Below are 93,362 nucleotides of genomic sequence, written 5' to 3'. Positions count from 1 at the left end.
GGCCAGAAGGGGATGGGCCATGGTGTCGCCAACTCCTTTACGATCCGGCCAGGGAAGCCCTGAGGGCCGCGATCTTGTATGCGTAGTAGGGATTCTCCGCTCCGCCCGGAAGATCGGCCAGGGCCTCGAAGGCGGCGAGCGCCTCGGCCTTGTTTCCGGCTGCTTCGGCGGCCACGGTCGTCTGCACGAGAATGATGTTCATGAAGGTCTGGGGCGCTTTGGTCCGCATGCCATTCAGCACGCGCAGGGCCTCGTCGGCCTTGCCGTCCTTGAGCAGGGCGGCCGCGCGGCCGAGCCCGGCTGTCAGAGCCAGGGCTTTTTCAGCCGAACTCTCGATGGTTGCATAGGCCGTCGCGGCCGTGGTGTAGTCACCTGACTCCATGGCCGCGTCGGCCAGGAGGAATTGTGCGTTCAGGCGCAGGTCCTTGGGCGCGCTGGCCGCAAAAGCCGTGAGCTCCTTGACCTGCGTAGCGCCGGAGTCCATGGCCATGATTTCGCCGAGTCTGTCGATGGCCGCGCGGGTGGTGCGTTCGTCGTACCAGCGGTAGCCCGCGATGAGCACGGCCACGAGCACCGCGCCGACGATGCCCGCGATGATTGTCTTCAGATTGGCCGTCAGCCACTGGGGCATTCCGGTGTCGGCCTGGATGGGCTCCAGCGGGCGCTGGGCATTGGACGTCGAACTTTGGTCAGCGGTCATGCAGGGGGGGCCTCCGTATGATTTTACGAAAATGAAGGTTGTCTGTACGCCTAAATGACAAAAAGATCAAAAAGATTCTTCCAGAGTTCTCGCTCCGCGCCGAGAGTTCGTGTCAAGCTACCGACGCGACATGAAAAAAGGGGACGCCGCCAGTCTGTTCGGCGGCGTCTCCTCGTCGAAAAGAGTTATGGCCCGAGGTTCCCTGTGGCGTCAAGACATGACAAATTTGATTGTCCGGAAACACATCTTGGCGGTGCCTTCTGCTTTTGCCAAGACAGGGGCGATCTGATAGCAAGCGAACGATGGACGGCTCGCCCCGGGCGGGCCGCCACAGGCCCACGTGGAGGACGGAGAAGATGATTCGGGAAGATTTGAGGGGCAGGATGCGTTCGCTCGCCAGGGCCGGACGTGAAGCCTCGCGGGCCATGGCCCGGGCGGGCGGAGCGCGCAAGGACGCGGTGCTGTTCGAGGCGGCCCGGCTGCTCGACGAGCGCCGCAAGAACATCATGGAGGCCAACGATCGCGATCTTTCGGCCGCGCGCGACGCTGGCATGGATTCGGCCAAGCTGGACCGCTTGGCGCTGACCCCGGCCGTGATCGACTCGATGATCGCGGCCTGCCGCGAGGTCGCGGGCCAGGACGATCCCGTGGGGGCCATCGAGTCCATGACCAAGCGGCCCAACGGGCTCATGGTCGGCCGTATGCGCGTACCGCTCGGCGTCGTCTGCATGATCTACGAGTCGCGGCCCAACGTGACCATCGACGCGGCCATCCTGTGCCTGAAGGCGGGCAATGCCGTGATCCTGCGCGGCGGTTCCGAGGCCTTTCATTCCAACCAGGCGCTCGGCAAGGTGCTGCGCGACGCCCTGGTTTCGCAGGGGCTTCCCGCCGACGTGGCCCAGGTGCTTAACACCACCGAGCGCGAGGCCGTCAGCCACCTCCTGAAGCTCGACGACTACATCGACGTGGTCATCCCGCGCGGCGGAGAAGGGTTGATCCGGGCCGTGGTGGAGCAGGCCACCATGCCCGTGCTCAAGCACTACAAGGGCGTGTGCCATCTCTACGTCGATGCCGGAGCCGACCTGGATCAGGCCTTGCACATCGCCATGAACGGCAAGTGCCAGCGGCCCGGCGTGTGCAACGCCCTGGAATGCCTGCTCGTGCACGAGTCTGTGGCCCGCTCCTTCCTGCCTCGCGTGGCCGAGGGCCTGGGCGCGGCGGGTGTGGAATTTCGGGCTTGCCCGGCCTCTCTGCCGCTGCTTGGTTCCGGGGCCAGGGAGGCCGCGCCCGAGGATTGGGGGCATGAATTCCACGCCCTTGTTCTGGCCGTGCGCGTGGTTTCCGACATGGACGCGGCCCTGGCCCACATCGCGGCCTACGGCTCGAATCACACAGAGGCCATTTGCACCCGCGACCACGCCCGGGCCATGCGCTTCCTGCGCGAGGCCGACGCCTCCATGATCGCGGTCAACGCCTCCACGCGCTTCAACGACGGCGGCCAACTCGGGCTTGGGGCCGAGATAGGCATCTCCACCTCCAAGCTGCACGCCTACGGCCCCATGGGCGCGCGCGAGCTGACCTCGACCAAGTTCGTGGTCCTGGGCGAGGGGCAGGTCAGGAACTGATGCGGCTCGGGATTTTCGGCGGCACCTTCAATCCCGTGCACTGCGCCCATCTGCGTATGGCCGTGGAGGCGCGCGAGGCGCTCGATCTCTCGCGCGTCGAGTTCGTGCCCGCCGCGCGGCCGCCGCACAAGTCCGGCGGCATCCTGGATTTCGAGGCGCGCTGCCGGTTGCTCGAAGCGGCCCTGGCGAGTTGCCCCGGCTTCGCGTTGAGCCGCGTGGAGGCCGGGCGGCCGGGGCCGTCCTATACGGTGGACACCCTGGCCGACTATGCCCGCCGTCACCCTGACGACGAACTGTTCTTCATCTGCGGAGCCACGGACCTGGTGAGCCTCGGGCTGTGGCATCGCGGCCGGGAACTGCCGCGCCACGCCGCGCTGGCCGTCTTGCCCCGGCCGGGCGCGACCCGGGCCGAGGCCGAGGCCTTCGTGCCCCGGTTCTGGCCCGGCGCGCGCGAGGAGAGGGCCGGCGTGTGGCGGCTGCCCGAGGGCGGCGCGGTGCATCTTCTGGACGCGCCGCTGCTCGATATCAGCGCTACGCTCGTCCGGGCGCGGCTGCTCGCGGGCCAGAGCCTCAAATGCCTAGTGCCGCCGGAGGTGGAGGAGGGGCTTTCAGCCCTTTCGCCCGAGGCCCTGGCCCCCTGGCGGGGCGAGGCCCGCGCCTGATCAGGGCAGTCTGTCAGGCGGGCAGGAGGCCGAAGACTTCGTCGGCCGTGATGGACGCCAGGCACTCGTGTCCGCGCGCGCAGGCCGCGCCGCCGTGCAGGTCGCAAGGGCGGCAGGGCAGGGGACGCTCGACCACTGCATCCCCAGGACCGGAGGGGTAGAAACCCCAGTGGCGCGTGGTGGGGCCGAAAAGCGCTGTCACGGGCGTGCCCACGGCCGTGGCCAGATGCATGGGGCCTGAGTCGCCCGTGACCAGGGCGCTCGCCTGGGCGAGCAGAGCGCAGGTGGCGCGAAGGCTCGTCGCGTTCGTCAGGTCGCGCTTTCCCGCGTGCCCGCGTAGGAAGGGGTCCTTGCTCATGCCCAGCACCAGATAGTCGCGTCCGGCACGCTCCAAAAGCTCGATCAGTTCCAGCCAACGCTCCTTGGGCCAAGCCTTGTTCACGTGCGTTGCGTAGGGGTGCAGGGCCACGAAGGGCGAGGCCATGTCCTCGGTGCGCAGGAACTCCAGGGCCTTTCGCGTCTCTTCCTCCGAGACGCGGATGACCGGGACGAGTTCCTCGGCCGGGGGCGGCTCCTTCTCCAGGGCCAGGGCGTAGCGCTGCGGCACGTTGCAGCGCAACAGCCGCGCGGCCGCGAACCCCGGCCTGAAGGCCCGGTACAGGCGGCGCATGAGCGAGAGCTTGGGATATTTGCGGTATCGTCCCTTCCACAGCGAGGCCAGGAGCAGGGTACGGCCGTTGGCGTGCAGGTCCACGAGCGGCAGCCCGCCACGGCTCTTGGCCAGCCGCGAGCAGATCGAGAACCACTCCGAGCGCACCTTGGCCTCGTCAAGGGCCACCACCTCGGCCACGGCCGGGTGGCCCTCGAAGACCGGCGCGAAGCGGGCGCGGGTCACGACGCAAAAGCGCATGTCCCGGGTGCGGCCCCAGTAGTCCAGAACGCCCGTGGTCAGCACCACGTCGCCGAGCGCGCCGAGGCGAACGGCCACGGCGTCCACGGACCGGTTCGGTTTTTCGCTCACCGGGCGTCCTCCCGGCCCTGCTCCACGAGATCGCGCACCACGGCGAAGGCCTCCTCGGGCGTGACATCGGTCATGCAGCGGTGGTGCCCTTCGGGGCACGTCTTGTGGCCGTGCAGGCCGCAGGGGCGGCAGGGCAGGGGCGTTTCCAGCACGCGGCTCCGGCCGCGCGGGAAGAACCCCAGCGAGCGCACCGTGGGGCCGAAGAAGGCGGCCACGGGCGTCTTTTGCGCCCAGGCCAGGTGCATGGGGCCGGAGTCGTTGGTGGCGTAGGCGTCGAGCCTGCCGAGCACGGCAGCGAGCACGGGCAGGGAGAGCCTGCCGGAGAAGTCCGTCAACCCGGCGCTGTCTTTGCCGCGCATGGCCGCGCGCACGGCGCGCGCCGTGTCCTCCTCGCCCGGGCCGGCGAAGAGCAGGACCGTGAACCCGGCCGTGAGGCAAAGATCGGCCAGCCGCGCGAAATGCGGTGCGGGCCAGCGTTTGGTGGGCCAGACCGAGCCTGGGTGCAGGCCGATCAGCGGCCCGCTCAGGCCGTGAAGGAGCGCCTCGGCCTCGCGAAGCGCCGCGTCCGGCAGGACGAGGCCGGGCCAGGCGGCGTGATCGTGAAGCCCCAGCGCCTCGGCCAGGCCGAGCAGCCGTTCGATCTCGTCCAATTCCTCGAAACGGCGCGGCACAGCGCGGGTGTAGGCCAGGCGGTTGAAGAGCGGCGCGTCGTAACCCACGCGCGTGGCGATGCCCGAGGACAGGGCCACCAGGGCGCTGCGAAGGCTCGTGTGGGCCGAGACCATGAGGTCGAATCCCTGGCCGCGCAGCATGCGTCCCAGGCGGATGGCCCCGGCAATCCCCTTGTCCGCGCCGCGTTTGTCGATCTCCACGACGCGCGAGAACTCGGGCTGAGCGGAAAAGAGGCCGCCAAGGCCCTTGCGCACGAAAAAAGTCATCTCGGCACTGGGCCAAGCGCGCTTGAGCGTCGCGGCTAGGGGCAGCGTGAGCACTGCGTCGCCCAGAAAGGCGGTCTGCCACAGGGCGATGCGGGAAAAGGGGCCGGTGGGCGGAGTTTTTCGCGAGTCCATGGGTGGGGCAGGTATGCGCCATTTGGCCCCGCGCGGTCAAGGCGCGGGTGCTTGCGGGAAGCCCGTCCGTCTGCTAGTGGCTTCGGTTCGAGCCGCAGCAAGGATTTCCCGTGTGCGGTCCGGATCGAACATGCTGGTACTTATCCTCGCCGTGGGGCTCGCCACGCTCATCTCCTTCTTTTGCTCGCTGAGCGAAGCCGCGCTGTATTCCATATCCTGGGCCAAGATCGAGGGGCTGCGCCGCGAAAAGCGTCGCTCGGGAGACGTCCTTTACGAGTTGCGCCAGGACATCGAGAAGCCCATTTCCGCCATCCTGACTCTGAACACCGTGGCCAACACGGCCGGAGCCTCCGTGGCCGGGGCGGCTGCGGCGGGCGTCTTCGGGACGCAGAACCTGCTGTTCTTCGCCATCGTCTTTACGGTCATCATCCTGATCTTCGGCGAAATCATTCCCAAAACCATCGGCGTGCTTTACTGCCGCCAAGTGGCTCCGGTGCTGGCCTGGCCCATCAGATGGATGGTGCGCGTTTTCTCGCCCGTCACCTGGCTGCTGGGCTTCGTGGTGGGTTTTCTCAAGGACAAGAGCGGCGGCCCGCAGACCACGGAAGAGGACATCAAGGCCATCGTCAGCCTGACGCGCAAGGCCGGGCTTCTCAAACCCTACGAGGAACTGTCCATCCGCAACATCCTGACCCTGGATAAAAAGCGCGTTGAAGACGTCATGACCCCGCGCACGGTGGTCTTTTCCCGGCCCGCGAATCTCAGCGTGTCCGAGGCCATGCGCGAGGACGGCATGTGGCCGCACAGCCGCGTGCCCGTCTGGGAGGACGACTCCGAAGACATCGTCGGGCTGGTCTACCGCCGCGAGGTGCTCGAAGCCTTGGCCAAGGACCGCCACGGCGCGACCCTGGCCCAACTCATGAAACCGGTGGAATTTATCCTGGAATCCTTGACCCTGGACCGTGCGCTTATTAAGTTCCTCGAATCCCGCACGCACCTGTTCGTCGTGCTCGACGAGTACGGAGGTTTTTCTGGCGTTATTACGTTGGAAGACGTGCTGGAGGAAATATTGGGCAAGGAAATCGTCGACGAGACCGACCAGGTGGCCGACATGCGCGAACTGGCCCGCCGACGGCGCAAGACCCTGACCCAGTCCAGATCGTGATATCCTTCGGAGGACATACATGGCCAAGCGTTCAAGCAAGTCCATCTATCTCGTCGCCGCCGCCCTGTTCCTGACGGGGTTCGGCTGGCTGTTGTTCTCCGGGCTGACCGGCGACAGCGTCTATTTCGTCAACGTCTCCGAGGCGCTGGCCGTTGAGGCCAAGGGCGAGTTGAAGCAGGCCCGGCTGTTCGGCCAAGTGCTGCCCGACGACCTTTCGCGCAAGGAAGGCGGGCTCGGGGCAGTATTCACCCTGGCCGACAAGGACGACCCCGCAAAGACCATGCGCGTGGATTACACCGGCGTGGTTCCCGACACATTCACTCCCGGCGTCGAAGTCATCGTGGAGGGCCGTATGGGTCCTGAAGCCTTCATGGCCACCACGCTGATGACCAAGTGTCCGAGCAAGTACGAGAAGATCCGCGAGGAAGAGAAGGCCTCTCTCAAGGGCTAGCCGTCTTCTCTCCTTCGAAACGGCCTGCCGGGCCAAAACCTCCCGCGACAAAGGACGCCGCATGCACGCTATCGCCTATTGGGCTCTTCTTCTGGCTCTCTTCGTTTACCTTTTCTCCGGCGGAGCCGCCGCGTTCCAGGCCCTGCGCGGCGAGAGGGGTTTCGGCCCCTGGATCGAGCGGGGCAACTTCCTGGCCGTGGCCTCGGTCACGCTGTCCTCGCTGCTGCTCCTGCTGGCCTTCGTGCGCCAGGACTATTCCCTCAAGTACGTGCACGACTACTCCGATTCGACCCTGCCGCTGTTCTACGCGGTCACGGCCTTTTGGGCCGGGCAGGCCGGATCGCTGCTCTTCTGGGCCTGGCTCGTGGCGCTCATGGGCCTCGTGTTTCAGGTCACGCCGAGCTACCGCGCCATGCCGACCGCCACGAAGAACACCTACTGGCTGCTCTTCCTGGCCGTACAGGCGTTCTTCCTGCTGCTCCTGAGCGCCTGGAGCAACCCCTTCATCGAGTTCGCCGTGCCTCCGGCCGACGGCCGGGGCCTGAACCCGCTTCTGCGCAACCCCGGCATGATCTTCCACCCGCCGCTGCTCTTCCTGGGCTACGCGGGCTTCACCGTGCCCGCCTGTCTGGCCCTGGCCAGCCGCCTGTCCGGTGAGAACCATGACTGGCTGCCCGTGGGCCGCGTCTGGAACCTCTTCTCCTGGATATTCCTGACCGCGGGCATCGTGCTCGGCGGCTGGTGGGCCTACATGGAGCTCGGCTGGGGCGGTTACTGGGCCTGGGATCCGGTCGAGAACGCCTCGCTCCTGCCCTGGTTCGCCTCCTCGGCCCTGATCCACACCCTGATCGTCCAGGAACGGCGGGGCAGCCTGCACAACACCAACATCTTCCTGATGATGCTCTCGCTTCTGACCTGCATCTTCGCCACCTACCTTGTGCGTAGCGGCGTGGTTGATTCGCTGCACGCCTTCGGCGGCACCGGCGTGGCCGTACCGCTGATCGTTTCCATGCTTTTCGGCTTGGCCCTGACCCTGATCGCCCTGGTCGTCACGCCCGGTCCGCAGGGCCGCGACATGCCCGGCCTGCTCACCCGGCCCGGCTTTCTGCTACTCACGGCCTGGCTCTTCCTGGGCCTTGGCCTCGTGGTCGGACTCGGCACCATGTGGCCAGTCATAAGCTCCCTGTGGAGCGAGAACACCGTGGGACTGGACGCGAACTTCTACAATCGCGTCTGCCTGCCGCTCTTCGCGGTCATCGCGCTTTTGCTCGTGCCGTGTCCCTGGCTGAACTGGAAGGACGGGCAGGGGTTGAAGGCCGGAGCCAAGATCGCCCTGGCCGCGCTGCTTCCGGCGGCGGGCGTCATGGCCCTGTTCGGCTACACCATGCCCGTGGCCCTGCTCGCCGGCGCTGCCGGAGGAGCCGCCCTCGTGGGGCTGGCCGTGCTGCTCGCCACCGACGCCTCGGTCAGGAAGCGCATGCGCGGCGTGGGCTTCGTCGGCGTGCACATGGGGCTTGCGCTGGTCGTGATCGGCGTGGCCGTGTCCGGGCCGTATTCCGAGGCCGTGGAGGCGGTGCTCGATCCGGGCGAGTCCGTGACCATCGACGGCTACGTCTTCACCTACCACGACATGCGCGAGTTCGAGCGCGTCGGCATGTCCGGCATCCAGGCCCGCGTCCAGGCGACCAAGGACGGCCGCGAGGTCGGCGTGCTGCGCCCCGAGCGCCGCATCTACCGCAATTTCGACCAGCCGTTCGCCGAGGTCGAGGTCATTCCCTCCTTGGGCAAGGAGTTGTACGCCGTGCTCCTGGCCGTGGACCGGCAGCATCGCGCCTCCTTCAAACTCTCGGTCAACCCCCTGGTCAACTGGGTCTGGATCGGTTCGACCCTGATGTGTCTGGCGGGATTCTTGTGCATGCGCGGCGTGCACAGGCGCGAAGGGACGGCGAATGGGCGAGGCTAGGGGCGCCGCCCCGCTCGTTTCCTGCTCGGGCGTGGCCAAGTTCTACGGCCACAAGCTCGTCTTCAAAGGCGTGAGCCTGAGCGTCCTGCCCGGCGAGATCTGGCTCCTGGCCGGAGAGAACGGCGCGGGCAAGTCCACGCTTTTGCGCCTTCTGGCCGGTCTGGCCCGGCCCGACGCAGGCGCGGTCGAACGCGGCGCGCGAGCGGGCGGCGTCGGCCTGCTCGGTCACGAGACCTTCATCTATCCGCACCTGAGCGCCCTGGACAACCTGCGGTTCTGGGCCGGACTGCACGGTTGCGCCGCCGATCACGAGACGCTGCTCGCGATCCTCTCGCGCGTGAACCTCGCGGCCGTGGCCGAGGAAAAGGCGGGCCGCTTCTCGCGTGGCATGGCGCAGCGTCTCGCCCTGGCGCGCGTGCTGCTGCTCTCGCCCGAACTCTTGCTGCTCGACGAGCCCGGCACAGGCTTGGACGTCCGCTCGCGGACCATGCTCGACCGCGAGATAACGGTCGCGCGCGACCGCGGCGCGGGGCTCGTGTGGGTCAGCCACCACGTGGCGCACGATCTGGCCATGGCGGACAAGGTCTTGCACCTGAAGGGAGGCCGCGCGGCCTTCTGCGGTCCGGCCGCGGAGTTCAGGCCCGAGGCGGAGGGGCTGTGCTGAGACCCGCCCTGGCCATAGCCTCCAAGGACTTGCGCATGGTCTTCGCGGCCGGGCAGGGACTTGCCCAGGCATTGCTGCTGGGCCTTCTTCTGGTCTTTCTTTTCAGCCTTTCGCGCGCACCGGGCGAGGCCACGCCAGCCCTTGCGGCCGCAGTCATCTTCTGGCTTTCCACGGCCTTCGCCCTGATCCTGTTCTGCAACACGCTCTACGGCTTCGAGGACGAAGCCGGAGCGCGCCAGGGGCTTTTGCTCTCGCCCGCGCCGCCGCAGGCCGTGTGGCTGGGCAAGGCTCTTGCCTGCATGGCGCTCCTGCTGTTGGTACAGGCCGTGTTCGCCCCGGCCGTGATCGTCTTTCTCGGCCAGGGACTCGGCGAGGGATTCGCCATGGGACTCTTTGGCATCCTTGTGGTCGATTGGGGACTTTGCTGCCTGGGCGCGCTCTTGGGCGCGCTGGCGCACGGGCAGTCGGCCAAGGAGTCGTTGCTCTCCATCATCCTGTTCCCGCTCCTGGTCCCGGCCCTTCTGGCCGGAGTCAAGACGCTCGCCTTCGCCCTGGGTGCCGAGGACATCGAGGGACCGATGCAGTGGCTCGCCCTGGGAGCGGCCTTCGATGCCCTGTTCACGGCCGGGGCCTTGGTGCTATACCCCTTCGTGTTCTGTGGAGACGAATGAAATGCGCATCCTGCTTGTCCTCGCCGCCCTGACCTTGTGTCTGGCCCAGTACATGATCTGGGTCTACGCGCCCATCGAGGCCACCATGGGGCTCGTGCAGAAGATATTCTACCTCCACCTGCCCATGTCCTGGTGGGCGCTCATTTCCTTTTTCCTGGTCTTCGTCGCCAGCATTCTCTATCTGGTGCGCGGCGAGGCCCGCTACGACCGCTTTGCGGGCGCTGCGGCCGAACTGGGCGTGCTCTTCACGAGTCTTGCGCTGCTCACGGGCATGTTCTGGGGCCGGGCGGCGTGGAACGTTTGGTGGACCTGGGATCCGCGGCTGACCACGACCCTGGTGATGTGGTTCGTCTACGCGGCCTACTTGGCGCTTCGCGGCGCGCCCATGCACGAAGGCAGGCGCGCCAAGGCCTGTGCCGTGCTTGGTATCGTGGCCTTCGTGGACGTGCCGCTGGTCTTTTATTCGGCCAGGATGTGGCGCTCCATCCACCCCGCGGTCATCGGGACCAAGGGAGGGGGCATGGAGCCCGAGATGTGGCACGCCATGGGCGCGAGCCTCGTCGCCTTCGGCCTTTTGTTCATTGCGCTGCTCGTGCTCAGGCTCCGCGTCCTCGCGGCCCAGGACGAGATTTCGGCGCGCACGGCCGTCCTGGCCGATGAAAACGTGTGAGGGAATGATGACCACGACCTATCTCATCGCCGCCAACGTGGCCGTCTGGCTCGGCCTGTGCGGTTACGTGGCCTTTTTGGCGGTCCGCCTGGCGGGCCTTGAGCGAAGCTTGAAACGTTTCGCCGCCTTGCGCGGGAACGAGGAGGTCCGGTCATGACGCGTGCCGCCAAATCCTCGGGAACGAACGGCGCGACCCCCGGCGCGATAGGCCCGGTCGGCGGGAAGGTGCTCGTGCTTCTGGTCGCGGCCTCGCTCGTGGTCATGTTCCTGTCCTCGTTGTTCTACCGCATGGAGAACCCCTCGCGCATCGTGGCTCCGCGCGAGCAGCCCCGCCAAGCCATGGGGGGCGGCGGCCCGGCAGCCATGTCAGAGGCCGACATGGAGGCCGTGCGCGGCCTGATGCAGCGGCTGGCCGAGAACCCGGACGACCCCGAAGCGCAGCTCGAACTGGCTCGTCGCTTCCTGGCCATGAACGCCTGGGACAGGGCCGCATCTTTCGCCCAGAGTGCGGTGAACCTCATGCCGACCAATCCCGAGGCGCTGAACCTTTACGGCGTGGCCCTGTTCCGCATGGAGCGCTACGCCGAGTCCGCGGCCATTCTGGAGCAACTCGTGGCGGTTGCGCCCGGAAACGTCATGGCCCTCTTCAATCTCGGCGTGATCTACAAGCATTACCTCGACAACCCGCTCGAAGGGGAGGAGCGCCTGCGCCGGGCCCTCGCGATCGAGCCAAAGGACGAGCGTGTGCGGGCCATGATCGAGGCCGAACTCGCCAGGGCTCCGGAACATTTGCAATAGGATTCGAACCGAACAATATTCGGCGAATCTGGCGTGTTGCGGGTGTTTGACAAAATTTGCCACTTCGTGGCAGAGATTCTTGCTTCCGTCAGGTGACGGGACATAGGCCAAGACGGCCGAAGCCGATTGTCGGCCCGGCCGCCCGCAAGGGGATACATCGTCGTGCATCTGCTTCAACCAGCATGGAGGAAGAGCATGTCCAAGAGACTGTTCAGTGTCCTGGTCGCGGCCCTGGCCGTGGCGCTTTTCGCCGCCCCGTCCTTCGCGGCCTCGGTCAAGATCGCCGTGGCCGCCCCCTTCACCGGCGCTGCCGCCCCTTATGGCGACAACGTCAAGGCCGGCGTCCAGATCAAGGTTGACGAGATCAACGCCGCCGGAGGCATCAACGGGAACAAGCTCGAAGTCGTCTGGATGGACGAGCAGTGCGATCCCAAGGAAGCCGCCACCGTCGCTCCCAAGATCGCCCAGGACAAGAGCATCCTGGCCGTCGTCGGCCACGTCTGCTCCTCCGCCCACTTGGCCGCGCTGCCCAACTACGTGCGCGCGGGCGTGGCCGCCATCTCCCCGACCGCGACCAACGTCGCCATCTCCGAGAAGAACCAGGACCGCGCGGGCAAGGTCTGGTCGTTCCGCAACGTGTACCGCGACGATTTCCAGGGCGTGTTCATGGCCCGCTACGCCAAGAACATGCTGGGCCTGAATTCCGTGGCCGTGTTCTATGAGAACAACGACTACGGCATCGGCCTGAAGGACGCCTTCTCCGCCGAAGCCAAGAAGATCGGCCTGAACGTCGTTGGCGAGGAAGCCTACGTCAAGGGCGCCCAGGACTTCGCGCCGCAGCTGACCAAGTTCCGCGCCGCCAACCCCGAGGGCATCTTCATCTCCGGCTACTACGGCGAGGGCGCGCTCATCGCCTCCCAGGCCAAGCAACTGGGCATGGACGTCGTCAAGCTCGGCGGCGAGGGCCTGGACAACGTTGACTACATCAAGCTCGCGCGCGATGCCGCCGAGAAGACCTACGTGGCCGTTCCCTTCATCGAGGACGTCGCCTCTCCCGAGGCCAAGCAGTTCATCGAGAAGTTCAAGGCCACCTACAAGCGCGACGCCGACTACATGAGCGTCAACGCCTACGACGCCACCGGCATCGTTGCCGAAGCCATCGCCAAGGGCGGCGCGGACCGCGAGAAGGTGCGCGAGGCCATGGCCGGCTTCAACGCCTCCAACCCCTACATGGGCATCGGCGGCAAGACCGTGTTCGACGAGAAGGGCGACTGCGAGAAGCCTGCGTTCGTGAAGATGGTCATTGACGGCAAGTTCGCCGCTGCGCCTAAACAGATGAACTAGCGGGCGGACCGGATCTGAAAGGGAAACAGGCTGGAAAACACATCCAGCCTGTTTCTTTTTCAAGGCGGCCCCCTTGGAGCGATCACCGTGCTCGAACAGCAACTTATCAACGGACTCACCCTGGGCGTGATCTATGCGCTCATCGCCGTGGGATACAGCATGGTCTACGGCGTCATCGAGCTGATCAACTTCGCCCATGGCGAAATCTACATGTTCGGCGCCTTTTTCTGCGCCACCTTCATCACCGTGCTCGGAGTGCCGTTCTTTCCGGCCATCGCCATGGCCATGCTCTGTTGCGGGTGTCTCGGCGTGCTGCTCGACATCATCGCCTACAGGCCGTTGCGCAAGGCTCCGCGACTCGCCGCGCTGATCACCGCCATCGGCATGTCCATTTTCTTGCAGAACCTGGCGATGATCATCTGGGGCAGCCGCCCCCGCCCCTTCCCCCAGGAGGCCCTTCCCACCTTCTTCCGCGAGACCGCGTTCTCCTTCTCCGGGGTGCACCTCAGCTGGCTGCAGGTCTTCATTTTCGCGCTGACAATCGTTCTCATGATCAGTCTGAACCTTGTCATCACCAAAACCAAGACCGGCACCGCCATGCGTGCTCTCGCCCAGAACCAGAAGGCCGCGGCGCTCATGGGCATCAACGTCAATCGAGTCATTTCCTTCACGTTTCTGATCGGTTCCTCCCTTGGCGCGGTGGCCGGCATTCTCGTTAGCGTTTTCTACAATACCATGTACCCGACCATGGGTTACAACGCCGGCGTGAAGGCCTTCTCGGCCGCTGTTTTGGGCGGGATCGGCTCGGTGCCAGGAGCCATGATCGGCGGCATCGTGCTCGGCGTGGCCGAAGCGCTCGGCGCGGGGTACATATCATCCCTGTACCGCGACGGCATCGCCTACGCGGTGCTTATCGCAGTCATCCTCTTCAAGCCCACGGGTTTCCTTGGAAAGTCCGTGCGCCAGAAGGCGTAAGACCATGACCATCTCCAAAACCATCAAGCGGGCCCTGTTCCTGGCGGTGCTGACGATTCCGTTTCTGCCGTTCGCCAGCGACTACGTGCTCCACGTGCTGACTCTCATCATGGTGTACATGGTCCTGGCCATGGGCCTGAACATCGTCACGGGCTTCATCGGCATGCTGGACCTCGGTTTCGTCGGTTTCTACGGCATCGGCGCCTACACCTGCGGGCTGCTGACCATGACCTACGGCTTGTCGCTGTGGATGCTGCTGCCGCTGGCGGCGCTCAACGGCATGGTCTGGGGCGTGTTGCGCGCCGCGCCGACGCTCAGGCTGTCGGGCGACTATTTCGCCATCGTGACCTTCGGCTTCTCCCAACTCGTGGTCCTGTTCCTGACGAACGAGATATGGCTCACGCGCGGCCCGCTCGGCCTGCCCGGCATCGAACCGGCGATCCTCGACCTGTCCTGGCTCTCGAAGATGCTGAATCCCGAATGGGACTGGTATTGGGAGTTCATCGGCGAGACGCCTTACTTCTACATGGGCCTGGCCATGGTCGTGGGCATCTTCCTGATGATCCGGCGCATCGAGGACTCCCGTGTCGGCCGCGCATGGTTCGCGATTCGCGAGGACCCCCTGGCCGCCGCCTCCGCCGGAATCGACGTGCAGATCTACAAGGTCATCGCCTTTGGCGTCTCCGCTTCCATCGGAGCCCTCGCAGGCAGTTTCCTGGCGCGCTGGACCATGTTCCTCTCGCCCGACATGTTCCAGTTCTGGGAGTCCTTCCTCGTGCTGTGCATGGTCGTGCTGGGCGGATTGGGCAACATGACCGGGTCGCTGATCGGCTCGGCCGTGCTCATCGCGCTGGGCGAGATCCTGCGCGAGGTGCTCCCTCGCCTGGGCATGCCGGCCGAGACCCGCTTCATCGTTTACGGTATGATCATGGTGCTCATCATGCGCTTCAAGCCTTCCGGTTTCATGCCAAGAATCGCCGATGCCGCGCTGCAAAATCCGATCATCATCGAACTGCGCCGCACGCTCAAGGCCAAGGGGATCGTCTGATATGGCCGCCCAGACCAAAACGCCGCTACTCCAGGTCGATTCCATCAGCAAACAGTTCGGGGGGCTCATGGCGCTCTCCGACGTCTCCTTCGACGTCATGCCCGGTCGGATCATGGGACTCATTGGCCCCAACGGAGCGGGGAAGACGACGCTCTTCAACTGTATCGCCGGGGTCTACACTCCCACCAAGGGGCGACTCCTGTTCGACGCTCCCGACGGGCAGAGGCTGACCAACGGCTTCAAGCCCGAAAAGATGACGGCGCTGGGCATCGCCCGCACGTTCCAGAACATCCGGCTCTTTTCCGAGCTGACCGTGTTGGACAACGTGCGCATCGGACGGCACTGCCGCACGTCCGCCGGAGTCATCGGGGCCATATTCCGGAACAAGAGCCAGCGTGAGGAAGAGCAGCGTATCGTGGACGACGCCATGCGCTGGCTTTCCTTCGTCGGGCTGGAAAGCAAGGCCTTCTACCAGTCCTCGGCACTGTCGTACGGCGATCAGCGCCGCCTGGAGATCGCCCGCGCCCTGGCCACGGGGCCGCGGCTGATCCTCCTGGACGAGCCCGCCGCCGGAATGAACCCCCAGGAAACAGCCTCGCTCGTGAAGCTTATCCATGCGATAATGGGTCAAGGGATCACAGTCGTGCTCATCGAGCACGACATGAAGTTGGTCATGGGCATTTGCGAGCACCTCGTGGTCCTGGACCACGGCATGAAGATCGCCGAGGGCGGGCCGCGCGAGATACGTGAGAACCCCCAGGTCATCGAAGCCTATCTGGGCAGGGGGGCGGCCCATGCTTAAAGTCGACGGCATTCGCACCTTCTATGGCAACATCGAGGCGCTCAAGGGTGTCTCCATCGAGGTCGAGCGCGGCGAGATAGTGACTCTCATCGGCGCGAACGGCGCGGGCAAGTCCACCACGCTGATGAGCATTTGCGGCGTCACGCCGCCGCGCACCGGCTCGGTCGTCTTCGAAGGCACGGACGTCACCCGCATGCCCACGGACAGGATCGTGGCCCTGGGAATCACGCAGGTGCCGGAGGGACGACTCATCTTTCCCGGATTGACCGTGCGCGAGAACCTGCTCATGGGTGCCTACCTTCGCAAGGACAAGGCCGGGATAGCCCAGGATCTCGACCACGTGGACAGCCTCTTCCCGATCCTCAAGGAGCGCCGCACGCAGCACGGGGGCACGCTTTCCGGGGGCGAGCAGCAGATGCTCGCAATCGGCCGTGCCTTGATGGCCAGGCCCAAGCTCCTTCTGCTTGACGAACCTTCCCTTGGGCTGGCACCCATCGTGGTGGAGAACATCTTCGAGGTCATCAAGAAGATCAACGCCGAGGGCGTGACCGTGATGCTCGTGGAGCAGAACGCGCAGATGGCTCTTTCCATCGCCCATCGCGCCTATGTCCTTGAAACGGGCAAGGTCACGCTTTCAGGCGACGCAAAACAACTGATGAATGATCCCAAGGTGAAGTCCGCCTATCTCGGACTGGACTAGGGAAAGGGGAGAGCCCACGGCATGGAGAAAATTCTCTACGAAGGCCTGACCTTCGACGACGTCCTTTTGTTACCGGCGTATTCCGAAGTCACGCCGGACCTGGTGGACGTCGCCACGGATCTGACCCCGGAGATCAGGTTGAACATTCCGCTCCTGTCCGCGGCCATGGATACCGTGACCGAATCGGACATGGCCATCGCCATCGCGCGCGCTGGCGGCGTGGGCGTGATCCATAAGAACATGCCCATCGAATACCAGTGCTACGAGGTCGAGAAGGTCAAGAAGTCAGAGTCCGGAATGATCCACGATCCCGTGACCATCGGCCCCGACATGCGCGTGGGCGAGGCCTTGCAACTCATGTCCGAATACAGGATTTCAGGGCTTCCGGTTGTCAAGGGCGAGGAACTGGTGGGCATTCTCACCAACCGCGACGTGCGCTTCGTCACGGACATGAACACCCCGGTGTCACAGCTTATGACCTCCGAAAGGCTGATCACCGTGCCTGAAGGCACGAGCCTTGAAGAGGCCAAATACCACCTGCACGCGAATCGCATCGAAAAGGTTCTGGTGGTAGACGCGGACAATCGCCTCAAGGGGCTGATCACCATCAAGGATATCGAGAAGCGCGACAAGTATCCCAACTCCTGCAAGGATTCCAAGGGCCGTCTGCGCGTGGGCGCGGCCATCGGCGTGGGCGCGGACCGCGACCGCCGGGCCGAGGCGCTTCTGGCCGAAGGCGTCGATTTCCTGGTCCTGGACTCGGCCCACGGCCACAGCCGCAACATCATCGAGTCGGTGCGCACCATCAAAACCGCGTTCCCCGCCTGTCAGCTCGTTGCGGGCAACGTGGCCACCTACGAAGGCGCCAAGGCCCTCTTCGAGGCAGGCGCGGACACCGTGAAGGTCGGCATCGGCCCCGGCTCCATCTGCACCACGCGCGTGGTGGCAGGCTGCGGCGTGCCCCAGATCTCGGCCATCACCGAGGCCGTGCGCGCCGCGCGCGAATGCGGCGGCCGGATCATCGCCGATGGCGGCGTCAAGTTCTCCGGCGACATCGTGAAGGCCCTTGCCGCTGGCGCGGATACGGTCATGATGGGTTCCATGCTCGCGGGAACCGAGGAAAGCCCGGGCGAGACGATCCTCTACCAGGGGCGCACCTACAAGACCTATCGCGGCATGGGCTCCATCGACGCCATGCGCCAGGGCAGCGGCGACCGCTACTTCCAGGACAAGACCAAGAAGCTCGTGCCCGAGGGCGTCGTGGGCCGCGTTCCCTACAAGGGACCGGTGACCGAGACCCTGTTTCAACTCGTGGGCGGGTTGAAATCCGGCATGGGCTACACTGGCTGCGCCACGGTGGCAGACCTGCAGCAAAAAGCCCGTTTCGTTCGTATTTCCTCGGCCGGGCTGCGCGAGAGCCACGTGCACGACGTGGCCATCGTCAAGGAATCGCCCAACTACCGCGTCGAAAGCTGACGGCACGTTCGCGCCGTCCTCTTGCCCGTGGATCCGGCCCCTTTACCGGGGCCGGGTTTGGGGGTACAAGGCCCCAACACCGTTTCCCAGGAATCATACGCATGGAACAGTTCGATCGCGTCGTCATTCTCGATTTCGGTTCGCAATACACCCAACTTATCGCGCGCCGGGTGCGCGAGGCCGGGGTCTTTTCGGAGATTTATCCCTGCACCATCGCTCCGGAAGAATTGAAGGCTCTCGACCCCAAGGCCGTCATCCTCTCTGGAGGTCCGGCCAGCGTCCTCGACGCCGATTCGCCCGGACTTGAGCGTAGCCTGCTCGACCTGGGCGTGCCCGTGCTCGGCATCTGCTACGGCATGCAACTCCTCTCCCACTCGCTCGGGGGCAAGGTCACGCGGGCCAAGGACCGCGAGTATGGCCGCGCCGATCTGGAACTGATCGCGCCAAGCGTGCTTCTGGATGGGTTGCGTTCTTCGCACAGCCACAAAGTCTGGATGTCGCACGGCGATCACGTCGAGACCGCGCCCGAGGGTTTCACGGTCATCGCCCGCACGCCGTCCGTGCCCATCGCGGCCATGGCCTGCGACGAGAAGCGCATCTACGCCCTGCAGTTCCATCCCGAGGTCGCGCATACGGACGACGGCGAGATCATCCTGCACAATTTCCTCTTCAAGATCGCGAACGTGAAGCCGGGCTGGACCATGGCCTCGTTCGTGGAATCCACCGTGGCCGACCTGCGCGAGAAGATCGGCGACGCGCGCGTGATCTGCGGCCTTTCGGGCGGCATAGATTCCACCGTCGTCGCGCTGTTGCTGCACAAGGCCATCGGCAAGCAGTTGACCTGCATCTTTGTGGACAACGGTCTTTTGCGCATGAACGAGCGTGAGGAGGTCATCGGCTATCTCGAACGCCATTTCGACCTCAACCTCGTGACCGTGGACGCGGCCGAGCGCTTCCTGTCGCTTTTGGCCGGAGTCGAGGATCCGGAAAAGAAGCGCAAGACCATCGGTTACACCTTCATCGAGGTCTTCGACGAGGAAGCGGCCAAGATCACGGACGTGAAGTACTTGGCCCAGGGCACCCTGTATCCGGACGTCATCGAATCCGTGTCTTTCAAAGGCGGGCCCTCGGCGGTCATCAAGAGCCACCACAACGTGGGCGGCTTGCCCGAGAAGATGAATCTTTCCCTGGTGGAGCCGTTGCGCGAGTTGTTCAAGGACGAGGTGCGCAAGGTCGCCATGGAGTTGGGGCTGCCCGACTACATCATCTGGCGTCATCCCTTCCCCGGCCCCGGCCTGGCCATTCGCGTCATCGGTGAGATCACGACCGAACGCCTGGAGATCCTGCGTCAGGCCGACCGCATCGTGCAGCAGGAACTTTTGGCCACGGACTGGTACCGTAAGGTCTGGCAGGGTTTCGCCGTGTTGTTGCCGCTGAAGACCGTAGGCGTCATGGGCGACGACCGCACCTATGAGCACGTCATCGCGCTTCGCATCGTGGACAGCATCGACGCCATGACCGCGGACTGGACGCGCCTGCCCACGGAGATCCTGGCCCGCATCTCGAACCGGATCATCAACGAGGTCAAGGGCGTCAACCGCGTCGTCCTCGACATCTCGTCTAAACCGCCTAGCACCATCGAGTGGGAGTAGGGCGGAAACTTCCCGGGAGTTCCCATGTTCGGCATCGGCCAGTTTGAACTGCTGATCATCATCGTCGTCGCGCTCATCGTCATCGGTCCCGGTAAACTGCCGGACATGATGCGCACCATCGGCAAGGGCTTCGCCGAGTTCAAGCGCGTTTCGAGCGACGTCAAGCAGACCTTCGACTTGGAGGTGCGCAAGGCGGAGGTCGAAGCGCGAGACAAGGAAGAAGCCGTCAAAAAGAAAGCCGCCGCCCGCAAGGAGCCTCCGGCTGCGGAGCCGAAGACGGAGGTCGAAAGCGCTCCTACCGAGGTCGCGTCGGCCGACGAGCCGAAGGCTGAGGCCAAGACATCCGCCACGCCCGGAGACAAGGCATGAGCAAGCCCTCGGGCAACGACCAGGAACCGCGTGAGGGTGCCCCCGAATCCTCTTTGGAATCCACCGCGGAGGAGGCGTCTTCGGAGCTTGCCACAGACTCTACGAGCGAGGGTGCCGCGACAGACGGCCCTGCCGGAGAGGGGGACGAGTCCGGGGGGGGGGGCGCGTCCGGCAAGCCGTCTTCGGAGCAGGGCGGCGATGGGGCGGACGCGCCTGCCGAGCGTCCGGACGGCGAGCCCGCCAAGACCGGCGAAGAGAGTGAATCCGACGAGGGCGAAGAGGCCGAACCGGCCCGCATGTCGCTCCTCGAACATCTTGGTGAACTGCGCACCCGGCTTGTGCGCTGCGTCATCGCCGCGTTTGTGGGCCTTATCGCCTGCTGGGGCTTCAAGGAGCGCATCCTCGACGTGCTCATGGAGCCCATGCTCAAGGTGCTTGAAGCCAGCGGCCAGACCCACTTCATCTATCTTCAGCCCGCCGAGGCTTTCTTCACCTACGTCAAGGCCAGCTTTCTCGGCGGCCTAATTCTGACAAGCCCGTATCTTTTCTACCAGTTGTGGTCGTTCATCGCTCCAGGGCTGTACCCTCACGAGCGCAAGTGGCTGATTCCCATAGCTCTTTTCTCTGCCCTGCTGTTCGTTTCAGGGGCTTGTTTCGGATATTTCGTGGTCTTCCCCGTGGGTTTCGACTATTTTGCCAGTTTCATCAGCCCGCAGCTTCAATTCCTGCCCGCGCTGGCCACCTATTTCGGCTTTGCCGTGAAGATGCTGCTAGCTTTCGGCTTGATCTTCGAAATGCCGCTCTTCATCCTTTTCCTGGCCAGGCTCGGCATGGTCACGGCGGCGGGCATGCGGCGCATGCGGCGCTACAATATCCTTATCATCTTCATCGTGGCGGCCATCCTGACGCCGCCAGACCCCTTCTCGCAGACGCTCATGGCCCTGCCGCTGCTCGTACTTTACGAGATCAGCATCTATGTGGCTTCCATCTTCGGTCGCAAGGCTCCGGAAAAGGAAGAAAAAGAGGACGAAGAGGCCAAGGAGGAGCGGGCTGGCGAGGAGGCGTGAGCGCGCGGCCTTGTCTTGGCCGTGGATTCCTGTCATTTTTTGCGATACCAGGGAAGAACGATGCACGAACGTTTTGCCGCAATCGACCGCCAGACCAGGGAAACGTCCATCCAGTTGAAACTCGCCATCGACGGCGCGGGAACCACGGACATTTCCACAGGATTCGGCTTTGCCGACCACATGTTGACCTTGTTCGCCTTCTGGGGGGGGCTCGACCTGCACGTCGTCTGCACCGGCGATATGGAGATCGACGCCCACCACAGTCTGGAGGACGTGGGGCTGACCCTTGGACAGGCCTTTGCCCAGGCCTTGGGCGGCAAGGAAGGCATCGAGCGCGTGGGATTCGCCAAGGTGCCCATGGACGAGGCCTTGTCCGAGGTCTGCATTGACATCTCGGGCCGCCCCTATTTCGTTTATCTGGGCGACGATCTCCTGCCACCGGTCATTGCCGGGCAGGAGAAGGATCTCTGGCGCGAATTCTTCAAATCCTTCGCCTACAAGGCGAACCTCAATCTGCACATCCGCTTTGAATATGGGACCAACGGGCACCACCTGCTCGAATCCGCCTTCAAAGGATTGGGCTTGGCCGTTCGCGCGGCCGTGGCCCGTTCCCGCCGGGGCGTCACCAGCACCAAAGGGAGTCTCGACTGATGCCACGTCTCACCCTCTGCGGCCTTCTCATGGCGCTTCTCCTCGCTGGGTCTATGGCCGGATGCGCCAAGGAACCGCCCCCGCCCCGCGACGTCACCGTGAACAAGACGCTGGCCGTGGCCGGATTTTCCAACCCGCGCCATGAATGGGAGTTGCTCGCCGGGTGCGATCCCTCCATGTGCAACATCGTGGACCCCGAAATACTGATGCGGCTCAACCTCGTCATGGAAGAGGAATTGAGGAACCAGGGTCGCACGTTCGTCGAGCGTCAGATTGTCAGGCGTTGCCAGGAGACGGTGGAGTTCGTGGAGACGGGCGGATCGAATCAGGCTCAGGCCTTGAATTATTGGATCCGCGTGGGTGAATGCGTGGGCACGGACTATCTGCTTTTGCCCCAGCTCATGTATTTCCGCGACCGTGAGGGCGGCGAATGGGGTGTGAACAAACCTTCGAGCGTCATTATGTACGTCTATCTGCTCGACGTCGGCAACAAGGGCGTGGCGCGACGGTTTGTCTTCGACGAGACGCAGGAGGCGCTGTCCGCGAACCTTCTGGAGGCGGGCAAGTTCTTCGAACGCGGCGGCAAATGGATATCGGCCGACGAGATGGCCACTGAGGCCATCAAAGCCGCGATCAGGAGGCTTGGCTTGGCCGATCCAGCCAGGACGACCTCTTCGGGGAGGCAGGCGCAGTGATCCTTTTCCCCGCGGTTGACATCCAGGACGGCCGCTGTGTCCGCCTGCGTCAGGGCAGAAAGGACGACGTCACGGTATTTGGCGACGATCCCGTGGCCCAGGCCCGGCATTGGGTCGATCTAGGCGCGCGTTTTCTGCACATCGTGGACTTGGACGGCGCGTTCGACGGCCATCCCGTGAATTTCGACCTGGTGCGCCGCATGTGCCAGGAGTTCTCCGTGCCCGTGCAACTCGGCGGAGGCATCCGCGATCTGGCCACGGCCAAGGCCTATGTCGAGGCCGGCGTCACGCGCCTGATCATCGGCACCCTGGCCCTGGAAGACCCTGAAGCGTTCGAAACCATGTGCCGGGTTTTGCCGGGCAGAATCGGCGTTTCGCTCGACGCCGTGGATGGCCGCCTCAAAACCAAGGGGTGGGTGGCGGACGCCGGACTGACCGTGGACGACGTTTTGCCCCGTCTCGCCGAACAGGGCGCGGCCTTCGTGGTCTACACCGACATCAGCCGCGACGGCATGCACGCCGGGGTCAATGTGGAGGCCATGGAGCGGCTGTGCACATCCACCTCCCTGCCTGTGGTGGCGGCCGGAGGCGTGACCAATCTCGACGACCTCAAGGCTCTGTGGCCGCTTCGCGGCAAAGGCTTGGAAGGCGTCATCACCGGCCGGGCCATCTACGAGGGCACGCTCGATTTCGCGGCCGCCATGGCCTGGATCGAGTCACAACATTAGACGCGGCGATCTGCAAGGAGACGTTTCATGGCCAAGCGCACCATCACCGTGAAAGGCATGAGCTGCGGCCATTGCGTGGCCGCCGTCAGCGAGGCCCTGTCCAAGATCCCCGGCGTCTCCGACGTCACGGTCGATCTGACCTTCGGGACGGCCACGTTCAGCGAGGCCGCGCCCGTCGATGCGAAAGTCCTGAAGGACGCCATCGAGAAGATCGGCTTCGAGTTCGTGGGCTGACGCACTAGAGATTTATTCTTCATGAGAAAGGCCCCGTCTTTTGAACGAAGACGGGGCCTTTCTGCGTGCGTTATCGAAAACCTGCGCTACTCGTCGTCGCGGTCGGGCAGGATCAGGTTCAGGGTCACGCCCAGGATGGCCGCGAGGCCGATGCCGCCCAGGCGGAACTCGGGGCCGAAGGGCAGGCTCATGCCGCCCATGCCCATGATGATCACCACGGCCACGATGGTCAGGTTGCGCGGCCTGAGCAGGTCCATGCGCGAGCGCACCAGCGAGTTCATGCCAACTACGGTGATGGCGCCGAAGAGCAGCACCATGATGCCACCCATGACCGGCACCGGGATGGTCGAAAGCACCGCGCCAAGCTTGCCCACGAAGGCCAGCGCGATGGCGCAGATGGCGGCCCAGGTCATGATCGCTGGGTTGAAGACCTTGGTCAGGGCCACCGCGCCGGTGACTTCGGAGTAGGTGGTGTTGGGCGGGCCGCCGAGCATGGAGGCCATGGAGGTGGCAAGACCGTCGCCGAGCATGGTGCGATGGATGCCAGGCTTTTCCACGTAGTTTTTGCCCGTCACCTGGCCCACGGCCAGGACGTCGCCGAAGTGCTCGATGGCCGGGGCGATGGCCACCGGCACGATGAACAGGATGGCCTCCCAGTTCCATTGCGGGGCCACGAAGTTGGGCAGGGCGATCCAGGGCGCGGCGGCCACGGGATCGAAGGAGACGAGGCCGAAGACCAGAGAGAGCGCGTAGCCCACGACGATGCCCGACAGGATGGGCACGAGGCGGAACATGCCCTTGCCGTAGAGGGAGACGAACACGGTTGTGGCCAGGGACGCGATGGAGATGAACAGGGCCGTGCCCTCGGGCACGAGTTGCAGCGAGCCGTCACCGGTCTTGCCCATGGCCATGTTCACGGCCACCGGCGCGAGGATGAGTCCGATGGTCATAATCACCGGGCCGATGACGATGGGCGGCAGCAGGCGCTCCAGCACGCGCGTGCCGAACTTGTGGATGAGCGCGGCGAAGACCACGTAGAGCAGACCTGCGGCGGCAAGACCGCACATGGTCTGGGGAATGCCCCATGTCTGCACGCCGTAGATGATCGGGGCGATGAAGGCGAAGGACGAGGCCAGGAACACTGGCACGCGGCCGCCGGTGATGACCTGGAACAACAGCGTTCCCGCGCCAGCCGTGAACAGGGCCACGTTGGGGTCGAGTCCGGTGAGGAGCGGCACCAGAACCAGGGCGCCGAAGGCCACGAAGAGCATCTGCGCGCCGAGCAGGCTGTCGCGAAGGCGGAAGGCGTAGTCGCTGGACGAGTTCATGTCGAAGGCCTCCGGGAAGTTGAGGTTTCCGCTACTTGGTGCCGAAGATTCTGTCGCCTGCGTCGCCCAGGCCGGGAATGATGTAGCCATTCTCGTTCAGCCGCTCGTCGATGGCGGCCACATAGACCTCCACATCGGGATGCTTGGCTTCGAGTCGCTTGATGCCTTCGGGCGCGGCCACTAGGAAGAGGCCCTTGATGGAGGTGCAGCCCGCTTCCTTGAGGATGTCTATGGTGGCGATGAGGGTGCCGCCCGTGGCCAGCATGGGATCGAGGATGATGGCTGTGCGCTTTTCGATCTGACTGGCCAGCTTCACGTAGTAGCGCACGGGCTCCAGCGTGTCCTCGTTGCGGTACAGGCCGACCACGCTGACCTTGGCGCTGGGCATCATGTCCATGACGCCGTCGAGCATGCCCAGGCCCGCGCGCAGGATGGGCACGATAGTCACCTTCTTGCCCTTGATGTGCTCCACCTCGACCGGTCCGGCCCAACCTTGGACCACGGCCTTTCGCGTTTCGAAATCCTTGGTGGCCTCGTAGGTCAGGAGGCGGGCGACCTCGCTGGCCAGGGCTCGAAAATGTTTGGTGCTGATGCCTTCCTCGCGCATGATGCCGAGTTTGTGCCTGACCAGCGGATGGTCCACAACGATGACGGGCACGCACGCCTCCTTCGGTTACTGTTCGAAATAAACGAGTGAATCCAATAAGATGGGAGCGCAGGTGAGCCCTTGCGGTCACGTCCCGCCCGGTTGTACTGGCATGGGGGAAGCATGGTCAAGTCCTCAAATGGGGGGCATGGAGGCTGATGACGAAAAACGCGCGGCATGGCATGGTGCCCGCATGACACGACATCATCTTTCAGGACCCGCCACGCTTGGCTGTGAAGCGGAGAGTAAGGTTGCATCGGAGTCCCCGACCGTGCTGCTTTACACGGGCGAGGCTCCTGTCACCGCCACGGGTGCGCGGCTCGACGCCGTGCTTGCCGAGGCTTTGGCCAAAACCGGCGTCTCGCGCTCCAGGGTGCAGGAATACATCCGCCAGGGCCTGGCCCTGATTGACGGCGCGACAATGAAAAAGCCCAACGCCAAGGTCTACGGCGGCGAACGGCTCGAACTTCACGGCCGACCGACCGTCTCACGCCTTGCCCCGGCTAGGCGCGGGGTTCGGGTGCTTTACAGCGACCACGCCCTGGCTGTGGTGGACAAGCCCGCCGGGCTGACCACCCATCCCGCGCCGGGCATCAGCGAAGAGACGCTCGTGCACCGGCTGTTGCACGACTTTCCCGAGCTTTCCGCCCAGGAAGGCGAGAGGCCGGGCATCGTGCACCGCCTGGACAAGGACACTTCCGGGCTGATCCTGACGGCGCTCTCGGACCGCGCGCGCCTCTCCCTGGCCGAGGCCTTCGCTCGGCGCGAGACGTGCAAGGTCTACCTGGCCCTGGCCCACGGCGTTCCGAAACCGCCGAAAGGGTTCGTCGAGGCCCCGGTCGGCCGCGATCCGGGCAGCCGCACGCGCATGGCCGTGGTGGAGAAGGGCGGCCGCGAAGCCCGCTCGGACTACGAAACGGTGTGGACAAGCCCGGACAGGGTCGTTTCGCTCGTGGCCATCCGCATCCACACCGGCCGCACGCACCAGATCCGAGTGCACATGGCCCATCTGGGCCATCCCTTGTGGGGCGACGCGGTTTATGGCTCGCGCCAATGGGCCGAGGTACGCCGCGCGAATCCCCTCCTTGGCAAGCTGGCCAACCGCCAGATGCTGCACGCCTTCTCCCTGGCCTTTCCCCATCCGGATGACGGACGCAGGCTGTGTTTTCGTTCGCCGCCGCCGGTGGATTTCCGCCGCCTGCCGCTCTACCTGATGCGCAAGGTGCAGCGCGTGGCCGTGGTCGGCCTGCCCGGCGCGGGCAAGTCCGCCCTGTGCCGCCTTTTGGCCGGGATGGGGCTACCCGTGTTCAGCGCGGACGAGGCCGTTGCGCAGGAATACCAGCCCGGCGCAGACGGCTGGCATCTTTTGCGCGGCCGCTTCGGGGAGCGCTTCGTACCCGACGAGGAGGCACCCGTGGACCGCCGCGCCTTGTTCGCGGCCATGCGCGAGGACGAAAGGGTGCGGCGCGAGGTGGAGGAAGTCGTCCATCCCCTGGTCCGCCACCGGATGCGGACCTTTTTTGCCGGACATGTCTCGCGCGGCGCCGCCGTGGCTGAGGTGCCGCTGTTTTTGGAGAAGGGCTGGAAGGACGAGGCCGACGTCGTGCTCTGCGTGAGCGCTGCGGATGACGTGCGGGCCGCGCGGCTGGCCGTGCGCGGTGTGGACCCCGAGACCGCGGCCTGGCTCGCGGCCTGGCAGTGGCCCGCCGCGCGCAAGGAAAGCGCCGCCGACATCGTGGTGCGAAACGACGGCGGCCTGGACGAGTTGGCCGAAGAAGCTGCGCGCGCCGTCAGCGAGCTTCGCGCCATGCGGGTTGCGGTCATGCGCGGGCTTTGGGAGCGCCTGGCCCGGTTTTGGCGAGGGGAGGGCGTTCCCTTCTGCGCCGAGGGCGACGCGGACGACGCGACATGATCCCGCTCAGGGACAGCATCCCCAACGTGCACCGGCCCGTGGCCGTGTGGCTTCTGCTTGCCCTGAACGCGGCGGCCTTTCTCTTTACGTTGCATCTCACTCCGCAGGGCATGAATCAGCTCGCCCATCTTTTCGGGGTCATCCCGGCGCGCTACACGCATCTTCCGCTGGGTTCGGTCACGGGCAGCGTGCTGTGGGACGTTGCGCCGCTTCTGACCTACATGTTCCTGCACGCCGGCTTTATGCACTTCCTGATCAACATGTGGTCGCTATGGATCTTTGCGGACAACGTGGAGGACGTCATGGGGCCGGGGCGGTTCCTGCTCTTCTACGTGCTGTGCGGACTGGCCGCCCTGGCCACGCACATAGTCTTTCATCCGTCCTCCACCGTCCCGGTTGTCGGCGCTTCGGGAGCGGTGGCCGGAGTCATGGGGGCCTATTTCGTGCTCTATCCCCACGGGCGGGTGCTGACCCTGATCCCGATTTTCATCTTTCCCTGGATCGTGGAGATCCCGGCCATCCTGTTCCTTGGGCTGTGGTTCGTGCTCCAGTTTGTATCCGGCCTGATGGACGCGACCACGCCCGGCGACGGTTCCGGCATCGCCTTTTGGGCCCATGCGGGCGGTTTCGCCGCAGGCATGCTGCTTATCCCCGTCTTCAGGATAAGGAGACGCTGCTATTACTGCTTCAACCGCGTTTCCCGCCGGTACGAGCGCGAACGCTAGTCAGCCGTTTGTTGTTTTTGTTAAATATGGCGTATGGGCCTGTCAGGGGTTGCCCAGGGGGCCGCGACAGGGTATCGCCTCAAAACTTTCCGCGTCTTGCGCACAAGTGAGGACCGTATGCTGCACATCGAAAATCTGCACGTGAAGATCGAGGAGCGCGAAGTGCTCCGGGGCATCGATCTGCACATCAATCCCGGCGAAACGTTCATTCTTTTCGGCCCCAACGGCTCGGGCAAGACGAGCCTCCTGATGACCCTCATGGGATTCGGCAACTATACCGTCACCAAGGGACGCATCATCTTCAGGGGGCAGGACATCACCCACGCCCCCACCTATGAGCGCGCCCGCCTGGGCCTTGGCATGTCTTTTCAGCGGCCGCCGACCATCCACGGCCTGCCCATACGCCATCTGGTGAACATGTGCGCGCGCGGCCGCGAGATCGACGCCGACTCCCTGGCTCGCAAGGTCAATTTCGACCAGTTCCTGGAGCGCGACGTGAACGCGGGCTTCTCCGGCGGCGAGATCAAGCGCAGCGAACTGCTGCAACTCATGGCCCAGCAGCCGTCGCTGGTGCTTTTCGACGAGCCCGAGTCCGGCGTGGACCTGGAGAACATGGCCCTGATCGGCCGCGTTGTGCGCGAACTTTTGCAGGGCGAGGACAAGCCACGGCCCGACAAGAGCCTTGAGGAACTCAAGCGCACTCGCGAGACCTCGGGGCTCATCATCACCCACACCGGCTACATCCTCGACTATGTCAACGCCGACCGTGGCCAAGTGCTCTACGACGGCCATCTGTGCTGCGAAGCCAGGCCCCGCGACATCCTCGAACACATCCGCAAGTTCGGCTACCAGGAGTGCGTGCGCTGCCTGGACAAGGCCCTGGTCTAAAGGAGCGGCGTCATGAAGCCCATCAATCTCGAAACATTCGAATTCACCGGCCACGAGGCCCAAAAGCTCGGCGACCTGCGCGTTCTGGACGACCACGACAAGGAGCAGTTGCTCATGTCCGGCGTGGACGTGGAGGAGACCGGCCGCAGCGGCAGCTTCCTGCACATGGACCATTCCGGCGCGTACTGTAAAACCTCGCACCCGGGCCTTGAGGTGCTGGACATCAAGGACGCCCTGGCCAAGTACGACGGCCTGACCGACTACTTCTGGAAGCTCGTCGATCCGAACAAGGACGAGGCCACCCGCAAGGCCAACGAGGTGCTGCACGGCGGCTACTTCATCCGGGCCGAAAAGGGCGCGAAGATCGAGGAGCCGGTGCAGTCGTGCCTGTTTATCAAGGCCAACAAGGCCGGGCAGTCCGTGCACAACATCGTCATCGTCGAAGAGGGCGCGGAACTGCACATCATCACCGGCTGCGCCGTCTCGCGCCACACCCAGGAGAGCGCGCACGTCGGCATCTCCGAGTTCTTCGTCAAGAAGGGTGGCAAGCTGACCTTCACCATGATCCACAACTGGGGCGAGAACGTCTCCGTGGTGCCGCGCTCGGCCGGATACGTGGAGGAAGGGGGGCAGTTCCTGAACAACTACGTGCTGCTCAAGCCCGTGAAGTACCTCCAGATGTATCCGACCATCACCCTGGCCGGCAGGGGGGCGCTGGCGCGCTTTAATTCCGTGGTCGTCGCGCCCAAGGGCTCGTACCTGGACATGGGCAACCGCGTGATCATGAACGCGCCCGAGACGCGCTGCGAGATCATCGCCCGGACCATCGCCAGCGGCGGAACCATCGTCAACCGCGGCCACATCCAGGGCAACACCGTGCCCGCCAAGGGGCATCTGGAGTGCAAGGGACTCATCCTCGGCGGAGGCGTGATCCACGCCATTCCTGAACTTGAAGGCACGGTGGAGGGCGTGGAGCTCTCGCACGAGGCGGCCGTGGGCAAGATCGCCCAGGAAGAGATCGAATACCTGACCGCGCGCGGCCTGGACGAGGACGAGGCCACCTCGACCATCGTGCGGGGCTTTTTGAACGTGGACATCATGGGTCTGCCGGACAAGCTGCGCAAGGTGCTGGACAAGACTATCGCGGAATCCGAAAAGGACATGTTCTAACAGACCGCCCTAAAAGCACCATCTGCTGCGTTGCCGCGAAAAGTTCAAATCCTCGCGTATTTGTAATACGCGTCGGCCTTGAACTTTTCTTGCGCCTTGCATCTGGCGCTTTTTGAACGGTCTGCCCAAAAGGAATTCGGCAATAGCCTGCATGAAAAAAATCCGGGCCTGGGCGCATGATGGCGTGTCCAGGCCCGGATTTTTTTTGCACCCGCGCGCGCGAGGCTTTGAGCAAAGTCGGAAAGCGCTCTTCAGAGCGCCGCACTCCTTGACCTCGCATTTTTCATCGCCTATCGTCGAATGGCGATGGATGCCGAAACGAATTCCCTCTCCCTGTCCGACGACGAATTCGCCGCGATGGCCAAGGCTCTGGGGCATCCGGCGCGGGTGGCCATAGTGCGCCATCTGGCAGCCGAGGGGCGTTGCGTCTGCGGCCGTATCGTGGAGATCATGCCGCTCGCCCAGTCCACGGTCAGCCAGCACCTGAAGGTGCTCAAGGAGGCCGGGCTGCTGCTCGGCGAGGTGGAGGGGCCGCGCATCTGCTACTGTCTCGACAGGGAGCGTCTGGCCCGCTTCGCCGCCTGTGCGGCCGGGCTTGACGCCACGGAGAAGCCATGAAACCACTCGATCCCTTTGCCGCGCAACCCGGCCCGGAATCAGCAGGGGCCTGCGGTCCCGGACGATTCACCTGAACTCCACCTCCTCCGCCGGGCGCGGAGACGACTAGCGGCGCATGCGGATGCTCGCCGGATGCGCCGGGCGACCGCACGCTGGTTTCCCCGGCCGCTTTAACTGCCAAGGACTTTGCTGCCTTTACGACCAATATTTCATGCGGAACGAACGGGTCGCCGTGCGGGGCAGGGGATGTGATCGCGCAGGGTGCGCCTGCCGACGACGCGCCGTGCTGAGGCCCCAGGAACGAACTGCCGCCGGAGGCGGCAGGAGAGCGGCCGGGGCTCAGGTCCTGGGATTTCGTGAGTGGCTGGCTGCAAACGCCCGCCGGGCTCGTGCCGAGGGTGCGGTTTGACTGGGCCGCGTCGGACCGCCTGGGCGCGCTGGCCGTGCGCATGGGCATCGGCCGCGACAGCTACCGCATCGCGCCGGGGCTCTACGCCCTGGGTGAGCCGGACGCACAAAGCCCGGTCATCGTGACCTGCAACTACAAGCTGACCTTCGATATCCTTCGCCGTGACCTGGCCGGGCACAGTTGCTGGCTTCTGGTCATCGAGACCTACGGGATCAACGTCTGGTGCGCGGCGGGCAAGCGCAGCTTCTCCACCGCAGAGGTGGCCGCGCGGGTCCGCGCCACGGGGCTCGAACGGATCGTGGAGCACCGCAGGCTCGTCTTGCCCCAGCTTGCCGCGCCCGGCGTGGCCGCCCGCAAACTGCGTGGGCTGTGCGGTTTCGGCGCCGTGTTCGGCCCGGTGCGCTCGCGCGATCTGCCTGCCTTTCTGGGGGCCGGGTTCACGGCCGAGCCGTCTATGCGGCGGGCCGAGTTTCCGCTCGGCGAGAGGCTGACCGTGGCCCTGGTGGAGATGCACGCCGCGCGCAAGTTCATGGCCTGGACCCTGGCGCTCTGCCTTGTGCTGGCCGCGCTCGGGCCGGCCTGGAAGGGCGGTTTTTCGGTCATGGGCCTGCTTGCGGTGGGCCTTGGGGCCTTCGCCATGACCCTGGCGGGGTTCGTCGGGGGCACGTTCGTCACGCCCGCGCTCTTGCGTCTGTTGCCCGGCCGCGCCTTTGCGGCCAAGGGGCTGCTCGCGGGCGCGGCCGTTGGGCTGCCGCTGGCCGTGCTTCTGGCGCGCTCCGTACCCGAGGGGCTGGCCGCGCTGTCGATCTGCGCCGCGTTCTCTTCCTGGTTCGCCATGCACTACACCGGCTCCACGCCGTTCACCTCGCTCTCCGGCGTGGATCGCGAGATGCGGCGCTACATGCCCGCGCAGGGGCTGCTGGCGTTTCTGGCCGTCATGTTGTGGCTGGGCTGGTCCTGGTTCGGCGGCCCGGCTGCTGGAGGTTCGTGATGAGGGATTTCAGGCACCTGGAGAACATCGTCACCCTGGACTACGACCGGGAGAAGTGCATCGGCTGCGGCGCGTGCCCCACGGTCTGCCCGCACGAGGTCTTCGCGCTGCGTGGAGACAAGGCCGAGCTCGTGGACCACGGCGGCTGCATGGAGTGCGGGGCCTGCGCCTTGAACTGTCCGTCCGGGGCCATCACGGTCCGGCCGGGCGTGGGCTGCGCCCAGGCCATCCTCTACGGCTGGCTCTCGCGCGTGCCGCTTCTGCGCCGGGTCGTGGCCCCGGACGCCTGCTGTTCCTGATTACCGCTTGGCAGGTTGGTTGGGGGAAAGGCGCAGACCTGTATCTGAACAGACGTCTTTCGCCATTTCTAATTCCGGAAGATGAAGTAGACCGCCCCGCACAGGCAAAGGCCCGCCCAGACGAAGTCGAGCTTGAAGGGCTGGCCCATGTACCAGATGGAGAAGGGCGCGAAGACCGCCAGGGTGATGACCTCCTGCATGATCTTCAGTTGCGGCAGGCTGAGTTGGGTGTAGCCGATGCGGTTGGCGGGCACCTGGAGCAGGTACTCGAACAGGGCGATGCCCCACGAGACGAGGGCCGCAACGTACCACGGCTTGGCCGCCAGGTTCTTCAGGTGCGCGTACCAGGCGAAGGTCATGAAGACGTTGGACAGCGTGAGCAGGATGACGGTCTTGAGAAGCACGGGCACGGCCGGACTCCGATGGAAAGACGAATCCCCGCCGGAAAGCGGGGTGTGGCCTCATTAGGGCCGACCGCTCGGAGTGTCAATCACCCCGCGAAACAGCGCCCGGCGTGCCTTCCGGGGCGGGTTGGTGCGGGATCGGGAGCGCGCCCCCGCCTTGCTTCTCGGCGGGCTTTGCGCTAGTCTCCCCATGCCTCGCGGGGGGCTGCAAAAAGCCTTGCGGTGTAAGGCTCTATGGCATACACCGCTTCCAGCACATTTCCGGCCCAAGCGCCTCAAACCTCAACTCCTGCCAAACATGCCCAAACGCACCGACATCAAGAAAATCATGCTCATCGGCTCCGGCCCCATCGTCATCGGTCAGGCCTGCGAGTTCGACTACTCCGGCACCCAGGCGATCAAGGCCCTCAAGGAAGAGGGCTACGAGGTCGTGCTCGTCAACTCCAACCCGGCCACGATCATGACCGACCCGGAGTTGGCGGACAAGACCTACATCGAGCCCATCACGCCCGAGGCAGTGATCAAGATCCTGGAGAAGGAGCGGCCCGACGCGCTTTTGCCCACCCTGGGCGGGCAGACCGGCCTGAACACGGCCCTGGCCGTGGCCGAATCCGGGGCGCTTGAGCGGCTCGGCGTGGAACTCATCGGCGCCTCGCAGGTTGCCATCCGCAAGGCCGAATCGCGCGAGGAGTTTCGCGAGGCCATGCAGAAGATCGGCCTGGCCGTGCCGCAATCGGGCATCGCCAGGAACATGGAGGATGTGCGCCGTCTGGGCCAGGAGATCGACTTCCCGATCATCATCCGCCCCGCCTACACTCTGGGCGGCACGGGAGGCGGCGTGGCCTACAACATGGAGGATCTCGAAGAGATCGCCGGGCGCGGCCTGGACGCCTCCATGAAGCGCGAGGTCATGCTCGAACGCTCCGTGCTCGGTTGGAAGGAATTTGAGCTTGAGGTCATGCGCGACTGCGCGGGCAACTGCGTGATCATCTGCTCCATCGAGAACATCGACCCCATGGGCGTGCACACGGGCGACTCCGTGACCGTGGCCCCGGCCCAGACCCTGACCGACGTCGAGTACCAGAAGATGCGCGACGCGGCCATCGCCATCATGAACGAGATCGGCGTGGACACGGGCGGCTCGAACGTGCAGTTCGCGGTCAATCCCGAGAACGGCGAGATGGTGGTCATCGAGATGAACCCCCGCGTCTCGCGTTCCTCGGCCCTGGCCTCCAAGGCCACGGGATTCCCCATCGCCAAGATCGCGGCCAAGCTCGCCGTGGGCTATACCCTGGACGAGATCCCCAACGACATCACGCGCGAGACCATGGCCTCCTTCGAGCCGACCATCGACTACTGCGTGATCAAAATTCCGCGCTTCACCTTCGAGAAGTTCCCCGGTTCCAAGGACTCCCTGACCACGGCCATGAAGAGCGTGGGCGAGACCATGGCCATCGGCCGGACCTTCAAGGAGGCGCTGCAAAAGGGCCTGCGCGGCCTGGAGATCGGCGTGCCGGGCCTGGGCAAGGATTTCGGCGAGCCCGATTGCGACCGCGAGGCCATTTTGACCTCGCTGCGCACGCCCAACTCGCGGCGGCTCTTCGCCGTGCGCCAAGCCATGCGTTGCGGCATGAGCAACGAGGATATTTTCGCGGCCACGGCCATCGATCCCTGGTTCCTGCGCCAGATCCGCGAGATCGTGGAAATGGAGGACGCGCTGCGCGCCTTCGGCCTGACCGAATCCATCTCCCCGGACAACCCCAAGCTCGCGCCCATGCTGCGCGCGGCCAAGGAGATGGGTTTCTCCGACCGTCAGCTGGCCACGATCTGGAAATGGTCCATGCATGACCTCAGGCGGCTGCGCAAGGGCCTGGGCGTCGAGCCGACCTACTACCTGGTGGACACCTGCGCCGCGGAGTTCGAGGCCTACACCCCCTACTACTATTCCACCTACGAGCCCGGCCGCGAGACCTCGCCCGGCGAGGGCCGCAAGGTCGTCATCCTGGGCGGCGGGCCCAACCGCATCGGCCAGGGCATCGAGTTCGACTACTGCTGCTGCCACTCCTCCTTCGCCCTGCGCGAATTGGGCTTTAGGTCCATCATGGTCAACTCCAACCCCGAGACCGTCTCCACGGACTACGACACCTCGGACCGCCTCTACTTCGAGCCGCTGACCTTCGAGGACGTGCTGAACATCATCGAGTTCGAGAAGCCCGAGGGAGTGATCGTCCAGTTCGGCGGCCAGACGCCGTTGAATCTCGCCGTGCCCCTGATGCGCGCGGGCGTGCCCATCCTAGGCACTTCGCCCGACGCCATCGATCGCGCCGAGGACCGCGAGCGCTTCAAGGCCCTGCTCGAAAAACTCGGACTCAGGCAACCCGCCAACGGCTTGGCCAAGTCCTTCGAGGAAGCCAAGCTCATCGCCGGGAACATCGGCTATCCCGTGGTCGTCCGTCCCTCTTACGTGCTGGGCGGCCGGGCCATGGAGATCGTCTACGACGACGCCGAGCTCGAAAACTACTTCCGCGAGGCCGTGGTCGCCTCGCCCGAGCACCCCATCCTGGTGGACAAGTTTCTGCAGAACGCCATCGAGGTGGACGTGGACGCCCTTTCGGACGGCGAGACGACATACGTCGCGGGCATCATGGAGCACATCGAGGAGGCGGGCATCCACTCCGGCGATTCGGCCTGCGTCATCCCGCCGCACACCATCTCCGCCGAAATCCAGGCCGAGATCGACCGCCAGACCGTGGCCTTGGCCTCGGAACTCGGCGTCGTGGGCCTGATGAACATCCAGTTCGCCATCAAGGACGGCGACGTCTACATCCTCGAAGTCAACCCCCGCGCCTCGCGCACATCGCCCTTCGTTTCCAAGGCCACTGGCGTGCCGCTGGCCAAGCTGGCCACGCGGGTCATGATGGGCGAAAAGCTGGCCGACATCGACCCCTGGTCCATGCGCAAGGGCAGCCATATCGCGGTCAAGGAATCGGTCTTCCCCTTCAACCGTTTCCCCGGCGTGGACGTGCTGCTCGGACCCGAGATGCGCTCCACCGGCGAGGTCATGGGCATCGACACGAACTTCGGGCTGGCCTTCATGAAGTCGCAGTACGCAGCGGGGCAGAAGCTGCCCACCGAAGGCACGGTCTTCGTCTCGGTCAACGACCGTGACAAGCCCATGATGCTTAAGACCGTGCAGCTTTTCCGGCAGATGGGCTTCAACGTGGTCGCCACCAGCGGCACCGCGGCCTTTTTGGCCGAGCACGGCATCGAGAGCGAAACCGTGCTCAAGGTCTACGAGGGACGGCCCAACATTTGCGACATGATCAAGAACCGGCGCATCGATTTGGTCATCAACACCGCCAGCGGCAAGAAGACCATCCACGATTCGCGCGATCTGCGGCAGACCACTTTGTTGTACGGCGTGCCCTACACCACGACCATCTCGGGCGCCTGGGCCATGGCCTTGGCCATCCAGGCGTTGCGCGAGTCGGGCATGGCGGTCAAGAGCCTGCAGGAATACTACGGAGCCTAAGGCCCCGGTCCCGGAGGACGGCCATGAGCAAGAAGGAGTATTGCGGGCTCTTCGCCATCTACAATCACGAAGAGGCCGCCCGCATGGCCTATTTCGGCCTGTACGCCCAGCAGCATCGCGGGCAGGAGTCGGCGGGCATCGTCACCTGGGACGGCGAGAAGATTCGCGAGCACAAGGGCATGGGCCTCGTGCCCGACGTCTTCACCGAGCGCCATCTCGGCAAAGAACTCAAGGGCCGCATCGCCGTGGGCCACGTGCGCTATTCCACCACGGGCGCGTCGCTGATCCGCAACGCCCAGCCGTTCCTGGTGCGCTTCGGCAACATCCAGATGGCCATCGCGCACAACGGCAATCTGGTGAACACCCTGGAACTGCGGCGCGAGCTCGAATCCACGGGCTCCATCTTCCAGACCACCATGGATTCCGAGATATTCGTGCACCTCATCGCCCGCCACCTGCACAACGGCGGCGTGGAGCAGGCCATCGCCAAGGCTTGTGAGCGGGTGCGCGGGGCCTATTCTTTGCTTATTCTGGTGAACAACAAGCTGATCGCCGTGCGCGATCCCAACGGCTTTCGGCCGTTGGCGCTCGGCCGCGTGCAGGACGCCCACGTCCTGGCCTCCGAGACCTGCGCCTTCGACCTCCTCGAAGCCGAATACATCCGCCCCCTCGAACCCGGCGAGATGCTGGTCATCGAGAACAAGTGCGTGCGCTCTGTCACCCTGGGCGACCCCGCGCCCACGCGACAGTGCATTTTCGAGCACATCTACTTCGCGCGTCCCGACTCCACGGTTTTCGGCGAAGTCGTCTATGAAAACAGGAAGCGCATGGGGCAGATATTGGCGCGCGAGGCTCCGGTGGACGCCGATTTCGTCATGCCCTTCCCGGATTCGGGCATCTACGCGGCCGTGGGCTTCGGCCAGGAGTCCGGCCTGCCGCTCGAAATGTGCATGATCCGCAACCACTACGTGGGTCGGACCTTCATCCAGCCCTCGCAGACCATGCGCGACTTCTCCACGCGCATCAAGATCAACCCGGTGCGCAACATGATCAAAGGCAAGCGCATCTGCATCGTGGATGACTCCATCGTGCGCGGCACGACCATCCGCAGCCGCGTCAAGAAGCTGCGCGAACTGGGCGCGCGCGAGGTGCACATGCGCGTGTGCTGCCCGCCCATCCGCTTTCCCTGCTTCTACGGCATCGATTTCTCCTCCAAGGGCGAACTCATCGCGGCCAACAACACCGTGGACGAGATCGCCCGCTTCATCGGCCTGGAGTCGCTGCATTACATCTCCGTCGAGGGGCTCTTGAGCTCGGTCCAGGCCAAGGACGCCTGGTGTCTGGCCTGTTTCAACGGCGAGTATCCGGTGGCCGTGCCGCCCGAGAGCGGCAAGGCTTGCCTGGAGAACGAGATCGCCCTGTCCTGGTAACTGGACGAGGGAGGGACATGGACGGCTCGCGCGATTGGGCGGCCCTGGGCCGCGAGGTCATCGCCATCGAGGTCGAGGGGCTTTTGGGCGTGGCCGGGAGGCTCGACGGCGCGTTCTCCCAGGCTGTGGAGCTGCTGGCCGCTTGTCGGGGCAGGGTGGTCGTCACGGGGCTTGGCAAGTCCGGCCTCGTGGGACGCAAAATCGCGGCCACCTTCTCCAGTACCGGCACCCCCGCCTATTTCCTGCACCCTGTGGAAGGCGCGCACGGCGACCTGGGCCTGATCCGGCCCGAGGACGTGGCTTTGGCCATCTCCAATTCCGGCGAGACCGACGAGCTCAACGCCATCATTCCGCCGCTCAAGACTCTTGGCGTGTGCGTGGTGGCCATGACCGGCAGGGCCGATTCGAGCCTCGCCCAAATGGCCGACGTGGTGCTTGACGCCCGCGTGCCGCGCGAGGCCTGTCCGCACAACCTCGCGCCCACGGCCTCGACCACGGCCCAGCTTGCCCTTGGCGACGCGCTGGCCGTGTGTCTCATCGAGCTCAAGCAGTTCCGCCAGGAGGATTTCCAGCGCTGCCATCCCGGCGGAGCCCTGGGCCGCCGCTTGGCTCAGCCGGTGACGGCCGTGATGCACGACCAGAAGCTGCCCATCGCCACACCGAGAGCCGCGCTTTCGCAGGCCCTGGCCGTGATGAACGAGGGCCGCCTGGGCTTTCTTGCCGTGTGCGACGAAGGCCGCCTGCTCGGCGTGCTCACGGACGGCGACGTGCGGCGTATGGCCGCTGCCGGACGGCTCGATCTTTCCGCGCCCGTGGGCGACGTCATGACGCGCGGCGGGCTCAGGCTTTCGTCCAGGCAGACCGCGGCCGAGGCCATGGACCTCATGGAAGCGCGCCAGGTCACGGTGTTGCCTGTGGTGGACGGGCAGGGCAGGCTCGCGGGCATGGTCCATCTGCACGACCTGCTCGGCAAAGGCCGCTTCAAGTTCGCGCCCTAGATTCTTGCGAGGTCTCCCATGAACGACGTGGCTACCCGCGCCTTGTCCCATTGGAATGCCAAATGGCTGTGCGCCGAGAGCGTGAGCCGCGCCCTGGCCGAAGACCTGGGGCTCGACGCTGGCTGCCTGCCGCGCGCCGCGACCGCGTTTTGCTCCGGCCTGTCCCGCAGCGGCGGCATGTGCGGCGCGCTCGCCGGGGCCGTGCTGGCCATCGGGCTGGCCACGGGCCGCGATTCGCCCGAGGATTCCCTGGAGATCCCCTACGCCCTGACCCAGGAATTGCTCGCCTCCTTCCGCGAGAGCTTCGGCAGCGACAATTGCGTCGAACTGCTGGGTTGTCATCTGGGCACGCCCGAGGGGCAGAAGATTTTCGCCGAGCGCGGGCTGCGAGATTCGCACTGCGCTCGCTACATCGCCTTCGCGGCCGAGAAGGGGCGGGAGCTCATCCGGGACGCGGTTTCGTGACGATCCGGCCCCTGTCGGCCCTTGCCTCGGCGAGGGTTCGGGCGTAAACGCCGTTCATCATGTTCGCCACCTACGTCAAACTCGTCCTGTCCATGCTCATCTGGGGCGGAACATGGGTCGCCGGCCGCATCGTGGCGGCGGAGATGGAGCCCTTTTCCGCCGCGTTCCTGCGCTTTCTCTTCGCCGGGGTGTTTCTTCTGGCCGTGACTTTCCGCGTGGAGCGCCGCTTTCCCCTGCCCGAGCGCGGGCAACTCGTGCCCCTGGCGCTTTTGGGCCTGACCGGCATCTTCGGCTACAACGCCTTTTTCTTCAGTGCCCTGCAGACCGTGGAGGCGGGGCGGGCCTCGCTGATCATCGCCTCCATACCCGCCTGCATGGCGCTTTTGGCTTGTCTGTTCATGGGCGAACGCCTCTCGCCGAGCCGTCTGGCAGGCATTCCCTTGTCGCTTTTTGGCGTGGCCGTCATCCTGTCCGATTTTCATCCCGAGCGGCTGTTCACCGGCGGCGTGGGCCGGGGAGAGCTCTTTCTTTTCGGCTGCGTGGCCTCCTGGACAGCCTATTCGCTCCTGGGCAAGCGCTTCATGACCACCATGTCCCCGCTGTTCGCCGTGACTTGGTCGTGCCTGATGGGCTGCGCGCTGCTCTTTCCCTTCGCCCTGGGCGAAGGGCTCGCCGCCCGCGTCGCGACCGTGAGCCCCGCGGTCTGGGGCAACTTGGTCTTTTTGGGCGTCATGGCCACAGGGCTGGCCTTTTGTTGGTATTACGCGGCCATCAAGGCCATCGGCGCAAGCCGGGCCGGGGTTTTTATCAACCTCGTGCCCGTGGCCGCCATCGGTCTTGGTGTGCTCATTCTCGGCGAGAAGGTCACGCTCTCCCTGGCCTTCGGCGGGGCTATGGTCATGACCGGCGTGTTCATGACCAACCGCCCGCAACGCAACCGGAGCCATTGATGTCGCCGGGTTGGACTTCGCGTCCGGCCTCGGCTACAACCCCTCGGGTCATGAAGCAGCAGCCAATCTCTCAGGGCGACGTCATCCGCTACGATCTTGTCGCCCTTGCAATCATTGTCGTCAGCATCGCCGTGCGCCTCGTCGTCGTGGCCACCGGCCAGATCGGTCTGGTGCAGGACGAGGCCCAGTACTGGGACTGGACCCGCACGCCGCAATGGTCCTACTACTCCAAAGGGCCGCTCATCGCCTGGATCATCACAGCCTTCACGTCCATTTTCGGCGATACGGAGCTTGGCGTGCGCGCGGGCGCGCTCTTCGGTTCAGGGGTTTTGCAGAGCGTCATCTACATCTGGCTCTCTCGGCTGTGGAAGCGGCCAGGGCTCGCCCTGGCGACGCTCTTCGTGGCCAACACCGCGCCCATGTTCCTGGCTTCGGGCGTGCTCATGACCACGGACAACCCGCTCCTGATCTGCTGGACCGCCTCCATGTTCTGCCTTGACGCGGCCACGCGCGCGGAGGTCTCGCCTGGCCGCCGCAAGCTGGCCTTGGCCGCACTCGTGCCTCTCGTGGCGGTGGGGGTGCTGGCCAAGTACATGATGCTCGTCTTCCCGGTTCTCGCCGTTGTCTATGTTCTGTGGCTGCGTAGGGCAGAGGACGCGCCCCAGGGCGTTTTGCCGCACTTGGTCGCGGCCGTGGCCGCTGGAGCGGCGCTTGGCTTCCTGCCCATCCTGATCTGGAACATGCAGAACGATTTCGTGGGCTTCAAGCATGTGGGAGTGCTTGCGGGCGTGGCCGGAAAAACCGCCGAGAGCCTGATCCGCTTCGACCGCTTCCCCGACTATTTCGGCAGCCAGGTGGGGCTCATGACCCCGTGGTGGTTCGTGTTCATGCTTCTGGGCGGTCTGGCCGCCACGCGCCAGATGTTTCGCGGCGACCAGGGGGCGCTCGGCCTTTCGCGGCGCCAGTCGGGCCTTCTGGCGCTGTTCTTTTGGCCGGTCTGGGGCTTCTTCATCCTGTGGAGCTTTCACACCAAGATCCAGCCCAACTGGTCGGCGGTCAGCTACCCGGCGGGTTTCCTTCTGGCCGCGATCGCCTTTGTCCGCTACTGGCAGGCCGATGGACGGCTGCGCAAAGTCTGGGCCGGGCTTGCGGTCCTGGTCTTCATGCTGGTTGCGTCCGCGCCTGTGCTGCCCATCCCGGACCACCTGAATCCCACGCATCGCCTCAAGGGCTGGGACGATCTGGGCGAGCGCGTCGAGTCGTTGCGCCTTTCCGCCTTCGACGATCCCGGTCGGGTCTTCATCTTCAGCGAGCACTACGACATGACGGCCGCCCTGGCTTTCTACGTTCCGGGCCAGCCGCGTACCTACAACGTCTGGATTTCGCGGCGTATGAACCAGTACGACCTGTGGCCCGGCCCCGAGAACAAGGTGGGCTGGGACGCCATTTATGTGCGCAAGGAGTTCAAGGACGGCCCGCAGGCCGAGGTGCAGCGGATGTTTCGCGAGATCAGCCCGCCCATCCACTACCAGACGACGTTCAGGGGAGTTCCCGCGCGCCGGTTCACAATCTTCCTGTGCCGGGGATACAACGGCGAGTGGCCGAGGCAGTATGGGCAATATTAGCAGACTGTCCCCAAAGCAGCATCTGCTGTGTTGCCGCGAAGAGCCCCTTGCAGCACGGGGATGACGGAGGGGGAGATGATTGACGAGAAGCGTCAGGACGAGCGTATTCCGCTTGAAGTCGATTTTCGCATCAAGACTCGCGGCAAGGAGCTTTTTCCCGGCATCCTGCGTAACATAAGCCTTTTAGGCATGAAGCTCGAACTGGCCGACGAGCGGCGTCCCGCGTCGCTCGTGGTGGGTGAGACCGTGACCCTGGAAGGGTTTCCCGACCCCATCCGGGAGCATGTGCGCGGCAAGCAAGCCGAGGTCGTCTGGCTGAGCGGCGCACTCGTCGGAGTACGTTTTTTCGAGCCATTGGACATCCCTCCCGACGCCATCCTGGAGTTTCAGCACCAAGTGCACGTGCAACCGTTCCTGCCCGAGGACGCGCGCGGCGAGGCCACCGAGGGCGCAAGGGACGAGCCAAGGGGCATGGCCTGAAAGACTGTCTGGAAAAGTCCTTGCGCCACGGCCGCATGCGGTGGCTGGACATCGCGCCTGTGAAGATTTACCTTCCTCCCGCCTTGGCGAGTCAAACGTATCCATGGAGGCGGCCGTCCGCACCGCTATGAGCACTGTTTCCCGCAGCCCCGGAGTCTGCGCGCGTTGCGCCGTCCTGTCGGGTTCCTGCTGCACCCTGGTCCCGGGCCAGGAAGACCTGTGCTTCCCCCTTTCCGACGTGGAGATGGACCGGATCCGGGATATCGCCGGGGCACGGGGGTGGTTCGTTCAGGAGCCCAATTCCGCCTCGTTCGTGCATCATCTCGATCGCCTCTTTCCGGGCGAGGAAGAGCAGATACGCATTCTGTTTCCCCTTCGTCGTCATCATTTCCGTCTGGCTACGGGTCCTGACGGTCGTTGCGCGCTTCTGGGCGAGAATGGCTGTACTCTGCCCGTGGAGGCCAGGCCCTATTACTGCCGCCTGTTTCCCGTTTGGCTGAGCGGCGAGAAATTATTCGTCCTGGCCGGGCAGTGCTTGGCCGTGAAGGAAGCCACGGGCACGGCCCGGCTGCTTGACAGCGTCAACCTTTCGCGCCCGGCCGCGCGCGATATGCACGCCCGGTTGCGTCTGGCTTGGGGGTTGCCTCCCCGGCCGGAAATGCCGAATGTAACTCTGCGTTTGCAACGGAATCCGCAATGAAGAAAGCGTTCATCGCCTTGGCGATCGTCTCGTCGCTCCTGATCCTTTGCGTCATCGGAGGAGGGATCGGCTTGTATTTTTGGGCTTCGCGGGATCTGCCCAACTACCAGAAGCTCAGCGACTACCGGCCGCCGCTGGTGACCACCGTTTATGCCCGCTCCGGGCAGGTCATGGGGTATTTCTACCGCGAGAAGCGGTTCCTGGCCACGCTGCCCGAGATGTCGCCCTGGGTTCCCCGCGCCTTTCTGGCGGCCGAGGATGCCGGTTTCTATCAACACGACGGCGTGGATCCCATGGCCATCGTTCGCGCCTTCATCCGCAATCTCTCGGCGGGCGAGATCAAGCAGGGCGGCAGCACCATCACGCAGCAAGTCATCAAACGGCTGCTCCTGTCTTCGGAGAAGAGCTACCAGCGCAAGATCAAGGAGGCCATCCTTGCCTACCGTCTGGAACGCTATCTGACCAAGGACGAGATCCTGACCATCTATCTGAATCAGATATATCTCGGCGCGGGCGCTTACGGCGTTGAGGCCGCGGCCCGTACCTTTTTCGGCAAGCATGTGGACGCCCTCACGCTTGCCGAGGCCGCCATGATCGCCGGGCTGCCTCAGGCTCCCACGCGCTACAATCCCTACACCAACTGGGAGGCGGCCAAGGGGCGGCAGCGCTATGTGCTTGACCAGATGATGCAGCGTGGCTGGATCACTCAGGCGCAGTACGATGAGGCCCTGGCCGAGGAACTGGTTCTATCGAGCATGGACGACTTTTCCTGGAAGAAGGGGGCGTGGTATCTGGAGGAGGTCCGGCGTTGGCTCGTGGATCGCTATGGCGAGGCGGCTGTCTACGAGGGGGGGCTGCACGTCTGGTCGGCCTGCGACATGGAACACCAACTCGAAGCCGAGGACGCGCTGCGCGACGGCCTGGTGGCCTCCACGCGGCGTCGCGGCTGGGCTGGACCCGCCGAGCACCTGAACCCCGGCGAATACGAGACCTTCCTGCACAGCAGAGGCAACGTGGCCGAGACAGCCGAAGTCGGCGACTGGATCCAAGTCCTCGTGACCAAGGTGCAGCCCCAGGGCGCGGAGGTGCGCTTCGGCGCGGCCTCGGCCAGGATTGACGTGGCTACCATGCACTGGGCGCGTGTTCAGGATCTGCGCCGCGCCACCGAGGAAGTGGCTGCCGTGCGTGACGCCACCCTCGTGGTCAAGCCCGGCGACGTCGTCTGGGTGGAGGTCGTCGAACGGCCGGGCGAAGACGGCGTGGGAACTTGGAAGCTGGCCTTGCAGCAGCAGCCTGACATCGAGGGGGCCCTCGCCTCCGTGCTCCCTGAGACGGGAGAAGTCGTGGCCCTGGTGGGCGGGTTCTCCTTCAACCGTTCGCACTTCAACCGGGCCACCCAGGCCAGACGCCAGCCTGGCTCGGCCTTCAAGCCCATCGTCTATTCCGCGGCCTTGGACAAGGGCTTCACCCTGGCCTCCGTGGTCATGGACGCGCCCATCGTCTTCACGGATCACACCACGCAGCAGACCTGGAAGCCCGAGAACTACGAGGCCAACTTCCAGGGCCCCACGCTCCTAGTCACGGCCTTGGCCAAGTCACGCAACCTTGTGACCATCCGCGTCGCGCAGCGCATCGGCATGGCCTCGGTGGCTGAGCGTGCCCGCGAGCTTGGGCTTCAGGCCAACTTCCAAGGCAACCTCTCCGAATCTCTCGGCGTGGCCGAAGTCACGCCGCTCAACCTCGCTCAGGCCTACACCGTTTTCGCGCGCGGCGGCACGGGCATAGTGCCGCGTCTGGTGCTGCGCGTGGCCGACGCCTGGGGACAGGACATTTACGAGAATCCGCCGGAACCGTACGAGGCCGTGAGTCCGCAAAACGCCTACCTTGTCTCCTCCATGATGAAGGAAGTCGTGCGTAGCGGCACGGGCGCGCGCGCCAGGGTACTGAATCGTCCCGTGGCCGGCAAGACCGGCACCACCAACGAGGAACGCGACGCCTGGTTCGTGGGCTTCACGCCGCATCTGGTGTCCGTGGTTTACGTGGGCTTCGACGACAATCGTCCCATGGGCAAATTCGAGACCGGCTCGCGTGCCGCGCTCTCCATCTGGGTGGACTACAGGCAGCGCGTGGAGAGCCAATTCCCGCCGGACGACTTCCCGCAGCCGCCGGGAGTGGGCATGGTGCGCGTGGACGCCAAGAACGGTCTTCTGGCCGGCCCCGCCTCGGACGAGAGCTTCTTCCTGCCGTTCATGGCGGGCACGGAGCCTACGCAGGTCTCCTCGGGCGTCTCGTCTCTTGAGGGCGAGCAGAGCCAGGGCGAGGACCTGTTCCGTCAGGTGTTTTGATGTTTACGGGCGCCTGCCCGAAGCGATACGTTACGTCCGACAACAACTGTCAAGGAGGCGTGCATGCCCTGCATCAAGATCGAGACCAACGTTTCCCTGGACCCTGCCAAGGCCAAGGCCCTTGCGCTGAAGTTGGCCCAGGATCTGGCCGCACCCATCGGCAAGCCCGTTGACCGTATCCTGGCGGTCATCGAGCCGGGGATGGCGCTTTCCTATCGCGGCACCAGCGACCCGGCGGCCTTCGTGGAGTTGAAGAGCATCGGCCTGACCGCCGACGACTGCCCGGCCCTGGCCGTGTTCATCGGCGAGTTCCTGGAGCGTGAACTGGGCGTGCCCGCGAGCATGGGGCTGATCGAGTTCAAACCCCTCGATCCCGGCTTCACGGGCGTGAACAAGGGGACCGTGGCCAAGCCCGCGAACTGAACCGGCTCCCCTTGGCGCGAGAAGCGTCGAAGGGGGCGGCTTTGAAAAAGCAGAAGGCCCGGCGCGTTCGTGATGCGTGCCGGGCCTTTTCTCATTGCGCTTTCCGCGCGGGCGTCGCGATTGGTCCGGCCTCAGGCCAGGGCGTTCTCCTCTTCCGACGGAACACGTTCGCCCCAGGCAGCATGGTCGGGCCAGTGCTTCTTCGCCTCGCTGTAGCCGAGTTGAAAGGCTTTCATGTTCAGGTCGAGTATTTTGGGAGGCAGGTTTTCGCGCAGGGCCTGCTTCATGACCCGCTGTTCCGCGAAGGGCAGAAGCCGCGTGAGCGCGCCCAGCACCACCACGTTCATGGCCTGTGGGGTCTTGATCTTCTTGGTCGTCATGTCCGTGAAGGGCAGGCCCAGGAAGAGATTGGAGGGCGTCTGGCGCACGAGCGAGGTGTCCACCACCAGCACTCCGCCGGGCTTGATGTAGCGGTAGTAGGCGTAGCAGGCCTCTTGCGAGAGGGCCACGAGCATGTCCACGTTCTCGGTCTTGGGGTAGCTGATGGGTTGCGAACTGACGACAAGGTCCGAGCGGCTGGCGCCGCCGCGCGCCTCGGGGCCGTAGCTCTGGGTTTGGGTCACGTAGTAGCCGTGGCCCAAGGCAAGCCCATGTCCGAGAATGCGACCCAGGGTGATGATGCCTTGGCCGCCAGTGCCCGAAAGCCGGATTTCGAAACGATGCAGATCCTGGGGCGTCTTCATTTCCCACTCCCTTCGACGGCCTCGGTCGGCTGCGGGCAAAGGCTTGTTCGCAGGTCGGCGTAAAGCTCTTCAAGCCCCTTGGTGTCGTGCTCGGCAAAGGTGCCGATGGGCAGCTTGTCCTTGCGGTCCTCGGGCTTCATGGCTTCGTATTTCTCGCGTTTCACGCAGGTGTGCTTGAGCCAGGAATACATGTCCACGGCGGTCTTGTACTTATTCTTGCGGCCGTACTGGGTGTGACAGGGCGAGATGATCTCCACGAGGTTGAAGCCGGGCCGCTCGATGGCCGTGGAGACCAGACGGTCGAGCATGTTCACGTGGAACACGCTGCCTCGGTACACGCCGTTGGCCCCGGCCGCGCGAGTCAGGTCCACCAGGTCGAAGGATTTCTCCATCTGTCCGAAGGGTGTTGTCTGCGTGTTCGCGCCCTGCGGCGTGGTGGCCGAGCATTGCCCGCCGGTCATGCCGTAGATGTAGTTGTTGAGCACCAGGGCCGTGACGCCGATGTTGCGGCGCGCGGCATGGATGAGGTGGTTGCCGCCGATGGAGAAGGCGTCGCCGTCGCCCATGATGGCGATGACTTTGAGCTTGGGGTTGGCCATCTTGATTCCGGTGGCGAAGGTCAGGGCACGGCCGTGAGTGGTGTGGACGGTGTTGAAGTCCACGTAGGCCGCAATGCGGCCCGAGCAGCCGATGCCCGCCACGATGCACACGTCGTCCTTTTCGAGGCCGAGGCCGTGAATGGACCGGATGAGCGAGCCGAGCACGATGCCGTGGCCGCAGCCCGCGCAGAAGACGTGGGGGAATTTTTTGTTGTGCCGCAGGTAGTGATGGATGAGTTCGGTGACGTCGGACATACAGCTACCCCTGGCTTATGGACTTGTAGATTTGCGACGGGGTGATGATCTGGCCGTCGATGCGGTTGATGGTCCGCACCGAGGTTGTCTTGGAGGCTACGCGCTTCACCTCCCGCGACATCTGGCCCATGTTCATCTCGGGCACGATGATCCGCGAACAGCGGTGCGCCAACTTGTCCACGTAAGTCTTCGGGAAGGGGAAGAGGGTCTTCAGCTTGAGCAACCCAGCCTTGTAGCCCTGCTCGCGGGCCATGTCGATGGCCAGATGCGCCGAGCGAGCGACGGAGCCGTAGGCGATCACGCCGATCTCGGCATCCTCGGTGCGGTACTCCTCCACGAGCATTATGTCCGGGAAGAATTGGTCGATTTTGCGGAACAACCGCTCCATGAGCGATTTGATCTCCTCGGGCTGCTGCGTGGGGAACCCCATCACGTCGTGGGTCAACCCCGTGACGTGGTGGCGGTAGCCCGAGCCGATGGGGGGCATGGGCGAGACGCCGCGCATGGTGTCCTCGTAGGGTTTGTACCATTCGGGCGGCACGCTCGGATAGGAACGGTTGAATATCTCGAATGCCTCGGGGCCGGGAACGTCGATACGTTCGCGGGTGTGGGCGGTGATCTCGTCGATGAGCAGGATGACCGGCGTGCGGTACTTCTCGGCGAAGTTGAAGGCCTGAATGGTCATCTCCATGCATTCTTTCACGTCCGAGGCGGAGAGCACGATGATCGGATGGTCGCCGTGCGTGCCCCACCGTGCCTGCTGTACGTCGCCCTGGGCCGGAGAGGTGGGCAGTCCGGTGGAAGGCCCGCCGCGCATGACGTTGACGATGACCAGCGGCACCTCGGTCATGCACGCGAAACCCAGATTCTCCTGCATGAGCGAGAAGCCGGGGCCCGAAGTGGCGGTCATGGCCTTTCTTCCGGCCAGTGACGCGCCGATGACAGCGCCCAGACTCGCGATCTCGTCTTCCATCTGGATGAACGCCCCGTCGGGAATCCGGGGCAGGCGCGCGGCCATGACCTCCATGATCTCGGACGATGGGGTAATGGGATATCCCGCGTAGAAGGTGCACCCGGCGATGAGCGCGCCTTCGACGACCGCCTCGTTGCCCAGTGCGAAGAGAGCCTTGGCGTTTTTCTTTTTGTGGTTCGGCATCGGGCTCCCTCTACTCCTTGCCGGCTTCTGTTTCCAGACCGTTCTCGAAACATTCCGGAGACTTCCTGCGGCGTCCTTTGCCCCGGACGACAATTGCAAAGTCGGGGCAGTGACGTTCGCAGAATCCGCAGTTGATGCACTCGCCGGGTCTGGCCGCCCTGGCCTTGCCGTCCTTGGTCAGGACCAGTACCTTGGCGGGGCAGAAGGCCACGCAGATGCCGCAGCCCTTGCACCAGTCGGGATAGATGGTGATTTCCGTCTGGCCTTTTGTTTTTTTCGACATTTTCCGCCTTCCGGCGCTGAATTGTTGGCGAACGGGCCTGTGGCCCGCACGGTGTTCGCCCTGAAAATATGATCGCGCGTCCATGCGCCTTACCTCAACCCAGGGAAAATGGCAATTGTGCGGCGGCCGACGCCGCCATGACGCGAGCTTGACAATTCCGGCACAAAAGATACAACCGTTCGGCTCATTTCGGAAACGGCGGGGGGCTTGCCGTTGTCGTACTCCGGGCCCTTTCACGGGCTTGGACAATTCTCCGCGTAAAGGAGCGCCATGGCACTCATCGAAATACGATCGCTGAACAAGTGGTTCGGTGAATTTCAAGTTCTGAAGAACATCACCGAATCCGTGGAAAAGGGAGAGGTGCTTGTCGTCTGCGGTCCTTCCGGCTCCGGAAAGTCCACCCTGATCCGTTGCATCAACAGGCTGGAGGACTACCAGCAGGGCGAGATAGTCATCGAAGGTGTGAACATCAAGGACAAGAGTGTAAATCTGAACACTCTCCGCAGCGAAATCGGCATTGTCTTCCAGCAGTTCAATCTGTACCCGCATCTGACGGTTCTGAAAAATATCACGCTCGCTCCCACCAAGGTCAAGGACGTCGCCCGCAAGGACGCCGAACGCACGGCCCTCGAACTGCTCGAACGGGTGGGCATCCACGACCAGGCGCTCAAGTATCCGGCCGAGCTTTCCGGCGGGCAGCAGCAGCGCGTAGCCATCGCCCGCGCCCTGGCCATGCGGCCCAAGATCATGCTTTTCGACGAGCCCACATCGGCGCTCGATCCCGAGATGATCAACGAAGTCCTGAACGTCATGAAGGACTTGGCGCGCGACGGCATGACCATGGTCTGCGTGACGCACGAGATGGGCTTCGCGCGCGAGGTGGCCGACCGCGTCGTCTTCATGGACGGCGGCGAGGTCATCGAACAGGCTCCGCCCGACGAATTCTTCCGAAATCCCCGGCACGAGCGCACGCGCGCGTTCCTCAAGGAGATCCTGTAGCCGACATCCGTCGGCCGCATCACAATCAACCCGCAGGAGGTCGGTTCAATGCGCAGAATCACCCTTACCCTGGCCGTGGCCCTGTGCTGCGTCCTGGCCCTTGGCTCCACGGCCATGGCCAACAAGCTGGAGCAGATCAAGCAGAAAGGCGTGCTTGTTTGCGGCGTCAAGGATTCCCAGGTCCCCTTCGGGTTCGTTGACGAAACGACCAAGCAGTTGGCCGGTTTCGAAATCGACATCTGCTCCTACATCGCGGACAAGATGGGCGTGAAGTCCGAAGTCAAGCCGGTCACCTCGGCCACCCGCATTCCCATGCTCACCCAGGGCTCCGTTGATCTGGTCATCGCCACCATGACCCACAAGTTCGAGCGCGACGACGTCATCGACTTTTCCATCACCTACTTCATGGACGGCCAGAAGCTGCTCGTGAAGAAGGGTGAGGGCATCAACTCCGTGGCCGACCTCGCGGGCAAGAAAGTGGGCACCGCCAAGGGCTCCACCTCCGAGAAGAACATCAAGGAAGCCCAGCCCCAGGCCCAGGTGCTGTCCTTCGAGAACTACCCGCAGGCCTTCCTGGCCCTGAAACAGGGCAAGGTTTCCGCCGTGACCACCGACTCCACCATCCTGCTTGGCATCAAGAACAGCGACGAGAACCCCGACCAGTGGGCCATCGTGGGCGAGGCGTTCTCCTCCGAGCCCTACGGCATCGGCATGGTGGAAAACGAGTCCAAGCTGCGCGACTTCGTGAACCGCTCCCTGGCCGAGATGTGGGTGTCCGGCGACTACAAGGCCAACTACGACAAGTGGTTCGGCCCCGACACCAAGTACTACCTGCCTCTTGAGTGGGAAATGGAAGTCTGGCCGTTCTAAGGCCCCAAGCTTCGGCGGGGCGCGTCTGACGCGCCCCGCTTCGTTTGAACCTACCGACACAACGGATTCGACGTGGCCTACAATTTCGACTGGAGCATCGCCCTGACCGGCGAGTACGGCGGCTGGATCGTGGACGGCGTGATCATGACGCTGCACATCTCCGCCGTATCCATCGTGTTTTCGATGCTTTTGGGTACCCTGATCGCGGTCATGCGCCTCACGGGGCTCAAACCCCTCGAATGGTTCGCGCTCGCCTACACGGAGTTTTTCCGCAACACGCCGCTGCTGGTGCAGATATTCTTCTGGTATTTCGGATCCTACGCCATTTTGCCAAATGCTGTGAACCAGTGGCTGTACCAGCGCGATTTCGAGTTCGCGGCCGGTGTCATCGCCCTCACCGTCTATACCTCGGCCTTCATCGCCGAGGAAATCCGCTCGGGCATCTTCTCCATTCCCAAGACACAGCTTGAGGCCTCGCGGGCCTGCGGCCTGTCCTTCATCCAGGCCATGCGCTACGTCATTTTGCCCCAGGCCTTCAGAATCATCATCCCGCCGCTCATCTCGCAGTTCCTGAACCTCATCAAGAACTCCTCCCTGTGCATGACCATCGGCGTCATGGAGTTGACCTACATGGCGCGCCAGATCGAATCATACAGCTTCAAGGGCTTCGAAGCATTCACGGTGGCCACGCTGATCTACCTGACGATCTCGCTCATCGTGTCCTTCGTCATCACCCAGTACAACCGCCTTTTCCTCAGGCAGATAAGGTACTAGGGGGCTGAGCGTGAACTTCGACGTCGTCATCGCCAACTTCCCGTACCTGCTCTGGGGCGCCTATCCCGACGGTCCCCTTGGCGGTCTGGCCCTGTCCATCGTGCTCGCCGCGGGCGGCATCTTCGGGGCCTTCTGGATCGGCTTGGTCATGGGCCTTGGCCGTCTCTCCACGCGCTGGTGGGTGCGCCTGCCCTCCATCGTCTACATCGAAATCATCCGCGGCGTTCCCCTGCTGCTCTTGATTTTCTGGTTCTACTTCCTGGGCCCGGTTGCCTTTGGCCACGTTCTGCCCGAGACGACGAGCGCGCTCATTGCCTTCATCGTTTTTACCGGGGCGTATGTGGCCGAGATCGTGCGAGCGGGCGTGCTCGCCCTGCCCAGAGGGCAGATGGAGGCGGCGCGCTCGTCGGGTTTGTCGCACGTGCAGGCCATGCGCTACGTGATTTTGCCCCAGGCCCTCCGCAACATGATCCCTTCCTTCGTCAACCAGTTCGTCTCCCTGACCAAGGACACGTCCCTGGCTTCGATCATCGGTGTGCTCGAACTGACGCGCGCGGCGGATCAGATCAGCAACCGCGTGCTGACCGCGCCTACGGAGATCTATTTCACCATCCTCGTGCTCTATTTCATCATCTGCTATGTGCTCACGGCTACGTCGCGCCGTCTGGAGAAGCACATGTCGCGCTATCAGGCGCGTGACAGGTAGCAGACCGTTTGCAAAAAGCGAGGCCGGACGCGATGTTTCGCGCCCGGCCTTTTCTTTTGCTTCCTTCCGGCAATGCGGCAGGCAGGGTCTTTTCGACAGCTAGCCCCTGATCCATATCAGGCTGGCCTGGCGGCCCGTCTTTTCCCGGCGGCGGTAGGAGAAGAACGTATCGGCCAGGGAGTTGGTGCACAAGTCGATCTGGAAGATGTTGCCGGGTTTGAGTCCCGCCTCGCGCAACTGATGGCGTGTGAGCAACCACAGGTTCACGGTTTTCGTGGCCGGGTCATAGTGGTCTTTGAAGTCGGGGCCGAATTCCCGCTCGAAGTCGCTGAATTCGCTGGCCGACGGCCCGAGCGAGGGGCCTCGCACGGCCAGGACGTCGGCCGGGTCCAGGGAATAACGTTCGCAAAAGGCCTTTGTGCCGAGCAAGGGGAAGCCTTGCACGTTGCCCCGCCAGCCCACGTGCAGCGCGGCCACGTATTTGCCCGAGCGGTGGGCGAGCAAGATGGGTTGGCAGTCGGCCGACTTGATGACCAGCGCCTGTCCGGGCATGGCGGAGGCTAGGCCATCGCCCTCGATGATGGGGCCTTTCGCGATGTCGCCGGGCTCGGGGTCGAAGACCATGCCTACGCCGTGCACCTGCCTGAGCTCCTGCCAGTGGGCGAAGCCCAGCTCGCGTTGCATGGCTTGGCGGTTGGCCACGACCTTGGCCGGGTCATCACCGACTTCCATGGAAATGTTCGCCAGGTCGAAGGGACTGGACGAATAGCCGCCGAAACGGGTGCCGAAGGCGCAGCGTACGTTTTCGATGCCGGGGAAGGCGAAGGGGATGGCGAAGGGAGTGGGGATGTTCTTCATGAGGCTACCTCTATTGTTTCCGATTCAGTGACGATGAAATGCATGCGCCTGTCCCAGGTGTCGCTCGGCACCTCGTCGAGAAGCTGAAATCCGAACGCCGGAGCTATTGCCGCTGTCTCGGGCATCCGGGCCAAAAGCCGGTCGTAGAATCCGCCGCCCATGCCAAGCCGCGCGCCTGTGCGGTCAAAGGCCACCCCGGGCACGATGGCGACATCTGGCTGGGCTGCCTCGATCAGTTCGCACACTGCCGGGTCCGGCTCCGGGATGCCGTATTTCCCCGACCCGAGCTCGCCTACGCAGGTTACGCGGTGCAGGTCCAGGCAGCCTGCCTCGTGTGGGCGACAACGGGGCAGGAGTACTCGCACCCCACGTTTCCACAGCGCGTCGCGGAGCATGTCCGTGTCCACCTCGCCGCGCACCGGGGCGTAAAGAAGCACCTCACGCGCCTGCGCGACGGAGGGCAGGGCCAGGATTCGCTTCTGGATGCGCCGGGAAAGCGCCATTCGCTCTGCATCCGGTTGCGACGAGCGTCTGGCGAGCATGGCGGCCCGTACGGCCTGCTTATGGTCCATGGCGAAGGTTTTCATGGCAACCGGTATACGTTATCAGGGTCCGAAGGGAAAACCAAGGGCCTGCCGTGTGAACGAGGGCCTTTGCGCATGGAGAGGACGATGGACGAGCAGATATACGTTGGATTCGGCGACGTGCACGGTCGTCTGGAGAACATGGCCCGCATCCCCGAGATACGGACGGCCGCGGGCGTCATCATTTCCGGCGATCTTTCCAACCACGGCGGCAAGGCCGAGGCCGAGGCGATCATTGGTGCGGCGCGCGCCTTGAATGACCGCGTCTACGCCCAGATCGGCAACATGGATAAAAAGGCCGCCGAAGCGTGGCTTGACGAGGTCGGTGCAAACATCCACCGGAAGGCCGTGGAACTGCCTGGCGGCGTGTGGATGATGGGCGTCGGCTGGTCCTCACCCACGCCTTTTGGCACGCCCTCGGAGATGCCGGACGAGGTGCTCGGCGAGTGGCTTGAGGAGACGTGGGTCAAGGTGGGCGATCCCTCACGGCTGATCGTGGTCTGCCACACGCCGCCTCACGGCACCAAGGCCGATGTGATCGGCAAAGGGACGCACGTGGGCAGCGTGGCGGTGCGCGGGTTTCTGCTCAGGCGGCGGCCGCCGGTCTGCCTGACTGGCCATATCCACGAATCGGCCTGCGAGGATACGCTCGGCGACACCCGGATCGTCAATCCGGGCATGCTCGGCCAGGGCGGCTACGCGCTGATAACAGTCCGAAATGATAAGATAGCAATAAAATTACGCCATGTGTAGTCGATGTATACCGTGAAAGGAGGGCGTATGGCATTCCCAGGTGTTCAAGACATAACATTGCCGCTTCTTCGGTACCTTGGTGATGGAGAAATTCGTTCCAACGCTGAGATATATGCTGAGATGGCCAAACACTTTTCTCTTTCCGAGGATGATCTCCGAGTGTTGCTTCCAAGTGGAAGGCAACCTATCTTCAAGAATCGTGTTGCGTGGGCAAAAGCATTTCTCAAGCAAGCGAGGATATTGGAGTCTCCTGCGCGGGGAAACTATGTAATCACGAAGCGGGGAAAAGAAGTTCTGGCAGAGAATGTACAAAGATTGACGAACAAATATCTTTGTAGATTTGATGAATTTGTTGAGTTCAAAAGGGTGGGAAGAATGGAGATATGCAATCTTCGTGTGAGGGGCAAAGCGAGAAGACCCCCCTTGAACTCATTGAGGAAGGATTTCTGAGTATACGGAATGAGCTTGTCGCGAGTATCATTGATACGATAAAGAAATGCTCGCCAATGTTTTTTGAAAAACTTGTCGTCGATCTATTGATTGCGATGGGATATGGTGGATCAAAGAAGGAAGCTGGACTCGTCACGTCATATGCAAATGACGAAGGAGTTGATGGCATAATCAAGGAAGATAGACTTGGTCTTGATGTTGTTTATGTGCAGGCGAAGAAATGGGAATCTTCTGTTTCTCGGCCTGAGATTCAAAAATTTGCAGGTGCTCTTTTGGGCAAAAAAGCTAAGAAAGGTGTTTTTATAACAACATCTTCTTTTACAAAAGAAGCAGTATCTTTTGCAAACTCGGTAGAAGCGAAAATAGTTTTGATTGATGGGCAAAAGCTTGCAGAATACATGATTGAGTATGGCGTCGGTGTTGCTGTCGAAGATTCATATGTGATCAAGAGAATCGACCTCGGTTATTTCATTGAAGATAATATCTAGCCACGGGATTGTGCCTGATGATTCTCTATTCCTGGAACGTGAACGGCTTTCGGGCCGTGGTGCAGAAAGGTTTTTGGGACTGGTTTCGCGAGCGTGGAGCGGATGTCGTTTGTTTGCAAGAGACCAAGGCGTCGCCGGAGCAGCTTTCCCCCTCGGACATCAATCCCGACGGGTACATGGGCATCTGGAGCGCCTCCACGGTGAAGAAGGGCTACTCTGGAACCGCATGCTTCTGTCGTCAAGCACCCCTTGACCATCGTCTCGAATTGCCGGACTCGGCTTGGCAGGGGGAGGGCAGGCTCGTGCACGTGGAGTTCGAGAAATTCCACCTGCTGAACTGCTATTTCCCCAATTCCGGCCAGGGGCCCGCGCGATTGGCCTACAAACTCGGTTATTACCAGGCGTTTCTCGACTACTGCCAGGAACTGCGCCGCGACAAGCCCGTGGTCTTTTGCGGCGACGTGAACACTGCGCACCGCGAGATCGATTTGCACGATCCCGTGGGCAACGCCAAGTCTTCCGGATTTCTGCCCGAGGAGCGGGCCTGGGTGGATCGGTTCGTGGACGCCGGATACGTGGACAGCTTCCGGCTCTTCGAACAGAGCGGCGGGCATTATACGTGGTGGGACTATCGCACGCGGGCCAGACCCAGGAACCTGGGCTGGCGCATCGACTATTTCTTCGTCTGCGAGGAATTGAAGGACGCCGTGAAGCGGGCCTGGATCGAGCCCGATGTCAACGGCTCCGACCACTGCCCCGTGGGCCTGGAGCTTTCGCTTTAGCCTTACCGCCCGGTTCGCGCTTGGCCGGGGCCTTGGACGTTCCTTTCATGGCTCCCGGCCGCGCGGGACGGTCCTGCCCTTTTGCGCCATGGGCCGTTGCTTCGTCGCGCGGCTGCCGCTCTTCGCGCGGCTTTTTCTCGCCCGGGGCCTTGCCAAAAGTCGTGCGGTTCGCCCCGGCGTCCTTCGTGTGCCGTGCCTGCGGACCGCGATGCGGCTTGCCGTCCGGGCCGGGCATGGGCACGCGAAGCGCCCCGGAGACCTTGTCCACCACGTCCGCTTCCGGCCACACCGGCCTCACCAGTTCACCGGACTGGCGCATCCAGCCCATGAGCAGGGTCAGTCCCCGCACGGAACAGGCGTACTGTCCGCGCTCGCCGCCGGGCAGGGGGAAGGCCTCGGAGACCACGCGAGCCTGCGTTTCGTCGGGCCGGGGCAGCGTACGCCCGGCCAGGACGAACGAGACATGCAGCCGCGACTTGGGAAGCCGCGCGGCTTCGCTCAGGTGCGTGAGCCAGGCGGGCGCGCCCTGGCTGTCGAAGCCGAAGTGGCACCACGCCTTCCGGCCCGTGCCCGGCATGGGGCATTGCGTCTGGTGCGGGCAGGGCGAGGCCATGACGAAGCCCTCGTCCTCGATCAGGGTTTCGCGCAGTTCGATCAACCGGCGCGCGGCCAGCCGGGTTCCCGGCTCCACGAGCAGAAGCGAGCCGTCGGCCGCGAGATGCGAGGCCAGACGTCCGGCAAGTCCGGCAAGATCAGGCTCGCGCCGCGAGCCCGGACCTCCGGAAAGTTCGTTCAAAACGTTGGCAGCCGTGATCAGGTCGGCCCGCGCGCGCGGCAGCTTGAACAGGTGTTCGGCTTCGAGTCGGATGTCCCACGGACTCTTTGGGTCGAGCAGGCGGAAGAGGTCGCGTCCCAGGCGCAAGGATTTGCCCGCGCGATCCAGGCAGACGAAGCGAAGTTTCTGGCGGCGAAGCTCGGGCCGCGCCAGCCACAGGGCCTGCAATACCGTCAGCGGCCCGGCCCCCAGGTCCACCACCAGGGCGTCGTCGGGCAGGGCGAGCGGCAGGCTGGCGAAGAGCCGGGTCAGGCGCACCAGGTTCCAGGGGTGGAAATAGTGCAGGTAGGCTGCCAGGGGGCCTGGCCGCGTCATGTAGTCCGGGGCGAAGGCCTCGCCGCGCTCCTCGGTCAGGCTGGCGGAAAGGTCGCGCACCTCGTAGTGCAGCGTCCGGGCGTGGCGCGGGGTGAGCGGCATGACCTGCTTGAGCATGCGCCCGTATTCGGCCAGATGCCCGGCCGCCTCCGGTGTGAGCGGTCCAAAGAGCGAAGGGCAGGGCGCGGACGAGGGATTGTCAGGGAACATAGGTGAATCGCATCCTTTCAAGATAGTGGCGGCCGAAATCGGACCGCGCGGTCAGGTCCAGCACCGTGGCTCGCTCTGGCAGGGACTGGGCGTGGTCGCGCGCGGCGCTGTCCATGGCCAGAAGGCGGGCTCCGGCAAGCGAGGTGTTGCCAGCCGCCCGGCATGCCGTCGCGAGCGTCTGAGGCAGGAAGCCGAGTTCGGCCAAATCCTCGGGGTGCACATGGCTGCCTAGTGCTCCGGCCAGATGGACGGTTGTGACGCCGCGCGGCGTACATGCGGCGGCCTCGAAAAGGCTGGCCAGGGCATGGTTGCAAGCGGCCTTGACCTTCAAGACTTCCTCCACGTCCGAGGCCGTGAAGCGCAGTCCGCCCGAAAGCTCCAGCGCGGGTTGTCCCCGCGTGCGGTCGAGCGTGGTCAGAACCCGGGCCGCGAGGGGAGAGGGACCATCCATGAAACGGCCGTCCTCGTCAAGCGCTCCTGCCCGGCGCAGGCAGGCGAGGAGCGAGATCGCGCCCGTGCCGGAAATGCCGCTCGGGCCGTTTTCTGGGCACGGCGGCAGGATGCGCGGCAAAAGGCCTGCTGGCGTCAGATCGAAGCCGGTGATCGCGCCGGGACCGGCCAGGCAGCCGTGTGAAAGCCCCACGCCTTCGAGCGCGGGCCCCATGGGAACGCTGGCCATGAGAAGGCGGCCGTCCGGCAGGGCCAGGACGAACTCGCCGTTGGTCCCGAAATCCGCCAGAAGCCAGGGCGGAGCAGGGTGGACCTCCCGTTCCAGGTGCACGACTCCGGCCGCCACGTCCCCGCCGACGAAGGGGCCGAACTGCGGCGGGATGTAGGCCTCTGGCAGGCCCTCTCCGAGTCGCTCCAGTCGGCCGCCCGCGTAGTCCAGGTGGTAGGGCGCGCGGGCCAAGCCCTCCACGGGCAGGCCGAGGAGCAGGCTGGTCATGGATGGGTTGCCCGCCATCACAAGAAGTTCGGGGTAGCCTGTGAGGCGGAGCAGGTCCAAAAGGCGTTCGTGCACTACTCGTCGCAGATGAGGGGCATGTCCGGCCAGGGCCAGGGCGAGGCGTGACATGATCTCGCTGCCCGCGCCAATTTGGGGGTTCAGGTCGGACCCGAAGGCCAGTTCGCGACCATCCAGGGCCAGGGCTGACCATTGCAGGCTCGTGGTGCCCAGGTCCACAGCCAGGGCAGCGGCTTCGACGGTTGGCATGGGAGCGGGAACCGGCGCGGCAGGTCCGCCCTGGGCGACGATCATGCCCGGTGCGGCAACGTGGCGGCAGGCAAGGCGGTCGCTCGAGTCGATGTCCTCGGGAGAGAGAAGTTTGCGTTCGGCATCGTCCAAAGGCGGCGTTCCTTTCAAAAAACGCGTCTTGCAGCGGCCGCAAAGCCCCGCTCCGCCGCACATCGGCTTGACATGCCCCGCAAGGTGCAGGAACATGGCCTGCGCAACGGTAATCCCCGGCTCCACGGGAACGGTCACGTATCGGCCGTCGTTCGTGACAATGGTGAATACTTCGGTTGCCTGTGGCATGAATGCATGATGGAGCCAAGCGCCCTTTTTTGCAACGTCCGTCGGCCGTTTTGAATGGTTTCTTTTTCCGGCGTCTTGACGGCGGGGCATGAAGCCTTACTACCCTGCAACAAGGTTTTATCAGAGCAAGGAGCGTATATATGACGTATGCCGAACGTTTTTGTCCCCATTGCGGCGACAAGCTGTGCGAATGGGAAGCGCCCCCCGAGACTTGGTGGGGCATCATTCTGGTCTGCAACAACAACGATTGCAGCTACTTCAAGGGTTCCAACGACGAGATCGCGGGCAAACGGGACGATTCGGGCCTTGGAACCCGCTACGCCGAAGACCCCAAGCTTGATTACGCCCCCTTCAACCTTCTTTCCTGGTGCCCCAGGCTTGACTGATTCTTCGCGCTGACGCCACGGGCGAGCTCCTGGTGGGGCCTCGCTACCGAATTCGAAATGAAAGACGCCGGGGGCTGAAAACCTCCGGCGTCTTTTTGCGTTTTTCGGGAAGGCGCTGGGAATCCGCAAACTTGGCCCTACAGGGCCGTGGGCGCTTCGCGTGGGGCTGGAGCCTGGACCTGAAGCTGCTCGTCCATGTCGAGCAGTGGCCTGAGCTGCTGCACGACCCGCTTGAATGCCTTCATGTTCTCCTTGGAAACATTGTCCGCAGGAGGCGTTTTTACGTTCAGCGGGTTTACGTACTGGCCGTTGAGTCGCATGCGGAAGCACAGATGCGGGCCGGTCGAGAGGCCTGTGGTGCCAACGTAGCCGATGACCTGCCCCTGGTTCACGCGTGCCCCTTTCCTGATGCCCCGCGCAAAACCGTTCAGGTGCAGATACCACGTCTCGTAGCCGTTGCGGTGCTGGATCTTGACCATGTTGCCCGAGCCGCCATTGAAGGCGGCGAAGGTCACAGTGCCGTCGCCGACGGTACGCACCGGCGTGCCGATGGGAGCGGCGTAGTCGATGGCTGGATGCGCTCTGAACTCGTTGAGGATGGGGTGCATGCGCCTGAGGTTGAAGCCCGACGAGATGCGGGTGAATTCGAGCGGCGCACGCAGGAAAGCCTTGCGCATGGAGCGGCCTTCGAGGTTGAAATAGGAGGCCCGTCCCTCGGCCTCCTCGAAGAGGAAGGCGTAGTAGGAATCCCCCTGATTGTCGAAGCGCGCCGCGAGCACCCTGCCATAGCCAGCGAAGGCGCCCTCGCGATAGCGCTTTTCGACGACTAGGCTGAAAGAGTCGCCTTGTCTCAGGTCGCGGGTGAAGTCGATGTCCCATTCGTAGATGCGCGCTATGGCGAAAACGAGGGACGGACCCTCGCCGCTGTCATCGACCGCCTGGAAGAGGCTGTCGTTGATCGTGCCGCTGACCGTGACGGTCGTGGTTTCATATTCGATGGGCACGCGATTGACAACGAAGCCGCTCTCATCGAGTTCGACAACCAGACGTTCTTCAGCGTCGATGTCGTAGACGAAGCTGCGGAATGAGTCGTTTTCGGCGATGATGCTGTATTCGCGTCCGGCATTGATGCGCGAGAGGGGGAACACGTCGGCGCATTTTTGCACAAGTGCATGGATGTCCGCTGGGCCGAAATAGGAACCGAGAAGATTCGAGACCGTTTCGCCGGGTTTGATGACGCCTTTGACGACGTCGATTGCGGATGCAGCGTCAGCGATCTCGATCTCATCGTCGATTTCCGCAAGCATATCCGCCTGGGCCGAGGCATCGCAATTCTCGACTTCGCTTCGAGCACCCATCAAGGGAGCCGTTCTTTCTTCGGTGAGTGTGGGGAGGATAAGCGTTGCGCTGAGCAGCAGGGCGAAAAAAGCGAAGGCCAGACGCCCCGCCACGGGGCGTCTGGCCTTTTGCGCGAAGATGTAACGGTTTCGTTTCTTCATCATTTTGCACAATTCCTGCGGCAGGTCCATTCGATGCATGGATCATCTACAGTCGTGCAGAGAGATACATGGATTATGTAGACTTGTCCACCCCTTTGCGAGAGGCGTCCGGCAAGCCGCGAGAGCGGTTGCCTGGTGGCAGCCGCGCGACGGTTCGTCCGCCATGATTCGCGGCGCGGCTACAGAGCGGTAGGATCCTTTTCGGGGGGGCGCACCGGAGTCTGGACGCGCAGCGGTTCCTCCGCATCGAGCAGGGGCCGCAGGTGGCGCACGGTGCGCTCGAAGGCGTCCATCCTGGCCTTGGATACGTTCTCGGCCGGGGGCATCTTCACGTTCATGGGGTTAACGTATTTCCCGTTGAGGCGCATGCGAAAGTCCAGGTGTGGCCCGGTGGAACGGCCCGTGGAGCCCACGTATCCGATGATCTGTCCCTGGGAGACGCGAGTTCCCTTGCGCACGCCGCGTGCATAGCCCTGTAGATGCAGGTACCACGTTTCATAGCCGTTGCGATGCAGGACCTTGATCATGTTGCCGGCCGCTCCGTTGTATCCCGCGTAGGTCACGGTGCCGTCACCGATTGTGCGCACCGGCGTTCCGGTCGGCGCGGCGTAGTCGATGGCCGGGTGTGCCCTGACTTCGTTGAGGATGGGGTGCACCCGGCGCAGGTTGTAGCCCGAGGAAATGCGGGTGAATTTGAGCGGAGCCTTGAGGAATGCCTTGCGCATGGAGCGCCCTTCGAGGTTGAAATAGGAGGGCCGTCCTTCAGACTCCTCGAAGAGGATCGCGTAGAAGGGAGTCCCTTGGTTGTCGAAGCGCGCCGCAAGCACCTTGCCGTAGCCCGCGAAGGCGCCCTCGCGATAGCGTTTTTCGACCACAAGACTGAAGGAGTCGCCTTGTCTGAGGTCGCGGGTGAAGTCGATGTCCCATTCGTAAATGCCCGCGATGGCAAAAACAAGGGATGCTCCCTCGCCGCTGCCCTCGACCGCCTGGAAGAGGCTGTCTGAGATGGTTCCGCGCACAGTGACGGTCTGGGTCTCGTATTCGATGGGGACTCGGTTGACCACGAAGCCGTCCTCGGCGTGCTCGATGATCAACTGTTCCTCCGCGTCGATGTCGTAGACGAAACTGCGGAACGTATTGTCTTCGGAGATGATGCTATATTCCCGCCCCGCATTGATACGGGAAAGGGGAAAGACATCGGCGCACTTTTGTACAAGTGTGTGGATGTCCGAGGGGCCGAAATACTGTCCCAGAATGTTGGAGACCGTGTCCCCTGGCTGGACAACTCCCTTGGAGACGTCGATGACAGGGCCGGTGTTTTCGGCTTCGCACGACTCTCCGCTTTGGGAGAGGGTTGCGTGTGGTTCTTGGCCTTCGTCATGACTTTCGAAAGAGAACCGTTCTTTCAGGATGGGAACGAGGAGCGTCGCGCAGAGAAGGGCAACACAAAACAAGAAGGCCAAACGTTTCGCCTGAGAACGTTTGGCCTTTGTGCCGAATAGATAGCGATTGGGTTTTGCCATGTTCTCGCAGTATGTCCGATGTTCACGCCGCAGGCAGTGTGCTCCGCGTTGTATTTTCACCGCCCCAATACACTCTTCGCAAGAGAGTGTCCATTCCCCGGAGTTGACAACGCAAGGGGATCGAGGGCGTCTTTGCCGGTCGTCGGCCAGTTTCGGCGTTTTCGGAACACGGGAAAAAATCTGTCTTATTCCCCTAAAGGATTCCCCTAAAGGGACGATAGGGCGAGCGACGGTGGTCGTCCAAGCATCATGAACCGCCTGAGGCAAGGACGCCGAGGGCAAGGACTTCAAGGAGGAACAACATGTCGCTCGTTATCAACCACAACCTGATGGCCATGAACGCGGCCCGCAACCTGACCACGGCCTACAGCAACCTGGGCACGTCGGTGAACCGGCTGTCTTCGGGCCTGCGCATCAACAGCGCGGCCGACGACGCCGCGGGTCTGGCGATTCGCGAACTCATGCGCGCGGACATCGCGTCCATCAACCAGGGCGTGCGCAACGCCATGGACGCGATCTCCATGATCCAGACCGCGGACGGCGCGCTGGGAGTCATCGACGAAAAGCTGATCCGCATGAAGGAACTCGCCGAGCAGGCCGCCACCGGCACCTACAACTCGGACCAGCGCCTCATCATCGACTCCGAGTTCCAAGCCATGGCCTCGGAAATCACCCGTATTGCCAACGCCACGGACTTCAACGGCATCTACCTGCTGAACGGCAACCTGAGTTCCGAGACCCACAACGGCGAGGGACTGAACTCCACGGGTAAGCTCAAGGTCCACTTCGGCGCGGGCAACGACTCGGCCGAGGACTACTACTACGTGCAGATCGGCAACTCCACGGCCTCGGCGCTCGGCGTCGGCATCGGTGCTGGGTCTGGCGCTCAGGCTCGTTCCGTGTCCACCCAGGCTTTGGCCCAGCGCGCTCTGGAAGGCATCCAAAATGCCATCATCTCCAAGGACAAGATCCGCGCCAACCTGGGTGCTCTCCAGAACCGTCTGGAGAACACCATCACCAACCTCCAGATTCAGGCCGAGAACCTGCAGGCCTCCGAGTCGCGCATCTCCGACGTGGACGTGGCCACCGAGATGACCGAGTTCGTGCGTCAGCAGATCCTTTCCCAGGCCGCAGTCGCCATGCTCTCGCAGGCCAACAGCCTGCCGAGGATGGCCATGCAGCTCCTGGGCGGCTAGCCCCGAAAACCTTTAAACGGCGACCGTCACCGGAAAGGCCCCCGAAAGGGGGCCTTTTTCGTTCATGCCGTTTCAGATGGCGGAGCGGCCGCCGGAATCCTGCGCTGACTCAGGAAGACCCCTGCGAAGACGACGACGGCGGCCAGCATCTGCTGCTTTGTGAAGGTGTCGCCGAGGAGCAGGCAGCCCAGGACCACCGAGACGACCGGGATGAGATTGACGAAGGCCGAGGCCTGGCCCGCGGGTACGCGGCTCATGCCGAAGTTGTACAGCCCGTAGGCCCCGATGCTGATGACCAAGCCGAGATAGACGATGCACAGCGCCGGGACGAGGGGCAGCTCCTGGGGCAGTTGCACGCCCGGCAGGGCCATGGCGGGCAGGAAGAATATCGCGCCCACGGCCGCCTGGGCGAAGGTCAGGAACCAGGCGTTGTAGCGCGAGGAAAGGTGCCTGAGCAGCACCATGTAGCCCGTGGCGCAACACATGGCCACGAACTCCAGGAAGTTGCCCAACAGGGGGTTGGGCGCGTTTTCGGTCTGCACGGCCACGCCTGTGAGCCAGACCACGCCGACGATGGACAGGCAAAAACCCGCGTAGGTGCGGCCCGCCGTGCGTTCGCCAAGGGCGAGGCGCGCGCCCAGCGCGACCATGAGCGGCAGGATGGCCGTGACCATGCCCGCCTGCGAGGCCGAGGTGTATTGCAGGGCGTAGGCCTCGAAGACGAAATACAGGCACGGCTCGCAAAGCGCCATGAGGGCGATCAGTTTCCAATCACCAGCACGGTAGTCGGCCCGGAACCGGCGCATGAGGAACAGGAAGGCCACGGCCGCGATGCTCATGCGCGCGAAGACGACGAAAAGCGGATGGAAGTTGGTCACCGCCACCTTCATGGCGATGAAGGAGCTGCCCCACAGGATGCAGGCCGCGAGCAGGGCGAGCGTGGGGGCGAGGTTCGATCCGTGGCGCGTGGTCATGTCGTTCTCCATACGCACGAACGCCGACGGCCCGTTGCGGCTCGTCGGCGTTCGTGCCTGCCTCAAAAGCAGGCTTGTTCTAGATTCGGATGGCGTCTTCGCGCCGGATCATCTTCTCCGCGTACACGTCGTCGGGCCAGTACAGCGGCGAGGCCGTGCCGGCCAGAAGCTCGCGCCGCACGTCGGCGGTCACGGGCAGCCTGTTCTGGATGAAGCTCGTGTAGATGCCCGCGCGGTCCACGTGACCGATGAGGATGCAGCCCACGAGCCGGTCACGGGCGAAGACCAGCTTCCGATAGGTCATGGCCTGCGGATCGGCGTCCACGGTGACCTCGTACATGCCGTCGGCAACCTCCTCCTCGGGCGGGTTGCTCAGGCCCACGGAGATGGTGCCCAGGCCGAAGAAGGTGATGGAGTTCATGGACAGGCCGCCCGGATAGGGCATGTTGGCTCCGGCCATGTTGATGCCCGCGTTGATGCCCTGGTTGTAGGCGCTGGGCCAGATGGGCGTGACCGCGCGGCGGCCGGACTGCATGTCCAAGGCCTCGGCCACGTCGCCCGCGGCGAAGACGTTCTTCGCGCTCGTCCGCATGCGGTCGTCGCACAGTACGCCCTTGCCGCATTCGATGCCCGCGGCCTTGGCAAGCTCTATGCGCGGGGAGACGCCCGTGGCCATGATCACGCAGTCGGCCGGAAGCTCGGCGTCGGCCGTGCGCACGGCCACGGCGCGGCCGGAGCGGTCCAGGGCCACGGCCTCGGGCGCGGCCTGGTGGAACTTCATTCCCTTGGATTCCAGGTGGCGGCGGACCAGGCTGCCGGCGGCTTCGTCGAAATAGGCGCGCATGATGCGCGAGCGCACCACGAGGGTCACGTCCTTGCCGAGCAGCAACAGCCCCTCGGCGGCCTTGAGCGCGATCAGGCCCGCGCCGATGACCACGAAGCGTCGCGCCGTGGGCGTGATTTCGCGCAGGCGGTCGGCGTCGGCCCAGGTGGTGAAGGAGTAGACGCCGGGCGCGTCGCGGCCGGGGATGCTTGCCGCGCCGGGCACGCCGCCCGTGGCCAGAAGCAGCCGGTCGTAGGCGATCACCTCGCCGTCTGTGGTGGTCACGGTCTGGGCGACCGGATCGATCGCAGCCACGGTGGAGCCCAGGCGCACGGAAATCTTGTTGCGTTCGTAGAATTCGGGGGGGCGAAGAGCCATGTCCTCGGCCTTGACCTTGCCCGCCAGGTAGTACGAGATCAGGGGGCGGCCGTAGGTGGCCTTGTCCTCCTCGCTGAGGACGATGATCTCGCCCTCGCGGTCGTGCATGCGGATGCCCTCGATGGCCCCGATGCTGGCGACGCCGTTGCCGATGATCACGTATTTCATGGACCCGCCTTGATTTTCTGGTAGCAGGGTGGCTGGAAAACGAGTGCGGCAAAACTAGCCGAAGGGTGGCTTGGCGTAAAGCCCTCGCGGCACGGATATTGTCAAAACTGGGAATTAGGTTGTCAGGCTGCTGAAAAAGTCTCGTCTGCCGCGTTGCCGCGAAAAGTTCAAATCCTCGCGTATTTTGAATACGCGTCGGCCTTGAACTTCTCTTGCGCCTTGCATCTGAGTCTTTTTGAGCAGCCTGAAGAAAGGGATTTGTCAACGAGCTTGCTGTTCTTCCATGCGCGGGGTTGCGGGCGAAGTTTCCGTCTTTGCTCCTGGCAATATTGACACTTGGGGGCATCCGTTTCATTGAAGGCCCTGGCGTTCGGGGCATGCTCCGGGGCCGACATCCGAAAAGGATCATGGGAAGGATATGAGCGATACCGAAAAGCCCGCAGCGCCGAAGAACTTCATCAGGGCCATCGTCGAGGACGATCTCGCGACCAACAAGTGGGAAGGCCGCGTGCACACCCGCTTTCCTCCGGAGCCCAACGGCTACCTGCACATCGGCCACGCCAAGTCCATCTGTCTGAACTTCGGGCTGGCGCGCGACTACGATGGCAAGTGCAACCTGCGCTTCGACGACACCAACCCCCTGAAGGAAGAGGTGGAGTACGTCGATTCCATTCAGGAGGACGTGCGCTGGCTCGGCTTTACGTGGGACAACCGCTTCTTCGCCTCGGACTATTTCGAGCGTATCTTCGAGTGCGCCGTCAAGCTCATCGAGATGGGCAAGGCCTACGTGGACTCGCTCTCCGCCGAGGAAATCCGGCAGTATCGCGGCACGCTCAAGGAGCCGGGCAGGAACAGCCCCTTTCGCGAGCGCGGCGTGGAGGAAAACCTCGATCTTTTCCGCCGCATGCGCGCGGGCGAGTTCCCGGACGGCGCGCACGTCCTGAGGGCAAAGATCGACATGGCCAGCCCCAACATCGTCATGCGCGACCCCACGCTCTACCGCATTCGCCACGCCGCGCACCACCGCACGGGCACAAACTGGTGCATCTATCCCATGTACGACTTCACGCACTGCCTCTCGGACTCCTTCGAGGGCATCACGCATTCCATCTGCACCCTGGAGTTCGAGAACAACCGCGAACTCTACGACTGGGTGCTGGACACGCTCGGGCTCTACCATCCGCGTCAGTACGAGTTCGCGCGGCTGAACATGACCCACGTGGCGCTTTCCAAGCGCAAGCTCATCAAGCTCGTGGAGTCCGGCGTGGTGGACGGCTGGGACGACCCGCGCATGCCCACGATCTCGGGCTTTCGCCGCCGGGGCTACACGCCCGAGTCCATTCGCGACTTTTGCGAGCGCATCGGCGTGGCGCGCAGCGCCAACGTCGTGGACTACGCGCTGCTCGAACACTGCCTGCGCGAGGATTTGAACGCCCGCGCGCCGCGCGTCATGGGCGTGCTCAGACCCCTTAAGCTGACCATCGTGAACTACCCCGAGGACCAGGTCGAGGAATTCGAGTTCCCCTACCATCCGGAGGACGAGTCCCAGGGCAGCCGCAAGCTGCCGTTTTGCCGCGACCTGTGGATCGAGCGCACGGACTTCATGGAGGACGCGCCCAAGAAGTGGTTCCGCCTCGCGCCGGGCAAGGAGGTCCGGCTGCGCTACGCCTACTACGTGCGCTGCGTGGAGGTGGTGAAGGACGCCTCGGGCGAGGTCGTGGAGGTCAGGTGCGAGTACGACCCGGCCACCAAGGGCGGCTGGTCCGACGACGGCCGCAAGGTCAAGGGCACGCTGCACTGGCTTTCCGCACGCCACGCCGCGCCCGCCGAGTTCAGGCTCTACGACCACCTCTTCCCGGCCGAGGGGCCGTCGGACGAGGCCGAGGGCGACGGCCTGAATCTCGATTCGCTCGAAATCGTGCGGGGCTACGTGGAGCCCGGGCTTGCCCAGGCCGAGCCGGGCTGGCGCTGCCAGTTCGAGCGCACGGGCTATTTCTGCGCGGACACGCGCCACAGCAAGCCCGGCGCGCCGGTCTTCAACCGCACCACCGGCCTTCGCGACTCCTTCGCCAGGGAGATGCAGAAGGGCTGAGACTGCGCGGGCGTCCTGACCGCCCTGGACATCCCATCTGCCGTGTTGCCGCGAAAAGCCCGGCCCTCGTCAGCAAACTGCGAGGCGGCCGGGCTTTTTGCGCGCCTTGCCGTGGGCCTGTGCCGCAAAAAAGGCCGCACCCGATAGGGCGCGGCCTTTTGATTTGGCGTAAGCCACGGCGCGTGCGCCGCGTGCCGTTCTAGACTTCGAGCTGCTGGATGCCTTCGAGCGTCCACTGCGGCCGGGGCGCGGCCTCGTCGCGCGAGAAGTGCCAAACCTCGCGCACTTGCGCGGCCTGCGCGGCGCTTTGGTCCTCGCGCATCAGGGCGTCGAAGAGCACGCTGATGATCGTCTCGGAGCCCTCCTGGCGGGACTCCACCACGCGCCCTTCGAGCATCAGCACCTCGGTGCGGCTCGGGCCGGGGTCCTCGGAGGCCTGGCGCACGATCTCGGCGTGCACCTCGGGGCTCGTGAACTCGCGGATGTCGTCAAGGTCGCGGCGGTCCCAGGAGGCTTGCAGGCGATTGAAGAGTATCTTGGCTCCAGACAGGAATTCCTGCTCGTCCATGCCTTGGGGCATGACGCTCGCGGGGGCGCTTTCGGGCGCTGGACTCGCGTTGTTCAGGTGTCCCCAGCCGCCGGAGCCGCTCATGGGCTGGCCCTGGGGCGTTCCGCCGGAGTAGGAGTAGGAAGAGGCGGTAGCCGTGGCCGCTTCGCGGCGCGACTTGATGAGCCTGAAGATCAGGAACGCGCCGCCCGCCAGGAGCAGGATTTCGAGCATGCCCACGCCGCCGCCCATGCCGCCGCCGAAGAGCATGGAGCCGATCAGCCCGCCCATCAGCATGCCGCCGAGCATGCCGCCCATGCCGCCCATGCGGGCGGGAGTGCCCTGGGCCGCCTGCTGGCCGGGCGCGGTCTGCTGCTCGCGGTTGGTCTGGCGCTGCTGGCTCTGGCCCTGCCTGGCGGGCGCGCCCTGGTTGTAGGACGGCCTGCTGCCGAACGATCCGCCGCCGCCCATGCGCCGGGCCTCGGCCGCCTCGGCCACGATGAACAGGAACATGACCGCGATCAGGGGAACCACGAGCAGCCGCAGGGGGCTCCTGGTCCTGGCGGCCGCGTCCGGTTTCCGGGCGGGGCGGGTCTGGGGGATGGTGGCGTCATGAGCGGCCGTGGCCGCGTCGTGCGTGGTCGAAGGGGTGGAATGCATGTGGTCTCCTTGTGCGAGGGGCCAAAAGGGCTTGAAAAAAGACCCCCGGCATGTCGCTTCCATGCCGAAGGTCCAACGTGTCGGCCTGTGTCGTCGATTAGCGGCGGCTAGACATCCTCAAAGCGGCAACGCCTCGATGCAGCCCCTTGGGGCCGCGCGTCGCCAAAGCTCGTGCGGTCGTGTCGCCTTTTGGTGCGTGAAAAAAGTAACGCCTCATTCCTTGACGGTCAAGCGAAATCGGCGCGGCGCGGCGTGGCCTCGGCAAGATCGTCGGCCTGAGAGAGCGAGGAGCGGCAAGGCGAGGGAACTGGGACGTGAAAGGCGCTCAAGCGTCCCAGGCTGTTGAAAAAGTCCCATTTGCTGCGTTGCTGCGAAAAGTTCAAATCCTCGCGTATTGCAAATACGCGTCGGCCTTGAGCTTTTCTTGCGCCTTGCATCTGGGCCTTTTTGAACAGCCTGGAGAAAGGGGTTTGTCAACAATCTCAGGCGCTCAAGCGTCCCCTTGCCAGTCCTCCACCCGCAGTCCGGTCACGCGGGCGAATTCCCGCATGTTGTGGGTGACGAGCGTGTGGTTTCCCGCCAGCGCCGTGGCCGCGATGAGCAGGTCGTGCGGGCCGATCGGCTGTCCCTTGGCTTCCAACTCGATGCGGATGGAGGCGGCCGCGTCGGCCTCGGCGAGCCCGAAATCCACGATGCGCACGGGGTCGAGGAAGCTGCGCAACTGATCCCCCATGCGTTGCGGGTGCCGGGCGCGGCGGACGCCGACCAGAAGCTCGTAGACGACCACGGCGGGCAGGACGATCGAGGCGGGCGGCAGGCTCAGAAGCCTTTGCGTCACGCCGCCGCGACCCTTGAAGAATGCGATGACCGTGTTGGTGTCGAGGCAGAACGTCACAGGCGCTCCCGCGCCACGTCGCAGCCAAGCCCGGCGCGAATGGCCTCCTGGTCGGGGAATCTCTCGTCCCATGCGCCTGCCAGGCCGCGAACCGCCTCGGGCCAGTCATCCCCGGCATGCCGCAGGATCAGTCCGGCCACGTAGCGGCTCTTGGACACCCCCGCCGCCGTGACGGCCTTGTCGAGCAGCTTCTGGGTCCGCTCGTCGAGATAAATAGTGACCTGTCCCATGGCTGACCTCCGTGCACGTATATTTTCTAATATACTTGGCCATGGCAGGCGTCAAGCGCGCGGCCCGCCCGCCGTCCTTTCTCTTTATTTCATTTGCCCCTGGCGGCGGGGCGGTGGTAGGCTCGGGCGAACCGCCGTCCGGGCGGCCTCGGCCACGACATGTAGCAGGAGGTTGTCATGGAGCTTTCCCCGAAGACCAAGATCGGCGCGCTGGTCGCCGCGTACCCGTTTCTGCTGGAATATCTGGCCGCCAGGTCGCCCGCGTTCGAGAAGCTGCGCAACCCCCTGCTGCTGAAGACCGTGGCCAAGATCGCGCCCATCTCGCAGGCCGCCTCCATGGGCGGGCTGGACGAGACCGAACTGCTGTTCGGCATCGCGGCCGAGATCTACCGCACCACGGGCGAGAGCGTGACCGTGGTGGGCCGGGAGGGCGGCGCGGCCACGGCAGGCGGGGCCGCTTCGGAATCCGGGGCGGACGATCCCGGCGTGGGCGAGCCGATCGCGCACGGTCCGCAGGGGCGGGAGCAGCGCGTGAAGGTGCTGAAGGACATCGTGATGCGCCTGCACAAGGGCGAACCCGTGGACGAGGTGCGCGCCGAGTTCCACGAGTTGCTCGCTCACGTCTCGCCCGCCGAGATCGGGGCCATGGAGCAGGAGCTTGTGAAGGAGGGCGTGCCCGAATCCGAGATCAAGCGCCTGTGCGAACTGCACGTGGAGCTTTTCACGGCCGCCACGAAGGCCCCGGAGCTGCCGGACGTGCCGCCGGGCCATCCGCTGCACACCTACCGGGCCGAGAACCGCGAGGCCGAGGCCAAGGCGGCGGCGTTGCAGGACGCGGCCTCGCTGGCGCTCGATCCCCTGACCTTTGCCGCCGCGCGCGGGGCGTTGCGCACGGGCCTGGCCGATCTGACCCACGTCGTGCGCCACTACGAGCGCAAGGAGAACCAGCTTTTCCCGATCATGGAGCGCCACGGCCTGACCGCGCCGCCGCAGGTGATGTGGGAGATACACGACGACATCCGCAAGCAGCTCAAGCAGGCCGCCGCGCTGCTCGACGCGGGCGACCCGGCCGCCGCGCCGCTGCTGGCCGAGGCCTGCGTGGCCGTGCGCGACATGGTCTTCAAGGAGGAGCGCATCCTCTTCCCCATGGTCTGGGCGACCTTCTCAGAGGCCGACTGGGGTGCCGCGCGCCACGGCGAGGAGGACATCGGCTTCGCCTGGGTCGCGCCTGGCGACGAATGGCGGCCCGCCGAGGGGGCGGCCCAGGCCGTGGGCGCTGGCGCTGGGCGTTTCGCCTCGGACTCGTCCGGCGGGGCTGGCGCTCTTGCTTCGGGAACTGTCGGCGGGGCTGGCGCTCTCGCGTCGGGTGCGATGGGGGGTGCTGGCGCTCTCGCTTCGGGAACGGCTGGGGGTACTGATCGTCTTGCCTCGGCTGCGGCCGGGCTCGTGGAACTCGACGCCGGGCGGCTCAGGCCCGAGGTGGTGAACGCCATCCTCAAGACGCTGCCCGTGGACCTCTCCTTCGTGGACGCGGGCGACCGCGTGGCCTACTTCTCGCAGACCGAGGAGCGCATCTTCCCGCGCAGCCCCGGCATCATCGGCCGCGACGTGAGCAAGTGCCACCCGCCCAAGAGCGTGCACATGGTGGAGGAGATTCTGCGCAAGTTCAGGTCGGGCGAGCGCGACACGGCGGAGTTCTGGATCGAACTCGGCGGCCGCTTCGTCCATATCCGCTACTTCGCCGTGCGCCAGGCGGACGGAACCTACGAGGGCTGCCTGGAAGTGAGCCAGGACGTGACCGCCATCCGCGCGCTGACGGGGCAGCGGCGGTTGTTGGAATGGAATTAAGAAAAAAGGCTAGTACAAATGGTGGAAGCCGTGCGGAATTGCTGAGACGATAAATTGTCAATTTGCGAAATGTTTGATTTGAGACGCTGATGAACGCGACTGTATTCGGCCGGGATGTATGCTTGTTTCATTGTCGCCGTTTGGTATATCGGTGAGTTGCTATTCCTCAAGTGAAAAAACATTAATCCCGTCAATTGGCGGGGGATCATCCCAGGCGATCGCAACACTATGTCTAGCCCTGGTCAACGCAACATAATATTTGCAGCGTGTGCTTTCAGATAATTGGGCACCCTGAGCAATAAAATTTTTGATTGAATCAGTTGGGTAGATGACAACTCTGTCAAAGGTTAGCCCTTTTGATTCTCCAAAATTATATGATGGATAGGCGTCGCTGACTTTTGTTTTGCGATCATATCGCAATTGTGTTGCTGAAAATCTCAATAAATATTTATCGACTTCATTTAACGAAATGAAAAAAACGCCGTCATGGTCAGTTCTCACCTCGGATAAAGATTTAACTTGTGGAAGCAAGGGGAACAATGAGCCAGAGTAATCGCAAATTGACTGGTGGCAGCGATATGATCCTTTGAGTGTTTCGTGATCTACGGAGCATGTTTTATTGCAATTGTCTTTTATAAACTGCTCAAACCGTCCGTTTTGATATTTTTTATATTTGCTTGATAGATGAGTTTGGTATGTAACTTGTCTTGGGTCGCCGACCAATAATGTGGGTATTCTTTTCATTAGGTTGCTTACAATGTCTAAATCATATCCAGCTAAATCCTGCACTTCGTCAATAAAAATGTAATCATAAATTTTGGCTATGCGGTCAAAAATAGCCCCGCCTGCAGCTTGATCAGATCTCATAACAAACATCGCGATTTTGTCTGAATAAATCTGCCTTGAGTTCGAAAAATAAAAATTTTCAGCATCGGCCTCACCCCAATATACAGTAAAACCGTTTTTTGCGGTATACCGAAATCCAGATTTGTTGGACACAAGCTTAAGGCCTTGGATAGGCTTGTCTGTGATAAGATTCTGGTACGGCCGAACCCCGTGTTGAAAGAGAAACGACCACCATGTTTTTATAGTAATGTTTCCAGGGATAGTATGATTCTTTTTCAGAAATTTTTTTCGAATTTCTTTTTCGTTCTCTCTCGTATATGATGTGATAAGGATTTTCTTTCTCCTGTCAACTTTTAGTGCACTGCTGACAATATACCTAGTTTTTCCTGATCCGGCAGCTGCAATAATGCATCTTGACTTATTCATTGACAAACTCAATTGCCTCCTTGATATACCCTGGGGCGTCAAAATGTATTTCTGTCTCAAATATTTTTAGCGCGCAGTCAGTTTTGTTGGTCCTCATATAGTTTAGTATTTCATCCTCTGTTGCAAAGTTCGTTCTAAATATCGAGTTTAGGGTTTCGAGACTATTTGATCTTAACAGGCACGGTTCAAGAGTGTTGTAGTTGTATTTTTCTATCTCTCCTTTATATTCATGTTCTACAGGATCATAAAACAAAACTTGCTTGTTATTGTTTTCTTTAAGATAGGCAGCGTCGTTGTTCTTGATTGACGTAATCTTTCCGTCGTTGTCCCTTATTGCGGCAACTTTTTTGTCAATTTTCTTTGCGATCTCAAAAAACCGCTTGTAAGAGAGGCCTACGGAAATGACATCGATTCCGTTATGTATTGGCAATCTCCCATCGTTTTGTTGTGCGTATATTTTTTGCACAACAAGTTCATCACAATCACCCTCAACAAGTATGACTCCTTTTGCTAGTAACAAGCGTAGTGTGTCGTATCCAGGAAGTTTTGAAAAAAAGGCATAGGTATCCCTTTCGAGATCATTAAATGATGTCGTATACTGGTTGCTAAGGAGGATTAAATCTTCTAAGCCAAGCTTGTTGGCAACAAAACTACTATGTGTTGTTATAATGATTTGTTTACCAGAACATTTATTTTTTATATATTCCAGGAGTTTGTTAAGGTTGCTGTGAGAAAGATGGTTTTCCGGTTCTTCAATGAGAATAAGGTTGGCGATCCTTGATCGTTTATGTGTCAATGCTAAATTTGTTTTTACGATGCATTGCTCGCCTCTTCCAATTTGTTGAAATGGAATTTGGTCTAGATACGTTGTAATTATTTTTTCCCATGCGTTAGTGTTTGCTATTTCGACTGAAATTTCTACCGGCTTTGAAGAGATTTCTGCTTGGCCAGAAATATTTCTGTTTATTGCTTTCACCGCTTCTTCATTAGAAAAGGCCTCAACCATCCTTCGGTAGCATTGAGATAGGTCGATCTTTTGGTCATCCTCAAGAGAATCCCGAATAATTCTTGAAAGGTAGATGTCTGACCCATTGCTAAAGCGAGTCTCAGACGAATTTATAAATGAAGATTTAAGGGGTATTAATCGTGGGATGAGGCTATTTAGTGCAAATGATTTCCATTCCACCTTGTAATACTCGACAGGGAGAGATCTTATTTCTCTAGATTTGCAAAGTTTTTCATATGCATCTTGATAGTTTTCATCAAATTTTATTGAAAAGAACAGGCCACAGCAATCTTTCTTTTCGCAATTATTTGTCCCCCTAAATTCTTGATATTCAGAGAGATAGAGTTCGATAAGCAATGATGGGGGCTCAAGCGGTTTCTCTGTCGTTAGACTTTTGCAGTATTCGTTTACGGTTTGAATGTTGAATAGGTATTGGGAGAGCTCATTTATTACATAACGTCCGTTGATTTGCCCTGTGAGAGCTAAATTTATCGCTTCCAAGATTGTCGATTTACCAGCTTCATTGTCACCAACAATTACATTGAGGCCGTCATTCAACTTGAGCACGAACTTATTTTTATAAATTTTAAAGTTTTCAATAATAATTTTTGTTATTTTCAGCGGGGCAGGTTCAGCGCAAATCACCATATTAGCCTCGTTTGTAAAAATTAAATTTTCTGAAGCGCATACCATTTGGGCTATATATTGCCAAGGTCAAAGTAGGCTGCTGGCCTTCTGTTTGCGCTACCTGTTTTGTAGAAAAAAGGCCGCACCCTTTCGGGCGCGGCCTTCATTTTGCTTCAATCAACGGGCTGTGCGGATTTACTCCAGCCCGGCCGCCTTCAGGTCCGGTTTGGCGTAGAGTTCGCCGCCCACGGAGTCGTTGATCACCAGCAGCGGGAAGTCCTTCACGGTCAGTTCCCGGATGGCCTCGGGGCCGAGCTCGTCGAAGGCGATGACCGTGGCCGCCGTGATGCGCTGCGAGAGCAGCGCGCCCGCGCCGCCCGTGGCCCCGAAGTACACCGCCGTATTGTCTTGCAGCGCCTTCTTCACTTCCTCGCTGCGCTTGCCCTTGCCCACCGAGGCCTTGAGCCCCAGCGCGTGCAGGCGCGGGGCGTAGGTGTCCATACGGTAGCTGGTGGTGGGACCGGCCGAGCCGATGGGCCGCCCGGCCGGAGCCGGACTCGGCCCCACGTAATACACGACCGCGCCCTTAAGCTCGAAGGGCAGCTTCTCGCCCTTGTCCAGAAGCTCCATGAGCTTCTTGTGGGCCGCGTCGCGCGCGGTGTAGATGGTGCCGGTCAGCTTGACCACGTCACCCGCCCGAAGCTTGGCGACGTCCGCGTCCTGAAGCGGGGTGGTGAGTGCGTATTCGGCCATTACAGCTCCACCTCCTCGTGCCGCGCGGAGTGGCACTGGATGTTCACGGCCAGGGGCAGGCTGGCGATGTGGCAGGGATGCATGGCGATCTTGACGCCGAGCGAGGTCGTCTTGCCGCCCAGGCCCATGGGGCCGATGCCGAGCTTGTTGATCGCCTCCAGCAGTTCCTTTTCCATTTCGGCCAGCTTGGGATCGGGGTTCACGTCGTCGAGTTTGCGCGCCAGCGCCTTCTTGGCGATGATCGCGGCCAGCTCGAAGTCGCCGCCGATGCCCACGCCGACCACGGTGGGCGGGCAGGGGTTCGGCCCGGCCTCGGCCACGCGCTGCACCACGAACTTCTTGATGCCTTCCCAGCCCTGGGCGGGCGAGAGCATGGTCACGCGCGACATGTTTTCCGAACCGCCGCCCTTGGCCATGAACAGGATTTTCAGCCTGTCGCCGGGCACAAGGTCGAAGTGCACGATGGCCGGGGTGTTGTCGCCGGTGTTCTTGCGGGTCAGGGGATCGCACACGGACTTGCGCAGGAAGCCTTCCTGGTAGCCCTTGCGCACGCCCTCGTTGATGGCCTCGCGCAGCGTCATGCCCGCCACGCGCACGTCCTCGCCGACCTCGACGAAGAGCACGGCCAGGCCCGTGTCCTGGCACAGCGGCAGGCCGGTCTTGGCGGCCAGTTCATAGTTTTCGGTGAGTTGCGCGAATATCTCGCGCGCGGCGTCGGAATTCTCGGCCGCCGCGCAGTCCGCGAAGGTCTTCTTCACATCCTCGGGCAGATGGCGGTTGGCGTCGATGCACAGCTTGGCCACCGCGTCGATGACGGTTTGCGCCGGTATTTCTCGCATTGTGCGTTTCTCTCCCTACTTGCGGCCGAAGAGGTTCTTCAGGGCCGTGATGCCCATCTTGCGGCGCAGGAAACCGAGCTGGTTCTGCAGGGGCAGCCCCTTGGGGCAGACGTCCTCGCAGGCCAAAAGGCCCATGCAGCCGAAGATTCCCTCGTCGTTGCCGATGATCTCGAAGTAGTCCTTGTCCGTGCGCTCGTCGCGCGGATCGACCACGAAGCGGGCCACGCGGTTCAGCGCCGCCGCGCCCATGAAGTCGTCGCGCAGCCGCGCGGTGCCGCAGGCGGCCACGCAGCAGCCGCACTCCACGCAGCGCTCCAGTTCGTAGATCTGCTCGGCCACTTCGTTGTCCATGCGCTCTTCGAGCGCCGTGGGGTCGAAGACCTTGCTGGTGTGGACCCAGGACTCGGTCTTCTCGTACATCTCGCGGAACCAGCTTCCCGTGTCCACGGAGATGTCGCCGATGAGCTTGTAGACCGGCAGGGGCAGAAGCGTGATGTCCTGCGGCATGTCGGCGGTCTTGGTCTGGCAGGCCAGGCCGGGACGGCCGTTGATGACCATGGCGCACGAGCCGCAGATGCCCGCGCGGCAGCAGAAGTCGAACATCAGGGAGGGATCCTGTTCCTCGCGCAGGCGGTTGAGCGCGATGAAGAGGGTCATGTTGACCGTCTCTTCGAGCACGAACTCCTGCATGCGGGGCGTGGAGGCCTCGTCCATGGGATTGTAGCGGAATATGTTGAACTTGAGCAGTCGAGCCATGCGTCGCCTCCCTTAATCCGCGATGTCTTGGTCGAGACCGGGCAGCTTGTCGGCCGGGATGATCGTGCCGCCGCCGTAGCCGCGGTCGCCCGGCGGGATTTCCCAGACCGAGCTCGGGGCCTCGTAGGACAGGACGGGCATGTCCGCGCCCTCGGGCCAGACGGCCAGGGTGCGCTTGAGCCAGTCGCGGTCGTTGCGCTCGGGGTGATCCTCGCGCGCGTGCGAGCCGCGCGACTCGGTGCGCGCCAGCGCGGCCACGGCGATGCACATGGCCAGCTTGACCTGCCCCTCGATCTTCAGGGCGGCGGCCAGTTCGGGGCTTGCGCCCTTGCCGTTCGACTTCAGGCCCACCTTGCGCGCGCGATCGAGGATGTCTTGCAGCCGCAGGATGCAGGCCTCCAGATCCTTGCCGTTGCGGAACACGAAGCAGCCGTCCATGAGCGCGTCCTGCATGGCCTCGCGGACCTTGAAGACGTCCTCGGAGCCGTTTGCGCCCGAAGCGAACGCGGCGATGCGCTCCTGTTGCTTGCGCACGGCGTCGCGCACCAGGGCCGTGGAGATGGAGACGTCGGCCCCGGCCAGGTACTCAGCCACCTTCTTGCCGATGATGCCGCCCGCGACCACGGTTTCGGCCAGGGAGTTGCCCCCCAGGCGGTTGAAGCCGTGCATGTCCCAGCAGGCGGCCTCGCCCGCCGAGAACAGGCCCTTCAGGCCGTAGGCCGCGCCGCTCTTGTCGGTGCGCACGCCGGCCATGGTGTAGTGCTGGGTCGGCCGCACCGGGATCAGTTCGGTGCGCGGATCGATGCCCAGGAAGTGCTTGCAGATCTCGTCCACCTCGCGCAGCTTGGTGGAGATGTGCTTGTCGCCCAGGTGGCGGATGTCCAGGTAGAGGTGCTCGCCGTAGGGCGACTTGACGCCCTTGCCCTGGCGCATGTGGTGGGTCATCCAGCGCGAGACCACATCGCGCGAGGCGAGCTCGGCCTTGTCCGGCTCGTAGATGTGCATGAAGCGCTCCCGGTTGGCGTCGAGGAGCGTTCCGCCGTCGCCGCGGCAGCCTTCGGTGACCAGGATGTCCGTGGGCACGATGCCGGTGGGATGGAACTGGATGGCCTCGGGGTTGCCAAGCGGCACCACGCCCGTGTCCATGGTCATGACGTGGCCGCCGCCGTCGCAGATCACGGCGTTGGTGGTGGCCTTGTAGATGCGGCCGAAGCCGCCGGTGCAGATGGCCGTGGCCTTGGCCAGGTAGGTGTGCAGCTCGCCCGTGCGCAGGCAGCGCACGACCGCGCCGTAACACTGCTGGCCGTCGTGGATCAGGGCGATGGCCTCGGAGCGGTCGCGCACGTCGATGCCCAGTTCGGCGCAGCGGTTGTCCATGGTGCACATGACCGCGTGGCCCGTGCCGTCCGAGGTGTAGCAGGTGCGCCACTTGGCCGTGCCGCCGAAGGAGCGGGCCGTGATCAGCCCTTCCTTTTCGGGTTCCTCGTACTTCTCGAACTTCTCGCCGCCCTTGAAGTAGTGGGACTTGCCCGGCACCACGCGGTTCCAGGGCACGCCCCAGTGCGCCAGGCGGCGCATCTCGATGGGCGCGGTGTCGGCGAAGAGGCGGGCGACCTCCTGGTCGCAGCCCCAGTCCGAGCCCTTCACGGTGTCGGCGAAGTGCACGTCGGGACAGTCGCCCTTGCCCATGGCGCAGTTGCCGAGCGCCGCCTGCATGCCGCCCTGGGCGGCCGAGGAGTGCGAGCGGCGGGCGGGGACGATGGACAGGACAATGACGGAGAAGCCCGCCTCGGCGGCCTCGACGGCGATGCGCTCGCCCGAGAGTCCCGCTCCGACGACCAACAGATCGGAATAAAAGGTCTGCATTGTTTCCTCCCCCCTAGACCGACAGCGTCAGGAATCTGAGCAGGGTGACCAGGCCGATGGCCATGAAGACGATGAACAGGATGTTCTCGGCCTTCTTGGCCTGGGGACGCCTGTCCGTCTTGATGAAGCCCCATTTGACGCCGATGCGGTAGAACCCGATGGAGACGTGCAGTTCCACCAGGGGAAGGAGCACCAGATAGAAGAAGAACCAGAAGCCGCCCTGGATGCGCTCGGCGGACTTGGCGGCCGTGATGGGCAGGTCGGTGAGCACGACCCACATGTGGATCGCGCCCATGATCAGGATGATCATGGCCGAGACGACTTGGACCAGCCACAGCCAGGTGTCGCGGTGGCGAAGCATCTTGGCGTGCGCCCAGATGGTCTTCTGCTGTTCGGCGCGGAACGGCACCTTGCGCGCCGCGATGACGAAATGCACGAGAAAGGCCAGGAAAATGAGGGGCCCGCCGACCTGGGCCATGTAGGTGTCCTCGAAAAAGCCCGCGATGGCGTTCATGGCGCCTTGGCCGAAGATCACGGACGAAACGAGGATCATGTGCGACCACATGAACAGGATGAGCGCCGCTCCGGTCAGCATTTGCAGCCAATCCAGATAGGCGTCCCTGCGTGATGGCCTGACGACGTGCATGGTTGCTTCAACTGACATGCCTGCCTCCAGCAAGGGTTGATGAAAGGAAAACGACTGAGAAAAAGGGGCCCGCCTGCCCCGGCTTTGGCGCGGATGCGAGATTGTGTGGTTGACCAATCAAGGCATGTGGCGCTAAGCCGACGGATTGTGTAGATTTCGTCTCGCTTTGTCAAACGAACGAACGCGATTCATGGCCTGAAAAGGCCCCCGCGCACCGCTTTTCCTCGGCGTTGCGGCGGTGTATCGTGCGGCGTCGTATCTGGAGGGTTTTCGTGCGCATCGTCGATCTTGGCCGTGCGGCCTATGCAGAGGTCGAAGCCGTGCAACAGGCGCGGCTCATGGAGGTGGCCGAGGGCGGCGAGGACACGCTGTTCCTTGTGGAGCATCCGCCGGTCATCACCATCGGCCGTCACGGCGGGGGCGAGCATCTGCTGGCCGCGCCGGATTTCCTGGCCTCGCGCGGTATCGAGCTTGCCCATTCGGCGCGCGGCGGCAAGATTACCTGCCATTTTCCCGGCCAGCTCGTGGCCTATCCCGTGGTGCGCATCGCCGCGCGGCCCGGCGGGCTCAGGCGCTTCTTCGACGACCTTGAGGACGCGGTGGTGGAGACGGCCGGGATTTTCGGCGTTGCGGCCGAGCGGCGGGAGGGCTTTCCCGGCGTGTGGACCGCGCGCGGCAAGCTGTGCTCCATCGGCGTGGCGGTCAAGCGCTGGGTCACGTGGCACGGCCTTGCGCTGAACGTGGGCGAGGATCTTTCGCTGTTTGACCTGATCACCCTGTGCGGGATAGAAGGCGCGCGGCCCACCTCGCTGGCGATCGAGCGCGGCGAGGCCCCGCCCATGGAATCGGTCAAGGAGACGCTCAGCCATGCCCTCGCGACCCGCCTTGCGCATCCCACCCTGGCTTAGGGTCAAGCTGCCCGCCTCGGGACGGTGCAGCGGCACGGCCCGGCTTTTGGCCGACCTGCGGCTGAACACGGTCTGTCAGTCCGCGCGCTGCCCCAACACCTGGGAATGCTTCGGGGCCTCGGTAGCCACCTTCCTCATCATGGGCCGTACCTGCACGCGCGGCTGCGCCTTTTGCAACATCGAGGGCGGCCGCCCCGAGCCCCTGCAAGCGGACGAGCCCGGCCGCATCAGCGAGGCCGTGCGGCGTCTTGGGCTTTCGCACGTGGTCGTGACCTCGGTGACGCGCGACGACCTGCCCGACGGCGGGGCCGCGCATTTCGCGGCCGTGTTGCGCGCGATCAAGGCCGACCATCCGGGCACGACCACCGAGGTGCTGACCCCGGATTTCGGCGGGGATTGCGCGGCCTTGGCCGTGGTGCTGGCCGCCGGGCCGGACGTCTTCAACCACAATTTGGAGACGGTGCCGCGCCTGTACCCGGCCATCCGGCCGCAGGCCGACTACGCGCAAAGCCTGGACGTTTTGCGCGCGGCCAGGGATATCTCGCCCGGCCTGCGGGTCAAGTCCGGGATCATGGTCGGTCTGGGAGAGACAAACGAGGAGGTGCGCGACGTGATCCGCGACCTTCACGACGCGGGCTGCGACATCGTGACCGTCGGCCAGTACATGCGGCCGAGCATGGCCCATCCGGAAGTCGAGCGCTACGTGCGGCCCGAGGTCTTCGAGGAATACGCGGCCTTCGGCCGTTCGCTTGGCGTGCCGCACATGTTCTGCGCGCCGCTGGTGCGATCGAGCTACAACGCGGCCCTCTTCGCGCCCAAGGCCGAGGACTTGCCCTGAGCCCGGGCACGGCCTATCGTCTTGAGCCATGGAGCCGTGCGCCTTGTGCGGCCGCAGCGCCGCCACCACCCGCCATCACCTCGTGCCGCGCGCCGTGCACCGCCGCCTGAAGCGCCGAAACGGCGCGCAGGGTCGCGACCTGTGCGCCACGATTCCGCTTTGCCGCCCGTGCCACGCCACGCTGCACCAGACATTCGACGAACGAGATCTGGCCGAAAATTACGATACCTTGGAGAAGATTCTGGCGGACGAGCGCATTGCGCGCTGGCGTAAATGGCTCTCGGGCAAGCCGGACGGCTTTTCGCCCAAGCTCAGGAGTTGGAAGACGGCCCGTCGGGAGCGCGAGCGCTAGGAGCGCTTGGCTCTTTTGCTTCCGTCGGAGCCTCCTCCGCGTCGGTGGCGGGGGATACGAGCGGTGCTTCGACAACTCCCCCCCCGTTTTGCGGCCGTTCGCGAACCGAGAGCACGTGGGCGTACTGCTGGTCGTATATCTTGATCATCGTGGTGGCGAAGGCCAGGACCAGGGGGCCGTAGAGGATGCCTGCGGGACCGAAGGCGTTGACCCCGCCGATGACCGAAAGGAAGATGAACAGCACCGGCACCTGGGACGAGCCCTTCATGAAGTAAGGGCGCAGGAAGGTATCGATCTGCACCACGATAATGCCGCACCAAGCGGCCAGAAAGAGAGATGCCTGCCATTTGCCCAGGATCAGTAGCCACAGGCAGGCCGGAACCCAGATGAGGCCTGTGCCCACGAGTGGGATGAGCGAGGCGAAGCCCATCATCGTGCCCCAGAAAAGGCCGGGCAGGCCGACCATGGCCAAGCCGACGCCGCCCACGATGCCCTGGAGCGTGGCCACCAGCAGGCCGCCCACGAGCACGGCCTTGCAGACCTTGCGCAACCTGTCGGCAACGGCGTCCGCCTGCTCCAGGCGCATGGGCAGCAGGTATTTGAGGCGTTCGAGCCATTCCTTTCCATCCTTCAGGAAATAGAAAAGGAAGAAAAGCATCAAGGCGAAGTGGATGATGAAGAGCACCGCGTTGCCGAGTATCTGGGTGCTCATGGTCAGTATCTTTTGTCCCACGGTCTGCGTGAAGCCCAGCAGGCGCGAGGGGATGTCCATGTGCGACAGATCGAGTCCGGGCACATGCTCCTGTACCCAGGCGAGCCATCGGGCCACGCTTCCGTCTTTCAGAAGCAGTTCCAGATCGTTGGATCTGAGCCAGACGTTGATCTGGGCCAGGGCTTCCCTGCCTTGGGCTACGAGCCCGCCCAGGAAGAGCATGGCCGGGATGAGGATGCAGACCACGGCCAGAAGCAGGATGAGCAGGGCGGAAAGATTGCGGCGACCGCCCACGCGTTCCACTGTCCAGGCGAAGAGCGGAGAGAAGAGCGCGGCCAGGACTGCGGCAAAAATGATCGCGTCCAGGAACGGGGCGAAAATGCCGTAGAGCAGCCACAGCCCGAAAAGCAGTAGAAGAATGGGAAACCAGGAGAAGAAGGCGTCGGCGTCGGATTTCCGGCCGAATATGTCGCGCAGGCGTTTCATGAGTGTCGTTTGCCCCTGGGGGCCTTGTTTTGCGCCTTGTAGCCGGTTAGGAGGCCGGGGGCAAGACAGTCAGTCGAGCATGATGTCGCGCAGTTGCAGCTCGATGTTCGGCACGCCCTTCCAGGTGTTGATGCGCGGCTGGTAGGCTGCGCGCACGGTTTTGCCCGCCATGGAGCGGGGAATGACCGAGGCCATGCGCCAGGCGTTGGCTCGCAAGGCCACCTGTGTTTCGATGTCGCGCAGCAGGAGCTTGAGATGGGCGAGATCGCGGCCGAAGGGTGACATGCCTTCGAGCAGCACGCGTGCCGAGGCGAAGACCGGCTCAGGGTTGCCCTGGCCGTAAGGTTCGAGCATCTGGAGTTCGCGCAGCAGGGTGTGGGTGATGTCCGCGAAGGGCAGCACCATGTCCAGGGCCAGACGCGGTCCCGGCGGCGTGGGGCCAAGCTGGTCGAGCACGGCCGTGTCGAAGGCCCGGCGCAGGTCGTCGAGGCGGTCGGCCCTGACTTTCAGTCCCGCTGCCTGACGGTGTCCGCCGAAATGCTCGATCACCTCGGCGCAGGCGGCAAGGCCCGCGTACAAATCGAATTCCTCGGTTGACCGGCCCGAGCCCTTGTAATCTCCGTCGTCGCGGGTCAGTACCAGTGTGGGCTTGTAGAAGCGGTCCACGAGGCGTGAAGCTACGATGCCGACCACGCCGGGATGCCAGTCCTCGCCCGCGACCACCAGGCCTGGACGCTCGGAAAGGGCGGTGGCCTGGGCAAAGGCGTCATCGAAGATGGCGTCCTCTTCGCCGCGCCGTTTGACGTTCAACGCGTTCAGGGCGGCGGCGTAGGGCCGAGCCGTGTCGCGGTCGGGCGCGCGGAGCAGCGAGAGCGCGTCTTCGGCCAATCCCACCCGCCCGGCGGCATTGATGCGCGGCGCAAGGGTGAAGACGACCTGGTCGGCGGTCATGGGATCGGTCGGGGCGATGCCCGCCGCTTCCTTGAGGGCGAAGATGCCGGGCCGTGTGGCTTGCTTGAGGAGCAGCAGGCCGTTCTTGACCAGCACTCGGTTCTGCCCGGTCAGGTCCACGATGTCGGCCAGCGTGCCGAGCGCCACAAGGTCGAGAAGGCGTCGCATGTCCGTGGGTTCGCCCGGCAAGAGGCGGTTCAGGGTGGCCATGAGCAGGAAGGCCACGCCCACGCCTGCCAGATTCTCGCAAGGGCACGGGCCGAGCTTTGGGTCGCAGACGGCATGGGCGTCGGGAAGCGTTTCGGGCGGCAGATGATGGTCGCTCACGACCACCAGCATGCCCAGTTCGCGCGCCCTGGCGATTTCCTCAACCGCCGATATGCCGCAGTCCACTGTCAGGAGCAGCGACACGCCCTCGGCGGCCAGCCGCTCCAATTGCTCCTGGTTCAGGCCGTAGCCTTCCTGGCGCGGCGGGATGTAATGCCGGGCCGCGATGCCCCGGGATTCGAGAAAATCCAGCACCAAAGCCGTGGATGTCACGCCGTCCACGTCGTAGTCGCCCCAGACGCAGAGGGTGCGACCTTCGGCCAGCCCTTGCGCAAGGACGGCCGCCGCCTGATCCATGCCGGGATAATCGCCCGGCGAGGCAAGATGGCGGAGCCCCGGATTGAGAAAGACGTCCATCTCGTCGGCCGAGGAAAGGCCCCGTCCCCGAAGCAGGCGCACGACGAGCGGGGATACGCCGAGAGCCCCGGCGAGGGCGAGGTTGTCCGCCATATTCCGGGTTTCGACCGGCGCGTCGCCTCCGGGGATTCTGTAGTGCCAGCGTTTGCGGAGGATCATGCGGCGCGCAGGACCTCGGAGATGAAGTGTGCGAGCCCCTCGTCGCCCACCGCTTGAAGGGCCATGGCGCGCACCTTCTTGGTGTCGAGTTCGAGCGAAGCGCACAGCGCCTCAACGGCCTTGGGATTGACCGGGGCCGTCTGCATGGCTTCGTTGACCACGAGATCGGCCAGGCACAATAGCTTCGCTTCGGTGCGGAATTCCGGAGCGGCCAGGGGCGCGTGGTGCCAGTTTACCGGCTCGTGCAGTTCGGCGGGCAGGTTCCAGGAGCGGAGGACCAGGGCTCCGACCACACCGTGCTCCACGCCCCACCATTCGTCCTCGGCCTTGAAGTGCGGCAGATTCTTCTGTGCGCGAAGGTAGCCGATGGCCACCCAGTCTTTTGGGGCGTGCATGGCGATGAGCATTTTGCCCAGATCGTGCAGGAGGCCCGAGGTGAATATGTTGTCCGCATCGACGGCAGCGAGTCCCTTGGCCATGAGGCGCGCGGTCTGGGCCACGGCGAGTTGGTGCGTCCAATAGGCCACGAGGTCGAAGTCCTCGGGAAGTTGGTGGCCTTTGGTCAGACCGTGTACCCCGAGGGCAAGGACGATGGTCCTGATTTCCTTGATGCCGAGCACCGTGGCGGCCCGCTGCACCGAGGTGACTTGCGACTGCAGGCCGTAGAAGGCGGAGTTGGCCACGGCCAGAAGTCGCGCCGTGAGGCCCTGGTCCGGGGAGATGGTCTCGGCGATCTGCCCGAGCGACGCCAGGGAGCCGTCCTTGGTCTGGACGAAAAGGCGCTGCAGAAGCGACGGCGAATATGGCAGATCGTGGCGGGTGTCCGCGATTCTGCTCAGGAAGGCCGTTCCGCGTTCAATGTCCATGGGCTGCCTCGTTGTCCCGGGCTTCAGGCCTCGGGCGGGGTGTCCGCGTCGGCGCGATCGCTGTTCTCCGAGGCGGGGCGCTTAGGCTGCGCCTTGCCGGGATATGCGTCGCGCACGTGTTCCTTGCGCACCAGAAAATCCCAGAACTGTCGCGCTTCGTCGAGGCTTGGGTTGATCTCGATGGCCTTCCGCAAATGTTCCACGCACTGGGCGATGTCACCTTTTTCGTAGCAGGCCCGGGCAAGATTCATCCACAGGTTTTCGTCGTCCTGGGTAAGTTCCACGGCCCGCCTGTAGTAGGCCAGGGCTTGGTCGTACATCTGGTTCTTGCGCAGGCTGATGCCGAAGTCGTTGAAGAGGTGCTTGTGTTGGGTATCGAAGGTCGCGTCGAGCTTGACGAGTCGCTCGAAGATGTCGTTGGCCTTGTTCTTCTCGCCCCGGTCCATGTAGGTCAGCCCCAGGCCGAAGTTGGCCCGCACGTTCTCCTCGTCCACTTTGAGAGCGTGGCCGAACTCGAACTCGGCAGCGTAGAGTTCGCCGTGGGCGCGATGCTTTTCGCCGCGCACCACGGTCTTCTGCAGTTCCTGCATCTTCGGATAAACAGTCGAGACGTAGAATTCAGGTTCCGGCGCGAATTTTTCCAGAAATTCGTCCAACGGTACCTCGCGTTTGGGACCGGCCGGAACGGAGCTGCGGTTCAGCGGCTGGACTTCGATGATTTTCGGGCCGGTCTGCTTTGCAAACCAGTAGGTCTTCTGGATGGTGCGGCGTTGGGAGGCGCCGGTTCCCATGCGGGCCACGGACTGCGTGGAGAAGACGCCCGCGATGGCCTCGTCGCGTCCGGTTTGGGCTTTTTCGGCCTTGTCGGCCGATTTTGGCCTCGCACTTTTCTTGGGAGGGACGTAGCTGAAATCCATGATCGTCTCCTTCGCGACGATGGCCTCAAGGTGCATTTTGCGCCATGGCCTCGCGAATGCTCCGCGCGGCCGCGACGGGATCTTTGGTGGCCGTGATGGGTCTGCCCACGACCAGGAAATCCGCTCCCGCTGCCACCGCTTCCGACGGAGAGGCCGTGCGGCGCTGATCGTCGACTTTCGCGTCCGAAAGACGGATGCCCGGCGTCAGGCATTTGAAGGCGCGGTCGGTGGCCGCCTTGACGGCAGCGGCTTCAAGGGGCGAGCAGACCACCCCGTCCAGCCCGACCCTATAGGCTTTGACGGCCAGGTCAAGGACCATCTCCGCCGGTGATTTGGCAAGAATTCCGGCCATGTCCGAGGCATCCAGGCTGGTCAGGACGGTTACGGCCATGAGTAGCGGGCCGTTGTCCGTCCCGGCCTCGTCGCGGCCCTCGCGCGCGGCCGCGAGCATGCGTTCGCCGCCCGAGGCGTGCAGGGTCAGCATGTCGGCCCCGGCCCGCGCTGCGGAGCGCGTGGCGCCTCGCACCGTGGCCGGAATGTCGTGCAGCTTCAGATCGCAAAAGACCTTGAAGCCCAGGTCGCGGAAGCGGGAAAGGACGTCTGGCCCTTCTGCCACGAAGAGTTCGAGGCCGACCTTGACCCAAGGCGCGATGCCGACGAGCTTCCGGGCCAAGTCAAGGGCCGGTTCCGCTTCGGGATAGTCCAGGGCCACGACGAGTTCGGCCATCTATGCCTCCTTCCACTGCGCGAGCAGCCTGGACACGAGATCGGGGTCGGAGGCTGGTGAGAGCTTTTTGGCCAGATACACGGCGCGCAGACCGTCGTAAGCCGTTTCGATGTCGTCGTTGACGATCCAGTGGTCAAACATGTCCGCGGCCGTGAGCTCGCCTCCGGCGTTTCGCAGTCGTTTCTGGATCGTCGCCTCGTCGTCCGTGCCCCGGCCGCGCAGGCGCGCTTCCAGCGCGGCGCGAGAGGGCGGCAGAAGGAAGACGTAACAGGCTTCGGGCAGACTCGCCTTGAGCTGCCGCGCGCCTTGCACGTCTATGTCGAAGAGGACGTCGAAGCCCTGCTGCGCCAACTCGCGGGTGAATTCGAGTGGCGTGCCGTAGCAGTTGCCGTGCACCTCGGCCCACTCGGCGAAGAACCCCTGCTCGACCTTGCGCAGGAAGTCCTCCTTGGCCGCGAAGACGTAGTCGCGGCCGTGAACCTCGCCGGGACGCGGGGCGCGGGTGGTCCACGAGACGGAGAAGCGGATGTTCGCGAACTCCGCCGTCAGGCGGCGCACGAGGGTGCTCTTGCCCGTTCCCGAGGGCGCGCACAGGACGAACAGGGAGCCTTTGGGGCGCTGCGTCATGCCGTTTCCTCCCCGTCCAGGCCGAAGCGCTGGCTGATCGTTTCGGCCTGGATGGCCGAGAGCACCACATGTCCCGAATCGGTGATCACGATGGAGCGCGTTTTGCGTCCCTGCGTGGCGTCGATGAGCCTGCCGTCCGCCTTGGCGTCCTCGCGCAATCGCTTCATGGGCGAGGACGTGGGCGTGACGATGGCCACCACGCGCGAGGAAATGACGTAGTTGCCGAATCCGACGTTCAGCAGTCCTTGTTTCGACATCCAAACCCCGCAATGGTCAATATGCTTGTATTATTCAATATTTTGCACCTGCTCGCGGCATTTCTCAAGTTCGGCCTTGAACTCCACCACAAGGCGCGAGATTTCGGGGTCCTGAGCCTTGTTGCCGGTGGTGTTGATTTCGCGGAAGGCTTCCTGGAGCAGGAAATCGAGCCGCTTGCCGACCTCACCGTCCTTTTCCAGGACCTGTGAGAGTCGCGAGATGTGCGTATCGAGGCGCGTCATCTCTTCGGAGACGTCGAGCCGGTCGGCCATGACCGCCGCCTCCTGGCATAGCCGCTCCTCGGCAAGCTCGATGCCGCTTCCAGAAAGGAGCGTGGCCAGGCGCTCGCGAAGCACGGCGAGCTTTTCGGCGGGCAGGGCCGAGGCGCGCGCGGCGATCTTGTCCTTGATCTCCCCAAGGGTCGCGAAACGGGAGGCGAGGTCCTTGGACAGGGCGGTCCCCTCGCGCTCGCGGTCGCGGTTCCAGGCGTCAAGCGCGGCGTCCAGCGCCTTGGCGGCGTCGGCCGCAAGGGCGGGATCGGGCTCGGCCAGTTCGTCCTGCCACAGGTTTTGCACCGCGAGCAGCCGGTTCAGGTCGGGCGTGAAGGGCAGGGAGCGGGCGCGGGCGAATTCGGTCAGGCGGTCCAGCATGGCGGCGGCCTGGGCCTCGTTGAAGGCCACCCCAAGGGTCTCGGCCTTGGAGACGCGCACGTGGCAGGTGCACTCCAGGCGTCCGCGTGAGGCCTTGGCGCGCACGATGCGCTCCCATTCGCCTTCCAGGCCGCGCAGGGCGTAGGGGGTGCGCCACTTCATGTCCAGATAGCGGCTGTTGACGCTCTTGACTTCGAAGGTCACAGTCCAGGAGTCGGTCGAAACCTCGGCGCGGCCAAAGCCGGTCATGCTCAGCGTCATGCAGTCTCCTCGGCAGGGGTTGCGGATGCGTGAAAGGCCTTCATGTACGTCAAAGGCCGCCGGGCGTAAATGCCGCAGACTTCGGGGAATCGCACCCGGCAGCGTCGCTCTGCGCCACGTCGAGGCGCGTCTGCCGCGCGGATATGGGCCGGGCGTTCACCAGAGCCCGGCGCGCCGCCTCTTCGGGCGCGGCGTCGAAGCGGCACTCGACATAGTATTCGCACCGTCCACGCCAGGGTTCGTCGTCTTCCAGCACCACGGCAAGCGAATCGAGCCGGGTCAGACGGCGGGCGAAGGCATGAGCCTTTCGGCCAGCCAGGGTGCGCAATTCCTTGGCGCGCGCCTTTTTCACGGCCTCGTCCACCTGGTTCGGCATGGCGGCAGCCGAGGTCCGGGGCCTGGGCGAGTAGGGGAAGACGTGGGCGTAAGTCAGGGGCAGGGCTGCCATGGCTTCGCGCGTTGTCTCGGCCTCGGCTTCGGTTTCGCCGGGAAAGCCGCAGATGAAGTCCGCGCCCAGCCCGAAGACCGGCCAGATGCCCGAGAGTCGTTCGAGGAAGCGGAAGATCGTGGCGGGTCCGTAGTGCCCACGGCGCATGCGGGCGAGCACGCCGGGCGCGAGGCTTTGCAGCGAGAGGTGCAGATGCGGGCACAGCAGGCGGCTTTCAGCCAGGGTTTCCAGGCCCTGGTCCGTGAGCTGCGCGGGGTCGAGCGACGAGAGGCGAAGGCGCGCACGGCCCGCCCATTCGGGGGCAAGCTCGCGCTCGATAAGGCGCACGAGCCCCCAGAAATCGATGTTTTCGCCGAGATCCGAGCCGTACAGGCGCAGGTTGACGCCCGAGAGCGTGATCTCGCGAAATCCAGCGTCGAGCAGGCGCCTTGCCTCGGCTACGACATCTCGTGCCGGACGCGAGACGGCCGTGCCGCGCGTGGAGGGCACGATACAGTAGGAGCAGCCGTGCGAGCAGCCGTCCTGGACCTTGAGCACGGCCCTGGCGCGGGGATAGTCGGAGATGGACAGAGGCGGGAACGGGGAGGAAGCTTCAAAAATCCCGGCCAGGGCCGCCTTGGCGCGCTGCGAAAGCACCGCGCACACGCCGGGCAGGGCTTCCAGGAGTTCGCGGTCATCGCTGGCCACGCAGCCAACGACAACGATGCGCGCCTCCGGATTGGCGCGATGCGTTCCGCGCACGGCGGCGCGCACGTCGGCCGAGGCCTTGGAGGTCACGGCGCAGGCGTTGATCACGACGACGTCGGCCTGCCTTGCGTCCGTTCGTTCCGTCAATCCCCTGGTTGTCCATGCTTCGCGCAGGGCCTGGGTCTCGTATTGGTTGATCTTGCAGCCCAAGGTGAGAAGACAGAAGCTTTCGGCTGTGCCGAGATCGAAAATGGGTTCACTCTTCATGGGAATATGGTACGAAATATTGTGAGGATCGTGCATCGCCCCGCGAGAATAGCCATGAACGAGCGGATTGCAATCAGGATTTTGGTGGTCTGGCTTACCCTGACCATGCTCACGCCCCTTCTGGGTTGCCGGGTAGGCGTCTTCGCTGGAGGCGGCTCGGGCGGTGTCGGAGGAGGTGTCGGTGTGGAGCAAGACGTTTTGCCCTCTCCCGGCCGCAGTGAAGCCGAGGCAGGGCGGCTGCTCATCGAGAAGGGAGAGTACGAGGTCGCTGCCGCGAGCCTCGAGCGCACCCACGCCGAAAACCCCAAGGACTGGCGCGCGCAGTACTATCTCGGTCTGGCCTACATCGGTCTGGACCGCCGGGATGAAGGATTCGAACTGGTCAAGACCATCGTCATCCCCTTCGCCTATTACATGAAACGTGAGATCGTCTGCACGGCGGAGTACGTGGAGGAAAAGGACATGCCCGGTCCCGAGGCGATTAAGGCCATGCTCGATTACCTGGCTGTCTCGGAGCAGCGGCAACGGGTGCGCGATCGCCCCCTGCGGGGAAATCCTGACCTTGAATACAAGTGTCCTCCTTTCCTCTATCCGGCTTTTTGAAGACCATGGGAGGTGAATCATGAGAAAGAACGCCAGAACCATCGTCCTGACGGCGCTTGTCGTAGCAGTGTCCGCCCTGGTGGGGTGCGGTTCATACATGCAGGGCAACATGGCCTTGCGTTCCGGGGACCCGGAGGAGGCCATCCGGCAGTACCGGCAGGTTCTTGCCGAGAATCCCGGAAACGTCTTGGCCAGGAACCGGCTTGGTCTGGCCCTGATCTGGGCGGGTAGGCCCGCCGAGGCGCAGGGCGAGCTTGGCGAGATGCTTGCGCGCGACCCCGACGACTGGACGGCGAACTACTACCTTGCCGGAGCCAGGGCCTGCCAGGGGGACGTATCTGGAGCCTATGCCTCGCTCGACGCCATGAGCGGCAGGTTCGTCTATCTGATGATCCGCGAAATGCAGGACAACGCCGCGAGGCTGTTCGCCGGGCGGCCTTCATGCCCGGAAACGGCGAAGGGGCTTTGGGATATCCAGCAGACGGCTCAGGAGAACCAGCGTCAGCGTGAATTCAGGGAGCAGCGCAGCAGCCGGTGATGTCCGGCGACAAGTCGGTGATGCCCGTGGACAGTCTCGCGAGCCATCCGAGTGAAGTTGCGCCCGGTGCGGTGAACCCAGGATGGATTCCGATCTTTCTGGAGAATCCGGGCAGCAGGTGCGATCTTTAGAGCCGCACGAAAGTGGCCTGAGCCTGCCACACATCGAGGTCGCAGGGGAGTGGGGTTGCGAAACGCACTCCCCATTCGCGCCGCCGCGTCCACACCAGGACGAGTTCTTGATCGCGCAACAGGCTCTGCAGTGGCGTGGGGCATTCGGCTATGCGCATTGTCTCGCCAGGACGGCGGTGGTTCTTTTCGTTCAGGATGTTCAGGCGCATGCCGAAGGGACTCATGTCGCGTATGCGGCAGGTCACCGGTTCGGGGGCGGCGCCTTCGATCACGAGTTCATCCAGGCCCGTGACGTCGAGCCGTCGTGTCGTCCGTCGTTCCGTGGCCATATGGTTCCTCCGGCACATGTGTTCGCCATGCGGCGGGCTGATGGATTCCGAGCTTGTTCACACTGTAGGCTCATGGAGCAAATGCGTCAATAATGCCTCCGACCAATACGCGGCCTTCCTGATCATAGAGGGCGGCGATCTGGCCTGGCGCGGGCAGCGGGTGCGGCGTGGCGAAGGTGACGACGAGGCGTTCGCTCTCGATGCGTGCTGTAGCAGGCGCGGGCTCCTGACGCGAGCGGGTTTTGGCGACGAGGATTTCTGGCCACTCGGCGGGGGGGACGAGCACGTTCAGGTTCGCGGCCAGGACCGTGCGGCATTGCGCCCTGGCCGCCGGGCCGACCACAAGCGCGTTCCTCGCGACGTCCTTGGCGAGCACGTAGAGCGGCTCGGTGTGGGCCACGCCAAGTCCCCTGCGCTGGCCCTGGGTGTGCCGCCACAGGCCCTGATGGCGGCCCACGACGGTTCCGTCTTCGAGGACGATGGGCCCGGAGCCGGGCAGTCCGGCCGCTTGGCCGCGCAGGAAGGATTTGTAGTCGTCGCCGGGCACGAAGCAGACGTCCTGGCTCTCGCCGGGCAGGGGTGGAGGCAGGCCGCGCGCGGATAGCTCGCCGAGCACGCCTTCCTTCAGCCGTCCGGCCAGGGGAAAGACCGCCCGCGCCAGGTTTTCGGACGGCACCAGGGACAGGAAGTAGCTCTGGTCCTTGCCTGTGTCGCGGCCGCGCCTAAGCGCCGCGCGGGCGTTGGCGTCGTGCGTCAGGCGCGCGTAGTGGCCGGTGGCGATTTTCTCCGCGCCCAGGGCGGCCGCCTTGTCCAACAGAAGCCCGAACTTCAGGCGCGCGTTGCACAGGCAGCAGGGATTGGGGGTCTTTCCGTCCAGGTAGGCCTGCACGAAGGGCGCGACCACGAGGCGTTCGAAGTCGTCCCTAAGGTCGAGGACCGCGAAGTCCGCGCCCAGGGCGGCGCAACGCTCGGCCAGGTCGCGGGCCAGGGCGTCGTGGGGCATGCGGCCCGGCGCGTCGTCCAGAAAGCGGCCGTGCACGCCCAGCACGTCGTGGCCCGCATCCTTGAGCAGGGCCAGGGCAAGGAGGCTGTCGCGGCCTCCGGATAACGCGACGGCGATGCGCTTTTGGGACGGTTTCAGGAGTGAACTTCCCAGTGATGGCGACGTAGTGCGCATATCTACATGTCGCAGGCCAAGAAGTTTTGAAGGGGGTGGGGAGTGGGTTCGGGCGAGGGGAGGGGGAAA

At 63.7% G+C, this 93,362-nt stretch carries 97 protein-coding genes; 58 read left to right on the top strand and 39 right to left on the bottom strand.

The window, feature by feature from the left end:
• Positions 1-37 precede the first annotated feature (37 nt).
• Positions 38-700, bottom strand: a complete 663-nt coding sequence (locus DSAT_RS11835; RefSeq protein WP_020887758.1) for a tetratricopeptide repeat protein — start codon at positions 698-700, stop codon at positions 38-40.
• A gap of 356 nt (positions 701-1,056) precedes the next feature.
• On the opposite strand from DSAT_RS11835, the gene DSAT_RS11830 reads away from it, so the two are divergent.
• Entirely contained in the window at positions 1,057-2,325 is a 1,269-nt protein-coding gene (locus DSAT_RS11830) for a glutamate-5-semialdehyde dehydrogenase (protein WP_020887757.1), read from the top strand.
• The gene (gene nadD, locus DSAT_RS11825) at positions 2,325-2,987 is read left to right on the top strand and encodes a nicotinate-nucleotide adenylyltransferase (protein WP_020887756.1); all 663 of its coding nucleotides are present in this window, start codon (positions 2,325-2,327) and stop codon (positions 2,985-2,987) included. Before DSAT_RS11830 ends, nadD begins: the two co-directional genes overlap by 1 nt.
• Positions 2,988-3,000: 13 nt before the next feature.
• On the opposite strand, the gene DSAT_RS11820 is transcribed toward nadD, so the two are convergent.
• Both DSAT_RS11820 and DSAT_RS11815 read right to left on the bottom strand, forming a co-directional pair.
• The gene (locus DSAT_RS11820; RefSeq protein ID WP_020887755.1) at positions 3,001-4,008 is read right to left on the bottom strand and encodes a glycosyltransferase family 9 protein; all 1,008 of its coding nucleotides are present in this window, start codon (positions 4,006-4,008) and stop codon (positions 3,001-3,003) included.
• A complete protein-coding gene (locus DSAT_RS11815) occupies positions 4,005-5,078 on the bottom strand; it encodes a glycosyltransferase family 9 protein (protein ID WP_020887754.1) in 1,074 nt (357 codons plus the stop codon). Before DSAT_RS11815 ends, DSAT_RS11820 begins: the two co-directional genes overlap by 4 nt.
• Before the next feature lie 130 nt (positions 5,079-5,208).
• On the opposite strand from DSAT_RS11815, the gene DSAT_RS11810 reads away from it, so the two are divergent.
• The 21 genes from DSAT_RS11810 to DSAT_RS11715 all read left to right on the top strand — a co-directional run bounded on the left by DSAT_RS11810 (position 5,209) and on the right by DSAT_RS11715 (position 23,201).
• Positions 5,209-6,243, top strand: a complete 1,035-nt coding sequence (locus tag DSAT_RS11810) for a hemolysin family protein (protein ID WP_020887753.1) — start codon at positions 5,209-5,211, stop codon at positions 6,241-6,243.
• A 19-nt stretch (positions 6,244-6,262) separates the two neighbouring features.
• Positions 6,263-6,694, top strand: coding sequence for a cytochrome c maturation protein CcmE (locus tag DSAT_RS11805; protein ID WP_020887752.1), 432 nt, complete (start codon positions 6,263-6,265; stop codon positions 6,692-6,694).
• Positions 6,695-6,755: 61 nt separating this feature from the next.
• Positions 6,756-8,657, top strand: coding sequence for a heme lyase CcmF/NrfE family subunit (locus DSAT_RS11800; protein WP_020887751.1), 1,902 nt, complete (start codon positions 6,756-6,758; stop codon positions 8,655-8,657).
• Positions 8,644-9,321, top strand: a complete 678-nt coding sequence (locus DSAT_RS11795; protein ID WP_020887750.1) for an ABC transporter ATP-binding protein — start codon at positions 8,644-8,646, stop codon at positions 9,319-9,321. The genes DSAT_RS11800 and DSAT_RS11795 overlap by 14 nt, the downstream gene beginning before the upstream one ends.
• Complete coding sequence (locus DSAT_RS11790) at positions 9,315-9,992, top strand: heme exporter protein CcmB (RefSeq protein WP_020887749.1); 678 nt, start codon at positions 9,315-9,317, stop codon at positions 9,990-9,992. Before DSAT_RS11795 ends, DSAT_RS11790 begins: the two co-directional genes overlap by 7 nt.
• 1 nt (position 9,993) lies before the next feature.
• Positions 9,994-10,662, top strand: a complete 669-nt coding sequence (ccsA, locus tag DSAT_RS11785) for a cytochrome c biogenesis protein CcsA (RefSeq protein ID WP_020887748.1) — start codon at positions 9,994-9,996, stop codon at positions 10,660-10,662.
• 7 nt (positions 10,663-10,669) lie between these two features.
• Complete coding sequence (locus DSAT_RS15200; protein ID WP_020887747.1) at positions 10,670-10,819, top strand: CcmD family protein; 150 nt, start codon at positions 10,670-10,672, stop codon at positions 10,817-10,819.
• The gene (locus DSAT_RS11780; protein ID WP_020887746.1) at positions 10,816-11,460 is read left to right on the top strand and encodes a tetratricopeptide repeat protein; all 645 of its coding nucleotides are present in this window, start codon (positions 10,816-10,818) and stop codon (positions 11,458-11,460) included. The genes DSAT_RS15200 and DSAT_RS11780 overlap by 4 nt, the downstream gene beginning before the upstream one ends.
• 195 nt (positions 11,461-11,655) lie before the next feature.
• Positions 11,656-12,804 (top strand): ABC transporter substrate-binding protein, encoded by a 1,149-nt coding sequence (locus DSAT_RS11775; RefSeq protein ID WP_020887745.1) that lies wholly within the window; start codon positions 11,656-11,658, stop codon positions 12,802-12,804.
• 87 nt (positions 12,805-12,891) lie between these two features.
• Positions 12,892-13,779 (top strand): branched-chain amino acid ABC transporter permease, encoded by an 888-nt coding sequence (locus DSAT_RS11770; protein WP_020887744.1) that lies wholly within the window; start codon positions 12,892-12,894, stop codon positions 13,777-13,779.
• 4 nt (positions 13,780-13,783) lie between these two features.
• The gene (locus tag DSAT_RS11765; protein ID WP_020887743.1) at positions 13,784-14,827 is read left to right on the top strand and encodes a branched-chain amino acid ABC transporter permease; all 1,044 of its coding nucleotides are present in this window, start codon (positions 13,784-13,786) and stop codon (positions 14,825-14,827) included.
• Position 14,828: 1 nt separating this feature from the next.
• The gene (locus DSAT_RS11760; RefSeq protein ID WP_020887742.1) at positions 14,829-15,629 is read left to right on the top strand and encodes an ABC transporter ATP-binding protein; all 801 of its coding nucleotides are present in this window, start codon (positions 14,829-14,831) and stop codon (positions 15,627-15,629) included.
• Entirely contained in the window at positions 15,622-16,329 is a 708-nt protein-coding gene (locus DSAT_RS11755) for an ABC transporter ATP-binding protein (protein WP_020887741.1), read from the top strand. The genes DSAT_RS11760 and DSAT_RS11755 overlap by 8 nt, the downstream gene beginning before the upstream one ends.
• Positions 16,330-16,350: 21 nt before the next feature.
• Positions 16,351-17,805, top strand: a complete 1,455-nt coding sequence (guaB, locus tag DSAT_RS11750) for an IMP dehydrogenase (protein ID WP_020887740.1) — start codon at positions 16,351-16,353, stop codon at positions 17,803-17,805.
• A 101-nt stretch (positions 17,806-17,906) separates the two neighbouring features.
• Positions 17,907-19,457, top strand: a complete 1,551-nt coding sequence (guaA, locus tag DSAT_RS11745; protein WP_020887739.1) for a glutamine-hydrolyzing GMP synthase — start codon at positions 17,907-17,909, stop codon at positions 19,455-19,457.
• 24 nt (positions 19,458-19,481) lie between these two features.
• Positions 19,482-19,826, top strand: a complete 345-nt coding sequence (gene tatB / locus DSAT_RS11740) for a Sec-independent protein translocase protein TatB (protein WP_020887738.1) — start codon at positions 19,482-19,484, stop codon at positions 19,824-19,826.
• Between the two features lie 296 nt (positions 19,827-20,122).
• Positions 20,123-20,893, top strand: a complete 771-nt coding sequence (gene tatC, locus DSAT_RS11735) for a twin-arginine translocase subunit TatC (protein WP_040371220.1) — start codon at positions 20,123-20,125, stop codon at positions 20,891-20,893.
• Positions 20,894-20,953: 60 nt separating this feature from the next.
• The gene (gene hisB / locus DSAT_RS11730) at positions 20,954-21,544 is read left to right on the top strand and encodes an imidazoleglycerol-phosphate dehydratase HisB (RefSeq protein WP_020887736.1); all 591 of its coding nucleotides are present in this window, start codon (positions 20,954-20,956) and stop codon (positions 21,542-21,544) included.
• Complete coding sequence (locus DSAT_RS11725) at positions 21,544-22,239, top strand: hypothetical protein (protein ID WP_020887735.1); 696 nt, start codon at positions 21,544-21,546, stop codon at positions 22,237-22,239. Before hisB ends, DSAT_RS11725 begins: the two co-directional genes overlap by 1 nt.
• Positions 22,236-22,967, top strand: coding sequence for a 1-(5-phosphoribosyl)-5-[(5-phosphoribosylamino)methylideneamino]imidazole-4-carboxamide isomerase (gene hisA, locus DSAT_RS11720; RefSeq protein ID WP_020887734.1), 732 nt, complete (start codon positions 22,236-22,238; stop codon positions 22,965-22,967). Before DSAT_RS11725 ends, hisA begins: the two co-directional genes overlap by 4 nt.
• 27 nt (positions 22,968-22,994) lie before the next feature.
• Positions 22,995-23,201 (top strand): heavy-metal-associated domain-containing protein, encoded by a 207-nt coding sequence (locus DSAT_RS11715; RefSeq protein ID WP_020887733.1) that lies wholly within the window; start codon positions 22,995-22,997, stop codon positions 23,199-23,201.
• Positions 23,202-23,287: 86 nt separating this feature from the next.
• Here the strand turns inward: DSAT_RS11715 and DSAT_RS11710 are convergent, their stop codons facing one another.
• Together DSAT_RS11710 and upp are read right to left on the bottom strand one after the other, a co-directional pair.
• Complete coding sequence (locus tag DSAT_RS11710) at positions 23,288-24,529, bottom strand: uracil-xanthine permease family protein (protein ID WP_020887732.1); 1,242 nt, start codon at positions 24,527-24,529, stop codon at positions 23,288-23,290.
• Positions 24,530-24,560: 31 nt separating this feature from the next.
• A complete protein-coding gene (gene upp, locus DSAT_RS11705; protein ID WP_020887731.1) occupies positions 24,561-25,187 on the bottom strand; it encodes a uracil phosphoribosyltransferase in 627 nt (208 codons plus the stop codon).
• A 259-nt stretch (positions 25,188-25,446) separates the two neighbouring features.
• On the opposite strand from upp, the gene coaE reads away from it, so the two are divergent.
• From coaE to hgcB, 7 genes are all read left to right on the top strand, one after another.
• A complete protein-coding gene (gene coaE / locus DSAT_RS11700) occupies positions 25,447-27,087 on the top strand; it encodes a dephospho-CoA kinase (RefSeq protein WP_020887730.1) in 1,641 nt (546 codons plus the stop codon).
• Positions 27,084-27,812, top strand: a complete 729-nt coding sequence (locus DSAT_RS11695; RefSeq protein ID WP_020887729.1) for a rhomboid family intramembrane serine protease — start codon at positions 27,084-27,086, stop codon at positions 27,810-27,812. The genes coaE and DSAT_RS11695 overlap by 4 nt, the downstream gene beginning before the upstream one ends.
• Before the next feature lie 117 nt (positions 27,813-27,929).
• Positions 27,930-28,700, top strand: a complete 771-nt coding sequence (locus DSAT_RS11690) for an ABC transporter ATP-binding protein (protein WP_020887728.1) — start codon at positions 27,930-27,932, stop codon at positions 28,698-28,700.
• 12 nt (positions 28,701-28,712) lie between these two features.
• The gene (locus DSAT_RS11685; protein WP_020887727.1) at positions 28,713-29,870 is read left to right on the top strand and encodes a SufB/SufD family protein; all 1,158 of its coding nucleotides are present in this window, start codon (positions 28,713-28,715) and stop codon (positions 29,868-29,870) included.
• A gap of 306 nt (positions 29,871-30,176) precedes the next feature.
• Positions 30,177-30,488: an ArsR/SmtB family transcription factor gene (locus DSAT_RS11680; RefSeq protein WP_201764142.1), complete on the top strand. Its 312-nt coding sequence runs from the start codon at positions 30,177-30,179 to the stop codon at positions 30,486-30,488.
• A 152-nt stretch (positions 30,489-30,640) separates the two neighbouring features.
• Positions 30,641-31,888 carry a mercury methylation corrinoid protein HgcA gene (gene hgcA, locus DSAT_RS11675; RefSeq protein WP_250697582.1) on the top strand — a complete coding sequence of 416 codons (1,248 nt, stop codon included), beginning with the start codon at positions 30,641-30,643 and terminating at the stop codon, positions 31,886-31,888.
• On the top strand, positions 31,888-32,187 hold the full coding sequence (hgcB, locus tag DSAT_RS11670; protein ID WP_020887724.1) for a mercury methylation ferredoxin HgcB: 300 nt from the start codon (positions 31,888-31,890) through the stop codon (positions 32,185-32,187). The genes hgcA and hgcB overlap by 1 nt, the downstream gene beginning before the upstream one ends.
• Before the next feature lie 68 nt (positions 32,188-32,255).
• Here the strand turns inward: hgcB and DSAT_RS11665 are convergent, their stop codons facing one another.
• Positions 32,256-32,597 (bottom strand): DMT family protein, encoded by a 342-nt coding sequence (locus DSAT_RS11665; protein WP_020887723.1) that lies wholly within the window; start codon positions 32,595-32,597, stop codon positions 32,256-32,258.
• Positions 32,598-32,889: 292 nt separating this feature from the next.
• Between DSAT_RS11665 and carB the strand changes: the two genes are divergently transcribed.
• The 10 genes from carB (at position 32,890) to DSAT_RS11615 (ending at position 45,539) form a co-directional block, all read left to right on the top strand.
• Positions 32,890-36,123, top strand: coding sequence for a carbamoyl-phosphate synthase large subunit (gene carB / locus DSAT_RS11660; protein WP_020887722.1), 3,234 nt, complete (start codon positions 32,890-32,892; stop codon positions 36,121-36,123).
• A gap of 23 nt (positions 36,124-36,146) precedes the next feature.
• Complete coding sequence (gene purF / locus DSAT_RS11655) at positions 36,147-37,553, top strand: amidophosphoribosyltransferase (RefSeq protein ID WP_020887721.1); 1,407 nt, start codon at positions 36,147-36,149, stop codon at positions 37,551-37,553.
• Positions 37,554-37,570: 17 nt separating this feature from the next.
• Positions 37,571-38,551, top strand: a complete 981-nt coding sequence (locus DSAT_RS11650; RefSeq protein ID WP_020887720.1) for a KpsF/GutQ family sugar-phosphate isomerase — start codon at positions 37,571-37,573, stop codon at positions 38,549-38,551.
• 18 nt (positions 38,552-38,569) lie between these two features.
• A complete protein-coding gene (locus DSAT_RS11645) occupies positions 38,570-39,016 on the top strand; it encodes a C-GCAxxG-C-C family protein (protein WP_020887719.1) in 447 nt (148 codons plus the stop codon).
• 59 nt (positions 39,017-39,075) lie between these two features.
• Positions 39,076-39,966, top strand: coding sequence for a DMT family transporter (locus DSAT_RS11640; protein WP_020887718.1), 891 nt, complete (start codon positions 39,076-39,078; stop codon positions 39,964-39,966).
• 50 nt (positions 39,967-40,016) lie between these two features.
• Complete coding sequence (locus tag DSAT_RS11635; protein ID WP_040371218.1) at positions 40,017-41,591, top strand: ArnT family glycosyltransferase; 1,575 nt, start codon at positions 40,017-40,019, stop codon at positions 41,589-41,591.
• A gap of 75 nt (positions 41,592-41,666) precedes the next feature.
• Positions 41,667-42,071: a PilZ domain-containing protein gene (locus DSAT_RS11630; RefSeq protein WP_020887716.1), complete on the top strand. Its 405-nt coding sequence runs from the start codon at positions 41,667-41,669 to the stop codon at positions 42,069-42,071.
• Between the two features lie 127 nt (positions 42,072-42,198).
• Positions 42,199-42,771, top strand: coding sequence for a YkgJ family cysteine cluster protein (locus tag DSAT_RS11625; protein ID WP_040371200.1), 573 nt, complete (start codon positions 42,199-42,201; stop codon positions 42,769-42,771).
• On the top strand, positions 42,768-45,116 hold the full coding sequence (locus tag DSAT_RS11620) for a penicillin-binding protein 1A (protein WP_020887714.1): 2,349 nt from the start codon (positions 42,768-42,770) through the stop codon (positions 45,114-45,116). Before DSAT_RS11625 ends, DSAT_RS11620 begins: the two co-directional genes overlap by 4 nt.
• A 63-nt stretch (positions 45,117-45,179) precedes the next feature.
• A complete protein-coding gene (locus tag DSAT_RS11615; protein ID WP_020887713.1) occupies positions 45,180-45,539 on the top strand; it encodes a phenylpyruvate tautomerase MIF-related protein in 360 nt (119 codons plus the stop codon).
• Positions 45,540-45,670: 131 nt separating this feature from the next.
• Here the strand turns inward: DSAT_RS11615 and DSAT_RS11610 are convergent, their stop codons facing one another.
• From DSAT_RS11610 to DSAT_RS11595, 4 genes are read right to left on the bottom strand one after another with little or no spacing between them, the layout of a single operon-like run.
• A complete protein-coding gene (locus DSAT_RS11610) occupies positions 45,671-46,282 on the bottom strand; it encodes a 2-oxoacid:acceptor oxidoreductase family protein (protein ID WP_020887712.1) in 612 nt (203 codons plus the stop codon).
• Positions 46,279-47,136: a 2-oxoacid:ferredoxin oxidoreductase subunit beta gene (locus DSAT_RS11605; protein WP_020887711.1), complete on the bottom strand. Its 858-nt coding sequence runs from the start codon at positions 47,134-47,136 to the stop codon at positions 46,279-46,281. Before DSAT_RS11605 ends, DSAT_RS11610 begins: the two co-directional genes overlap by 4 nt.
• 4 nt (positions 47,137-47,140) lie before the next feature.
• Entirely contained in the window at positions 47,141-48,292 is a 1,152-nt protein-coding gene (locus DSAT_RS11600) for a 2-oxoacid:acceptor oxidoreductase subunit alpha (protein ID WP_020887710.1), read from the bottom strand.
• A gap of 10 nt (positions 48,293-48,302) precedes the next feature.
• Positions 48,303-48,575 carry a 4Fe-4S dicluster domain-containing protein gene (locus DSAT_RS11595; protein ID WP_020887709.1) on the bottom strand — a complete coding sequence of 91 codons (273 nt, stop codon included), beginning with the start codon at positions 48,573-48,575 and terminating at the stop codon, positions 48,303-48,305.
• A gap of 270 nt (positions 48,576-48,845) precedes the next feature.
• Between DSAT_RS11595 and DSAT_RS11590 the strand changes: the two genes are divergently transcribed.
• From DSAT_RS11590 to DSAT_RS11575, 4 genes are all read left to right on the top strand, one after another.
• Positions 48,846-49,574, top strand: coding sequence for an amino acid ABC transporter ATP-binding protein (locus DSAT_RS11590; protein WP_020887708.1), 729 nt, complete (start codon positions 48,846-48,848; stop codon positions 49,572-49,574).
• 48 nt (positions 49,575-49,622) lie between these two features.
• The gene (locus DSAT_RS11585; protein WP_020887707.1) at positions 49,623-50,444 is read left to right on the top strand and encodes an ABC transporter substrate-binding protein; all 822 of its coding nucleotides are present in this window, start codon (positions 49,623-49,625) and stop codon (positions 50,442-50,444) included.
• A 72-nt stretch (positions 50,445-50,516) separates the two neighbouring features.
• Positions 50,517-51,218, top strand: coding sequence for an amino acid ABC transporter permease (locus tag DSAT_RS11580; protein ID WP_020887706.1), 702 nt, complete (start codon positions 50,517-50,519; stop codon positions 51,216-51,218).
• Between the two features lie 10 nt (positions 51,219-51,228).
• Entirely contained in the window at positions 51,229-51,924 is a 696-nt protein-coding gene (locus DSAT_RS11575; protein ID WP_020887705.1) for an amino acid ABC transporter permease, read from the top strand.
• 99 nt (positions 51,925-52,023) lie between these two features.
• On the opposite strand, the gene DSAT_RS11570 is transcribed toward DSAT_RS11575, so the two are convergent.
• On the bottom strand, positions 52,024-52,782 hold the full coding sequence (locus DSAT_RS11570; protein ID WP_020887704.1) for a purine nucleoside phosphorylase YfiH/LACC1 family protein: 759 nt from the start codon (positions 52,780-52,782) through the stop codon (positions 52,024-52,026).
• A complete protein-coding gene (locus tag DSAT_RS11565) occupies positions 52,779-53,354 on the bottom strand; it encodes a 5-formyltetrahydrofolate cyclo-ligase (RefSeq protein ID WP_052167405.1) in 576 nt (191 codons plus the stop codon). The genes DSAT_RS11570 and DSAT_RS11565 overlap by 4 nt, the downstream gene beginning before the upstream one ends.
• A gap of 99 nt (positions 53,355-53,453) precedes the next feature.
• On the opposite strand from DSAT_RS11565, the gene DSAT_RS11560 reads away from it, so the two are divergent.
• Genes DSAT_RS11560 through DSAT_RS11550 form a run of 4 tightly spaced genes read left to right on the top strand, consistent with a single transcriptional unit; the run spans position 53,454 to position 55,839 of the window.
• A complete protein-coding gene (locus DSAT_RS11560) occupies positions 53,454-54,119 on the top strand; it encodes a metallophosphoesterase (RefSeq protein ID WP_020887702.1) in 666 nt (221 codons plus the stop codon).
• A 27-nt stretch (positions 54,120-54,146) separates the two neighbouring features.
• Positions 54,147-54,569: a winged helix-turn-helix domain-containing protein gene (locus tag DSAT_RS15705; RefSeq protein ID WP_201764141.1), complete on the top strand. Its 423-nt coding sequence runs from the start codon at positions 54,147-54,149 to the stop codon at positions 54,567-54,569.
• Positions 54,503-55,057 (top strand): restriction endonuclease, encoded by a 555-nt coding sequence (locus DSAT_RS15700; RefSeq protein ID WP_268870180.1) that lies wholly within the window; start codon positions 54,503-54,505, stop codon positions 55,055-55,057. The genes DSAT_RS15705 and DSAT_RS15700 overlap by 67 nt, the downstream gene beginning before the upstream one ends.
• A gap of 17 nt (positions 55,058-55,074) precedes the next feature.
• Positions 55,075-55,839, top strand: coding sequence for an exodeoxyribonuclease III (locus tag DSAT_RS11550; protein WP_020887701.1), 765 nt, complete (start codon positions 55,075-55,077; stop codon positions 55,837-55,839).
• Here DSAT_RS11550 and DSAT_RS11545 read toward each other — a convergent pair.
• Complete coding sequence (locus DSAT_RS11545; RefSeq protein WP_020887700.1) at positions 55,793-57,199, bottom strand: small ribosomal subunit Rsm22 family protein; 1,407 nt, start codon at positions 57,197-57,199, stop codon at positions 55,793-55,795. The genes DSAT_RS11550 and DSAT_RS11545 overlap by 47 nt on opposite strands.
• Positions 57,189-58,733: an ASKHA domain-containing protein gene (locus DSAT_RS11540; protein WP_020887699.1), complete on the bottom strand. Its 1,545-nt coding sequence runs from the start codon at positions 58,731-58,733 to the stop codon at positions 57,189-57,191. Before DSAT_RS11540 ends, DSAT_RS11545 begins: the two co-directional genes overlap by 11 nt.
• A gap of 140 nt (positions 58,734-58,873) precedes the next feature.
• Between DSAT_RS11540 and DSAT_RS11535 the strand changes: the two genes are divergently transcribed.
• Complete coding sequence (locus DSAT_RS11535) at positions 58,874-59,119, top strand: hypothetical protein (protein WP_020887698.1); 246 nt, start codon at positions 58,874-58,876, stop codon at positions 59,117-59,119.
• A gap of 137 nt (positions 59,120-59,256) precedes the next feature.
• Here DSAT_RS11535 and DSAT_RS11530 read toward each other — a convergent pair whose 3' ends face one another.
• Entirely contained in the window at positions 59,257-60,621 is a 1,365-nt protein-coding gene (locus tag DSAT_RS11530; RefSeq protein WP_020887697.1) for a M23 family metallopeptidase, read from the bottom strand.
• A 176-nt stretch (positions 60,622-60,797) separates the two neighbouring features.
• Positions 60,798-61,712, bottom strand: a complete 915-nt coding sequence (locus DSAT_RS11525) for a peptidoglycan DD-metalloendopeptidase family protein (protein ID WP_235695957.1) — start codon at positions 61,710-61,712, stop codon at positions 60,798-60,800.
• Here DSAT_RS11525 and DSAT_RS15795 point away from each other — a divergent pair.
• Together DSAT_RS15795 and DSAT_RS11520 are read left to right on the top strand one after the other, a co-directional pair.
• Complete coding sequence (locus DSAT_RS15795; RefSeq protein ID WP_235695956.1) at positions 61,698-62,120, top strand: hypothetical protein; 423 nt, start codon at positions 61,698-61,700, stop codon at positions 62,118-62,120. The two genes, DSAT_RS11525 and DSAT_RS15795, sit on opposite strands and share 15 nt — an antisense overlap.
• Before the next feature lie 323 nt (positions 62,121-62,443).
• Positions 62,444-63,337 (top strand): flagellin N-terminal helical domain-containing protein, encoded by an 894-nt coding sequence (locus DSAT_RS11520; protein WP_020887695.1) that lies wholly within the window; start codon positions 62,444-62,446, stop codon positions 63,335-63,337.
• Between the two features lie 62 nt (positions 63,338-63,399).
• Here the strand turns inward: DSAT_RS11520 and DSAT_RS11515 are convergent, their stop codons facing one another.
• Positions 63,400-64,311: a DMT family transporter gene (locus DSAT_RS11515; protein ID WP_020887694.1), complete on the bottom strand. Its 912-nt coding sequence runs from the start codon at positions 64,309-64,311 to the stop codon at positions 63,400-63,402.
• A 79-nt stretch (positions 64,312-64,390) separates the two neighbouring features.
• Positions 64,391-65,680: an NAD(P)/FAD-dependent oxidoreductase gene (locus DSAT_RS11510; RefSeq protein WP_020887693.1), complete on the bottom strand. Its 1,290-nt coding sequence runs from the start codon at positions 65,678-65,680 to the stop codon at positions 64,391-64,393.
• Between the two features lie 418 nt (positions 65,681-66,098).
• Between DSAT_RS11510 and DSAT_RS11505 the strand changes: the two genes are divergently transcribed.
• A complete protein-coding gene (locus tag DSAT_RS11505; RefSeq protein ID WP_020887692.1) occupies positions 66,099-67,772 on the top strand; it encodes a glutamine--tRNA ligase/YqeY domain fusion protein in 1,674 nt (557 codons plus the stop codon).
• 199 nt (positions 67,773-67,971) lie between these two features.
• On the opposite strand, the gene DSAT_RS11500 is transcribed toward DSAT_RS11505, so the two are convergent.
• From DSAT_RS11500 to DSAT_RS11490, 3 genes are all read right to left on the bottom strand, one after another.
• On the bottom strand, positions 67,972-68,979 hold the full coding sequence (locus DSAT_RS11500; RefSeq protein WP_020887691.1) for a Tim44 domain-containing protein: 1,008 nt from the start codon (positions 68,977-68,979) through the stop codon (positions 67,972-67,974).
• 490 nt (positions 68,980-69,469) lie between these two features.
• Entirely contained in the window at positions 69,470-69,874 is a 405-nt protein-coding gene (locus DSAT_RS11495) for a type II toxin-antitoxin system VapC family toxin (RefSeq protein WP_020887690.1), read from the bottom strand.
• Positions 69,871-70,104 (bottom strand): hypothetical protein, encoded by a 234-nt coding sequence (locus tag DSAT_RS11490; RefSeq protein ID WP_020887689.1) that lies wholly within the window; start codon positions 70,102-70,104, stop codon positions 69,871-69,873. The genes DSAT_RS11495 and DSAT_RS11490 overlap by 4 nt, the downstream gene beginning before the upstream one ends.
• Before the next feature lie 177 nt (positions 70,105-70,281).
• Here DSAT_RS11490 and DSAT_RS11485 point away from each other — a divergent pair, with 177 nt between their 5' ends.
• Positions 70,282-71,952: a DUF438 domain-containing protein gene (locus DSAT_RS11485; RefSeq protein ID WP_020887688.1), complete on the top strand. Its 1,671-nt coding sequence runs from the start codon at positions 70,282-70,284 to the stop codon at positions 71,950-71,952.
• Positions 71,953-72,111: 159 nt separating this feature from the next.
• Here the strand turns inward: DSAT_RS11485 and DSAT_RS15195 are convergent, their stop codons facing one another.
• The 7 genes from DSAT_RS15195 to DSAT_RS11455 all read right to left on the bottom strand — a co-directional run bounded on the left by DSAT_RS15195 (position 72,112) and on the right by DSAT_RS11455 (position 79,735).
• Positions 72,112-73,224, bottom strand: a complete 1,113-nt coding sequence (locus DSAT_RS15195) for a UvrD-helicase domain-containing protein (protein WP_020887687.1) — start codon at positions 73,222-73,224, stop codon at positions 72,112-72,114.
• A complete protein-coding gene (locus DSAT_RS11480; protein ID WP_020887686.1) occupies positions 73,217-74,878 on the bottom strand; it encodes an ATP-dependent nuclease in 1,662 nt (553 codons plus the stop codon). The genes DSAT_RS15195 and DSAT_RS11480 overlap by 8 nt, the downstream gene beginning before the upstream one ends.
• Before the next feature lie 174 nt (positions 74,879-75,052).
• Complete coding sequence (locus tag DSAT_RS11475; protein ID WP_020887685.1) at positions 75,053-75,610, bottom strand: Fe-S-containing hydro-lyase; 558 nt, start codon at positions 75,608-75,610, stop codon at positions 75,053-75,055.
• Positions 75,610-76,449, bottom strand: a complete 840-nt coding sequence (locus DSAT_RS11470; protein WP_020887684.1) for a fumarate hydratase — start codon at positions 76,447-76,449, stop codon at positions 75,610-75,612. Before DSAT_RS11470 ends, DSAT_RS11475 begins: the two co-directional genes overlap by 1 nt.
• A gap of 15 nt (positions 76,450-76,464) precedes the next feature.
• Positions 76,465-77,205: a fumarate reductase iron-sulfur subunit gene (locus tag DSAT_RS11465; RefSeq protein ID WP_020887683.1), complete on the bottom strand. Its 741-nt coding sequence runs from the start codon at positions 77,203-77,205 to the stop codon at positions 76,465-76,467.
• A gap of 12 nt (positions 77,206-77,217) precedes the next feature.
• Positions 77,218-79,071 carry a fumarate reductase flavoprotein subunit gene (locus DSAT_RS11460; protein ID WP_020887682.1) on the bottom strand — a complete coding sequence of 618 codons (1,854 nt, stop codon included), beginning with the start codon at positions 79,069-79,071 and terminating at the stop codon, positions 77,218-77,220.
• Positions 79,072-79,084: 13 nt separating this feature from the next.
• Positions 79,085-79,735 (bottom strand): succinate dehydrogenase/fumarate reductase transmembrane subunit, encoded by a 651-nt coding sequence (locus tag DSAT_RS11455; RefSeq protein WP_020887681.1) that lies wholly within the window; start codon positions 79,733-79,735, stop codon positions 79,085-79,087.
• 254 nt (positions 79,736-79,989) lie between these two features.
• Here DSAT_RS11455 and lipB point away from each other — a divergent pair, with 254 nt between their 5' ends.
• Genes lipB through DSAT_RS11440 form a run of 3 tightly spaced genes read left to right on the top strand, consistent with a single transcriptional unit; the run spans position 79,990 to position 81,815 of the window.
• Entirely contained in the window at positions 79,990-80,625 is a 636-nt protein-coding gene (gene lipB / locus DSAT_RS11450; RefSeq protein WP_020887680.1) for a lipoyl(octanoyl) transferase LipB, read from the top strand.
• Positions 80,585-81,463, top strand: a complete 879-nt coding sequence (lipA, locus tag DSAT_RS11445) for a lipoyl synthase (RefSeq protein WP_020887679.1) — start codon at positions 80,585-80,587, stop codon at positions 81,461-81,463. Before lipB ends, lipA begins: the two co-directional genes overlap by 41 nt.
• Positions 81,464-81,491: 28 nt before the next feature.
• Complete coding sequence (locus DSAT_RS11440) at positions 81,492-81,815, top strand: DUF968 domain-containing protein (RefSeq protein WP_020887678.1); 324 nt, start codon at positions 81,492-81,494, stop codon at positions 81,813-81,815.
• On the opposite strand, the gene DSAT_RS11435 is transcribed toward DSAT_RS11440, so the two are convergent.
• The 9 genes from DSAT_RS11435 to DSAT_RS11395 form a co-directional block, all read right to left on the bottom strand.
• On the bottom strand, positions 81,775-83,013 hold the full coding sequence (locus DSAT_RS11435) for an AI-2E family transporter (protein WP_020887677.1): 1,239 nt from the start codon (positions 83,011-83,013) through the stop codon (positions 81,775-81,777). The two genes, DSAT_RS11440 and DSAT_RS11435, sit on opposite strands and share 41 nt — an antisense overlap.
• A gap of 69 nt (positions 83,014-83,082) precedes the next feature.
• Positions 83,083-84,807 (bottom strand): single-stranded-DNA-specific exonuclease RecJ, encoded by a 1,725-nt coding sequence (recJ, locus tag DSAT_RS11430; RefSeq protein ID WP_020887676.1) that lies wholly within the window; start codon positions 84,805-84,807, stop codon positions 83,083-83,085.
• Positions 84,804-85,673, bottom strand: a complete 870-nt coding sequence (locus DSAT_RS11425; protein ID WP_020887675.1) for an HDOD domain-containing protein — start codon at positions 85,671-85,673, stop codon at positions 84,804-84,806. Before DSAT_RS11425 ends, recJ begins: the two co-directional genes overlap by 4 nt.
• 23 nt (positions 85,674-85,696) lie before the next feature.
• Positions 85,697-86,590: a tetratricopeptide repeat protein gene (locus DSAT_RS11420; RefSeq protein WP_020887674.1), complete on the bottom strand. Its 894-nt coding sequence runs from the start codon at positions 86,588-86,590 to the stop codon at positions 85,697-85,699.
• A gap of 25 nt (positions 86,591-86,615) precedes the next feature.
• The gene (gene pyrF, locus DSAT_RS11415; protein WP_020887673.1) at positions 86,616-87,317 is read right to left on the bottom strand and encodes an orotidine-5'-phosphate decarboxylase; all 702 of its coding nucleotides are present in this window, start codon (positions 87,315-87,317) and stop codon (positions 86,616-86,618) included.
• Positions 87,318-87,944, bottom strand: coding sequence for a guanylate kinase (gene gmk / locus DSAT_RS11410; RefSeq protein ID WP_020887672.1), 627 nt, complete (start codon positions 87,942-87,944; stop codon positions 87,318-87,320). It lies immediately after the preceding gene.
• The gene (locus DSAT_RS11405) at positions 87,941-88,201 is read right to left on the bottom strand and encodes a DUF370 domain-containing protein (RefSeq protein ID WP_020887671.1); all 261 of its coding nucleotides are present in this window, start codon (positions 88,199-88,201) and stop codon (positions 87,941-87,943) included. The genes gmk and DSAT_RS11405 overlap by 4 nt, the downstream gene beginning before the upstream one ends.
• A 30-nt stretch (positions 88,202-88,231) precedes the next feature.
• Positions 88,232-89,113: a YicC/YloC family endoribonuclease gene (locus DSAT_RS11400; RefSeq protein ID WP_020887670.1), complete on the bottom strand. Its 882-nt coding sequence runs from the start codon at positions 89,111-89,113 to the stop codon at positions 88,232-88,234.
• 49 nt (positions 89,114-89,162) lie between these two features.
• Positions 89,163-90,515 carry a MiaB/RimO family radical SAM methylthiotransferase gene (locus tag DSAT_RS11395; RefSeq protein ID WP_020887669.1) on the bottom strand — a complete coding sequence of 451 codons (1,353 nt, stop codon included), beginning with the start codon at positions 90,513-90,515 and terminating at the stop codon, positions 89,163-89,165.
• 54 nt (positions 90,516-90,569) lie between these two features.
• On the opposite strand from DSAT_RS11395, the gene DSAT_RS11390 reads away from it, so the two are divergent.
• On the top strand, positions 90,570-91,118 hold the full coding sequence (locus DSAT_RS11390) for a tetratricopeptide repeat protein (protein WP_020887668.1): 549 nt from the start codon (positions 90,570-90,572) through the stop codon (positions 91,116-91,118).
• A 19-nt stretch (positions 91,119-91,137) separates the two neighbouring features.
• The gene (locus DSAT_RS11385; RefSeq protein ID WP_020887667.1) at positions 91,138-91,656 is read left to right on the top strand and encodes a tetratricopeptide repeat protein; all 519 of its coding nucleotides are present in this window, start codon (positions 91,138-91,140) and stop codon (positions 91,654-91,656) included.
• A gap of 127 nt (positions 91,657-91,783) precedes the next feature.
• Here the strand turns inward: DSAT_RS11385 and DSAT_RS11380 are convergent, their stop codons facing one another.
• Together DSAT_RS11380 and mnmA are read right to left on the bottom strand one after the other, a co-directional pair.
• Complete coding sequence (locus tag DSAT_RS11380) at positions 91,784-92,116, bottom strand: hypothetical protein (protein ID WP_020887666.1); 333 nt, start codon at positions 92,114-92,116, stop codon at positions 91,784-91,786.
• A gap of 70 nt (positions 92,117-92,186) precedes the next feature.
• Positions 92,187-93,293 (bottom strand): tRNA 2-thiouridine(34) synthase MnmA, encoded by a 1,107-nt coding sequence (gene mnmA, locus DSAT_RS11375; RefSeq protein WP_020887665.1) that lies wholly within the window; start codon positions 93,291-93,293, stop codon positions 92,187-92,189.
• Positions 93,294-93,362: the final 69 nt, after the last annotated feature.

Source organism: Alkalidesulfovibrio alkalitolerans DSM 16529, from assembly GCF_000422245.1.
Taxonomy (GTDB): domain Bacteria; phylum Desulfobacterota; class Desulfovibrionia; order Desulfovibrionales; family Desulfovibrionaceae; genus Alkalidesulfovibrio; species Alkalidesulfovibrio alkalitolerans.
Note: the sequence above shows the minus strand (reverse complement) of the source record. Positions and strands in the feature narration are given on the sequence as shown.

Coding starts and splice junctions, on each gene's coding strand:
- DSAT_RS11615 (WP_020887713.1), top strand. CDS start 45,180: ATGCCCTGCATCAAGATCGAGACCAACGTTTCCCTGGACCCTGCCAAG.
- DSAT_RS11590 (WP_020887708.1), top strand. CDS start 48,846: ATGGCACTCATCGAAATACGATCGCTGAACAAGTGGTTCGGTGAATTT.
- DSAT_RS11480 (WP_020887686.1), bottom strand. CDS start 74,878: ATGGTGATTTGCGCTGAACCTGCCCCGCTGAAAATAACAAAAATTATT.
- DSAT_RS11380 (WP_020887666.1), bottom strand. CDS start 92,116: ATGGCCACGGAACGACGGACGACACGACGGCTCGACGTCACGGGCCTG.
- DSAT_RS11595 (WP_020887709.1), bottom strand. CDS start 48,575: ATGTCGAAAAAAACAAAAGGCCAGACGGAAATCACCATCTATCCCGAC.
- DSAT_RS11425 (WP_020887675.1), bottom strand. CDS start 85,673: ATGGACATTGAACGCGGAACGGCCTTCCTGAGCAGAATCGCGGACACC.
- DSAT_RS11395 (WP_020887669.1), bottom strand. CDS start 90,515: ATGAAGAGTGAACCCATTTTCGATCTCGGCACAGCCGAAAGCTTCTGT.
- DSAT_RS11455 (WP_020887681.1), bottom strand. CDS start 79,735: ATGTCAGTTGAAGCAACCATGCACGTCGTCAGGCCATCACGCAGGGAC.
- DSAT_RS11400 (WP_020887670.1), bottom strand. CDS start 89,113: ATGACGCTGAGCATGACCGGCTTTGGCCGCGCCGAGGTTTCGACCGAC.
- DSAT_RS11465 (WP_020887683.1), bottom strand. CDS start 77,205: ATGGCTCGACTGCTCAAGTTCAACATATTCCGCTACAATCCCATGGAC.
- DSAT_RS11685 (WP_020887727.1), top strand. CDS start 28,713: ATGAAGCCCATCAATCTCGAAACATTCGAATTCACCGGCCACGAGGCC.
- DSAT_RS11695 (WP_020887729.1), top strand. CDS start 27,084: ATGATCCCGCTCAGGGACAGCATCCCCAACGTGCACCGGCCCGTGGCC.
- gmk (WP_020887672.1), bottom strand. CDS start 87,944: ATGACGCAGCGCCCCAAAGGCTCCCTGTTCGTCCTGTGCGCGCCCTCG.
- DSAT_RS11515 (WP_020887694.1), bottom strand. CDS start 64,311: ATGACCACGCGCCACGGATCGAACCTCGCCCCCACGCTCGCCCTGCTC.
- DSAT_RS11625 (WP_040371200.1), top strand. CDS start 42,199: ATGAGCACTGTTTCCCGCAGCCCCGGAGTCTGCGCGCGTTGCGCCGTC.
- ccsA (WP_020887748.1), top strand. CDS start 9,994: ATGCGCATCCTGCTTGTCCTCGCCGCCCTGACCTTGTGTCTGGCCCAG.
- DSAT_RS11605 (WP_020887711.1), bottom strand. CDS start 47,136: ATGTCCGACGTCACCGAACTCATCCATCACTACCTGCGGCACAACAAA.
- DSAT_RS11780 (WP_020887746.1), top strand. CDS start 10,816: ATGACGCGTGCCGCCAAATCCTCGGGAACGAACGGCGCGACCCCCGGC.
- DSAT_RS11755 (WP_020887741.1), top strand. CDS start 15,622: ATGCTTAAAGTCGACGGCATTCGCACCTTCTATGGCAACATCGAGGCG.
- DSAT_RS11815 (WP_020887754.1), bottom strand. CDS start 5,078: ATGGACTCGCGAAAAACTCCGCCCACCGGCCCCTTTTCCCGCATCGCC.
- DSAT_RS11650 (WP_020887720.1), top strand. CDS start 37,571: ATGGACGGCTCGCGCGATTGGGCGGCCCTGGGCCGCGAGGTCATCGCC.
- DSAT_RS11765 (WP_020887743.1), top strand. CDS start 13,784: ATGACCATCTCCAAAACCATCAAGCGGGCCCTGTTCCTGGCGGTGCTG.
- pyrF (WP_020887673.1), bottom strand. CDS start 87,317: ATGGCCGAACTCGTCGTGGCCCTGGACTATCCCGAAGCGGAACCGGCC.
- hgcB (WP_020887724.1), top strand. CDS start 31,888: ATGAGGGATTTCAGGCACCTGGAGAACATCGTCACCCTGGACTACGAC.
- DSAT_RS11520 (WP_020887695.1), top strand. CDS start 62,444: ATGTCGCTCGTTATCAACCACAACCTGATGGCCATGAACGCGGCCCGC.
- DSAT_RS11620 (WP_020887714.1), top strand. CDS start 42,768: ATGAAGAAAGCGTTCATCGCCTTGGCGATCGTCTCGTCGCTCCTGATC.
- DSAT_RS11435 (WP_020887677.1), bottom strand. CDS start 83,013: ATGAAACGCCTGCGCGACATATTCGGCCGGAAATCCGACGCCGACGCC.
- DSAT_RS11600 (WP_020887710.1), bottom strand. CDS start 48,292: ATGCCGAACCACAAAAAGAAAAACGCCAAGGCTCTCTTCGCACTGGGC.
- DSAT_RS11385 (WP_020887667.1), top strand. CDS start 91,138: ATGAGAAAGAACGCCAGAACCATCGTCCTGACGGCGCTTGTCGTAGCA.
- DSAT_RS11560 (WP_020887702.1), top strand. CDS start 53,454: ATGGACGAGCAGATATACGTTGGATTCGGCGACGTGCACGGTCGTCTG.
- DSAT_RS11530 (WP_020887697.1), bottom strand. CDS start 60,621: ATGATGAAGAAACGAAACCGTTACATCTTCGCGCAAAAGGCCAGACGC.
- tatC (WP_040371220.1), top strand. CDS start 20,123: ATGTCGCTCCTCGAACATCTTGGTGAACTGCGCACCCGGCTTGTGCGC.
- mnmA (WP_020887665.1), bottom strand. CDS start 93,293: ATGCGCACTACGTCGCCATCACTGGGAAGTTCACTCCTGAAACCGTCC.
- lipA (WP_020887679.1), top strand. CDS start 80,585: ATGCCCTCGCGACCCGCCTTGCGCATCCCACCCTGGCTTAGGGTCAAG.
- DSAT_RS11805 (WP_020887752.1), top strand. CDS start 6,263: ATGGCCAAGCGTTCAAGCAAGTCCATCTATCTCGTCGCCGCCGCCCTG.
- DSAT_RS11800 (WP_020887751.1), top strand. CDS start 6,756: ATGCACGCTATCGCCTATTGGGCTCTTCTTCTGGCTCTCTTCGTTTAC.
- DSAT_RS11545 (WP_020887700.1), bottom strand. CDS start 57,199: ATGTTCCCTGACAATCCCTCGTCCGCGCCCTGCCCTTCGCTCTTTGGA.
- DSAT_RS11390 (WP_020887668.1), top strand. CDS start 90,570: ATGAACGAGCGGATTGCAATCAGGATTTTGGTGGTCTGGCTTACCCTG.
- DSAT_RS11500 (WP_020887691.1), bottom strand. CDS start 68,979: ATGCATTCCACCCCTTCGACCACGCACGACGCGGCCACGGCCGCTCAT.
- DSAT_RS11835 (WP_020887758.1), bottom strand. CDS start 700: ATGACCGCTGACCAAAGTTCGACGTCCAATGCCCAGCGCCCGCTGGAG.
- DSAT_RS11690 (WP_020887728.1), top strand. CDS start 27,930: ATGCTGCACATCGAAAATCTGCACGTGAAGATCGAGGAGCGCGAAGTG.
- DSAT_RS11405 (WP_020887671.1), bottom strand. CDS start 88,201: ATGTCGAAACAAGGACTGCTGAACGTCGGATTCGGCAACTACGTCATT.
- guaB (WP_020887740.1), top strand. CDS start 16,351: ATGGAGAAAATTCTCTACGAAGGCCTGACCTTCGACGACGTCCTTTTG.
- DSAT_RS11475 (WP_020887685.1), bottom strand. CDS start 75,610: ATGGCCGAATACGCACTCACCACCCCGCTTCAGGACGCGGACGTCGCC.
- hisB (WP_020887736.1), top strand. CDS start 20,954: ATGCACGAACGTTTTGCCGCAATCGACCGCCAGACCAGGGAAACGTCC.
- DSAT_RS15200 (WP_020887747.1), top strand. CDS start 10,670: ATGACCACGACCTATCTCATCGCCGCCAACGTGGCCGTCTGGCTCGGC.
- DSAT_RS11565 (WP_052167405.1), bottom strand. CDS start 53,354: ATGGACCATAAGCAGGCCGTACGGGCCGCCATGCTCGCCAGACGCTCG.
- DSAT_RS11460 (WP_020887682.1), bottom strand. CDS start 79,071: ATGCAGACCTTTTATTCCGATCTGTTGGTCGTCGGAGCGGGACTCTCG.
- purF (WP_020887721.1), top strand. CDS start 36,147: ATGAGCAAGAAGGAGTATTGCGGGCTCTTCGCCATCTACAATCACGAA.
- DSAT_RS11640 (WP_020887718.1), top strand. CDS start 39,076: ATGTTCGCCACCTACGTCAAACTCGTCCTGTCCATGCTCATCTGGGGC.
- DSAT_RS11440 (WP_020887678.1), top strand. CDS start 81,492: ATGGAGCCGTGCGCCTTGTGCGGCCGCAGCGCCGCCACCACCCGCCAT.
- DSAT_RS11725 (WP_020887735.1), top strand. CDS start 21,544: ATGCCACGTCTCACCCTCTGCGGCCTTCTCATGGCGCTTCTCCTCGCT.
- carB (WP_020887722.1), top strand. CDS start 32,890: ATGCCCAAACGCACCGACATCAAGAAAATCATGCTCATCGGCTCCGGC.
- DSAT_RS11715 (WP_020887733.1), top strand. CDS start 22,995: ATGGCCAAGCGCACCATCACCGTGAAAGGCATGAGCTGCGGCCATTGC.
- DSAT_RS15705 (WP_201764141.1), top strand. CDS start 54,147: ATGGCATTCCCAGGTGTTCAAGACATAACATTGCCGCTTCTTCGGTAC.
- DSAT_RS11585 (WP_020887707.1), top strand. CDS start 49,623: ATGCGCAGAATCACCCTTACCCTGGCCGTGGCCCTGTGCTGCGTCCTG.
- DSAT_RS11505 (WP_020887692.1), top strand. CDS start 66,099: ATGAGCGATACCGAAAAGCCCGCAGCGCCGAAGAACTTCATCAGGGCC.
- DSAT_RS11510 (WP_020887693.1), bottom strand. CDS start 65,680: ATGAAATACGTGATCATCGGCAACGGCGTCGCCAGCATCGGGGCCATC.
- DSAT_RS11420 (WP_020887674.1), bottom strand. CDS start 86,590: ATGGATTTCAGCTACGTCCCTCCCAAGAAAAGTGCGAGGCCAAAATCG.
- DSAT_RS11810 (WP_020887753.1), top strand. CDS start 5,209: ATGCTGGTACTTATCCTCGCCGTGGGGCTCGCCACGCTCATCTCCTTC.
- DSAT_RS11830 (WP_020887757.1), top strand. CDS start 1,057: ATGATTCGGGAAGATTTGAGGGGCAGGATGCGTTCGCTCGCCAGGGCC.
- DSAT_RS11795 (WP_020887750.1), top strand. CDS start 8,644: ATGGGCGAGGCTAGGGGCGCCGCCCCGCTCGTTTCCTGCTCGGGCGTG.
- DSAT_RS15195 (WP_020887687.1), bottom strand. CDS start 73,224: ATGAATAAGTCAAGATGCATTATTGCAGCTGCCGGATCAGGAAAAACT.
- DSAT_RS11645 (WP_020887719.1), top strand. CDS start 38,570: ATGAACGACGTGGCTACCCGCGCCTTGTCCCATTGGAATGCCAAATGG.
- DSAT_RS11630 (WP_020887716.1), top strand. CDS start 41,667: ATGATTGACGAGAAGCGTCAGGACGAGCGTATTCCGCTTGAAGTCGAT.
- recJ (WP_020887676.1), bottom strand. CDS start 84,807: ATGATCCTCCGCAAACGCTGGCACTACAGAATCCCCGGAGGCGACGCG.
- tatB (WP_020887738.1), top strand. CDS start 19,482: ATGTTCGGCATCGGCCAGTTTGAACTGCTGATCATCATCGTCGTCGCG.
- DSAT_RS11540 (WP_020887699.1), bottom strand. CDS start 58,733: ATGCCACAGGCAACCGAAGTATTCACCATTGTCACGAACGACGGCCGA.
- DSAT_RS15700 (WP_268870180.1), top strand. CDS start 54,503: ATGCAATCTTCGTGTGAGGGGCAAAGCGAGAAGACCCCCCTTGAACTC.
- DSAT_RS11610 (WP_020887712.1), bottom strand. CDS start 46,282: ATGAAGACGCCCCAGGATCTGCATCGTTTCGAAATCCGGCTTTCGGGC.
- DSAT_RS11490 (WP_020887689.1), bottom strand. CDS start 70,104: ATGGGACAGGTCACTATTTATCTCGACGAGCGGACCCAGAAGCTGCTC.
- nadD (WP_020887756.1), top strand. CDS start 2,325: ATGCGGCTCGGGATTTTCGGCGGCACCTTCAATCCCGTGCACTGCGCC.
- DSAT_RS11775 (WP_020887745.1), top strand. CDS start 11,656: ATGTCCAAGAGACTGTTCAGTGTCCTGGTCGCGGCCCTGGCCGTGGCG.
- DSAT_RS11535 (WP_020887698.1), top strand. CDS start 58,874: ATGACGTATGCCGAACGTTTTTGTCCCCATTGCGGCGACAAGCTGTGC.
- guaA (WP_020887739.1), top strand. CDS start 17,907: ATGGAACAGTTCGATCGCGTCGTCATTCTCGATTTCGGTTCGCAATAC.
- DSAT_RS11570 (WP_020887704.1), bottom strand. CDS start 52,782: ATGAAGAACATCCCCACTCCCTTCGCCATCCCCTTCGCCTTCCCCGGC.
- DSAT_RS11470 (WP_020887684.1), bottom strand. CDS start 76,449: ATGCGAGAAATACCGGCGCAAACCGTCATCGACGCGGTGGCCAAGCTG.
- DSAT_RS11760 (WP_020887742.1), top strand. CDS start 14,829: ATGGCCGCCCAGACCAAAACGCCGCTACTCCAGGTCGATTCCATCAGC.
- DSAT_RS11485 (WP_020887688.1), top strand. CDS start 70,282: ATGGAGCTTTCCCCGAAGACCAAGATCGGCGCGCTGGTCGCCGCGTAC.
- DSAT_RS11710 (WP_020887732.1), bottom strand. CDS start 24,529: ATGAACTCGTCCAGCGACTACGCCTTCCGCCTTCGCGACAGCCTGCTC.
- DSAT_RS11680 (WP_201764142.1), top strand. CDS start 30,177: ATGGATGCCGAAACGAATTCCCTCTCCCTGTCCGACGACGAATTCGCC.
- DSAT_RS11635 (WP_040371218.1), top strand. CDS start 40,017: ATGAAGCAGCAGCCAATCTCTCAGGGCGACGTCATCCGCTACGATCTT.
- DSAT_RS11550 (WP_020887701.1), top strand. CDS start 55,075: ATGATTCTCTATTCCTGGAACGTGAACGGCTTTCGGGCCGTGGTGCAG.